This is a genomic window from Streptomyces sp. Tu6071 (assembly GCF_000213055.1).
GTDB classification, from domain to species: Bacteria; Actinomycetota; Actinomycetes; order Streptomycetales; family Streptomycetaceae; genus Streptomyces; species Streptomyces evansiae.
Genome location: NZ_CM001165.1, coordinates 2643511 through 2755941, shown reverse-complemented (window position 1 = coordinate 2755941; position 112431 = coordinate 2643511). Strand labels below are relative to the sequence as shown.

Sequence of the window (112431 nt, the reverse complement as noted above, 5' to 3'; positions counted from 1 at the left end):
GCTGATCCGGCGCGACCTCGGGGGCCGCGCGCGCATCGGGCTCGGTGTGCTCGGCCTCGGCCGGCAGGTGCACCCGCTCGTGCGGGAGGCCGCGCTGCCGGCGCTGCGCTCGCTCGCCGAGGACATCGGCGCGACCGCGCACCTCACCCTCGTCGACGGCAGCGACGCGCTCGCCGTCGCCGTCGTCGAGCCCACCTGGACCGACTTCCACGTCGCCTACCGCACCGGCTTCCGCCACGCCCTCGACCAGGGCGCCGCCGGACGGGCCATCCTCGCCTCCCGCACCCCCGCCGGACGCACCATCCCGACCTGCACCCTCACCCGCGACGAACTCGACGCGGGCGCCTGCGGAGCCGCGGCCCCCCTCCTCGGCGTCACGGGCCTCGAAGGCAGCGTGGGCGTCGTGATGCTCCCCGACTCGGTTCCCGAACGCGTCGCCCAACGCGTCGTCGACGCGGCCCGCGAGGTGGCGGACGCCTTGCGCTGAGGGGGGAGCTGCTCTGAGTTGCGGGGGGGGGGGAGGTGCCTTGCGCTGAGGGGCAGGCGCGGGTTGGGCTGAAGGACGTGCGACAACGCGCGCTGAGGTGCGCGGACGGGCGCGCGGGCCCGGCGCGCAGACGAGGGACAGGCTCCGTGGCCCAGCGGTCCGGGGTGCCGGACACGCCCCGCGCTGACCCGTGCGGGTGCGCGGCGGGCCCGATGCCGGACACCCCCACGGCGCGAAGAGACCGGCCCCTGCGGGGGACACGCGGAGGCCCGTCGCCCCCCCCGGCACCCCGCCCCCGTTTCCGCGATCCGTCCCCCGGGGCCACCCCGACCCCGTGCCCCACGCCGCCGCTCCCTGCCACCCCACCACTCCACCACCGCGCCCAACACTCCCGCCCGGCTGCCCCCAAGGCCCCCGCCCGCGGTCCCCCGATCCGCCATCCCGCCGGGTGCCCCGCGCCGTGGCGCGGGTGGGGAGGCCGGGGGCCGAGTGGCTCGCGTTAGATTGTGGGCGTGTCCTTCCGTCTCAGGCGCCCCCGCGTCCTCCTCCTGTGCGTCCTGCCGGTGCTCGCGCTGCTCCTCGTCGCCGCGCTCGCGCCGCTGCCGTTCACCGTCGCCCAGCCCGGCACCACGGCGAACGTGCTCGGTTCGGACAAGGGGCAGAAGGTCATCACGATCAGCGGCGCCCCCGAACGCCGTACCAGCGGGCAGCTCAGGATGACGACCATCCTCGCCACCGCGCCCGACGCGACCGTCAAGCTCGGGGACGTGGTCGACGGCTACTTCCGCACCGACCGCGCTGTCATGCCGCGCGACTCGGTCTACCCCGGCGGCGACGTCAAGGAGATCGAGCGGCACAACCTCGCCGACATGCGCTCCTCCCAGGACCACGCCACCAACGCCGCCCTCTCCTACCTCGGCCGCACCGACAAGGACGTCGAGGTCATGTTGCGCCTCGCCGATGTCGGCGGCCCGAGCGCCGGGCTCCTCTTCTCGCTCGGCATCGTCGACAAGCTCGACGGCGACGGCAAGGGCGGCGACCTCACCGGGGGCCGCACCATCGCCGGTACGGGCACCATCACCGACAGCGGCGAGGTCGGCGCCGTCGGCGGTGTCGCCCTCAAGACGAAGGCCGCCCGCCGCGACGGCGCGACCGTCTTCCTCGTTCCGAGGGACGAGTGCTCCGACGCCCGCTCCGAACTCCCCAAGGGGCTCCGCCTCGTCCCCGTCACCACGCTCAAGGGCGCGGTCTCTGCGCTCCGGGCGCTCGGCGACGGCGGCAAGGTACCGACCTGCTGACCGCGCGACCCCTGCCGCCGGTCTGAGCCACCCCCGCAGGCTCCTCAGGTGCGCACCTCCGTGCGACCGGGCACCGCGAGCCGCAGCCCGAGGCCGACGAGCGACCAGCCGAAGCGCGCCCGCAGCCCCCGTATCTCCCCCGCGTCCAGCGCTCGCTCCGCACGCCGCACCCGCTCCCCGCGCGACCCCGGCTCCCGGGCCAGCGCGTCGGCGGCGGCCTCGGCCCGCAGGTCCCTGGCCCGGTAGGTGTGCAGCATCTGGTGGTCGGTCTCCAGGATGCCGAAGGCTCCCATGAGCACGTGCTTTCCGTAGATCTCGTACGACATGGCGGTGGTCTGCCTCTCCAGGGTGCGCGCGTCTGCGACACGCGAAGGGAACGTGTGTTCGAATGCGGGGCTGTACGCGACCCCGGCCGCGCCCGCGCAGAGCCCGTGCACCTCGCGCAAAGCTCGCGCGGCCTGCGTGCGGCCAAGGGGTTGGCGTGGAGCCAGGGGCGCCGGGTGTCTCAGGCGCGGGCCGCCCGGTGGACCGGGAGGGCGTGGAGGTGGACCCGTACCTCGCCCTGTCCCTCCTCCGCCCCCTCCCGCTTGTCGTACTCCGCGACCAGGGCGAGCAGGCGGGCGCTCAGCTCCTTCAACTCGTCCGGCGTGAGGTACAGGGTCGTGTCGCTGAAGGTCCCCGCCTCCTCCCACCGCGTATCGCGCCAGCGGTCGCGGTCGGCGACCCAGGAGGCCGTCTCGCGGTAGTGCAGGGAGGCGAGTTCGTGGAGGAAGACGTCCGTGGCGCCCCGGATCTCGGGGTCGTCCTGGTCGACCTTGCGGGCGTCGAAGTTGATCGAGTCCGGGACCGCGCGCCACCAGCGCTCGCGCCCCGTGCCGTGCTCCGGGTCGTCCTCGACGAAGCCGTGCTCCGCGAGCTGGCGCAGGTGGTAGCTCGTCGCCCCGCTCGACTCGCCCAGCTCCTTGCCGAGCTGCGAGGCGGTGGCCGGGCCCCCGCGGCGCAGCGAGTTGAGCAGTCGCAGCCGCAGGGGGTGGGCGAGACCGCGCAGCCCGCGGGCGTCGAGCTGGCGCGTCGTCCGGGCGATGGTCTCTTCGGCGGGGGTCAGGTCCTCGGTCATGGCACTACCGTAGGACGTGCAAAGAACCTTTGCAAGCCTCTTTTGCAAAAACTCTTTGCATTCATCCGTGCGGGTGAACTCCCGCCCCGCGCACCACCCTTCGCCCCCACCGGCAGGCTCTCCTTCGCGGCCTCCCCCTCAGCCTCCCGCTCCCCTCACCCCCCTCCCTTCTTCACGAACCCCTCCTCCTCCAGCCAGTCCCGCGCCACGTCGTGCGGGTCCTCGCCGTCCACGTCCACCTTCGCGTTCAGCTCCCGCGCCACCGCGTTCGTCAGCTTCTTCGTGATCGGGGCCAGCACCCGCTCCATCTGCGGGTGCTCTTCGAGCGCCTTCGTGTGGAAGACGGGCGCCACGTTGTAGTTCGGGAAGAAGTGCTTGTCGTCCTTCATGACCGCGAGGTGCAGGGCCTTGATGCGCCCGTCCGTCGTGAAGACCTCGCCGAAGACGCACGCGCCCTTCGCGGTCTGCGTGTAGACGATGCCGCCCGCCATCTTGGTGATGCGCGAGTTCGGGATGTTCATCCCGTAGGCCCTCTTGAGCCCGTTGAGGCCGTCCTCGCGGGCCGCGAACTCGCCCTCGACGCACAGCGTCACGGCGCCCGGGTTCTTCTTCGACAGCGCGGCGACGTCGGAGAGCGTCCTCGTGCGGTACTTCTTCTCGTTCTTCCGGTTGAGCGCGAGCGCGTACGTGTTGTTGAGCGGTCCGGGCGTGCCCCACGTGATGCCGTTCCGCCGGTCCGCGTCGCGCACGGCCACCCACTGCTCGTGCGGGTCCACGATCGGTTTCGTGTGGCCGAGGTAGGTGATCCAGCCCGTCCCCGTGTACTCGTACATCGCGTCCGCCGTGCCGCTCCTGACGGCCTCGCGCGCGCCGATCGAGCCCTGGATGCCGGTACGGTCCAGGACGTCGGCGCCCGCCGCCTTGAAGGCGATGCCCATGATCGCGCCGAGCACGAGCTGTTCGGTGAACTCCTTCGACGCCACGGTGAGCTTCGCGCCCTTGAGCGGCTCGCCCCTGCCCACCGTCCCGGGTTCGACGTTGTCGACGAGCGGGCTGCCGCTCGTGAGCCCGCACCCCGCCGCCCCGATCACGAGCACCCCGGCGAGCGCGGCGACAGCGGTGCGGGGGTACTTCACGCCCGTACGAAGCCCCGCGCGGCGCCCCGTACCGCTTGCCCGGAGACCCGTACCTCCCGTACGGAGCCCCGTACCGCCCCCACGAAGCCCCGTACCCCGACGGAAAAGTCCCGCTTTCACGAGCTGACCTCCAGTCCTCGCGGCCTCAGCAGCAGTTCCGCCAGCGAGGCGAGCCAGTCGACGAGGAGCGCGAGCACGATCGTGAGGATCGAGCCGATCACGAGGACCGACATGCGCTGGTTGGTGATGCCCGCCGTGATGATGTCGCCGAGCCCGCCGCCGCCACCGAACGTCGCGAGCGTCGCGGTGCCGACGTTGAGGACGAGCGCGGTGCGCACGCCCGAGAGGATCAGCGGCACGGCGAGCGGCAGTTCGACCTTGCCGAGCACCATGAGCGGCGACATGCCGATGCCGCGCGCGGCTTCGAGGAGCGTCGGGTCGTTGGCGCGCAGGCCGGCGATCGTGTTCGAGAGGACGGGCAGGATCGCGTAGATGATGATGCCGACGAGCGCGGGGAACTCGCCCGTGCCCAGCCAGATCACGAGCAGCGCGAGGAGCCCGAGCGCCGGGGTCGCCTGCCCGATGTTGGCGAAGGCGACCGCGACGGGGGCGGCCTTGCGCAGCCGCTGCCGGGTGAGCAGGATGCCGAGCGGGATCGCGATGATCAGCACGAAGAACGTCGAGATGACGGTGAGCTGGATGTGCTGGCGTACCCGCAGCCAGATGTTCCCGCCGCCGAGCGAGTTGCGGGCGATGACGTCGAGCGTCGCCGTGTCGTAGTAGATCCACGTGCCGAGCAGCGCGAGCGCGAGCACGAAGGGCAGGAAGGTGAGTTTGCGCCAGCCGATACGGCGCGAGGCGCGCTCGACGCGACCGCCGCGCGGCGCGTCGTGCTCGTCGCGCGGGCCGTCGTCCTCGTGCTCGTCCCGCCCGTCGTCCTCGCGCCCGTCGTCCTGGGGGCCGCCGCCGTCGCCGCGTGCGCGGTGCGGGCCGTCGTACCTGGTGGCGGTGCGGGCGAGACGCTCGGGGGCCGGGTCGTGGCCGCGTGCCGTCTCGCGGTCCTCGGCCGGATCGCGCGGGCGGCGGCGGGGGTCCTGCTCGCTCATCCGGCCCCACCACCCCGGTGCGGGTCCCCGGGGCGCGACTCGCCCCGCCCGGTCTCGGGGCCCGCGTCGCTGACGGCCGAACCGCCGGGCCGCAGCCCGCCGGGGTTCTCGGGCGACCCGTCGGGGGCGGCGGTCCCGCCGGACGCGGCTCCCGGACGCGTACCGCCCGCCCCCGCACCCGTACCGCCCGAGGCGCCCGCCCCTTCCTCCTCCGCCTGCAGTGCCGTCACCCGGCCGTGGTGCGCGGGGTCCTGCTCCTCCTGGATCTCCTCCAGCTCGTGACGGTGCTCGATCGCCTCCAAACGGTCCTCTTCGAGCAGTTCGTGCACCGAGTTCATCAGCGTCTGCATGTCGACGACGCCCTCGTACTCGCCGCGCCGCCCGGTCACGGCGACGCGGCCCGCGTTGTCGGTGAGCACCGCCTCCAGCGCGTCGCGCAGGGTCGCGTCCCGCGTCACCGTGTCCTGCACGAGCGCCCCGGCCCGGGAGAGAGAGCCCTTGGCGCGGCTGAGGTCGCCGCGCCTGAGCCACTTGTAGGGGCGCTCGCGGCGATCGAGCATGAGCAGTTCGTTGTGCCCGGCGTCGCGGAGCTTGTCGAAAATGGTCTGGAGCGGGTCGTCCACGGACACGGTCGGCCAGTCGGTGATCCCCACGTCCCGTACCCGGGTGAGGTTGAGGCGCTTGAGCGCCGCGCCCGCGCCGACGAAGCCGGAGACGAAGTCGTCCGCCGGATTGGTCAGAATCGCCTCAGGAGTGTCGAACTGCGCGATCTTCGAGCGATCGCGCAGCACCGCGATCCGGTCGCCGATCTTGATCGCCTCGTCGAAGTCGTGCGTCACGAAGACGATCGTCTTGTGCAGTTCGTGCTGGAGCCTGATCAGCTCGTCCTGGAGGTGATCGCGCGTGATCGGGTCGACGGCGCCGAAGGGCTCGTCCATGAGGAGTACGGGCGGGTCCGCCGCGAGCGCCCGCGCGACGCCCACGCGCTGTTGCTGGCCACCGGAGAGCTGCCGCGGATAACGCCCCCGGAACTCCACCGGGTCGAGTCCCACCAGGTCGAGCATCTCCTCGACGCGCTCCTTCACGCGGCTCTTCGACCAGCCGATCATCTTCGGCACGAGCGCGATGTTCTGCGCGACGGTCAGGTGCGGGAAGAGGCCGGACGACTGGATCGCGTAGCCGATCTTCCGGCGCAGTTTCACCGGGTCCATGTCGGTGACGTCCTCGCCACCGATTCTGATCCGTCCGCTGCTCGGTTCGATGAGCCGGTTGATCATTTTGAGCAGCGTCGTCTTGCCGCCGCCCGAGGGCCCGACGAAGACGACGGTCTCGCCCGCCTTGATCTCCAGGCTCACGTTCTCGACGGCGGGGACGGTGGTGCCCGCGTAGATCTTGGTGAGGTTCTCCAGCTCGATCGTCGCCCCGCTCGTGGCACCCGCGCCGGACGTGTCGGGAGCGGTCGTCGCTGAGGGCGCCGAGGCGCCCGGGGGCGGTGTGGTGGCGTCAGACACGGATACCCCTCGGGATGGTGAGCCTGCCGATCAGGACGTAGCCGAAGTCGAAGAGCAGGGCGAGGATGACGATGCCGACGGTGCCGGCGAGGACCTGGTTGAGCGCGTTCTTGCTGCCCAGCGAGGCGATGCCGCGGAAGATCTCGTTACCGAGTCCGGGACCGGAGGCGTACGCGGCGATCGCCGCGATCCCCATGAGCATCTGCGTCGAGACGCGGATGCCGGTGAGGATCGGCGGCCACGCGAGCGGCAGCTCGACGCGCAGGAGCCGGGCGGTACGCGACATGCCGATGCCCTTCGCGGCGTCCACCAGCGTCGCGTCGACCCCGCGCAGGCCCACGATCGCGTTCCGGACGATCGGCAGCAGCCCGTACAGCACGAGCGAGATGACCGTGGGCGCGACACCGAGCCCCACGATCGGCACCAGCAGACCGATGAGCGCGAGCGAGGGGACCGTCAGGATCGTCGAGGTCGCGGTCGTGGCGAGGTTCCCCGCCCACTCCGAGCGGTAGCTGAAGACGCCGATCAGCACCCCGATGACGGTCGCGATGACCATGCACTGGAAGACGGCGCTCGCGTGCTGGTAGGCGTCCGAGAGCAACTGCTCGTGCCGGTTCCCCACATAGGTCCAGAAATTCACGCCACCGCTCCTGACTCCTGCCGTCGTACAGGCGGTCCACCGCGCGCGAGGGCGGTACGTGTACGTGCCGTACCGCTCCACAGTGGCGGGGGCGCGGGGACGGCGCTCCCGGAGTACGGCCATCCGGCGGGCAGGAGCAGACGGGCAGGCGCGCAGGGTGCGGGGCCGGAGGCAGGGGCGGGGGAGCAGGGGTGGGGCGCGGGCGGCGGTGAGCGGGTGCGGGCGCGTCGGGCCCCGGCGGCGGTCAGTCGCGTGCCGCGTGCGCCGCCTGCTCGATGAGCGGGAGGACCCGCAGCGGGACGGGGTTCTCCATGACGATCGCCGTCGAGGCCCGGACGATCCCCTCGAAGCCGACGACCTGGTCGATGACCCGTTGCAGATCGGCGTTGGACCGGGCCACGAGGCGGCACAGCATGTCGCCCTGCCCGGTGATCGTGTGCAGTTCGAGCACCTCGGGCACCCGCGCGAGATGCGCCCGCACCTGCTCGCCGCGCCCCTGCCGGATCTCCAGCGTCGCGAACGCCGTCACCGGATACCCGAGCGCCGCCGGGTCCACCTCGGGGCCGAACCCCCGGATCACCCCGCGCGCCCGCAGCCGGTCGAGCCGCGCCTGCGCCGTCCCGCGCGCGACCCCGAGCCGCCGCGACAGCGCGAGCACCCCGATCCGCGGCTCACGCGCGAGCAGCAGCAGAAGACGGGCGTCGAGGGCGTCGATCATGAAGGGCTCCGGTTTCCTGGCTGCGCCTGGCTCTCGGCGGGCGTCGCGCGGCATCGCGGTGGTGCGGGACCGGGGGCGGGTCCGCCGGTCTCATTCAGGCATTCGGGGAGCCGGGTGGACAAGACGCGGGACGAAACGGTCGGGAAGTGCCCAGGTGGCGGCGGGGCGGCCGGGACTGTGAGCGGGCGGGGCCGGTTCGGCGCAGTCGTTCACCTTCGTGCGGTCGAGCGCCCGGACCGTGGGCGGGCGGGGCCGGTGGATCAGGCGCGGTCGTCGGGGCGGAAGGTGACGTCCTTGCCGGACAGCTCGGCGCTGAGGACCTCGGAGGTCGTCGTGAGACGGGTGAGGCGCAGGTCGCCGGGGATGCCGTCGAGCGGGATCTCCCGGTCGAGCGCTCCGGAGACCACGTCCTTGAGCCGGTCGGGCAGGTCCCCGCCGACGCGCACGTCGCGGAAGGCGAGGCTGTTCCCGCTCGCCACGACGATGCGGGCGCTCGCGGTGGCCTCGCCCGCCCCGGGGGCTTCCGTCTCCCCGCCCCCGATGCCACGCTGGGGATCATGACGGATCAGCCGTGTGCCCCGCAGACCGCGCTCCTCGCCGACCTCCGTTCCGGGCTCCCCGACTCCGCCGTCGTCGATGATCCCGAGGTGGTCGCCTCGTACGCGCACGACATGGCGAGCTTCTGTGCGGCCGGGCGGGCGGCTGTCGTCGTGCTGCCGCGTACCGTCGAAGAGGTCCAGCACGTCATGCGGACCGCGACCGCGCACCGTGTGCCCGTCGTGCCGCAGGGGGCGCGCAGCGGGCTGTCCGGGGCCGCGAACGCGGTCGAGGGGTGCGTCGTGGTCTCGCTCGTCAAGATGGACCGGATCGTCGAGATCGATCCCGTCGAGCGCATCGCCGTCGTCGAGCCCGGCGTCATCAACGCGGTGCTCTCTCGCGCCGTCGCCGAGCACGGACTGAACTATCCGCCGGACCCGTCGAGTTGGGAGATGTGCACGATCGGCGGGAACATCGGGACCGGCTCCGGCGGCCTCTGCTGCGTCAAGTACGGGGTCACCGCCGAGTACGTGCTCGGGCTCGACGTCGTCCTCGCCGACGGGCGCCTCCTGCGCACCGGGCGCCGCACCGCCAAGGGCGTCGCCGGGTACGACCTCACGCGGCTCTTCGTCGGCTCCGAGGGCAGCCTCGGCATCGTCGTGGGGGCCGTGCTCGCCCTCAGGCCCGCACCCGCCCCGCAGCTCGTCCTCGCCGCCGAATTCGGCACAACGGGCGCCGCCTGCGAGGCGGTTCGCGCCATCATGGCGGGCGGCCACACCCCGTCCCTGCTCGAACTCATGGACCGTACGACCGTCCGCGCCGTCAACGCCCACGCCCGCATGGGCCTCCCCGAGTCCACCGCCGCGCTCCTCCTCTGCGCCTTCGACACCCCGGAGCCCGCAGCCGACCTGGCCGCCGTCGCCGCCCTGTGCCGTGCGGCGGGCGCGAGCGAGGTCGTCCCCGCAGAGACCCCCGCCGAGTCCGAACTCCTGCTCGCGGCACGGCGCTTGTCGCTCGTCGCCCTCGAAGCCGTCAAGGGCACCACGATGATCGACGACGTCTGCGTGCCCCGCTCCCGCCTCGCCGAACTCCTCGAAGGCGTCGAACGCATCGCGGAAAAACATGAGTTGACCATCGGCGTCTGCGCCCACGCCGGGGACGGCAACACCCACCCCACCGTCTGCTTCGACGCCACCGACGAGGACGAGTCCCGCCGCGCCCGCGCCTCCTTCGACGAGATCATGGCCCTCGGCCTCGCACTCGGCGGCACCATCACCGGCGAGCACGGCGTCGGCCTCCTCAAGAAGGAGTGGCTGGCCCGCGAGTTGGGCGAAACGGGCCTGGAGGTGCAGCGCGCCCTCAAGGCCACGCTCGACCCGCTGGGCATCCTCAACCCCGGCAAGGTGCTGTAGACGGGGCGGAAGCGCGTGGCCCGGGTGCGGGTCCGCTCCTCCGGGGGCAGGGCCACTCCCACGTCAGGGTGGCTCACTCGCTCTCGAACCCCTCCTCGCGCCACGGATCGCGGTCCCGCTGCCACAGCTCCTCCACCGGCATCGGCGCGAGCAGGTGCTCCAGCCCCTCCTCCATGCCGAGCAACTCGCCCTCTGTGCCCGGCGGTACGAGCCGCAGCGTGCGCTCCAGCCACGCCGTCATCGGCAGCGCGGGCACCTGGATGAGCGCTTCGCCGTCCGGCGAGGTGAGCGCGACCCGTACCGTCTCGCGCCCGTCCTCCTTCGCCGGCCACACCCGCACGTCGCCGTGCCCCGAGGGACGGAACACGCCTTCGATCAGTAGTTCGCGCGAGAAGGTCCACGCCACCGGGGACTCGGAGTTGAGGTGGAAGAGAATGTGCACGGCGTAGGGGTCGTCCGTGCGGTACGTCAGCCGTGCGGGTACCGCGACGGTGCGTTCCGGTGAGACGAGGAGCTGGAGTTCGAGTTCACGTTCCACGACGGAGTGCGCCACGGCTGGTCCCTTTCTGCCTCTGCGACGGCCCACCTGCAGGCCCGTACCGGGAGAGAGGGCGGTCGCAGCACAGCATTACGCGGGTTGCGGAAAGAATTTTGGTCAACCGCCGGGATTGCCCCCACCTCTGCCGGACCGGCCCGCAACACGCCCGAGTTCTGGTAAATGTGGACGCCCACCCCACTCACCGAGCAGATACGGGACGAGCGGACGATGAGCGCCCCCACTCCGGCAGCAGGCGACGCGTACCCCGGCGAGGGGTACTACCCCGATCCCTCCATCCCCGGCTACCTGCGCTACTGGAGCGGTACGGGCTGGGTCGCCGGCACCAGCCGCCCCGCGCCCGCCGACGGCTCGGTCCCGCCCCCGCCCCCCGGCTATCCGCGCCAGGCCGCGCAGCCGCCGCCCGCCCCGGCCGCCGCCGCTCCCGAGGAGACGGGGCCTCTCTTCTTCGACGGCCCCCGTACCGCCACCTCGCCCGTCCTCTACGGCCCCGAGCCCACGAGCCCGCCGCAGGACCCCGACCCCTGGGGCGCGAACACCCCGCAGGGGCGGCCCCCGCGCGTCTCCTGGGGCACGGGCCCCGAGCAGGGCGACGACCCCCGCGTCCCGCGCCCGGCCGCCTCGCCCGAAGCGCCCGTCGAACCGAACCCCTACCGCGACACCCCGCAACCGCCGTACGACACCCGCCCCCCGCTCGAACCCGTCCGCCCCCAGCCCGCCGCGCCCCGCCAGGAGGGCACGGGCACGGTGAGCCTGCGCCCGCAGGGGCCGGTGACGCCCTATCAGGGGCAGGGCGCCGCTGTCGGCGGCGCGGGTACGGGGACCGGCGGCCCTGCGGGGCCGGGCGAGCGGCGCGCGCTCGACGCCGTCGAGGAGCACCCCGCCCTCCCGGCGGCCGGGGGTCCCACGACGGGCGGTCAGGGCACCCTCTCGATGCGCCCGGGGAGCGGCGGCGGGGCGGCGGGGGAGTGGGGGCAGGGCCACCAGTGGGGCCCGGTGCCCGGCGCGAACGGTGCGGTCGGGCCCGGGGCTCCCCAGCCCGATGCGCCCGGACCCGGCGCCCCCGAGCCCGGCACTCCCGAGCCCGGTGCCTCCGCGCGGGGCGGCGTCGCCTTCGGCAAGCCGGTGGGCATGGACGACACGGTACGGGCCCGAGCGGCCCGTCTGGCGGAGCAGGGCCCCGCGGCTGCGGGGAGCTCGCAGGCGGCGCGGCAGCCGACGGCGTCCGGTCCTCCCGCACCGGGAAACCAGGCTCCCGCCACCCCCGGGAGCCACGTGGGCACGACGCCGGGGAACCACCGCCCGACGCCGCGCGTTGGGCCCACCGGGGGGCCCGTCGAACCCCTAGGTGAAGCGTTCGACCGTCCCCTAGGGGCCGCGCCCGCCGCGCCCGCCGCCCCCGCCGCCCCCGGGAACCTCCCTCCCGCCTCGCGCGTTGGGCCCACCGGGGGGCCCAACGAACCCCTAGGTGATGCGTTCGACCGCCCCCTAAGGGCCACCCCCGCATCCCCTCCCCCCGCCCCCTCTCCTTCCTCCTCCGCTCCCGCTCCCGCCCCCGCCCGCTCCTGGGCCGCCCAGGTCTCCGCCCTCGCCCAACCCGCTCACTCCGCCTCCTCCACCGGCGTGGGCGCCAGTGACCCCGACGCCCCCGTCACCCCCTTCAAGCCCGTGCGCGAGGACCCCTTCACCGCCGCCGCGCGGCGGCAGGCGGCGGTGCGGCCCGCCGGGCTCGGGCGGCGGCTCCTCGCGCGGATCGTGGACAGCCTGCTGCTCGGCGCGCTCACCGGGGCGGCGGTGGTGCCGCTCGCGGGCCGCGCGGCCGACCACGTCCAGGCGAAGGTCGACGCGGCGAAGCTGAGCGGCGAGACCGTCGAGGTCTGGCTCGTCGACACGACGACCGTGAGCTGTCTGCTCGCCTCGGTCGGTGTCCTCCTCGTCCTCGGGCTTCTCTACGAGGCGCTGCCGACCGCCCGGTTCGGCCGTACGCTCGGCAAGAAGCTGCTCGGCCTGCGGGTACGCGACATCGAGGAGCACGAGCCGCCCGGCTTCGCCGCCGCGCTGCGCCGCTGGCTCGTCTACGCGGTCCCCGGGCTGCTCGGGATCGGTGTCGTGGGTGTCCTGTGGGCGTGTTTCGACCGGCCCTGGCGGCAGTGCTGGCACGACAAGGCGGCTCATACTTTCGTGGCCCGCTGAGGTCCGACCGGCCCATGTCCCGTGGCGGGGCCCCGCGCCCCGCGCTCGACTCGGGCCATGACGAGCGCACCGCCTCCGCCCGACGACGAGGACCGTCCGGGCGAGGACCCCTTCCGCAAGCGGCAGCCCCCCGCAGGCCGGGGCGGCGGCTCCCCCTACGACCCGCCGGGTGGCGAGCGACCCGCCGAGGACCCGGGCCGCCCGGGCTCCGCGTACGACCCGCCGGGCGGCGAGCGGCCCCCGTCCGAGCACCCCACGGGCGGCACGCCCCCGTACGGCGGCGCGAACCCGCCCCCGCCCGGCGGCGGCGACCCGTACGGGAACGAGCCGGACAACCCGTACGGGAAAGGCCCCGAGAACCCGTACGGGAACGGACCCGGGAGCCCCTACGGCGGCGACCCGAACAACCCCTACGGCGGCCAGGTCCCGTACGGCGGCCAGGGCCAGAACCCGTACGGCGGTCAGGGCCAGAACCCCTACGGCCCGTACCCCGGCGGACCCGACGGGCCGCCGCCCGGTGACCCGCTCGCCGGGATGGCCCCGCTCGCGCCGAGCGGCAAACGCGTCCTCGCGCGAGTCATCGACATGGTTCTCGTCGGCATCGTCGTCTACCTGCTGACGCTGCTCTTCCGCGTCTCCGAGACCGACTTCGACCACGCCGACGCGGGCCGCTCGATCGGCCAGTCCTTCGTCGCGGCGATCCTCTACATCGGCTACGACGTGCTCATGGGCCAGCGGCGCGGGCAGACGCTCGGCAAGCGGCTCATGAACCTGCGCGTGGCCAGGCTCGACAACGGGCTGACCCCGGACACGCGCACGCTCCTCGTGCGGGCCGCCGTGCTGTGGCTGCCCTTCGCCTTCTGCTGCGCCTGCGTGTGGACCGCGATCTGCGGGGGCTGGTCGTTCATCGACCGCCCCTACAAACAGGGCCTGCACGACAAGGCGGCGAAGACCGTGGTGGTCGTGGTCTGAGCGATCCGTTCAGCGACGCTGCTCAACGGCTCCGCTCGACGGGCTGCTCAACGGCTCCGCCCGGCGGGGCTCAACGGCGCTGCCCGGCGGCGGGCCTCAGCGGTGGTACGAGGAGGCGGTGGGCCGGCCGACGGGGACGCCGGAGGACGGCCGGGCGGCGGTCGGCGCGTGCGGGGCCTGCGGGCGCAGGGCGTAGGCGACCGCGACGCCGAGGGCGAGCGCGGCCACGCACGTGAGCGCGATCCAGGCGGTCGACGTGGTCCCGGACAGGAGCAGGACGAGCAGCACCGTGAGGAGCACGGTCGCGGAACCGCTGGCGAGTTGGGCGAGGCGCGGACGTGACATGAGGGACCGTCCTGTGACGGGGTACGAGGGCACGAGCCGCCCGGCGGGTGGCTCTCACGGCGTCCATTCCCAGCGGGTCCCGCGGTAAGCGCAGCGGGCGGGGAGGCGTCGGGGCACGGGGGGCGCATGGATTCACGTCTCCGCGTACGCCGCTCGCACGAGGCCCGCCGCTCGCCCCTCCGGCTCCGCGCACGCCGCCCGTCCGCGCCGCGAATCCGCCCGCCCCGCGCACCCGCCCGGCCCGCGCCCGCCCCGCGAACCCGCCCGACACGCGCTCGCCGCCCATTCCGAAAACCGCTCGGCCCGCGCTCGCCCCCTGCCCAGCGACCCCACCTGGCCGCGCCAGCGAACCCACCCGGCCGCGCTCGCCCCCCGCTGCTCGAACCCGCCGGGCCCGCGCGGGCTCCCCGCCCCCGCGTACGCCGCCCTCACGAGGCCCGCCGCTCGCCCCCCGGCTCCGCGCACCCGCCCGGCCGCGCTCGCCCCCAGCCCCGCGCACCCGCCCGATCCGCGCCTCGCGAGAACGCCCCCAGCAGCGTGATCCCCACGCCGCCAAGCCCCCGCCGAGCGTCCCGCCAAGCTCCCCCCGCCAAGCCCCGCCTCGCCCCCCGCCGAACCCGCCGAGCCCCGCTCACCCCCCACCCCCACCCCACCCCTCCCCGTGCCCCTTCTGTGCAGAACGTGTGCGAGCGGTAACGCACTTGCCGTCCCCAAGTCAAGATCTGGTTTTTCTTCCGTCTCTCCGGTCGAATAGCGAACCACGTGTATCCGCACGTGTGTTCCGGGATTCGTCGGAACGAGTGATGTTCCGTCAAGCGAGACCGGAACCCGCTTCCGGGGAGGACAGCGCACAGGTGAGCAGACAACGGAGAGCCCTCAGAGCCGCCGCCGTTACCGTGGCGACCGGCCTGATCGGCGCCACCGCCGCGTCGTTCGGGGTCGCACAGGCCGCCGACGGTCAGGTGAGCGGCAAGGACGGCCAGAAGATCGAGCGCCGTGACCCGGCCCTCGGCAAGAAGGGCGCCGAGCACAATCTTGAGGGCCCCTTCAGCGAGAAGCAGGACGCGCAGCGCCAGGAGGCGCTCAACCAGCTTCTGACGGGCCGGAAGAAGACCACCGAGCGCGACGGCTCGAAGGTCCTCAAGCTCGACAAGGGCAAGTACGTCGAGCTGGGCCGCGAGAAGACGGACAAGATCTTCACGATCCTCGTCGAATTCGGCGACGACGTCGACCCGTCGTACGGCGGCCAGCCCGGCCCGCTGCACAACCAGATCGCCAAGCCGGACGCGAAGAACGACAACTCCACGGACTGGCAGGCGGACTTCAACCAGAAGCACTACCAGGACCTGTACTTCTCGGACTCGAAGGACGACAACGTCCAGTCCCTGAAGAAGTACTACGAGAAGCAGTCCTCGGGCCGCTACTCGGTCGACGGCGAGGTCACGGACTGGGTCAAGGTCAAGTCCAACGAGGCCCGTTACGGCAACAACAAGTGCGGTGCCTCGACCTGCTCCACCGTCTGGGACCTCGTGCGCGACGGCGTCACCCAGTGGGTCTCCGACCAGAAGGCGGCCGGCAAGTCCGCGGCCGACATCAAGGCGGACCTGGCGCAGTACGACCAGTGGGACCGCTACGACTTCGACGGCGACGGCGACTTCAACGAGCCGGACGGCTACATCGACCACTTCCAGATCGTCCACGCCGGTGAGGACGAGTCCGCGGGCGGCGGCGTCCAGGGCACCGACGCGATCTGGGCGCACCGCTGGTACGCCTACGGCACCGACCAGGGCCGCACCGGCCCGGCCGAGAACAAGGCCGGCGGTACGCAGATCGGTGACACCGGCATCTGGGTCGGCGACTACACGATGCAGCCCGAGAACGGCGGCCTCGGCGTCTTCGCGCACGAGTACGGCCACGACCTCGGCCTCCCCGACCTCTACGACACGACGAACACGGGCGACAACTCCGTCGCGTACTGGTCGCTCATGTCCTCCGGTTCCTGGCTCGGCCGCGGCAAGAACGCGATCGGCGACCTGCCCGGCGACATGAACGCCTGGGACAAGCTCCAGCTCGGCTGGCTCAACTACGGCACCGCGAACGCCGCGAAGAGCTCGACGACCAAGCTGGGCGTCGCCGAGTACAACACGAAGGACAAGCAGGGCCTCGTCGTCAACCTCCCCGACAAGGAGGTGACCACGACCATCGTCAAGCCCGCGAGCGGCGCGACGCAGTGGTGGTCCGGCAGCGGCGACAACCTGAACAACACGCTGACCCGCTCGGTCGACCTCACCGGCAAGTCCGCCGCGTCCCTGGACCTCAAGGGCTGGTGGGACATCGAGGCCGAGTACGACTTCCTCTACGCCGAGGCCAGCACGGACGGCGGCGCGAACTGGGAGCCGCTGGACGGCACGGCGAACGGCAAGGCCCTCCCGCGCGACGGCAGCGACAAGCCCGCGCTCACCGGCCCGTCCGGCGCCTACCAGGACCTCTCGTACCCGCTCGACGCCTACGCGGGCAAGAAGATCGACATCCGCTTCCGCTACCTCACGGACGGCGGCCTGGCGATGAAGGGCTTCACCGCCGACGACATCAAGGTCGTCGCGGACGGCTCGGAGCTGCTGAGCGACGACGTCGAGAACGGTGACAACGGCTGGACCGCCAAGGGCTTCAGCCGCGTCGGCGAGTCCTTCACCAAGGACTACCCGCAGTACTACATCGCCGAGAACCGCCAGTACGTCTCGTACGACACGACGCTCAAGACCGGCCCCTACAACTTCGGCTGGCCGAGCACCCGTCCCGACTGGGTCGAGCACTTCTCCTACAACCCGGGTCTCGTGATCTGGAAGTGGGACACCTCGCAGGCGGACAACAACACCACCGCCCACCCGGGCGAGGGCCTCATCCTTCCGGTGGACGCCCACCCGAAGGCCGAGAAGTGGGCGGACGGCACCCTGATGCGCAACCGCGTCCAGCCCTACGACGCCGCCTTCTCGTGGTACCCCTCGGCGGGCTTCACCCTCCACAAGGACGGGGTCGCCACCAAGATCAAGGCGAAGCTCGGCGTGCCGATCTTCGACGACCACCGCAACACCTACTACGACCCGGCGAACCCCACCGGGAGCGTGAAGATTACTGACACCAACACGACGATCTCGATCCTGAGCCAGCCGCTCAGCGGCTCGACGATCACCGTGCACGTGGACCGCGCCACACTGAAGAAGTAATCACCGCAGGTCAGAGCATGATCGGCCGTCGCCCTCTAGCGGGCGGCGGCCGATCGCGTTTAGATGCGTCCATGTGGTCCTTATTGACACGACGTCTTACGGGGGTGTGACAACGATGACCGGAAGTGGTTACTGCGTGTTGCCGGGCGGCGATGTGATCGTCGCCCTGACCCTGCCCAGGCCGCCGTGCGGCCCGCTCGGCGGCCCGGCGGGGGCGGGCCGGAGCGCCGACGACGCGAGCGTCCGCGTGCTGGTCCGCGCGAAGAACCGTTCCCGCGCCCTGACCCGGCTGCGCAACCTCGGCCTGCGGGCCGTCTACCTGCGCGGCAACACCGCGCCCCCGACCCCCGACGAGATCACCGCCGTCCTGCACCACCCCGAGGGCCTCCTGTGGCGCGCGGCCCCGGACGACCCCTACGAGCTGTGGCACCCCATAGCGGCCCTCCTCCGCCCGCAGGGCGCCCTGGGGGCGGAGCTGGGGAACCGCGCGGCCTGACACCCGTACTCGCTTGTCATGCTCGCGCTGGGCGCTGGGCGCTGGGCGCTGGGCGATATGCGATGGGCGCCGGTCCCGGAGCAGGGCGGGCGGGGCGCGAGGCGGGTCGGCCGGTCCGCGCCGCGGGCGCGATCAGGCCACGACCGGTTCCCCGCTCAGCTCGACCCCCGCCTCGCGCAGCTCGGCCAGTGCCCGGTCCGTCGTCTCGCGCGCGACCCCGGCCGTCAGGTCGAGCAGGACCCGCGTGCGGAAGCCCTCCTCGGCCGCGTCGAGCGCCGTCGCGCGTACGCAGTGGTCCGTCGCGATGCCGACCACGTCCACCGCGTCCACGTCGTGCGCCCGCAGCCAGTCCGCGAGCGACGCGCCGTTCTCGTCCGCGCCCTCGAAACCGCTGTACGCGGCCTCGTACGCGCCCTTGTCGAAGACGGCCTCGATCGCGCCGGACGCGACCGCGGGCGCGAGGTTCGGGTGGAAGCCGATGCCCTCGGTGCCCTGCACGCAGTGCGGCGGCCAGGAGCGGACGAAGTCGGGGTTGCGCGAGAAGTGGTTGCCGGGGTTGATGTGCGCGTCCCGCGTCGCGACGACGTGGTCGAAGCGTGCCCCCTGGGTGATCAGCTCGGTGACGGCCGCGGCCACGTCGGCCCCGCCGCTCACCGCGAGGCTGCCGCCCTCGCAGAAGTCGTTCTGGACGTCGACGACGATCAAGGCGCGTGCCATGGCGGGATTCCTCGGCTCTCTGCGGGTGGGCGGGGCGGGCGGTCCGGCGTTGTCGCGGGGTGCCGTGGGTGGGGCTCTGCCCCGCACCCCGCTCCTCAAGCTCCCCCAGCCTACGGCCGGGCGGTAGCCCCTGAGCGGCTTCTGTTCTCAGCCCTTGGCGTCCAGGTGGTACTCCGTCGGGATCACCGGTTCGCCGCGGGAGAGCTGCGTCGCCGAGAGCGGCAGCCCCTCCAGGGCCGCCTTGTGGCGGTCGCGGGCCGCGCTCATGGGCTCGCGGCCCACGACCTCGCCCTTCGTCACGAGCGGTACGAGAAGCAGGTCCGCGCCGAGCGAGTCCGGCACCTCGCCGGTGCCGACGACCTCGGCCTCCGCGGTCCCCGCCGCGTCCCTGCGCCGCGCCGCCCACTTGCGTCCCGCGACGGACGCCTTGCCCCCGACCGAGCGCTTCGCGACCGGCTCCAGGGGTGCGCCGGGCTCCGTGGAACGGGCCCTGGCGACGAGCTTGTAGACCATCGAGCACGTGGGGTGACCGCTGCCCACGACGAGCTGCGTGCCGACCCCGTACGCGTCGACGGGCGCGGCGGCGAGCGAGGCGATCGCGTACTCGTCCAGGTCCGAGGTGACGACGATCCGCGTGTTCCGCGCGCCGAGCGCGTCGAGCTGGTCCCGTACGCGGTGGGCGACGAGGAGCAGGTCGCCCGAGTCGATGCGTACCGCGCCCAGCTCGGGGCCCGCGACCTCGACGGCCGTGCGGACCGCGTTCTCGACGTCGTAGGTGTCGACGAGCAGCGTCGTGTCCGGGCCCATCGAGGCCACCTGCGCCTCGAACGCCGCGCGCTCGTCGTCGTGGACGAGGGTGAAGGCGTGGGCGCTCGTGCCGGTCGTGGGGATGCCGTAGCGGTAACCGGCCGCGAGGTCGGACGTCGTCGAGAAGCCGCCGATCCACGCGGCGCGGGAGGCGGCGACGGCGGCCAGCTCGTGGGTGCGGCGCGCGCCCATCTCGATGAGCGGGCGGTCCCCGGCGGCCGAGGACATGCGCGAGGCCGCCGCGGCGATCGCCGAGTCGTGGTTGAGGATCGAGAGGATCACCGTCTCCAGGAGCACGCACTCCGCGAACGTCCCCTCGACGCGCAGCACGGGGGAGCCGGGGAAGTACACCTCGCCCTCGGGGTAGCCCCAGATGTCGCCCGAGAAGCGGTAGTCGGCGAGCCACGCGAGCGTGTCCTCGTCGACGACCTCGTGGGCGCGCAGGTACTCCAGCTGGTCCGCGTCGAAGCGGAAGTTCGCGACGGCGTCGAGCACGCGCCCGGTGCCCGCGACGACTCCGTACCTGCGCCCCTCGGGCAGCCGGCGCGTGAAGACCTCGAAGACGCAGGGGCGCTCGGCCGTGCCGTTGGCCCGCGCGGCCTGGAGCATCGTCAGCTCGTAGTGATCCGTGAAGAGCGCTGTCGACGGGACGTCCACCGGCAGGCCAAGGTCCGCTGTGTTCATACGAGGGATGCTACCCCAGTTAGCGTCACTCTGACGATTTCTGGGGGTGGGCTGGGTCACGCCGGTACGGGGCGTGACCGCGCGGCGCCGACGGGGCCGTTCGTGCGACGGGTCCCGGACAGTGGCAGCATGGCCCCCGTGAGTGTGTCGTCCGTCTCCCCAGCCCCTTCGCCCGCCGCCCCCGTACCCGGGCGCGGTGCCGCCCGTCCGGCGGCCCGCCTGGCGACCCCCGCCCCGATGGAGGTGGAGCGGCCCGACGCCGAGGCCGAGTCCTTCGCGGTCGCGGAGCCGGACCTCCCGTGGATCACGCTCGTCCACAACGACCCCGTCAACCTGATGAGCTACGTGACGTACGTCTTCCAGTCGTACTTCGGCTACTCCAAGGACAAGGCCACCAAGCTGATGCTCGACGTGCACAACAAGGGACGCGCCGTCGTCTCCAGCGGCAGCCGCGAGGAGATGGAGCGCGACGTGCAGGCGATGCACGGCTACGGACTGTGGGCCACGCTCCAGCAGGACCGCGACTGATGCCCGGCCTCTTCGAACGCACCCCGGACGGCGCCGCCGAGGTCACCCTCGACGCGGTCGAGACCAGCATCATCCGCTCCCTCGCCGTGCAGCTCCTCGAACTCGTCGGGCCCGGCCCCGGCGGTGACGACGACGACCCGCTCGCCGGGCTCTTCGCCGAGGGCCCCAGCAAGCCGCCCTCCGACCCGGTCCTGCGCCGCCTCTTCCCCGACGCGTACACCCGCCCCGGCGAGGACGAGGGCCCCGAACTCCACGCCGCCTCGGCCGAGTTCCGCCGCTACACCGAGAACGACCTGCGCGCCCGCAAGCGCGAGGACGCACTCGCCGTCGTCCGCACCCTCGACGACCTGCGCACCGACGCCCGCGGCAACGCCCGCCTCCAGCTCGCGGGCCTCGCCGCCGAGACCTGGCTGCGCACCCTCAACGACCTGCGCCTCGCCCTCTCGACCCGCCTCGACATCACCGCCGAGGGCGACACGGAACTCCTCTACGAACTCCCGGACAGCGACCCGCGCAAGCCGATGGTCATGGCGTACCTGTGGCTGGGGGGCCTGCAGGAAACCCTGGTGGAGACGCTGCTGCCCTAGCGTTCACGCGTACGAGTGCCGCTCCTCACGTCATGTGACGGTTCGGGCACGCAAAGTGGTTACCTGGCCTCTTCCCCCGGGAGAGAGGCACGGCACATGACGTCCACGCAGATCGGCACGCCCGGCGAGGAGCCGGTGGAGCCCGTGGAGGCGGTCGGGAAGACGGAGAGCGGCGAGGGGTACCACCGGGCGCTCGGCGCGCGGCAGATCCAGATGATCGCCATCGGCGGCGCGATCGGCACCGGGCTCTTCCTCGGCGCCGGGACCGCCATCTCGAAGGCGGGCCCGAGCCTGATCCTCGCCTACGCGGCGGCCGGGCTCGTCATCTACTTCATCATGCGGGCGCTCGGCGAACTCCTCCTCTACCGCCCCGTCTCCGGCTCCTTCGCCGAGTACGCGCGCGAGTTCCTCGGCCCCTTCTTCGGCTTCGTCACCGGCTGGACGTACTGGCTCGGCTGGGTCATCACCGGGATCACCGAGGTCACCGCCGCCGCCAAGTACATGACCTTCTGGTGGGCGATCCCGCAGTGGGCCTCCTCGCTCGCCTTCACCGTCCTGCTCTTCGGCGTGAACCTCATCTCCGTGAAGCTCTTCGGCGAGCTGGAGTTCTGGTTCTCGATGGTCAAGGTCACCGCGATCGTCGGCATGATCCTCATCTGCCTCGGCATCCTCACCCTCGGCTTCTCCGACGCGGGCCCGACCGCGAGCGTCGCCCACCTGTGGGACGACGGCGGCCTCTTCCCGCACGGCCTCGGCGGCACCCTCATGACGCTCCAGATCGTCATGTTCGCCTTCCTCGCCGTCGAACTCGTCGGCGTCACGGCGGGCGAGTCCGAGAACCCCGAGAAGAACCTCCCCAAGGCGATCAACACCGTCCCCTGGCGCATCGCCGTCTTCTACGTCGGCGCGCTGATCATGATCCTGTCCGTCGTCCCGTGGAAGAACTTCCAGCCGAACGTCTCGCCGTTCGTCGCCGCCTTCGAGCAGATGGGCCTCGGCGTCGGCGCGGCCGTCGTCAACTTCGTCGTCCTCACCGCCGCGCTCTCCTCCTGCAACTCCGGCATGTACTCGACGGGCCGGATGCTCCGCGACCTCTCCCTCAACCGCCAGGGCCCCACCCTCTTCGCCCGCCTCACCCGCACCGGCACCCCGCTCCTCGGCACCGCCTTCTCCGCCGCGCTCATGCTCCTCGGCGTGTGGATCAACTACCAGTGGCCGGGCAAGGCGTTCCAGTACGTCATGTCCCTCGCCACCATCTGCGGGGTGTGGGCCTGGATCATGATCCTGCTCTGCCAGCTCCGTTACCGCCGCAAGGCCGAGCGCGGCGAACTCCCCGTCTCCTCCTTCCCCGCCCCCGGCGCCCCCTTCACGAGCCTGTTCGCCCTCGCCTTCCTCCTCCTGGTCCTCGTCCTCATGGGCTTCGACAAGGACGCCCGCATCGCCCTCTACGCGGCGCCCGTCTGGGGCGCGCTCCTCGTCGCCGCCTACCGCGTCCACCTCGCCCGCGCCCCGTACGCCCGTCCCGCGGACCCGGAGGAGACGGCACCCGCCGAAGCCTGAGACCCGTGGCGGGCGGGCCCGTCCCAGCATCCGGAAGGACCCGCCCGTACGCGCGTACGGGCCGTTTAGGCTGGCCCCCATGCTGACCCTGACCCAGGAGCTGTACGACCGGATCGTCGCCCACGCGCGCGCGGACCACCCCGACGAGGCGTGCGGCATCGTCGCGGGACCGGCGGGCAGCGACCGCCCCGAGCGCTTCGTCCCGATGCTCAACGCGGCCCGCTCGCCCACGTTCTACGAGTTCGACTCGGGCGACCTGCTCCGCCTCTACCGCGATCTCGACGACCGCGACGAGGAGCCCGTGATCGTCTACCACTCGCACACGGCGACCGAGGCGTACCCCTCGCGCACGGACATCTCCTACGCGAACGAGCCGGGCGCCCACTACGTCCTCGTCTCCACCGCCGACACCGACGAGGCGGGCCCCTTCCAGTTCCGCTCGTACCGCATCGTGGACGGCGTGGTCACGGAGGAGGACGTGAAGGTCGTGGCGGCCTCCTGAGAAGCGGGCGGGGGAGGGGCGGGGGCGTATGGAGCCGGATGCGCCCGGCGCGGCGCCCGGCTCGGCGTCCGGCGCGGCGCCCGGCTCGGCCTCCGGTCCGGCTTCCGGTGGGCGGGGCCCGGGTGCCCCCGCGCCAGCATGTGAACGCCGGGCGTCCGCGCCTCGGGACACCCCTCCGGGAACCGGACCGGGAATCGTTACGATGCCCCCATGGTTGACCTCGACGTGCGTACACAGGAGCCGGGCACCCCGCTGCTCACGGCGCGTCGCCACGTCGACCTCTGCCGCGTCGCCGGCGCCCTCTGTCCGCGCTGAGCGCTGATCCCCCGCGCGCCGCGCCGGTCCCGGCGAGCGCACGCACCACGGCGCCCCACCCCCGCACCGCCGCAACGAGGCGCCCCCGCGCGCCCACGACCTCCCGAAAAGGAGACCGCCATGGCCATCGAGGTCCGCATCCCGACCATCCTCCGCACCTACACCGACGGCGCCAAGGCCGTCCAGGGCAGCGGGGACACGCTCGCCGAGCTGTTCGCCGACCTCGACAGCCGCCACGTCGGCATCCAGGAGCGCATCGTCGACGGCGGCAAGCTCCGACGCTTCGTCAACGTCTACCTCAACGACGAGGACGTCCGCTTCCTCGACGGCATCAGCACCAAGCTCAGCGACGGGGACAGCGTCACGATCCTCCCCGCCGTCGCCGGCGGCGCCCGCTGATGCGGTACGAGAGCGCTCTCGCCGCTGTCGGCAACACCCCGCTCGTCCAGCTCCCCCGGCTCACGCCGGGGGAGGGGGTCCGCCTGTGGGCCAAGCTGGAGGACCGCAACCCCACCGGATCCGTCAAGGACCGGCCCGCGCTCCACATGGTCGAGCAGGCCGAGAAGGACGGCCGTCTCACACCGGGCCGCACGATCCTGGAGCCCACGAGCGGCAACACCGGCATCTCGCTCGCCATGGCCGCCAAGCTCAAGGGCTACCGCATGGTCTGCGTCATGCCCGAGAACACCAGCCAGGAACGGCGCGAACTGCTCGCCATGTGGGGCGCCGAGATCATCCCCAGCCCGGCGGCGGGCGGCTCCAACACGGCCGTACGGGTCGCCAAGGAGCTCGCGGCGCAGCACCCCGACTGGGTCATGCTCTACCAGTACGGGAACCCGGACAACGCGGGCGCCCACTACGCCACGACCGGCCCCGAACTGCTCGCCGACCTCCCCTCGGTCACCCACTTCGTCGCGGGACTCGGCACCACCGGCACCCTCATGGGCGTCGGCCGCTACCTGCGCGAGCACAAGCCGGACGTCAAGATCGTCGCCGCCGAGCCCCGTTACGACGACCTCGTCTACGGCCTCCGCAACCTCGACGAGGGCTTCGTCCCCGAGCTGTACGACGAGAGCGTCCTCACCACCCGCTTCTCCGTCGGCTCCGCCGACGCCGTCACCCGCACCCGCCAACTCCTCCAGGAGGAAGGCATCTTCGCGGGCATCTCCACCGGCGCGGCGCTCCACGCGGCCATCGGCATGGGCAAGAAGGCCGTCAAGGCGGGCGAGGAGGCCGACATCGCCTTCGTCGTCGCTGACGGCGGCTGGAAGTACCTCTCGACGGGCGTCTACACGGCACCGACGACGGAAGAGGCGATCGCGACCCTGCAGGGCCAGCTCTGGGCCTGAGCGGTCGCACGGCGGCGGGCGCGCGGCGCCGCCTCGGCAGCGTCGTGGTGGGGGCCGGTGCGCTGCGGCCTCCACGACGTCCGCGGCCTGCGGACTCCGCCGGACGGGCTCGGAGGGGTGGGGCGGGCGGGCCGGGCCCCCTTCATCCCTTCCGCACCCGCTCCCACACCCCCGCGTCCACCGCGCCCGCGCGCCGCCGGAAATCCCGCAGCGGCACCTTCCGCCGCTCCCGCGTCTCCAGGTAGCTGCGCCGCCCCTCGCGGTCGTCCACCGCGCCGGGCGGCAGCGCCACGACCCCGTCGCGCTCCGGGTGCTGACGGCTCGTGATCTTCATGACCCGCGCCGCGCGCGGCCCCACCGACAGCACCAGGCACGGCCGGTCCTTCGCCCCGGGCCCGTCCTCGAACGGCACCAGCGCCCACCAGATCTCACCGGGCCGCGGCTCCCTCGCCCGTGCCCCACCGGGCCCGCGCGGCGGACGCCGCCGCCCCCGGGGCCCCCGGTCACTGCGCCCCCACGCGTCGACGCACGACACGAGCAGCCCGAGCACCACCACACCGGCCAGCAACCACCACCACGACACACCCATACCCGCGACGGTACCCGCGCCCCGCCCACGTACCCGCGCCCACCGGGGGACCCGCACCGGCCGAGGGACCCGCGCCCGCCGGTGGCCCCACCCGCCGGGGGACCCGGGCCCGCCAGGGACCCGCGTCCAGGCGGGGACCGCCCCCCACCCCTCACGGGTGGTCTTGCCGGTGACTTCTCCCACAACCCGCCGCAGGCGTGAAGCCGCCCACCGGCACTCCCCGTACGCTCGACGGATCGCACCCGCACCCCGCTCACCCCGTCCGCGCGGAGGTTCCCGCTTCATGAAGCTCACCGTCGTCGGCTGCTCGGGCTCGATCCCGTCCGTGGACTCGCCCTGCTCCAGCTACCTCGTAGAGGCCGACGGCTTCCGGCTGCTCCTCGACATGGGCAATGGCGCCCTCGGCGAGCTGCAGCGCCACATCGGCCTGAACGAACTCGACGCCGTCGTCCTCAGCCACCTGCACGCCGATCACTGCATCGACATGTGCGCGTACTTCGTCGTGCGCTACTACAACGCCGACCCCCTCACCACCGGGCCGCTGCCGGTATACGGTCCCGAGGGCACCGAGGAACGCCTCACCGCGGGACACGGCGACACCCCCACGCGCTCCGCGATGGCCGAGGTCTTCGATTTCCACACCCTCAAACCGGGCAGTTTCCGCATCGGACCCTTCACGCTCCACGCCGAGCAGGTCCGCCACCCGGTCGAGGCGTACGGATTCCGCGTCGAGCACGAGGGCCGCTCCCTCACGTACTCCGGGGACACGGGCCCGGCCGCCGCACTCGACCAACTCGCCGCCGACAGCGACCTGTTCCTGTGCGAAGCCGCCTTCACCGACGGCAAGGAGGAGATCCCCGACCTCCACCTCAACGGCCGCGACGCCGGCGAGAGCGCCCAGCGCGCGGGCGCCCGCCGCCTCGTCCTCACCCACATCCCCCCGTGGACCGACCCCCAGCTCAACCTGACGGCCGCCCGCGAGGTCTACGAGGGTCCCGTCGAACTCGCGCACACCGGCGCCGTCTACGAAATCTGAGCCCCGCACCCCACGCGCCACGGCCCCTTCCGCCCCACGGGAAGGGGCCCTCGTCATGCGCTCCGAGGCGCCGTCCCCCCGGCGTGCGCCCCCACGGGCCACGGGCGAGAACCGCGCGCCCCCCACAGGCCCCGGGCGAGACCCGCCCGGGGCCCCGGCCCGCACCGCCCCCTCACGCCCGCGTCTCGTCCTCCAGTTCCTCCTCCGGCTCCCGCCCCGGCGTCTTCAGGTCGAACCGCGTGATCGCGAAGCGGAACACCACGTAGTACACGACCGCCGCACACGCCCCGATGATCAGCAACAGCCACGGTTTCGTCGCCAGCGACCAGTTGATGACGTAGTCGATCAGCCCCGCCGAGAAACTGAAGCCGTCCTTCGCACCCAGCGCCCAGGACACCGCCATCGAGACACCCGTCAGCACCGCGTGCACCGCGTACAGCAACGGCGCCACGAACAGGAACGAGTACTCGATCGGCTCCGTGATCCCAGTGACGAACGAGGTCAGCGCGACCGACAGCATCAGCCCGCCCACCTCCTTGCGCCGGTGCGGCTTCGCGCAGTGCGTGATCGCCAGCGCGGCGGCGGGCAGCGCGAACATCATGATCGGGAAGAACCCCGTCAGGAACTGCCCCGCACTCGGGTCACCCGCCAGGAAGCGGTTGATGTCCCCGTGCACGATGTCGCCGTCGGCCGCCTTGAAGTCCCCGAACTGGAACCACACGAACGTGTTCAGGAACTGGTGCAGCCCCACCACGAGCAGCGCCCGGTTCGCGACCCCGAACACCCCCGAACCCCACGCCCCCGCGTCCGACAACCACTCCCCGAAACTCGTCAGCCCGTCCCCGATCGGCTGCCACGCCCACGCCGCGAGCCCCCCGAGCAGCAGCCCGATGAACGCCATCAGGATCGGCACGAGCCGCCGCCCGTTGAAGAACCCCAGCCAGTCCACGAGCTTCGTCCGGTAGAACCGCCGCCACACGTACGCCGAGATCAGCCCGATCACGATCCCGCCGAACACCCCCGGGTTCTGGTACGTCGCCGCCGTGAACGCCTTCCCCGCGTAGTCGACGCACCCCCCGTCCACCGCCTCCTGCCCCCGCGGGCAGTCCACCGGGAACGCCTGGAGCACCGCGTAGAAGACCAGGAACCCCGTCACCGCCGCGAGCGCCGTCGAACCGTCCGACTTCTTCGCCATGCCGATCGCGACACCCACGCAGAACAGCAACGGCAGCCCCAGCGTGGAATCCAGCAGCGCCCCGCCCGCCGCGTCGATCACCTTCGCGACGTTCGTCCACCCCAGGCCGTCGTCGCCGAAGACGTCCGGCTGGCCCAGCCGGTTGAGAATCCCCGCCGCGGGCAGCACCGCGATCGGCAACTGGAGCGAACGCCCCATCTTCTGCAAGCCCTGGAAGAACTTCCCCCACGGCCCCGGCCCCGCCGTCGCCGCACTCGTCGCCGCGCTCATCCGCATTCCTCCCGTGCCGACCGGGCCGCGCCCCTGCTGAGCGTCATGATTCGGCACCCCGGTTCCCGTCGCCCGTGAAGATGGGCCAACGGTGAGTTAACGTGACAAAACCCCCATCACGGAGCACCGGGCACAAGGAGCGTGGCGCATGGCCAGCAAGGCGGAGAAGATCGTCGCCGGACTCGGCGGCCTCGACAACATCAGCGACATCGAGGGCTGCATCACCCGGCTGCGCACCGAGGTCTACGACGCCTCCAAGGTCGACGAGGCCGCCCTCAAGGCCGCGGGCGCCCACGGCGTCGTCAAGATGGGCACCGCCATCCAGGTCGTCATCGGCACCGACGCCGACCCCATCGCGGCGGACATCGAAGACATGATGTGACCGGTCCTCCCGGCGGCGTGGGGGACGCGGAACAGGCGTCCCCCACGACCAACTAGGCTCAGCCGCATGTCACGCATCGACGGCCGCACCCCCGACCAGCTCCGCCCCGTCTCCATCGAACGCGGCTGGAGCAAGCACGCCGAAGGCTCCGTACTCGTCTCCTTCGGCGACACCCGCGTCCTGTGCACCGCCTCCTTCACCGAAGGCGTGCCGCGCTGGCGCAAGGGCAGCGGCGAGGGCTGGGTCACCGCCGAGTACGCGATGCTCCCGCGCGCCACCAACACCCGCGGCGACCGCGAGTCCGTCCGCGGCAAGATCGGCGGGCGCACCCACGAGATCTCCCGCCTCATCGGCCGCAGCCTCCGCGCCGTCGTCGACACCCGCGCCCTCGGCGAGAACACCGTCGTCCTCGACTGCGACGTCCTCCAGGCCGACGGCGGCACCCGCACCGCCGCCATCACCGGCGCGTACGTCGCCCTCGCCGACGCCGTCCGCTGGGCGCAGGGCAAGAAGCTCGTCAAGGCCGGACGCGTCCCGCTGCGCGACACCGTCTCGGCCGTCTCCGTCGGCATCGTCGACTCCGTCCCGTACCTCGACCTGCGGTACGAGGAGGACGTGCGCGCCGAGACCGACATGAACGTCGTCCGCACCGGCGACGGCCGTTTCGTCGAGGTCCAGGGCACCGCCGAGGCCGCGCCCTTCGACCGTGCCGAGCTGGACGCGCTCCTCGATCTCGCGAGCGCGGGCTGCGCCGACCTGGCGGCCCTCCAGCGCGAGGCGCTCGAAGGCTGAGCCGCACGCGCGGGTAAAGAGAACGCCAAGCGAAGTACGGGCCACGGGCAACCGAACAACCGTCCACAGCGTCATCCCGCATGACGGAGACCCGGGGGAGGCCACTCCTCCGGGTCTCGACCCGCTGTGGACGAAAGGGACCGCCCGCTCATGCCCGCGCACCGCCGAGCCCGCCGCACCGCCGCCGCCCTCCTCCTGGCCGCCCTCCCGCTGCTGGGCCTCACCGCTTGCGACGCCGCGCAGAAGGCGCTCGACTGCGTCCACACCGCCGACACCATCGCGGACCACGTCACCAACCTCCAGCAGTCCGCCGACAGCCTCGGCAACGACCCCCTCGACCCCGACGCCGAACTCGGCGCCATCGACAAGGACCTCGACGCCCTCCGCAAGAAGGCCGACGACGCGGACCTCAAGGAAGCGCTCGACGGGCTCGGCAGGGCCGTCGACGAGGTACGGGCCGATGTCGCCGCCGGGGACGAGACGCCCGACCTCGACCCGCTCACCGACGCGGCGGGCGAGCTGACGAAGGTCTGCACCCCGTGACCCGCGCCGTCACCGCCGCGGAATACTGGCGTCCATGACCCGTCTCATCCTCGCCACCCGCAACGCCGGCAAAGTCACCGAGCTCCACGCCATCCTCAGCGAGGCGGGGCTCGGGCACGAACTCGTCGGGGCCGACGCGTACCCGGAGATCCCCGACGTCAAGGAGACGGGCGTCACCTTCGCCGAGAACGCCCTCCTGAAGGCCCACGCCCTGGCGCGGGCGACGGGCCTGCCCGCCGTGGCCGACGACTCCGGCCTCTGCGTGGACGTCCTCGGCGGAGCCCCCGGGATCTTCTCGGCCCGCTGGTCCGGCCGCCACGGCGACGACGAGGCGAACCTGGACCTCCTCCTGGCCCAGCTCTCCGACATCGCCCCCGAGCACCGCGCGGCCGGCTTCGCCTGCGCGGCGGCCCTGGCCCTCCCGGACGGCACGGAACGCGTGGTCGAGGGCCACCTGCGCGGCACCCTCCGCCTCGCCCCGGCGGGCGGGAACGGCTTCGGCTACGACCCGGTCCTGCAGCCGGAAGGCCTGGACCGCACCTGCGCCGAACTGACCCCGGCGGAGAAGAACGCGATCAGCCACCGGGGCAAGGCGTTCCGGGCGCTGGTGCCGGTGGTGCGGGAACTGGTGGGCTGAGAGCTCCCGGCGGCACGAGGAAGGGGCGCCTCACATGAGGCGCCCCTTCCGTGCGTGAACCCGATGGGATTCGAACCCATGACACCTGGGACCTAAACCCAGTCCCTCTAGCCAGCTGGGGTACGGGTCCAGCGTCAGACTTGTATCACCTCCTGGCCCCACCGGCAAAAGTGGCGGTCTGGCTGTGGCAGTTGGGACACAGGTACCGCAGGTTCTCCGCCCGGTTGTCCCGCCAGTCGCCGTTGACGTGGTCGATCTCCAACATCAGCGGGCGCCCGCGGTACCGCGTCCCCAGACCGCACTTCTCGCAGACGTGCGGGCGGCCGATCTCGCTCAGGGCGCGGCGGAGCATCTCGCCCGAGGTACGTACTGCCGTCGGCGGTTTCACGACGAGCACCGCCGATGCGGGTTTGCGCCGGCGTGGGATGCCTTTCCGGCTTGCCTGGCCCAGGAAGTGGGCCGTGGAGATGCCGTTCCGCTCACATACGTCCCGCAGGCGTCGGCGCGCACCAGTCTGGGGCTCCAGGCCGAGCAGACGGAGCGCCTCGGCCGCGGACCGGGCCTCGGCCACCGCCTTGCGCACCCTGCCCGGGGACGGATTCGCCGATGACGGGTTCGTGCGCGAGAGGTGCGAGATGTCGATGCCGAACTGTTCGATGCGCTTGCGGACGAGGCTGTAGGGGACGTCGCCCTCCGGGAGCCCCAGTCGGGTGCCCACTTCCCGCAGGCTTTTCGCTCCCCTGACCGCTTCGGCCAAGGCTTCGCGGGTGTACGCGACGGGTTCTCTCGCCGGAAGAACGCTCGGCCGGAAGTGGCTGGTGTCGATCCCGTAGTGGCGGAGTCGCTGCTCCACGTACCGCATCACCGTCCTGGATACCGGTGCCCCGATCCGGTCGAGCAGCTCCAGCAGACTGCCGCTGGCAGGAGCCGCATCGGCGAGGAGGGACCGGGGGTACTTCGGGGCGCTCATCGGGCGCGCCGCCTACGGCGGAAGGTGTCCGTCATCGAGTGGCAGTTCGGGCAGAGCAGCCGCAGATTCCCGATCCGGTTGTCCCGCCAGTCGCCGTCGATGTGGTCGACCTCCAGGCGCAACGGCTCGCCCCTCCATTCGGGGCCGATTCCACAGTCGGCGCACACCTCCACCCGGCCGGTGGCCAGGAGCGCCCGTTTCAGCCGCCGCCCGGGGACGCGGCGAGTCCTGTCGGGCTCGAAGGTGAGGAGTTCGGCTGCCGTCCACCTGCGGACGCCCTGGCGTGGCGCGCTGCCCCTGACCCGTACGAAGTGCGATGTGTCGATGCCCAGCTTGGTGATCCTGCGGCTCAGGTGGGTGTGCCAGCCCCCCACCTGGTCGATCCCCAGGCGTGACAGCACCTCGTACATGGTGTGCGAGGCCGCGACCACCTCCGTGAGTTCCGCCCGCGTCCACCGGCCGCGTTCGTCCTCCAGCCGGTCCAAGTCGAGGCCCATCGCTTTCATGCGTCGTCGCAGGTATGTGCGTCGCTCGCGGTTCTCCGGTCCCACCCCCAGCCGTTCCATCACCTCCCTCAGCGTCCGCGCCCCCGCGAAGCCCCCCGCAGCTCCTCGTCCGTATACCTGACCGCCATCCCGCACCCCGTTCGATCGAGCGTCCACCCCGCACAACGACACCCGTTCGACCGAGGTCACCCCGAACAGCGGAACGCCCCGCACCTTCACCGGTGCGGGGCGTTCCGCTGTGTGGGGATCGGATCGTCGGGTTGTCAGAACTTCGGTTCCGGGGTCTGGGCCTGGACGAGTTCGACCGCCTCCTCCTCCGTCTCCACCGACGGGGGTGAGCCCGCCAGCGGGAGGTTCGCCGTTTCCTTGAGGCACAGGACCGCGATCACGCCCACCACGGCCGCCGCCGTCGCGTAGTAGGCCGGCATCAGGTTCGTGTCGAAGGCGCTGATCAGGGCGGTGATCACGAGGGGGGTCGTGCCGCCGAAGATCGAGGTGGCCAGGTTGTAGGAGACCGAGAGGGAGCCGTAGCGGACCTGTGTCGGGAAGATCGCCGGGAGTGCCGCCGACATCGTGCCGAGGAGGCAGACCAGTGAGAGACCCAGGAGGAGCAGGCCCACGGCGATCAGGACGACGCTGCCCTGGCGGATGAGGAGGAAGGACGGGAGCGAGAGGACCAGGAAGCCGATCATCCCGGCCATCAGGAGCGGCTTGCGGCCCACGCGGTCCGAGAGGCGGCCCACCTGCTGGAGCAGGCACATCTGCACGACCATCACGAGGAGCAGGATCAGCAGCCCCTTGTTGGTCCCGTAACCGAGTTCGTCGGAGAGGTACGTCGGCATGTAGGACAGCAGCATGTAGTCGGTGATGTTGTACGCCGCGACGAGCGCGAGGCACAGGACCAGCGGGCGCCAGTACTGCGTGAAGATCTTGCCGAGGTCGGAGGCGGCGGAGGTCTCGACCGCGTCGGCGGCCTCGCTGGCCCGTACCTGACCGCCCTCCAGCTTCTGGAACGCGGGGGTCTCGTCGAGCTTCATCCGCAGCCACAGGCCGATGAAGCCGAGCGGCGCGGCGACGAGGAAGGGGATGCGCCAGCCCCAGTGGAGCATCTGGTCGTCGCTGAAGAACGTGGTCAGGAGGACGACGAGGCCGGAGGCGGCCACGTATCCGGCGAGGGTGCCGAATTCGAGGAAGCTGCCGAAGAAGCCGCGCCGCTTGTCGGGCGCGTACTCGGCGATGAACGTCGAGGCGCCCCCGTACTCGCCGCCCGTCGAGAAGCCCTGGACGAGGCGGAAGAAGATCAGCAGGATCGGCGACCAGATGCCGATCGTGGCGTGCGAGGGGATGAGGCCGATGGCGAGGGTGCCGATCGACATCATGATCATCGTGATGGCGAGGATCGACTTGCGGCCGATCTTGTCGCCGAGGGGGCCGAAGACGGCGCCGCCGATGGGGCGGACGAGGAAGGCGACGGCGAAGGTCGCGAAGGAGGAGAGGAGCTGGGCGGTGTCGTTCCCCGAGGGGAAGAACACCTTGCCCAGCGTCGACGCGAGATAGCTGTAGATCCCGAAGTCGTACCACTCCATGGCGTTGCCGAGCATGGCCGCTTTGGTGGCCCGCTTGACCGCCGCCTCGTCGGTCACGGTGATGTCGCTGCGGCGCAGCTTGGGGTTGCGCCGTTTGTCGATCGCGCGGAAGAGCACCCGGTGGCGTCTGACCGCGGCGGGGTCCACCACCGGCTCGTCGTTGTCGGTCGCCGCCATCACGGTGTTCCTTTCGCCGGTCCTGTTGCCAAGCTGAACACCTGCGCGCTTCTGCCGCGCTCAAACAAACTCGTTCAGGGGGCACCGATCCGGCTACCGACAGTCACGATTGTGTCCGGTTTCAGGCGTTTTCGGCGAGGCCCAGGTCACGGATGATCTTCGCGACGTGCCCGGTGGCCTTGACGTTGTAGAGGGCGCGCTCGACCTTGCCCTCCTCGTCCACGACGATCGTGGAGCGGATGACGCCGGTGACGGTCTTGCCGTAGAGCTTCTTCTCGCCGAAGGCGCCGTACTCCTCCATGACCGCCTTCGAGGGGTCGGAGACGAGCGTGACGCGCAGGTCCTCCTTCTCGCGGAACTTGGCGAGCTTCTCGGGCTTGTCGGGCGAGACGCCGATGACGTCGTAGCCCTCGCCCGCGAGGAGGTCGAGGTTGTCCGTGAAGTCGCACGCCTGCTTGGTGCAGCCGGGGGTGAGCGCGGCGGGGTAGAAGTAGACGATCACTTTCCGTCCGCGATGGGCGGAGAGCGAGATCTCCTTGCCGTCGGCGTCCGGAAGGGTGAAGTCGGGGGCGGGGTCGCCGGGCTGAAGGCGCTCGCTCATGGGGTGCTCCTGTTTCCGGGAGGGATGACGGGGTACGCCGCCGAGCCTAAGCCAGCGCGCGGGCGGTACCGGGCGGGGCCCGGACGGTCCGTACCTGGTTCGTGCGGTCCGTACAGGGGGTGCCGAGGGGTGCGCGGGCGGTACAACTGACAGACTGTCGTGCTACGGGCCCCGAGCGGGGCGCGGACAGTGCACAGGAGCGACGGGTGCCCCGATCACGGGCCCCCGGACACGACGACGGAGGCAACGCGGTGTCGGAAGCGGATGCCAGGACCCCTGCGGAGATCGAGGCGGACATCAGGCGCCGGCGTGTGCTGCTGGCCGAGACCCTCGACGAGATCGGGGTGCGCGTGCACCCGAAGACGATCGTGGGCGATGCGAAGGCGAAGGCGACGGCGAAGGTCGATCAGACCCTCGGGCGGGCTTATGTGGGGGTGAACCGCACGCTCGGCGGGGTGCGCGCGAAGTTCGTGGACGAGGAGGGCAGCCCGCGCCTGGAGCGGATCGTGCCGGTCGCGCTGCTCGCGGTGGGCGTGGTCGGGCTCGTGGTGGTCTCGGGGCGGCGGAGCGGGAAGAGGTGACGCGGCCCGGGGACCGGACACCGGTCCGTGCCCCGGGTGCCGGGGTTCCGTGCGGGCCGTACGGGGCCCCGGGTTAGATTTCCTGGCGTGAGCGAGAACCACGGCACGAACCAGGCCCACGGCACGCAGGCCCACGACGACAAGCTGCCCATCCGGATGCTGCACGACCGCGTCCTGGTGCGGAGCGACAACCCCGAGGGGGAGCGTCGCTCGGGCGGCGGGATCGTCATTCCGGCGACGGCGGCGGTGGGGCGGCGCCTCGCCTGGGCGCGCGTGGCCGCGGTGGGGCAGAACGTGCGGACGGTGGAGCCGGGGGACCGGGTGCTCTACGACCCGGAGGACCGCGCGGAGGTGGAGGTGCGCGGGGTCGCGTACGTCCTGATGCGGGAGCGGGACCTGCACGCGGTGGCCGCCGACCGCTTCGAGGGCGCGGAGGACTCGACGGGTCTGTATCTCTGACGTCCACGCCTCTGACGTCCACGTCTCTGGCGTCCGCAGCTCTGACGTCCGCGCCGAGGGCCCCGGGTGGTGACAGGAGTCACCTGCCCGGGGCCCTCGGTGTTGCTAGCCTCGGAAGTACCCCGACGAGACGCGCCGTACCGGGTCACGAAAGACGACGCACCCCTGTTCGCGTTCTTTCGTTCGGAGGTGTCCCGTCATGGCGTGGATCGCTGTGATCATCGCGGGTCTGCTCGAAGTGGCCTGGTCGATCGGCATGAAGTACACGCACGGTTTCACGCGGCTCGTGCCGAGTCTGTTCACGGGCGCGGGGATCGTGGCCTCGATGCTGCTGCTCGCCTACGCGGCGAAGACGCTGCCGATCGGCACGGCCTACGGGGTGTGGGTCGGGATCGGCGCCGCGGGCGCGGCCGTGCTCGGCATGGTGGTGCTCGGCGAGCCGGCGACGGCGGCGCGGATCTTCTTCGTGTCGCTGCTCGTGGTGGCCGTGGTGGGCCTGAAGGTCACGTCGGGGCACTGAGGCAAGGAGAGCGGGCGCCGTCCGGGTGGACGGCGCCCGCTCTCGTGCGCGGGGCCTCCTGCGCGCGCGAACCCGCTCTCGTGCGCGGGCCCGCTCGCGTAGGGGTACGGGCCCGCCCCCGTACGTCCGGAGGCGGGCCCGTACCCGTCGCGGTCAGCCGCCGCCCAGGATGCCGCCCGGGGTGCCGCCGCCGGGCTGTTCGCCGCCGCCTCCCGGGTCGCCGTCCTGGCCGCCGGGGTCTCCGGCGCCGCCGGGGCCCGTGCCGCCGGCGTCGCCGCCCGGGTCGGTGCCACCGGGCCCGGTGCCGGGGTCGCCGCCGCCCGGGTCCGTGGCGCCGCCGGTCGGTTCGCCGCCGCCGGGGGGTGTCACGGTGCCGCCGGGGGGAGTGCTGCCCGTGGCGCCGGTGCCGTTCTGCTCGCCGGTGCCGTTCTGGCCGTCGTCGGAGGGGGTCGAGGACGTCGGGTTGCTCGGGCTCGTTCCCGTGCTCGGGCTGTTGCTGCTGCTCGGGGCCTGCGAGACGGGCGGCTTGCGCTTGGCGCCCTTGGCGAGCTTGAGGTCGAAGTCGTGCGCCTTCTTGCCCTTGAGCGCCTGCTTGACGTACTGCGACCAGATCTCGGTGGGCGGGCCGCCGCCGTTCATGCGGGCGACGCCGAGCGCCCCGTACAGCGGGACGTGCTTGGCGGTCTTCGGGTCCTGGCCCATGACCGAGACGACCGTCGCGAGGTCGGGGGTGTACCCGGCGAAGAGCGCGGCGGTGTCCTCCTCTGCGGTGCCCGTCTTGCCCGCCGCGGGGCGGCCGGCGCCCCGGGCGGCCATCGCGGTGCCCTTCTCGACGACGCTCTGGAGGATCGCCGTCGTGGTGTCGGCGGCCGTGCGCCGGACCGCCTGCGTGGAGTGGTGGCCGGGCAGCTCGACCCGCTTGCCGTCGCGGTCGGTGATCTTGACGACGAGCTGGGCGGAGTGGTGCTTGCCGTGGTTGGCGAGCGTCGCGTACGCCTCGGTCATGCGCAGCACGCTCGGGGTGGCGGTGCCGAGTGCGATCGAGGGGTACGGGGCCAGGGACGGGGTGCCCTTGGCGAGGCCGAGGGCCTCGGCGGTCTTCTTGACCTTCGCGGGCCCGACGTCGACGGCCATCTGCGCGTACACCGAGTTGACGGACTTGTCGGTGGCGACGCTGACGGGGATGCGGCCGTAGTCGCGCTCGTCCTCGTTCTCGGGGCTGAACGGGATGGAGCTGCCCTTGACGGGGCGCTTGCTGGTGCCGTCGTACATCGTGGCGGGCATGATCGTCTGGCCGTCCTGCGTCGTGGAGTGGTTCTCCAGCGCGGAGGTGAAGACGAAGGGCTTGAACGTCGAGCCGACCTGGAAGTCGGCGCGGGTCGCGTTGTTGGTGAACTGCTTCACCCAGTCGATGCCGCCGTACATCGCGACGACCTGGCCGGTCTTCGGGTCGATGGAGGCGGCGCCCGCGCGGACGTTGCGGTCGGCGGGGCGGTTCTTCTTGTCGAGCTTGTCGATGAGCTGGTCGTTCACCGCCTTGACCAGGGCGTCCTGGTTGCTCTTCTTGAACGTGGTGGTGATGCGGTAGCCCTGGTTGGTGAGGTGGTTCTTGTCGATGCCGTTCTCGGCGAGGTAGTTCTTGACGGCCTCGACGAGGTAGCCGCGCTGGCCCGAGAGCGAGGAGTTGGTGCTCGTGGGCTCCTTGGGCATCGGGAACTTCGCCTTCGCCCGGTCGGCCGCCGTCATCCAGTGCTGCTTGACCATGCCGTCGAGCACGTAGGACCACCGGGCCTCGGCGGCGCGCTTGTTCTCGGGGTAGACGACGACGTCGTACGCGGAGGGGGCGTTGAGGAGCGAGGCGAGGTAGGCGCCCTCGGGGACGGTGAGCTGGCCGACGTCCTTGTCGTAGTAGGCACGCGCGGCGGCCTGGATGCCGTAGGCGTTGCGGCCGAAGTAGCTCGTGTTGAGGTAGCCCTCCAGGATCTCGTCCTTGCTCTTCTCGCGGTCGAGCTTGAGCGAGATGAAGAACTCCTTCGCCTTCCGGGTGACGGTCTGGTCCTGGTCCAGGTAGTAGTTCTTGACGTACTGCTGCGTGATCGTCGAGCCGGACTGCTTGCCCTTGCCGGTCGCGGTGTTCCACGCGGCGCGGACCATGGCCGCCGGGTCGACGGCGGACTCGCTGTAGAAGTCGCGGTCCTCGGCGGCGAGCACGGTGCGCTGGACGGACTTGGGGATCTCGGAGAGCTTCACGTTGACGCGGTTGACGGTGCCGTCGCGCGCGAGGAGGGTGCCGTCCGCGTAGTAGTAGACGTTGCTCTGGAGCTGGGCGTCCTGGTTGCCCTCGGGGATGTCGGTGGTCGCGTAGCCGACGGCGAAGGCGCCGCCGAGGAGCAGGATCAGCAGGACGAGGCCGCCGAGGGTCATGCGCCAGGTCGGGAAGAGGCGGCGCCAGCCCTTGCGCTTGCGGGACTTGCGGCCCTTCTTCTTCTTGGGCTGCTCGGGTCCGTCGCCGTCGTCGGCGGCCATGGCGGCGGTGCCGGTGTCGCCGGGCGGAGGGGGAGTGCCGGGCGGACCCGCGGGGACGGGGGCGGTGGGCCCGGCCTTCGCGGGGGTGCCCTTTCCGGCCTTCCCGGGGCGCCCGGAGCCTTTGGCGCCCGGGACACGCAGCTGGGTCGTGCGTTCGGCGGGGATCTCTTTCGGGGGATCGGTGGGGGAGGGCTGGGCGGGCTTGTCGCCGGGGGCGGGCGTGCCGCCCGGGGTGGGCTTGTCACTCGCGGGGGGCTTGTCGCCCGGGGCGGTCTTGGCGTCCGCCGGGGCGGCCTTGGCGTCCGCCTTGGTGCCGAGGGTCGCCTTGGCGCCCGCTGTGGCGCCCGGGGCCGCATTGGCGCCCGCTGTGGGCTCGCTCCCCGGCGCCGCCTCGGCAGGCTTGGCGGCGTCGGTGGCCTTCGCGCTCCCGGTGGCCTTCGCGGAGCCCGTGCCCTTCGCGGCCCCCGTGCCCTTCGCGTCGCCCGTGCCCTTCGCGGGGCCGGTGGGCTGCTCGCTCGCGGCGGCGTCGGGCTTCGGGGCCCCGGCGCCTTCCGCCTTCGAGGCGTCAGGCTTCGCTCCCGGTACGGGCTTCGCGGCGCGCGAGGCCCCCGCCCCCGGCTTCGTACCGCCGGGGACCGCCCCCGCCGTCCCTCCCGGCCCGTCCCCCGCCGTGCTCCGCGCCGCCGCCTGTCCCTCGCGTGATTCCTTCCGCTCGTTCCCCTCGTCGCGCCGGGACGTCCCGGCCTCTTGCTTCCGGGATGTCGTGCCGTCCCCGGTGTGGTCGCCGTCGCCGTGCTGCTGCGGCTCGTCGGTCATGTTGTGCGGAACTCCTGCTTCGCTTCGTGCACCCGGTGCCCACGTACGCACCGAGGCGCGGGGCGGTCGGAACACGGTGCCCGCCTCGGCGGCTCGTGATTCCCTCCCCCGTGTAAAACGCGTGGCGCGTGCGTACGGCTCCCCTCTAGGGTCGTGACTTTGGCCCGAGAGGCCGAATCCACACCATTCGCGCGGAAAATCCGCACCGAAAGAGAGGTGTCGTGCGCACCGTTCGGCTCTACGCGGCAGTCGCTGCCGGTGGGTTCCGCCGCTACGCGACGTACCGCTGGGCGACCTTCGCCGGGGTGTTCACCAACACGGTGTTCGGCGTCATTCTCGCCTATACGTACCAGGCGCTGTGGCAGGAGCGTCCCCACCTCGGCGACTACACGCTTTCGCAGGCACTCACGTACGTCTGGATCGGGCAGGCGATACTCATGACCTCCATGGTCATGGGGGGCGGATTCGAGGTCGACCTGATCGAGCGCATCCGCAGCGGTGACATCGCCGTGGACCTCTACCGGCCGGTCGACCTCCAGTCGTGGTGGCTCGCGGGCGACCTCGGGCGGGCGGTGTTCCACCTGCTCGGGCGCGGGATCGTGCCCTTCGTGGCGGGGGCGCTGCTCTTCGATCTCACGGTCCCCGCCGCGCCGCTGCGCTGGCTGTCCTTCCTCGTCGCGGTCGCGCTCGGGGTCGTGGTGAGCTTCGGGCTGCGGTACCTCGTGGCGCTCTCCGCCTTCTGGCTGCTCCACGGCGACGGCATCACGCGGCTGCACGTCTTCGTGGCGACGTTCTTCTCCGGCGTCTCGCTGCCGCTCAACGTCTTTCCCGGGCTGCTCGGCGAGGTGGCGCGCGCGCTGCCGTGGGCCTCGCTCGTGCAGCTCCCCGCGGATGTGCTGCTCGGTACGTACCGGGGGAGCGAACTTTTCGGCGTGTACGGCTTCCAGGCGGGCTGGGCCGTGCTGCTGCTCGCCCTCGGCCGGCTCGTCCAGTCCGCCGCGACACGCAGGGTGGTGGTCCAGGGTGGCTGAGCCGTTCGAGCCGGCGGTGGTACGGGAGCGGAGCGCGCTGCGCACCGGGCTGCGCGCCTACCGGCTCGTGAGCCTCATGTGGGTGCGCTCGATGCTCGCGTATCCGCTCTCCTTCGCGCTCAACGTCTTCGCGCAGGCGGCGATCACGGGCCTGGACTTCGTCGTGATCCTGCTGATGTTCTCGCAGGTCGACGCGCTCGGCGGCTACGACCTCGCCGATTTCGCGGTCCTGTACGGGCTCTCCTCGGTCTCCTTCGGGCTGTGCAACCTGTTCCTCGGCTCGACGCAGCGGCTCGGCCAGCGCGTGCGCGACGGCACGCTCGACGCGCTGCTCGTGCGCCCGGCCCCCGTGCTCGCCCAGATCGCCGCCGACCGCTTCTCGCTCAACCGGCTCGGGCGCACCTTCCAGGGCCTCGCCGTGCTGGGGTACGGGCTGAGCGCTGCGGGCATCGACTGGGACGCCGGGCGCGTCCTGGTGATCCCGTACGCGGTGGTGAGCGGCGCGGCGATCTTCGGGGCCGTGTACGTGGCGGGGGCGGCCTTCCAGTTCGTGGCGACCGACGCGGCCGAGGTCGAGAACGCGTTCACGTACGGCGGGCAGACGATGCTCCAGTACCCGCCGACGGTCTTCGCCAGGGAAGTGGTGCGCGCGGTGACGTTCGTGCTGCCGCTCTCCTTCGTCAACTGGGTCCCGGGCGCGTACCTCCTGGACCGTCCCGTCCCGCTCGGCCTGCCGGTCTGGTGCGCCCTGCTGCCGCCGCTCGTCGCCGTCGCCGCGCTCGCGCTGGCGGGCCTCGCGTGGCGCGCGGGGCTGCGGGGCTACCGCTCGACGGGGAGCTGAGGAAGGCGTCGTGAGTTTCCGTACGGACGAAAGGAACGAGCTGGTGGAGAGCGAGCCGGAGGACGACGTCATCGTCCTCGAAGGACTGGAGAAGGAGTTCGCGGTCCGCCGGAAAACCGCGTTCCTGCGGTACGAGAAGCGGGCCGTGCGGGCCGTGGACGGCATCTCGTTCCGGGTGCGGCGCGGCGAGATGGTCGGGTACATCGGGCCGAACGGCGCGGGCAAGTCGACGACGATCAAGATGCTCACCGGCATCCTCACGCCCACGGGCGGCCGGCTGCGGGTCGCCGGGCTCGATCCCGCGCGGCAGCGGCTCGCGCTGACACGCCGTATCGGCGTCGTCTTCGGGCAGCGCACGACGCTGTGGTGGGACCTGCCGCTCATCGACTCGTACCGCCTCATGCGGCACCTGTACGACGTGCCGCTCGCCCGCTACCGCGAGACGCTCGACCGCTGCGTGGAGCAGCTGGAGCTGGCGGACCTGCTGCACGTGCCGGTGCGGCAGCTCTCGCTGGGGCAGCGGATGCGCGGCGACATCGGCGCGGCGCTGCTGCACTCGCCGGAGGTGCTGTACCTGGACGAGCCGACGATCGGGCTCGACGTCTTCTCGAAGGCCCGCGTGCGCGAGTTCCTGCGCGCGCTGAACGCGGAGCAGGGCACGACGGTGCTCCTCACGACGCACGACCTGACCGACATCGAGCAGGTCTGCACGCGGGTGATGGTCATCGACCACGGGCGGCTCGTGCACGACGGGGACCTGGCGGGGCTGCACGCGCTCGGCGAGAGCGAGCGGATGCTCGTCCTCGACCTGGAGCGCGAACTCCCCGCCGTCTCGGTGCCCGGCGCCCGTACGGTACGGGTCGAGGGGCCGCGTCAGTGGCTCGCCTTCCCCGCCGGGTCCTCGGCCGCGCCGCTCGTGGCGCGGATCGCGGCCGACTACCCGCTCGCCGACCTCTCGGTGCGGGAGCCCGACATCGAGTCCGTCATCGCGCGGATGTACGCGCGCGGCAGGAGCGACGCGGTCACCTCGTAGGGTGGTCGCATGACTGACGAGCGGGCCGAACTACCGCCCAGGAAAACGGATATGGCCAAGGCGGGCGCGGACGCCCCGCTCGCGCGGGGGGAGCTGCGCGCCTCGGACGCCGACCGGGAGCGGGTGGCCGAGCGGCTGCGCGAGGCGGTCGCCGAGGGGCGCCTCGACATGGAGGAGTTCGACGTACGGCTCGGCGCCGCCTACGCGGCCCGCACGTACGGGGACCTGGTGCCGCTCACGCGGGACCTCCCGGAGAGCACCGGGGGCGCGGCACCGGCTCCCGCGCCTGTCGGGGGCCGGGGCGGCCGGGTCGGGCGGGTCGGCGTGGAGGCGACCTCGCGCGGGGCCTTCGCGCTCTTCGGCGGCTTCGCGCGCCGGGGCCGCTGGGCGGTCGGGAAGGTCTTCACGGCCTTCGCGATGTGGGGCGGCGGCGAGATCGACCTGCGCGAGGCCGATTTCGAGGACCGCGAGACGGTTGTCCGCTGCTTCACGATCTGGGGCGGCATCTCGGTCGTGGTCCCGCCCGAGCTGCGGGTACGGGTCTCGGGCGTCGGGATCATGGGCGGCTTCGGCGGCGACCAGCTCTTCGACGGCCCGCCGGACTCGCCGCAGGTCACGGTGAAGGGCCTGGCCCTGATGGGCGGGGTCGGCGTGCGGCGCAAGGAGCGGAAGGGCGAGAAGCGCAGGCTCAAGGAGGAGCGGAAGCGCGGGGAGCTGGAGGACTGAGGACGGGGGCGCGTCCTCCCCGGCGGCACCGCCCCGCAGCCCCCTGCCCGGCGTCATGCGCCGGACGGACCGGCTGCGGGTCCCCTCACAGCTGCGCCGGCGCCGCGCCCCTCAGGTCCGCCACGTTCACCGTCTCGGCCATCCGCAGGTATCCCGCGTCGTTGAGGTGGAGGTGGTCGCCCGAGTCGTAGGCGGCGGCGAGGCGGGTGGGGTGGGCCTGGTCCCGCAGCCCCCGGTCGAAGTCGGCGTACGCGTCGAAGACGCGCCCCGAGCGGATCTCGGCGTTGACCGCCTGCCGGGTCTGCTCGCCGCGCACCGTGTAGCCCCGGTGGCCCTCGAAGGGCATGAGCGTCGCGCCGACGACGTGCAGGCCCTTGGCGTGCGCCCGCGCGGTCAGCTCGCGCAGCCCGTCGACGATCCGCCGCGCGTCGTACTGCTGAGGGGCGCGCAGGATGTCGTTGATCCCGAGGTCGATGAAGACGGCCTTCGCGCCGGAGCGGCCGAGTACGTCGCGGTCGAAGCGGTCGAGCGCGGCCGGGTTGTCGGCGGGGCGGCCCGCTCCGGCGAGCAGGACGCGGTTGCCGCTGATACCGGCGTTGACGACGCTGTAGCGCGGCGCGCCCTGCTCGTTCGCGAGGCGGCGGGCGAGGCGGTCGGGCCAGCGGTGGTTGGCGCCGCTCGTGGAGCGCAGCCCGTCGGTGAGCGAGTCGCCGAGCGTGACGAGGGTCCCGGCGAGGCGGCGGCTGAGGACGTCGACGGCGGTGACGTACCGCCAGTACGAGGACTGCGCGGTGTACGCGGCGCCGTCCGGGTCCCTCGTGCGGTCGCCCTCGGCGAGGTAGCTCGTCTGGCGGGCCTGCGCGTGGAAGGTGACGGGGCCGCTCGCGAGCGGCGAGTACGTCGTGACGAGGAGGTCCGCGTCGCCCGGGACGCTCATCCGCACCGCGTCGCTCACGCGCTGGCCGCCCGCCGGGATGACGACGGTCGTGGCGCCGCCGAAGGTGAGGCGGCGCAGCGTGCCCGCCGCGGCCGTGGGGCTGCCGGGTGCGGCGGCGAGGGCGACGGTCGCGCTCGTGATCGAGAGGGGCTGCTGCCCGTACAGGTTGGAGAGGGTGACGCGCGTCGCCTCGCCCGCGACGGAGGTGTGTACGACGTTGCGCACCGAGCGGCCCGCGAGGCCGTCGATCAGGGTGCCGGGCTCGGCCCCGCTCGGGGGCGCCGACCACGTACCGACCCAGTTCCCGGACGAGGCCGGGGCGGCCGAGCCGCGCGCGGCGGGCGGGGCCGCCGTGACGGTGTCCTCGTCCTTGCCGCGCCCGGTCCCGGTCACGAGCAGGAAGATCGCGGTCGAGCACAGCACCACGAGGGCTGCGACGGCGGCGAGCACGCCATAACCGTGACGCTTGGTCATGTGCGGGGTTTCTCCTCGGACAGCGGGAGCCCGAGGCTCCGGTCGGACGATCCCATGATGCGACATGGGTGGGGGTCGCGCTGTGCACACCCTTCGTCCCGACAGACGCCGGGAATCGCAGATCCGTTCCCCCGGTGATCGGGGTAGGGACAATGACAACGGCCCCCCGCCGCCCCCGAAGCCCAGCTCCGGGCGGTGCGCCGGGGGCCGCGACAGCGGGCCGCGACAGGCCACGAGGGCGAGGGAAGGGCGGCGGGGCGATGGGGACGCAGGAGGAGGGTGAGGCGAAAATCACGGGGGCGGGACCGGCGTCGGGAACGGAACCGGGCCCCGGAGCGGGATCGGCAGCGGAAGCGGAGGACGGCATGGGCGGAGCTTCAGGGGGGCCGACCGGGGGCGGCGGTACGGGACCGGGGGCGGGTCCGGAGGCGGGTCCGGAGGCGGGTCCGGGGTCCGGCGGCGGTACGGGGCGGGGCGCGCCCGCGCGGCAGGACGGTTCCGCGGGTCCGGGTGTCTCTACGGAGCCCGGTGTCTCTACGGGGCCGAGCGGCCCATCGCGTCCCGGCGCCCCGTCACGTACCGCCACCGCCACCGGCGGCCCGCCGCGCAGAGGCTCCGTCGCCCGCGCGCTCGGCGGCGCCCGCAGCCCCGTCGACCTCACCCCCGCCGACCTGGAGAAACGCCGGGGCGTGCGGCGCATGAAGTCCTTCGCGCTCGGGCTGCTGCTCTTCGTCGCGGTCGTCTACGCGCTCGCGACGTGGCTCGAACACCGGGGCGCGGGCGCCTGGACGGGGTACGTCGCGGCGGCGGCCGAGGCGGGCATGGTCGGCGCGCTCGCCGACTGGTTCGCCGTGACCGCGCTCTTCCGGCACCCGCTCGGGCTGCCCATCCCGCACACCGCGATCATCCCGCAGAAGAAGGACCAGCTCGGGGCCGCGCTCGGCGGCTTCGTCGGCGAGAACTTCCTCTCCGGGGACGTCGTACGGGACCGGCTGCGCGGGATCGGCATCGGGCACCGCCTCGGCGAGTGGCTCGCCGAGCCCGCGCACGCCGACCGCGTGACGGCCGAGGCGGCGACGGCGCTGCGCGGGGCGCTCACGGTGCTGCGCGACAGCGACGTGCAGGCCGTCGTCGGCGAGGCGATCACGCGGCGCGCGAAGAACGCGGAGGTCGCGCCCTCGCTCGGGCGCCTCCTGGAGCGCCTGGTCGCCGACGGCGGGCACCGCAAGCTCGTGGACCTCGTGTGCGTGCACGCGCACGACTGGCTCGTGACCCACCGCGACTCCGTCATGGACGCGGTGCAGGGCGGCGCGCCCGGCTGGACCCCGCGCTTCGTGGACAAGCGGATCGGCGAGCGCGTCTACAAGGAACTGCTCCGCTTCGTCACCGAGATGCGCGACATGCCGGACCACCCCGCGCGCGGCGCCGTCGACCGCTTCCTCGCGGACTTCGCCGGCGACCTCCAGGCGGACGGCCCGACCCGCGCCCGCGTCGAGCGCCTCAAGAACGACATCCTGGGCCGCGCCGAGGTGCAGGACCTCATCGCGACGGTCTGGGGCACGGTGCGCGGCATGATGGTCGCCGCCGCCGAGGACGAGCGCAGCGAACTGCGGCTGCGCGCCCGTACCGCGCTCCTCTCGCTGGGCAGCCGCCTGAGCGCGGACGACCGGCTGCGCGCGAAGGTGGACGGCTGGGTCGAGGGAGCGGCGGTCTACGTCGTCTCGACGTACCGCACCGAGATCACCTCGCTCATCACCGACACGGTGGCGGGCTGGGACGCCGAGCACACCTCGCGCAAGATCGAGGCGAACATCGGCCGCGACCTCCAGTTCATCCGCATCAACGGCACGGTCGTCGGCTCGCTCGCGGGCCTCGTGATCTACACGGTGTCGCACGCGCTGGGGGCCTGAGCGGGGTACGGGGGAGAGGCGGCGGACCGGCCCGTAGGCGGTGGGCGTCTGCGTGGCCCGTAGTGATGGGTGTCTGCTTGGCCCGTGCGTGGTGGGCACCTGAGCGGCCCGTGCGTGGTGGGCGTCTGCGTGGCCGGTGGGTGCCTGATGCCTGAGCGGCCCGTACGGGGTGGGGCACGCCGCCCGCGCTTCCCGCCCCCGCGCCCCGGCCGCCCCGTGCGCCCACCCGGTCCTCCTCACCACCCGGTCGGCCGTCCCCGTCCCGTATGAGCGCGCGCCGCAGGGGCATCCGGCGAATAGTGCACCGCACACCCGTCGCGGTCGCCGCTCACGAGGAGGTACCGGACCATGGCTCAGCCTTCCGAAGAGCCCGACGACGCGGCGGACATCGCCGCCCCCGGGCACTCCGGCACCGGCACGATCACCACCTCGGTGCCCGCCCGCCTCGACCGCCTGCCCTGGTCCCGCTGGCACTGGATGATCGTCATCGGTCTCGGCACGGTGTGGATTCTCGACGGTCTCGAAGTGACGACGGTCGGCAATATCGCGGGCCGCCTCTCCGAGCCCGGCTCGGGTCTGCCGATCACGTCCGCGCAGGTCACCGGGCTCGGCGCCGCGCTGTACGTCGCGGGTGCCTGTTCGGGCGCGCTCTTCTTCGGCTGGCTGACGGACAAGTTCGGCCGCAAGAAGCTCTTCATGGTGACGCTCGCGGTCTACCTCGGCGCGACCGCGATGACCGCGCTGTCCTTCTCGCCGTGGTGGTTCTTCGTCTTCCGCTTCCTGACGGGCTTCGGCATCGGCGGCGAGTACGCGGCGATCAACTCCGCGATCGACGAGCTGATCCCCTCGAAGTACCGGGGCCGCGTCGACCTCATCATCAACGGCAGCTACTGGCTCGGCGCGATCGGCGGCGCCCTCCTGTCGATCCTGGCGCTCAACACCGACATCTTCCCCAAGGACGTCGGCTGGCGCCTCACCTTCGCGCTCGGCGTCGTACTCGGCCTCGTGATCCTCCTCGTGCGGCGGCACGTCCCCGAGAGCCCGCGCTGGCAGTTCATCCACGGCCACGGGGACGAGGCCGAGGGCCTGGTCACGGACGTCGAGAAGGGCGTCGAGACCGAGAAGGGCGAGAAACTGCCGGCCCCGGCGGGCGAGATCACGATCCACGAGCGCAAGAGCGTCGGCTTCGGCCTCATCGCCAAGACCGTCTTCGCGCACTACCCCAAGCGCGCCGTGCTCGGCCTCTCCCTCTTCATCGGGCAGGCGTTCCTCTACAACGCGATCACGTTCGGCTTCGGCGCTATCCTCACGAAGTTCTACGACGTCCAGAGCGGCCACACGGGCTACTACTTCGCCGTCATCGCCGCGGGCAACTTCATCGGCCCGCTCGTCCTCGGCAAGCTCTTCGACACCGTCGGCCGCCGCGTCATGATCGCGGGCACGTACATCCTGCCGGGCATCCTGCTCTTCATCACGGCATGGCTCTTCGACCGCGGCTCGCTCAACGCGACGACGCTGACGGCCTGCTGGTGCGTCGTCCTCTTCTTCGCCTCGGCGGGCGCGTCGAGCGCGTACCTGACCGTCTCCGAGGTCTTCCCGATGGAGACCCGCGCGATGGCGATCGCCTTCTTCTACGCGATCGGCACGGCCGCCGGCGGCATCTCCGGCCCGCTCGTCTTCGCCGACCTCACCGAGTCCGGCGTCCCCGGCGACACGGCGCTCGCCTTCTCGATCGGCGCGGGCCTCATGTGCGCGGCGGGCCTCGTCGCGGCCTTCCTCGCGGTCGACGCGGAGGGCCGGGGCCTTGAGGACATCGCGAAGCCCCTCTCGCAGACGGAGAAGGCGGCTTAGGGGTACGGGCCCGTACGGGCCGACGCGGGCGGGTACGGGCTCCGGGGGGCGGGCTTCCGGCGGTACGGGGCCGGGGCCGTCTCTCGGCGGTACGGGGCGGGCACGCCCGTGCGAGCCCGTACCGCCCCGGCCCCCCCGGTATGACCCGTACCGCCGTGCCCCCTCACCGCAGCCGCGTCGCCGCGAGCCCCCCGTCCACGTCGAGCGTCGCCCCTTGCACGAACGCCGCCTCGTCCGAGACGAGGTACCGCACCGCGTACGCGATGTCGACGGGCCGCACCGGTACGCCCGCCGGGGTCGCCTTCGTCATCGCGGCGAGCTGATCGGCGTTCCCCGCCGTGCCGCGCGTCGCCGTCGCGCCCGGCGCCACGCCGTTGACGCGCACCCCGCGCGGCCCGAACTCGGCCGCCCACGCCCGCGTGAGCTGCTCGACCGCCGCCTTCGTCGCCGGGTACAGCGCCTTGTAGGGGACGCCGACCCGCGCCATCCACGAGCCCACGTTCACGACGACGCCCGCGCCGCGCTCGGCCATGCGCGGCGCGAGCAGCGCGACGAGGACGTGCGGCGCGCGCACGTTCGTCGCCCACAGCGCCTCCATCTCCTCGTCGGTGACCGAGGGTGTCAAGAGCCCGGGATAGACGCCCGCATTGTTGACGAGGAGGTCGACCCGGCCGCCGAGCGCCTCCTGCGCGCGCTCCGCGAAGGCGCGGATCTCGCCGGGCGCGGCGCCGAGGTCGGCGGTGAGCGCGTGCGCGCGCCCGCCCGAGGCGGTGATCGCGTCCACGACGCCCCGCGCGCGCCCGGCGTCCCTGCCGCTCACGAGGACTTCGGCGCCCGAGGCGGCGAGCACCCGCGCGACGGCCTCGCCGATCCCCCCGGTCGAGCCCGTGACCAGCGCGGTGCGCCCGGCGAGGGCGGAGTCGGAGGGGAGGGACGACAGGATCTCTTCGTTCGTACGCATGCCTCCAGCCTCTTCCGGCGGGCCCGCCCGCCCCTTGCCCGAACCGCTCATTCGCTTGCCGGATCACCTCACCGGGCCGGGCGCGGACGTGACGTGGCCCGGACGCGGCCCGTGGCCGGATACGGTCCCTCCATGGACGAAGCGACGACTGCCCGGAGCCTCGGCCGCGCGGCGGACGTCGTGGCGCGCCGCGCGGACGACACAGCGGCGGCGGAGCGGCTCGGCCTCGGGCTCAGCCGCCTGCGGACCGTGCCGGGCGGACTCGCCTACCAGCGGTACACACCCTCGCTGTCGGTCGTCCTCGCGGGCCGCAAGCGCTCGGTCGTCGGCGACGACGACCAGGTCTGGGGCATCGACCGGTTCTTCATCACACCGGTCGACCTCCCCGTCCTCTCGGGCGTCGTCGCGACGGACGAGCGGTACGGGTTCCTGTCGGCGCGTTGGCGGCTCGACCCCGCCCTCGTCACCGAGGTCGCCACCGCGATGCCCCGTACCCGCCGCGAGCCCTCCGGCCCGCTGGACCGGCTCGGCGCCTGGACGCCCGCGCTCGCCGATGTCTTCGCCCGCCTGCTCGGCCTCCTCGACGAGCCCGAGCACATCCCGCTCCTGGGACCGCAGTTCGCCCGCGAGACCGTGCTCCGCCTGCTCCAGACCACGCAGGCGCCGCGCGTCCTCGCCGCGACCGACGCGCACGACCCCGTCGTGCCCCGCGCCGTACGCCTCCTCACCGAGCGGATCGCCGAGCCGTGGACGCTCGACGCCCTCGCCGCCGAGGTCAGCGCGAGCAGGGCGACGCTGTCCCGGCGCTTCAAACAGGCCACGTCCATGACCCCGATGCAGTACCTCAAGCGGCTCCGCCTCGGCGAGGCCCGCCACCGCATGGTGGTCCGCGGCGACTCGGCCGCCCGCGCCGCCACCGCGGTCGGCTACCGCAGCGCCCCGCACTTCACCCGCGACTACCGCCTCGTGTACGGGACTTCACCGGCAGCCGACGCCGCCCGCGCCCGCGAGCAACTGCGGGAGTGGGCGGGCTGAAGGGGGCGGGAGCGGGCGTTGCGGGTACGGGGCGGAGGCCCGTACGGGGCGCGGGGGCGGGCGGTTGGTACGGAGCCGCGCCCCGTACGCGTCCGCCCCGCCCGCCCCGGCGCCCCCGTGCCGCCCGCCCCCGTACCCCCACGCCTCAGCTCGCCGCGTACACCGCGAGCCCGGCCAACTGCCCGGCGGGCCAGCCGGTGTTGGCCGTGAACCGCACCCGGACGTACCGGGCGTTCGCCGTCGACGCGAGCGTGATCGTGACGCTGTTGGCGTCCTTGGCCGGGTCGAAGACGCGACCGGCCGGGGCGGAGAGCGAGGTGAAGGCGGAGCCGTCGGCGGAGCCGAGCACCTCGACGGTCTGCGTCCGCTTCGCCCAGGCCGCGTCGGGCGGCAGCGACAGCACGAGCCTGCGCACGGGCTGACTCTTCCCGAGATCGACCTGAATCCACTGCGGGAAGCTGTTGTTGGGGCTCTCCCAGTACGAACGCACGTCCCCGTCCACGGCGTTGCCGGGCGCGTAGCCCTGCGTCTGGCCGCTCGCCGTCGCGGAGCGCCGCAGGGCGAGGTCACCGGTGGGGAGTTCGGGGTGGCCGCCGCCCCCGACGACGGTCGGCGTGGGCCGCTTCTCGGTGAGCGGGATCTCTCCCTTGAGCAGCTTCCCGCCGTCGCCCGTGAGCCGGAGGTAGTAGTCCGAGGAGCACGGCGTGCCGTCCTCGTCGAGCGCCTTGATCCCGGACCCGGCGGGCACGTCGGCGGCCGTCGCGGCGGTCTTCGCGATCTGGTTCGCCTCGTTGTACTCGTCGAACATCGAGATGTAGATGCCCTGCACCCCGATGCGCTTCATGTTGTAGAACTGCCGCCACATGAAGTCCCCGTGGGCCCGCGCCCCGCCCTGGAGGTCCCCGGGGAGGACGCACGGCTGGTAGTCCACGCCGTTCGCATCGCAGTCGGCCTGGTCGGGGGTGTTGACGTTGGCGTAGAAGTTGTCGGCGTCGGCGACCGAGCCGATGCGCCCCACCATCCACGGCGAGAGCATGTCGAGCGCGTGGTACACGTCCATGTACCCGGCGCGCGAGTCCTCGACGCCGCGCCGCCAGTGCGTCGGCACGCCTCCCATCACGTAACAGCCCTGCGCCTTGAACCAGTTGACGACGTCGAGGCAGACCTCGGCGGACCACGTCTTGTTGGGCTCGTTGAAGCCGAAGCCCCAAATGCCCACGACCGGTTTGCCGTTCTGGTAGGCGTAGGCCGAAGAGGCCGTGTAAGCCTTCATCTTGTTCACCCAGTCGGCCTTCATCTCCGGCTGCATGTTCGTCCAGCCGGTCGCGTCGTACATGATGTAGAACTTGCGCCCGTGCTTCTCGGCCGCGAGCCGCACCTTCTGCGCCATCGCGTCGCGCGTCGCGCCCTCGCCCCCGTTGGGGTTGAAGCGCTGGAGCGCGGCGGTGTCGATCCCGTACTCCCGCATCCACCGGAAGTGCGTGTCCACGGTCTGCTGGTCGTACGAGGAGAAGAGATTCGCGGGCTTGCCATTGCCGAGCGCGGGATACGCGCTGCGGTAGGTGTGCTCGTACTCGCTCACGTCGGGCCAGCTGACGATCGCGGTGTTACTCGGGGACGGCGGCTGCCCCCAGTTCTGCGACCAGTGCCACCAGCCGTTGATGGGCGCGCCGTCGCCCGAGCAGGCGAACCAGCCCTGGTAGCCGACGGTGATCTTGCCGACGACGTCCCCGGGCGGCGAGGCGGCGGGTACGGCGGCGGGAGCGTCCTCGGCGGCGCGCGCGGTGCCGCCGGCGGCGGTGACGGCACCGGCGACGAGCGTGCCCGCGACGAAGGTGCGGCGGCGCAGACCGGTGGACGGGGCGGGAGCGGGCCCGGACGGGGGCGCGGGCGTGGGCACTGATGCGGACATGGGCATGTCAGACATGCGTTCCTCGCAATGCGGCTCGGCGGTGGGGGACTGCGGGGAGAGCGCGCGGCGGCTCGGGCTCCGCCGGTGACCGTACGACCCCCGGGAACCCACCGACAAGACGGCGGAACGCAAATTCATGACTGCATGCCACAAGTTATGGATGCCATCCCGCAAATTAATCCCGCCCGGGAAGCGCGCCATCGGCCCCGCGCACACCCCCTTCGGTGCCGGAAGCTCCCAGGGCTAATCTCGAACACTGAACAAAGCAGACATCCGCCCCCCGACCCAGGAGGTCACCTCGATGCCCACCCTCCCCTCCGCCCCCATAGCCGCCGCCGGCCTCCTCGGCGGCTACGCCACGGCCCGCTTCACCAAGAACCGCCGCCTGGGCGGAGCGGTCCTCGCCGCCGCCGGCACGATCACCCACCTCCAGTGGCGCCGCACCACCACCCCCCGCACCGCCACCGCCCTCACCGCCACCTACCTCACCGCCTTCGGCGCCTCCCACCCCCTCGCCAAAAAACTCGGCGCCTGGCCCTCGGTAGCAGTCGTCACAGCGGCGACGGCGGGGGCGGCATGGGTCCTGTCGGACCGGAGGCGGAACGGCTGAGCGGCTGCTCAAGCGGCCCCGAACGATGGGCGACCTCCCTGCGGAGGTCGCCCATCGTCGTGTCAGGCGGCCGAATCGGGGGGCGCTGCGTTCTGCTGGGCCACGCGGAAGGTACGGCCCTCCGCCTCGAACGTCGTGACGCTTCCCCGCGGCGAGTGCTGGACCCGCATCGAGGCGTGGCAGTCCTTGGGCACCTCGAAGGCGTACTCCACCATGCCTCCCTCTTCGCGGCCCTGGTTCTGGTCATCGTTATGGGCGATTACAGACATTTCAGTATCTTTCGGGAGATGAGTCCATTTGTGGATGGTGGATGCTTCGCCGTTGGTCGAGGAAGTTTCGCCTGGAATTGGCTCTGTTTTGTCCGTACCCCCCGTCGCCCCTCGGTGCCGACAGGCGCCCGAGGGGATCTCCGTGCTCGCTCGCAGAGGCTAACACCGGACAAGTGTGCTGTGGTTGACTGGAGTGAAGCAAGGGGATAGCGCACAGCTGCTAGGCGTCTTGTCCGTTTATGACGGAAAAGTGAATCGGTAATGTTTACCGCGCCGGGAAAATTAACTTCCCGGGAGGCGGTGGGCAGGTGGAAGTCGTGTTGGGGGAGGAATGGCGACAAGTTTTGGCGACTGGCTGAACGATCAGCTGGCGCAGAGGGGAATGACGCAGCGGGAACTGGCCGAAGCGGTCGAGGTGACCCCCGCCGCTGTGAACGCTTGGACCAAGGGGCGCTCCGTGCCCCGTATGGACAAGATCCAACGGGTGGCGGAGGCGTTCGGGGTCCCCACGGTGGACGCCGTCGAACGCAGAGCCCCGCAGGTGGGCAGCGGTGAGGCGGAGTGGGTGTTCCAGCCGGCGCCTGCCGACGGCAGCCGGAGCGGCGGCAACGCCGCGGCTTTCGCCTTCACGGCCGACCTGGGAGTTCTGGCAAGGGAGGCGACTCAGAACAGCCTGGACGAACAGCTTTCGGTCCAGGAGCCCGTTCTTTCCCGGTACGTCCTGCACGAACTGAGCGGCCTCCCCCTCCGGCGCTTCCTGGACGCGCTCCGGTGGGACGTGCTGCGACCGCACCTGCGGGCGGCGGCGGACCGCTCGCAGAAGTCCGGCCGTGTACTCGCGGACGGCTTGGGCGAGTTGGAACGCACAGACCGGCTGCACCTGTTGCGCGTGGACGACTACAACGCGAACGGGCTCACCGGTCCCGAGTACGACGACGGTCGCTTCGCCCGTGTTGTCCGCCGGACCCTGGACAGTGGCAAGGCCGGTGTCCAGGGGGGGTCCTACGGGATGGGCAAGGCGACGCTGTGGGCGGCGAGCAGGTTCGGGCTGGTCCTGGTGAACAGCGTTCTGTCGGAGCAGCAGGACGGCCGCACCGATCGCAGACTGGCGGGCCGGCTCGAACTGCCGTGGCACGCCCTCCCCGAGGAGCGGGAGTACGCGGGACCGGCCTGGTTCGGCATCCGTGACCAGGAACGGGGTGACTCCGTGCGTTCCTGGTGGGCCGACAGCGCTGCGGCGAGGGAACTGCTTCTGGAACGCGAGAGCGACCTGCCGGGAACGTCCTTCCTCGTCGTCGGTGCCTACGACGGCTCGGGAGTCAGCGCCGAACTCGACGAGATGCACGCGTGCCTGATGAAGGAGTTGGGCGACAACTTCTGGGCGGCGATGGTGGCGGGCGAGAACCGCCCGGCCCTGCTGCGTGCCACCGTGGAGGCATGGCGCAACGGTGAGGTCGTCGTGCCCCGCACGGAGGTCGACCCCTTCACCGCCGCTCCCGCCAAGTCGCGTGCGGTGAAAGCGTTCCTCGACGGCGAGACCGTCTCCCGCCTGTCCGCGCGCACGGACGTCGTGGCGGCGCGCGTGCCCCTGGAGCTGGTCAGGCGCAAGGACGATCCCGCGGCGGGTCCTGCGGGCGTGCACGAGGCCGTACTGCTCGTGACACCCGCTGCCGGTGCCGAGGAGCCGGCCGATCGGCTCACCATGATGCGGGCGACGCGCATGGTCGTGAAGCGGAAGCGCGTGGGGGATCTGCCGCTGGGACACACCAACTTCCAGGCGGTCCTGCTCGCGGGCGCGGCCACCGGGAGATCCACCCCGGACGTCACCGCCGCCGAGCTGTTGCTCCGTGCGTCGGAACCGCCGGAGCACAACGACTGGACGGGCACCGACGACCTCACCGCGACCTATGTGCGCGGCGCGCGCAAGAGCGTCCTCGACTTCAAGGCCGCGGCGGAACAGGCGATTCGGGACCTGCTACGGGTGGAGATCCCCGACGACGACGCCGAGGAGGGGCCTGCCGTGCTGAGGGAACTCCTGGTGCTGGAGGCGCCCGCGCGAGCGGGCAGGCCCGTCAGGGTCTCGGGGTTCCCGACCGTCCGTTCACTGACCGGCGGGGTCACCGCCGCCGGCGCCTGGCGCGTCGAGGTCATGGTGCGCCTGCCCGAGCGCGAAGCCTCTTGGGTACTGGCTCCGACCGCCTCCTTCGTGAACCAGGACGGTGGCAGGACGCCCGTTTCGTGGGCCGGCGTTCTCGTACCGGGGTCGAACTGCGAACTCACAGCGGATGGACACCTCAGCTTCACCGCGGGGGCGAGGACGGCTGTGTTCAAGGGTGTGACCGATCCGCGCAGCCATCCGGTACCCGCCCGTGTCTCCAGCCTTCAGGTCGAACTGCCGCGTGCACAGGCCGCCCGGGTGGTGCGGTCGTGAAGAGTCTTTACCCCTACCCGCAGCTCGTGGGCGACGTCCGGTTGCGCCCGGCGCGCGTCCTGCTCGACAACCTTCCCGTGGAGCTGGCACGCATCTCCGACCAGGAGAACGTCGTGGCGCTGCACGGCATCGACCGCCGATGGCGCACCGCCCGTCTCGTCATGGAGGTTACGGCCGACCCGAAGGAGATCGCCGACGGCCCCTGGCGGAACGTGCGTTGCCTCATGATCGTGACCAACTCGCGCACGCACGTCCGCCACTCCTTCCTGACGAAGAACGAGGCGCCCGGGCTGTGGCGGGCCGACGTGGACCTCGACCGCGCCGCCCACATCGGGCACTGTCAGGTGGACGCCGTGTTCGCCGCAGATCTGGAAGACGGTCCCGCACGGCTCGTGGGACGGGCGGAGACCCCCTGGAGGGTGGACTTCGACTCGGCCCGACCGACCCGCAAACGCACGCTGAAAATGGTGTGGAAGGACTTCACGGAGACGCCCGCCCTGGAGGAGTTCCGCGACGATCCGTGGACGGTCGACGCGGAGGCTGGCGAGCCGGTGCTGTACCTCAACTCCTCGCTGGAGGGGTTCCGCGCGCTCATGGAGAAGGCGTCCGGGGCGGAGCAGCGCACTGTGCGGCAGCTTCTCGCCTCGCACATCGCCGCCCAGGCGTGGGAGGCACTGTTCCACACGGCGCTCTACGCCTGCGGCACGGAGCGGGACGAGGACGGCCGACCGCAGTGGCCGGGCGGCTGGCACGAGGAGGTGCTGAGGTCCATGCTTCCCGAGTTGTGGCCCGATCTTTCGCCGGACGACGCGCTGCGGGAGGCCGTCGAGCGGCGCCGCGAGGGCGGCAACGGGGCGGACCTGCACGCGCGGCTCCTGCACGCGGTCGCCACCCGGACCCGTACGCAGAAGACGGTGACCGAGACGGTACGGGCACTGCGCCGGACGAACGACAGGGGTGCGCGATGAACACCACAGCCATGACGGCGCCGGAGCCCGGCCGGTTGGGGAGGCTTTCCGACGCCGTCGCGGCCAGGGCGATCACTCCGTCCGTGCTGCGCGGTGTGGAGACGGTCCCTTCCGCGGCGCTTCTCCGGCAGGCGGAGGCGGTGGGTGACGACGGTGAGCGGTGGACGACCGGAGCAGTCGTGGAACTCCTGAAGGAGACCCGGGCGCGCTTCGACGACACCCGCCCCACCGAGAGCGATGCCTGGCTCGCCCCCCGGCTGCACTGGACCCTGCGCCTGACCCGGGCGGAGGCTGCCGACTCGGGGTTGTGGAACTTCCTCGCCCTGTGCCTTTCACCCGAGTACGTCCAATGGCGCTGGAGGAGCAAGGACGGAGCGGTGGGGCAGGTGGCCCGCTTCACCGGCCCCTGGGCGACGCAAGCGTTCTCGCGCCTCTGGTGGGCGGCCGAACTCTTCCGTGACGGCGAGAACTACGCCCCGGCCGAGCTGGCCTGCTCGGACCAGGACGTGCTCAACACCGTGCTCCGGCAGCGCATGATCCAGCACCGGCCGGCCGCGCAGGCGTTGCTGCGCCTGCGCACCCGAGGCAGTGTCAGGACCGGCCGCGACATGAACGCCGCAGCCAAGGCGGCCAACGCGGCCTTCATGCTCGTCCACGAAGCGCTCGCGCCCGACGAGCCGCCGGACGCCGAGGTGTACGCGGAGTGGCTCGATGCCGCGGGGCAGAGCGCGGTCCGCCACGACACGCTGCCGCGCGGACCGCGCGACGGCAGCGTCCCCTCGGCCTCGGCGGAAGCGCTCGCCGATTGGTTCGCCGAGCTGTTCGAAAGCGCGCCAGTGCGCGGCAGGGAACGTGAGGGAGAGGGGTGACGGCGCTCAGCCGGCGGTGAGCTTGCGGTGAATCACCTCGGCCAGGGCGCGGCCGAGCCCGATGGGCACGGCGTTGCCGATCTGGCGGGCGATCTGCACCTTGGAGCCGTACCACTTGAACGTGTCCGGGAAGCCTTGGATCAACGCGGCCTCCCAGTGGGTGATGGGGCGGTCCTTCGTGGGATGGAGGTACCGCCCCTTCTCCGGTTTGTAGAACTCGGTGCGGATGGTGACGGAGGGGCGGTCCTTGTGCAGTCTGCCCATGACGTCGCCGGAACCCGAGGTGTGGTTGTCCCAGCTCTCGGTCGAGAGATAGACGGGAACGCCGTTGATGACGCTCGTCCTGTCGGTGAGGTCGTAACGGTTGCCCCCCGGCGGGATGGCCGCGTAGCGCGCGAGCGACAGAGGCGTGGGGTTCCTGCGGATGTGCAGTTCCTTGCCGCTGAACGCGCCGGGCAGGTCGGTGCCCAGGGGCGCGCCGGTGCGGAGGGGAAGATCCTCCTTGAGCCGCACGCGCAAGGTGTGCTCGAACACGGCGTCCCACACGCCGAGCCAGGGGGCCCGGCCTTCCTCGAACGTCAGCTGGTCCGTCGCGCGACGATGGGACGGGATCGGGTGCCGCAAGGGCTCGCCGAGATCCCTGCGGGTGGCGATCACGATGGCCCGGCGCCGCGCCTGCGGGACGCCGTAGTCCGCCGCGTTGAGGACCTTTTCCGTCAGGTGGTAGTCCGCGAGCGGACCATCGGCCTCCGTGGCGGCGCAGAGTGCCGCGTACTCGGGTGACCGCAGGAAACGGTCGACGTTCTCGATCACGAAGATCTTCGGCTTGATGACCTGCACCGCGCGTACGTACTCGCGCCACAACTTGTTCCGCGGGTCCTCGGACTTCGGCGGTTTCTTCTTCAGGTCGTCGCGGTTGAGGCCGGAGAACCCCTGGCAGGGCGGCCCTCCCATGATGACGTCAACGCCTTCGTACGGAGTGGGATCCCACCCCTCGATCCTGATGGCGCTCACCTTGGCGGAGGGGAAGTTCGCCGCGTACGTAGCGGCTGCTGCCGGGTCCATCTCGACGGCGGCGAGGGTGCGGAACGGCGAGGACGCCGGACCGTCGGGTCGGTAGGCGTGGAAGCCGGCGGAGAATCCTCCGGCGCCCGCGAAGAGGTCCACCACCGAGATACCCGGGTCGCCAGAGGCGGGGGCTGTGGGGGAGCCGTCCAGCGTCTCAGTGGTGAGGGACATGAGACGGAATGCTATCGGGCGGGGAGGAGGGGCGGGGCATCGCATCGGTGTTTCCGGGTCAGCGGCCGAGGGCTTTTCGTACTTCCCGTCCCACCGCCGCCGCCACGGGCGGTGGCGTCGTCTGACTGATCTGGCGGTAGGTGGACGTCTTCCGGCCCGCGATCCGCCAGTCCGCGGTGAAGCCCTGCAACAGGGCCACCTGCGGCACGGTGAGGCTCACCAGCCCGTCCTTGTCCGGTAGATCCCTGTCGATGCGGAACTCGGGACCCGGGACCTCGTTCCCCAGACTGCCGCCGAAGACGTCCCAGCGTCGCCACGCCTTCTTCGAGCGGGTGCCTCCCAGATCAGCGCCACCGCGACCGGTGGCTCCCCCCACGATCGTCGGCGCGGGCTGGTCCGCGTGATCGGCCCAGTCGTCCGCACCCGGCCAGCCCCGGGCGCCCATGGAGGCCCGCAGGGTCTCGCCGAGCGTGGGGCAGGGGGTGGCCAGGGGCACGGGCCAGGAGAAGCGCTTCATGCGTTCCCCGGACATCGCCACCAGGAAGCCGTGCTCGCGACGCTGGGACACCCCGAAGTCTTTGGCGTCGAGCACTGCGGTGGTCGCCACGAAACCGAGATCCTCTACTGCCTCCGCGACCGCCTCGCGCATCGCGGCGAAGCGCGGGGACGTGAGGAATCCGGGGATGTTCTCCAACAGGAGCGCCGAGGGGCGCACGTACGCCGCCATGTCCAGCGCGGCCGAGAGCGCGTCCCTCGGATCGGCGGTGCCCTGCTGCTTCCCGCCAATGGTGTAGGGGCTGCGGGGCAGCCCGCAGGAGAGGAGATCCGCCCCGTCCAGACAGTCGTACTCGACGGGTTCGATCTCCTTGAGGTCGCCCCTGATCACCTGCCACTCGGGACGGTTGGCCCGGAGAGTCGCGCAGGAGTCGACATCCACGTCCACCGCGGCGGCGATGCGGAAGCCGGCCTGTTCGAGTCCCAGCGCCTGCCCGCCGACACCTGCGCACAGGTCGATGGCAGTTGCTTCACCCACTGTCGTCCTGCCTTCCGATCCCACCGAAGTGCACGGTCCCCGCGACCGTCGGGGATCCGGGCGTCATCGTATCGACGCGAGAGGTCATCCCTTTCCGGAGTCGACGGTCGTGAACCACACGACCTTCCCGTCGCTGCTGCGGGCGGCGGCCGGGGCCACGAAGGAGAAGGCCAGAACGACTTTCCCGGCCGCCACGTGACCGGTCCTCTCCACCGCTTCCCGATGCCGGGACTCGACCACCGGGTAGAGAGCGACGACACCGCGCCGCGCCCGGACAAGCGCTTCGGTGGTGCTGTTGCCGCCCACCGGCAGGGCGCCGGCGATACGAAGGGCCGCGGCGCGATGCCGGGGCTCGGAGACGGCACCGAACGCGGCCCCGCGTCGCCGGTCGCGAGCGAACCAGGAGTACGTCCGTGAGGCATCACCGATGAGGGCCGCCCGCTTGCCCGTCGCGTGCTGCGGTGCGAGCACGAGCCAGTCGTCGAGCATTCCGGCGCTCGGGGCACTGATCTTGTGGAGGTACCTCAGCAGCGGCGCGAACTGCTGGTCGGTGGTCCAGCGCATCGAGTCCGCCAGTTCCAGGAACCGCTCGGGCTCCAGTCGGCCCGTCCGGGCATCGAAACTGCGCTCCTGCTCCTCCGCGTCGTAGTGGTACGAGAAGGAGGTGGTGGCGGAGTCGAGGGATTCGAGGACGGGCAGCCACAGGCCGGTGTTGTGGGAGAGATCGACGCTCTCCGTGGGATAGGCGGTCGGCTCCTCCCATTTGCCCGCGCTGGCGAGTTCCACGACCCGCGTGTTGTACATCTTGTTCTTGCTCGTGGGCCGCAGCCACGGAAGGTGTTGGGCGACGAGCGGCGGAACACCCGCGGGCGTCACCTGGGGCCGGCCGTCCACCCACGTCGAGTACTGCGCCAGCTGCGTGCGGAAGGACTCCTCGTCCCGACAGATGGCCTCGAACGCCTCGTAGAGGTCGACCTCCTTGGTCCCGGCCTTCTCGCCACGACCGACGTAGAGGCGTACCAGGTCCCGGTAGCCTTCGCGGAAGCCGAACCAGCGCCCCATCTGCATGAGGGTGGAGGCGTTGTTCGCCCGGCGGCGGTAGTAGGTCACGGTGAGCCCCTCGACGGTGAACCCGCGCGCGAGCTTCTGACCGCCGATGATGATCTTCCACAGCGAGCGTCGGTCGAAGTCGGCCTCCCCGTAGCCCTTCTCCGTGTCCCCGTTGACCACGATGGTGGGCTCTCCGTCCCCGCTGACACGCATCACGGCCACGCCGACGTACGGAGCGAGGTCGTCGTAGTGCTCGGGCGTCGACCACGATCCGGCCCGGACCCGTGAGACGGGGGCGATGTCGGCATCGAAGAGCTTGCGCAGTCGCTCGTGCCCGACGGCGCTGTAATAGCGCGACTCGGCCCACAAACGGTCGATCAGTTCCCGAAGTTCGTGGTGGTCCTTGGTGCGGACCGACTCGTGGACGAGCATCGTGTGGTGACGGTAGAAGTGGTCGTCGAGATCGTCGTGATCCATCCGGTACAGCTTCACCGCGGCGGTCAGGACGAACATGTCCAGCGCTTCGCGCAGGTCGGTGCAGTCCTCGTCGTCGATGAGCCTGATGTCCCGGACGTGCGCGAGTTCGTTGGAGTTCGCCACGGTGCGGTCCTCGGGCGCCACGGGCGAGTCGAGGTCGTGGAAGTCCTGTACTCCCATGTATCCGTCGGGGCGGGGGAGGGCGACGATGAAGTCCTTGGGAAAGATGTCCTCGCTGTCGCTCGGGTCGATGAAGACGTTGGCGAAGGGGGTCGCGGTGTAGCCGACGTACTGTGCGCGCGGCAGCATCCGCAGCAACTCGGAGATCTTGTCGTTGATCGCCGTGCGGTTGGCGTCGGCCCGCCGAGGGTTCGCGGTGTTGACGGATGCTTCGTCGGACTCGTCATCGATGATGAGTACAGGGATCTCGGACAGAGGTGTCTTGATCCTCCGGAGATCCTTGACGAGTTTGCCGAGCACCGACTTGTTCTTCTTCACCACCATGAGGCGGGCGTGGGAGCGATGCAGGTTGCGCGGATCGTTCAGGGGCAGTGACGGTTCCTGCTTCTCGGCCTCCAGGGCCACGATCCCCTGGAGAAGGCTGCGGTAGTCCCTGTCCCTGGTGGTCATGCGGATGATGTCGAAGCCGCCCAGCGCCGAGGGCATCCCACCGTGGGCGAGAAAGTCACCCCGGGCCCAGGCGGGGTCGTCCGCGTAGTCCGACTCGTCCGCCCCGGCGCCGCGCAGGATGTTCTCCCGCCCCACCAGCTCCATGTCGAGACGACGTTGGGTCTGGGCGCGGAGCAGGTTGAGCGTGCCGCCGAGCACGATGACGAGACGGTATCCCGCGTCCATCGCCTTGGCCACGACGCCCGTGAAGTTCGCGGTCTTGCCCGACTGCACATGTCCCACGACGAGCCCCTTCGACTGGTAGGCCGTCGGTGCGGCGGGGTCGGCGAGGCGCTCCACCACACGGTCCGTGGCCTGATCGAGACCGGCGACGGCCTCGGGCGACCACCCCTTGTCCTGGAGGACACGCCGGTAGGCCGGCCAGTACCAGCTCCGTCCGCGGACCGACTGCGGGGTGTACCAGGGGGTGAAGGCGTCGCTGATGACCACGGGCGAGGAAGCGCGGGGAACCGGGATCAGCGCGGTGAGGAGAGCGGCCGTCTCCGCCGACAGACCGAGCAAAGCGCCGATCTCGTCGCGCCGGTCGTCGGTGCGCGGCGCTCTCCCGGCCCAGTCGGCAGACTCCGCGTAGTCCCACTGCGTCAACTGCTTGCGCCACAGTTCGACGAGCGGATCCGTGCTCGCGGCGGCGCGCAGCACGGAGCGAAAGTCCTCCTCGTTCGCCAGCGGTGCGGCCTCCGGGCCCTCGTCCTCGGCGTGGTAGGCAAGTGCCCGGCGAAGATCCTTCGGACGCCGCACCATGCCCGCGAGGGCGGATCGGTGGAGGTTCACGCGGAGGGCGTCGATGTTCGTCATGGGTCCAGTCAGGGGAGGCGGATGGCGGAGAGAGGGGCAGGGACGTCCTGCGGGGCGACCAGTCCGGACAGGTCGATCTCGTAGCGGACGTCGTGGACGCGCTGCCGCACCTGGGGAGGCAGGTTGTCCGTTCCCAGCCGGGGGAAGGACGGGGTCACGAGAAGAGCCAGTGCGGCCCTGCGCATGCGCCAGCGTTCGTCGTCGTGCCGGTCCTCCACCCAGCCGGTACGTCGCAGCGCCCGCTCGAAGAGCGAGGAGGACTCCGGTGCCTCGTCGCCGATCCGGGCGCGCACCTCCTCGACGTACTCGGTGAGGGTGGTCCCGCCGCTGCCCGCCCGGGTGAGGCCGAGCGAGACCAGCCACAGGGGACGCGAACCGGTCGGGGTGAGCTGCCCGAGTCCGTGCACGGTGTGCCGGGGCTCCTCCCCGGTCGTCGTCTTCACCTCGACATCGAGGTCGGGCAGGGCGAAGTCGTGTTCCTCGCGGTGCGGACCGTGCCAGCACCGTACGGCCTCGGCCCAACCCAGCCGCCCGGCGACCGAACCGAGGGCGGCGAGTTCACCGAGGAGCCCGGTGCGCTCCCGCGGATCGAGGCCGCGTCGGCGGCGGAGCAGAGATTCCCACGCCTCCAGTGTTTCGACGAGTGCGCGGTCGAAGGGACGTCCGTGCACGAGCATCCGGTCGGCGACCGAGTTGAGCAGATCGTGGAAGTCCCGCTCCACACCGGGCACGGAGGTGCTGAGCCGAGCCATTCGCAGGCCGCGGTGACGTATCTCCTCGACCCTCACCTGCTCGTGGGAGGGATGAGCAGCCGATTCCTTCGGACCGAGTTCCACGTAGAGGCACAGGCGCTTTCCGTCCTCCACCTCGTACGAGACCAACGGCGCCGAGGCGTCGGAGAGCCGGTAGGAGGTCGCGAGGCGATTCGCGAGGTAATGCTCGACGTTCGTCCAGGGGACCTGGCTCTCAGGCATCCTCGCCCGTCCCTTCCACCTCGGCGCCGGCGGCAGCCACCAGTACCGACTGCCACAGTTGGAGGTTGTCCTTCTCCCTGCTTCCGCTGTACTCGTGCTCGTAGACCTGGTGCAGCAGCAGATACATGAGCGACTTGACCACCGGTGCGTCGTCACGGCCGCCCCGACGACCGCCCAGGATCGCCGCTCGGTAGCGCTGATTCAGTGCGATGGCGCGTTCCTCGCGATCAACGGCGAAGAAGTCGTCGTTGTCGAACCGCTGCCAGACGACGGAGACGGGCGGCTCGCCCGGGACCGCGGGCATCTCCTCGGCGAAGGTCTCCCGGACGGCCGGGGCGATGCCGTCCCCGGGCGGGATGGTGGCGCGACGCGTCGTGCCGGCCCGTCGCCTGGCCTCGCGGTAGGCCGTCTCGGCGGCGGCCAGGTAGTCCGTGAACGCCGACCCGTCCGTGGCCGTTGCCTCGTCCAAGGAGCGTGCGAAGTCCGGGGTGGTCTCGACACCCGACTTCTTCACGGTGAGTCGGAAGGCGTCCGCGGCCGAGGGGAGGTCCACGGCCACTCGTGCCAGCGCGAGGTGTTGTTCGGGCTGGCGGTAGCCGTTCCAACCACCGGCCTGCACCAGACGGTCGTGCCGGTAGAAGTAGAAGCCCTGCCTCTCCATCGCTCCGCCGACGGCTCGGAACTCGTCGAGATTCGAGCGGGGAGTCCAGACGTGGGCGCCGAGAGTGAACTGCGTGCCGTCCGACAGCCTCGCCGTGTAGGTGCGCGGAAAGCCGGCGTGGCCCGAGACGGGATGGGCGAAGGGATCCAAAGGCTCGACACCGAAGTTCACGTACTCCGTGCCGGTGCGCACGTCCTCCACCGAGATGGTGATGTGGAAGTCGCTCCGGGCCAAGAAGCGGTGCAGGTGGAGGCCGAGGTGAAGTCCCAATTTGTTGATGCTTCGATGCAGGTAGCGGTCGGTCTGTCCCCCCTCCCCGCCGCGGGGGAAGTCCTTCACCCCGTCCCAGCGAACGACCGTGCCCTGCCAGACGATCGGACGCTCGGCGTACCTGTCGATCAGCTGCTGCGCGTAGTCGGGGCGGACGACGTCGCACTCGAAACCGGAGACCGCCCGCTGCATGCGCCAGCGACGTCCGACCGCGCGGGTGCGTTTGGTGGTGCTGACGACCGTGACGGCCTCGGCCTGGCTCAGGGAGGCCGATTTGAGACCGGTGCCGAACATCCCGAGCGAGTTCTCGACGTAGTCCCGGCGACCGCCCACCGTCATGGCGATGTCCAGTTCCTTCTCGGTCATGCCTTTGCCGTCGTCCACCACCAGCAGGCTTGTCAGCCTGTCGCCGTCGCGAAGGAAGTGGATCACCACGTCGTGTGCGCCGGCGTCGATGGAGTTGTCCACCAGGTCCGCGATCGCCACCTCGAAGCCGTACCCCTGACTGGCCACGGCCTCCATGTAGCGGGCGTCGGGCGGCAGCGTGCGACTGCCGTCCGTGGGGACGTCGAACTCCCAGGGGGAAACAGCTGCCATGGCGACCTCGATCACGGACAGGGAAGCGAAACAGGGGGACGGACGTGGTCGGGACAGCCGCCTCAGGGCGGAGGCGGGGCGGAACGCTCCTCCCGCTTCCGCCTCAGCTCCGCGATCACCACCGCCGCCGCCTCCTCCGGTGTCTCGTGCTCCCAGAAGCGCAGGACCGTCCAGCCCAGGGCGCGCAGGTGGGCGGTGGTCTCGGTGTCGCGGGCCATGTTGCGGTCGAGCTTCTCGCGCCACCAGGCGGCGTTGCTGCGAGGGCTGGTCGCGTGGTCGGGGCACCCGTGCCAGAAGCAGCCGTCCATGAAGACCGCCAGACGCTCACGCGGGAAGCCGAAGTCCATCGTGCGTCGGGCGAGGCCGGGGACGCGCAGGTGGAGGCGGTAGCGCAGCCCGGCGGCGTGCACGAGTCGCCGCACGGCACGTTCGGGGTCGGTGTCCCTGGAGCGCTGGCGGCTCATCCGTCGCGTCACGTCCACCGAGGACGGAAGGGGGAGATCCGGCACGCGAGCCATTGTGCCGGCGCGTGCGCCCGTGTCGAGCGGCTTCGCGAAAGGGGGTGACGCAGACCTCACCCCGCCCCGTGGCACCCCTCGTACCCCGTCCCCGACCCGCACCAGCACTCCGCTCCCGGGTGTGGGGGCCAGGGGGTGGCGAGGGCTCGGGTGGCGAGGGTGGTGGTGTAGAGGGGGAGGAGGGCCGGGGTGGTGGGGGCCGTGGACTCGGCGGCGGCGAATGCCTCGTAGGAGGGGACCGTGGCGCGGACGATGCCGAGGTTCGGGATGCCCGAGGCCGCCAGGTCGCGGAGGGCCGACTCGATCGACCTCGTGTGGGCCTCGTAGGAGGGGTACTCGGTGGCGAGCGCCGGGTAGGAGGTCAGGAGTTCGGTCAGTTCCGGCTCCGGCCAGTGCAGGACCGCCACCGGGAAGGGGCGGGACAGGGCCGCGCGGTACGTGGCGAGTTCGGCGCGCAGGCGGGTGATCTCGGCGCGCAGTTCCTCGGGGCTGTCGGAGCCCAGCACCCACGTGCGCTTCGGGTCGTGCAGTTCGTCCAGCGGGACCGACGCCGGGTTGAGCGCGTCCGCCATCGTGTCCCACGCGTCGTGCTCCAGCCCGAGCAGGCGGCGGACGCGGTGCCTGCCGATGAGGAGCGGGCGGGCCTCGTACGGGGGCGGGGCCGAGCCGTCGAGGAGGAGCGCCACCGCCTCCTCGTAGGTGGCGTGCGCCTCCTCCAGCTCGTCGTGCGCCTCCAGCGCCTGCGCCACCACGATCCACGGGGCCGGCGTGCGCGGGGCCGCGCCCCGTACGCCCGAGACGATCGCCTGGGCCTCCGCCTCGTGCCCGTACTCCCACAGGTTCGCCGCCTTCAGGGCGCGGATCAGCGCCGGGTCCTCGGGCGAGCCCGCGAGCAGACCGTCGTACAAGGTGCTCGCGCGGGTGCGGTCGTCCGCCAGCTCGAAGTGCGCCGCCGCGCGCAGGAGCAGTTGCTCGGCGTCCTCGGGGTGGCGCTCGGCCAGTCGTTCCAGGCGCTGGGCCTGCTCCAGGTGGGCTTCGCGGTCGCTTTCGCCCTGTCGCGCCGCCGGTACGGGGGCGACGGGCGGGGCCGGGGTGGACTGGGCCGGGGTTTCGGGGCGCATGGCCACACGGTAGCGCCGGGCACGCCCCGAACGGAGTACCAACCGGCCGGGAACCTTTCCGGGACCCCGCTCGTCTGGAGGGGTGCCAAGGGCCACCGCACGAGGAGACGAGGGGGGATACGCGTGCCACGACTGCTCGCGCTCGTCCTGCTCGTCCTCGCCGGTTCCCTCGGCGCGGAGCCCGGACTGCTGCCCGCCGCCGTCGCCGTCACCGCAGCGGCCCTCGCCGTGTGCCTGCTGAGCACCGCGCTCGGCGTCCCGCTCGTCGCGCCCACCGCGATCCGCACCACGATCCGCGAGCGCGCCCGCCGTACCGCCTTCCTGCCCCAGCGCGATCCCGACGCCTCCGGGCGACCACGTCCCCGGGCACCCGGCCGCCGCCTCACCGCGCCGGCCGGCTGACCCGGGCCCCCGGGGCTCACAAGCCCCCGGGCCCCCTCGGGCCCGTAACCCACCCGCATCCGTACGCGACCGCGCGTACGGAGGTCCGCCGCGCCGCCGCACAGGTCCGCTCATCCCACCTGTGAGGCCCCGGAGGACTCATGTCCCTGCCCGAATTCCACACGTCCGGCTCCGGCTTCCTCGGCCTGTGCGCCGGCGGCGTCGACTATCTCGCCGATCTGCTCCAGCCCCTCGCGGGCACAGCCGCGACCGCCGCCGCGATCGTCGTCCTCACCGCCTGCGTACGGCTCCTCCTGCTGCCGCTCTCGCGCACCGCCGCGCGCGGCCAGCGGGAGCGTGCCGGGCTCGCGCCCGAGATCGCCGCGCTGCGCCGGAAGTACGCCAAGAACCCCGAGCGCATGCAGCGCGCGCTCACGGAGCTGCACGCCGAGCACGGCGTCTCACCGCTCGGCGGCTGCCTGCCGATGCTGTGCCAGCTGCCGTTCTTCTTCGTGCTCTACCACGTCTTCTCCAGCTCCCGCATCGGCGGCGAGCCCAACCGCCTGCTGCCGCACCGCCTCTTCGCCGCCCCGCTCGGCGACCGCTGGGCCGACGCGCTCGCGCACGGCGGGCCCTTCGGCGAGCGGGGGCTCGTGTACGTGGCGCTCTTCGCGCTCGTCGCCGCCGTCGCCACCTTCAGCGTCCGCCGGAACAAGCGGCAGCTCGCCGGGGCGGACACGCCCCTCGCGGCGGCGGGCGGTCAGCAGGTGCCGGGCGTCGGCGCGCTCACGCGGTTCATGCCGTACATGGCCTACTTCACGCTGATCAGCGTCGCCGTCGTCCCGCTCGCCGGGGCCCTCTACATCGTCACGAGCACCACGTGGAGCGCCGTGGAGCGCGCGGTGCTGTACCGGGAGCGGGGGACGGCGGCGGAGGACGCGGGGGAGGCGACGGGCAAGGGCAAAGGCAAGAAGGACGCGGGCGAGGGGGAGGCGGTGGCCGCCTGAGCGACCGGCTCGGGCGAGGGGCGGGGGCGGAACGCCGTACGGCTCCGCACGGCCTCGTACGGGGCCCGCCTTCCGCCGCCCGCCACCTCGTCCACCACCACCTCGTCCGCCGCCGGAACGTCCGCCGCCAGAACGGCCGCCCCCGGAACCGCCGCCCCCGCCCCGCCCGCCCCGCCGGCCCCTACCGCCCCGCCAGGTACTCCTCCAGCGCCGCCACCACCAGCGCGTGGTCCTCCACCTGCGGCAGGCCCGAGACGCCGATCGTGCCCACCGGGCCCGAGAAGCCGCGGACCAGGATCGGGAGGACCCCGCCGTGGGCCGCGTAGCGGGAGGGGTCGAGGCGGGAGGCGTCCTCGAAGGTCGTGCCCTTGGCGCGGAAGCGCGTGCCGACGAGCAGCGAGCTCTCGCCGTACCGCTCGACGACCCTCCGCTTGCGCGCGAGCCAGTCGTCGTTGTCCGCCGTCGAGCCGGGCAGCGCCGCGTGGAAGACCTGCTGGAGGCCGCGCCGCAGGTCGATCGCGACGGGCGCCTCCGCCTCGCGCGCGAGGCGGACGAGGGTGCTGCCGAGGTCCCAGGCGTCGTCGTGCGTGTACGTGGGCAGTTCGAGGCGGTTCTGTTGCGCGAGGAGGTCCGCGATCTCCCCGGCCGTGGCGGGCAGGGCGCTCATCGGGTCACCTCCACCGTGACGCCCTCGGCAGCCGAGCGGCGCGCCGCCTCGATGACGTCGAGCGCCGCGGCGGCCTGCCGGGCCGTGACCGGGTTCGGGGCGCCGTCGCGCAGGGCCGCCGCGATCGCCGCGTAGAAGGCCGGGTAGTCGCCCGGCTCGGTCGGTACGGGCTCGCCGCCGCCGGTCAGCGGGGACTCGCCCGCGCCGAGCCTGCCGAACAGCTCGGCCGGCTCCGTGCCCCAGGGCTGCTCGCCCCCGGGGCGTTCGCCGGCGCGCAGCGCGGCCTCCTGCGGGTCGAGCCCGTACTTCACGTACCCGGCCCGCGAGCCGAGCACCCGGAAGCGGGGCCCGAGCTGCGCCGTCGTCGCGGAGACCCACAGGTGGGAGCGGGCGCCCGAGGCGTGTGCGAGCGCGAGGAAGGTGTCGTCGTCGGTCGCCGCGCCGGGGCGCCGCACGTCCGACTCGGCGTACACGCGCGTGACCGGGCCGAGGAGCGTGAGCGCCTGGTCGACGACGTGGCTGCCGAGGTCGTAGAGGAGACCGCCGAACTCGGCCGGGTCGCCCGACTCGCGCCAGCCGCCCTTGAGCTGCGGACGCCAGCGCTCGAAACGCGACTCGAAGCGGTACACGTCGCCGAGCGCGCCCTCGTCCACGAGCTTCGCCAGGGTGCGGAAGTCGTTGTCCCAGCGGCGGTTCTGGAAGACGGAGAGCAGCAGTCCGCGCCGCTCGGCGAGGGCCGCCAGCTCGCGCGCCTCGGCCGCCGTGCCCGCCACCGGCTTGTCGACGACGACGGGGAGACCGGCTTCGAGCGCGGCGCGCGCGAGGGGCACGTGCGTCTTGTTGGGCGAGGCGATGACGACGAGCCCGTACTCGGTCGCGCGGGCGAGGACGTCCTCGGGTGTGTCCGCGAATCGCACGTCGGCGAACTCGGCCCGCGCCTGCGCGCGGCGGTTCTCGTCGCGGGTGACGACCGTGTCGAGACTCAGCCCCGGGGTCGCGTCGACGAGGGGGGCGTGGAAGACGGAACCCGCGAGGCCGTAGCCGATCAGGGCGACGGGAAGGGGTTCGCTGGGGGAGGAGGTCGGGCCACTCATGCCTGCCACTTTCGCAACAGTGTTGAATAAGTGCAAGCACGCAGATGGGGGCGACACAGGAGACAAGGGGTGAGCGACGTGGCCGAGGGACCGCGACACACGGGTGGACGGGGCGGCGTCCGGCTCGCGGACCTGCGCGGGCACAACACCGCGCTCGTGCTCGACCTCGTGCGCGGCGCCGGACGGGACGGGATCAGCCGTCCGGAACTGGCGCTCCGCACCGGGCTCACCGTGCAGGCCGTCAGCAAGATCACGGGGCGGCTGCGGGAGGCGGGCCTGCTCGCCGCCGCCGGGCGGCAGGAGTCCACGGGCGGCAAACCGGCCACCGCGCTGCGCCTCGTGCGCGAAGCCGTGCAGGCGCTCGGGGTGCACCTCGACAGGGACGGCGTGCTCGTCGTACGGACCGATCTCACGGGACGCGCCCTCGCCCGGCGCCGCGTGCCGCTCGACCTGGGACGCGGGGCCCGGGAGGTGGTGGACGTCGTGGCGGGGGCCATGGCGGACGTACTGGCGGGGGAGGACGGGCGCGGCGAGGCGCGTGGGGTGGCGGGCGGGGTGACGGAGGCGGGTGACGCGGGCGGGGTGGCGGAGGTGGGAGTCACGGGCGGGGTGACAGGCGCGGGGCATCGCGGCGCCGGGGGGACGGGTGCGCGTGCCGTTGGGGACGGGGACGCGCGAGCTGCCGGGGACGGGGGCGGGAGCGCGCGGGCCGCCGCGGAAGGGGGCGAGCCGCCGCTTCTCCTCGGTGCCGGGCTCGCCGCGCCCGGCCCGCTCGATCACCGTACGGGCGTGCTGCACAAGGTCAGCGGCTTCCCCGGGCTCGACGGGCTGCCGCTCGCCGCCGCGCTCTCCGAGCGGCTCGGGCTGCCGGTCGTGCTCGACAAGGACACCAACGCGGCGGCGCTCGGCCGCGCGCTCGCGGGCGACGCGCGCGCCTTCGCCTACCTCCACCTCGGTACGGGGCTCGGCGCCGGGCTCGTGCTCGACGGGCGCCTGTACCGGGGGCCGCGCACGGGCGCCGGTGAGCTGGGGCACCAGGTCGTACGGCTCGACGGGCCGCCGTGCGTGTGCGGGAACCGCGGCTGTGTCGAGGCGCTGTGCCTCGCCGCGCTCGCGGCGGGGGACACGGCCGAGGCGGCCCGCGTGCTCGGCACGGCCGCCGCGAATCTCGTCGGGCTGCTCGACGTCGAGCTGGTCCTGCTCGGCGGCCACCGGATCGCGGCGGCCCCCGAGGCGTTCGTACGGGGCGTGACGGCGGCCCTCGACGCGCGCGCGAGCCGCACGGGGACGGAGCCGGTGCGCGTGCGCGCGGCGGCGGGGGCGAGCGGAGCGGCCGGGGGCGGTGACGGCGCGATCGCGGAGGGGGCCGCGCAGCTCGTCCTGGCGCCGCTGTTCGGACGGCTCCCGGCCGAGGAGTGAGGGCGGAGGCGGGGCCTGTGCGGGCTCGCGCCCGGGTGGGGGCGAGGGCGGCCAGGGGTGGTCGTACCTGGTCGGGAAACGGGCGAGAAGCGCCGCATAAGATGGCCGCACCGGTCCCGTCCGCCCCCGCAGCCGCCAGGAGTACCGCCCATGCCAGAGCGCAAGCACATCGAGTCGTGGCTCACCGACATGGACGGTGTGCTGATGCACGAGGGCGTGCCGGTGCCCGGCGCGGACGCGTTCATCCGCAAGCTCCGCGACTCGGGGCGCCCCTTCCTCGTCCTCACCAACAACTCGATGCACACCGCGCGCGACCTGCACGTGCGGCTCAAGCGCATCGACCTGGACGTGCCGGTCGAGAACATCTGGACCTCGGCGCTCGCGACGGCGAAGTTCCTCGACACGCAGCACCCCGGCGGCACGGCTTACGTCATCGGCGAGGCCGGGCTCACGACCGCGATGCACGAGGCGGGGTACGTACTCACCGACGCGGACCCGGATTTCGTGGTGCTCGGCGAGACCCGTACGTACTCCTTCGAGGCGCTCACGCGCGCGATCCGCCTCATCAACAACGGGGCCCGCTTCATCGCGACCAACCCCGACAACACGGGTCCCTCGCCGCAGGGCGCGCTGCCCGCGACGGGCTCGGTGGCCGCGCTCATCACGAAGGCGACGGGCAAGGACCCCTACTTCATCGGCAAGCCGAACCCGCTCATGATGCGCACCGGGCTCAACGCGATCGGCGCGCACTCGGAGTCCTCGGCGATGATCGGCGACCGGATGGACACGGACGTCCTCGCGGGTCTGGAGGCCGGGATGGAGACCTTCCTCGTCCTGACCGGGCTCACTGCCGTCCCGGACATCGACAAGTACCCGTTCCGCCCGACCGAAGTGGTCGACTCCATCGCGGACTTGGTGGACCGCGTCTGACGGTGACGGTCGCAGGGCGGCAACGGGCCCGCCGGAGAACGGAGTTGGCGTCCTCGTGTGGGCCCCGCCCGTGACGGCACGGCGTTGACGTTTGCGCGCGGGGCTACGCCCGTATGCGCCGCGGCGCTGACGTATGCACGCCGACCTCGCCGGTATGAGGCGCGGTGCTGACGTATGCACGCCGATCCCGCCCGTATGCGAGCGGAGCCCGTCGTATGCACGGGGCCCCGCCCGTAACAGCGCGTGCCCGCACTCCCCTCGGGGTGTGCGGGCACGGGGGTGTCCGGGCGCGCGTCAGCCGTTGATCTGGTCGTTGGCCTCGGCGGCGCTGTTGGTCTCCTTGCGCGCCCGCTCCAGCGAGTCGACGAACTTGCTCAGCGTCGGCCGGAGCTGCTCCCAGTCGTCGCGGAAACGGTCCGCGCGCGGGCCCTTCCAGTAATCCGGGCTGGTCTTGGTGGCGTTGTTCAGCGCCGTGATCAATTCGTGCAGGTTCGTGTGCTGGTGCCCGAACGTCTTCGAGAGCGTCCGCAGTTGCCCAGTATCGGCGCCCTTCATGCCATCGCCGGCCATGAGAAGCCTCCCCGTGTTCCGTCGGGCGGCCTTTCCGCCCGCCGCGACGACCCTAACGCAAGCCGTGTCGGCGGGGCACGGGGAATGCCCCAAGCTGCTTGCCGCCATGGATATTTGGTCCTTAGCGTGAGGAAGACGGAGTGTTCTCGCGCGGTCCCGAACAGGAGGAACAACATGGGGAATCCCCCGGAACAGCCCAAGGTGGACAATCCGATGAAGGAACGCCTGGAAGCGCTGAAGCGCAATGTTCAACAAGAGGTGGGAAAAATGGAGAAACACCTCAAGAAGGCGTCCCAGGACATAGGGGTGGGGACGGAGGACAAGTCCTGGATCGGCGTGACCGCCGACAAGTGGCACGCGGACGCGAAGGGGAATCGGGACCGCATGCTACGTGAAATCGGAAAACTCGTCCCCGCGATTCAGCGCAAGATCGACAGCATGCCGGACAAGGTGCCGGCCAACGAGGCGAAGATGATGCGGATCGACATGCGGTGAGGGGCTGCGGGTTGTCCCGGGCACGACTCGTGGACCCCGGGGCAGGGCCTGGGGACTGGCCTGTTCGCGCTCCCGGACGGTGGGTATTGTCCGGTGCGGTGCCCGCGTGCGAGGTGCCGACGGTCGCCACGAGCCGTAACCCGCATGTCCAGCAACTCGTTTCGGGGGATTCGCCGATGAGCAGTCATCGCGTCAGGGCCGCACTTCTCGCCGGTGCGCTGTGTGTGCTCGCCACAGGGTGCGGCGGCGACGACGGCGACGGGAAGTCCTCGGCGTCCCCTTCGGACAATTGGGCCGACAGCGTTTCGCTGGACGTGAGCACCGGCGATCTCGCCCGAGGGAAGTCCGCGACGCTCCAGGTCACGACCGAGAACAGCAGCCGGTCGATCACCAACGTTCCGCTCGAACTCTCCTTCAAAACGGTCGGGTTGGCGCTGCCGCAGGAGAGCGCGCTCAAGGTCGAGTACCGCGACGGCGAGAAGAAGCCGTGGAAGCGGCTCGCGCTCTCCGCCCGGGACGGAAGCCTGCGCGGCACCCTCCCGGTGAACGTGCCCCACGGAACTGTGCAGCGCTTCTGGCGCGTCACCCCCGACTTCGGGGCCGACGCCGCTCTCCAGACGCTGAAGGTGAGCGGGAGCCTCGGCGGGAAAGGGCAGAAGGTCGATTCCACGTGGGAGCAGCCCCTCCCCACGGCCACGGTGCAGCCCGGCGACAAGGGCGGCACGGCCGCCCCGCTCACCCGCTCCGCCTGGTCCGAGTACTCCTTCCGCGTGCGCAACCTGCTGTCCGGCCCGCTCGAAGACGCGCAGGCCAGGGCCGAACTCTCCTGCGCCGACAAGGAGGGCAACGACGACAAGCCGTGCGACGTCGCGGACGGCGTGCCCGGCTACGCCGCCCAGTACTTCGACGGCGACGGCTGGAAGCCGCTCGACGTCAGCAAGAGCTCAGGCGCGAACCCCAAGGACATCGTTCTCCTGCGGGAAGCCGTGACGCTGCCCGCGAAGGGCGAGAAGGAGTACCGCTTCCGGCTCAAGGCCACGTCCTCGCTGGGGAAGCACTTCGACCACGCCGAACTGGGGCTGTGGATGGTCTACCCGAAGGCGGAGAAGGGCCAGAACGGCGTCCTGGGCTTCGAGTCCACGGCGATCCGCCTGGACGCGAACTGAGGCACGCGACCCGGACCGGGGACACACGGTGGGTCCCGCCCCGCCCGCCGGTCCTCCCTTCCGCGTGACCGGCCGCCCGCGCCTCCGCCCGCTCGCCCGCCCGCCCGCCCGCGCGTCGCCCGCCCGCGCCTCCGCCCGCCCGCTCGCCCCGCCCCGCTCACCTCGCCCCACTCGTCCCGCCTACTCGTCGTCCCCGCCGTCCGCCGTCTGGCCCGGCCAGTCCCAGGCGTTGCGGCCGTCCGCGAACGGCTCGTAGACCTTCGCGACGACGGCGGGGTCGGTGAGCCAGTCGCCGTACGCCTGACGCTGGGACGGCGTCATCTTGTCGACGTCCTTGACGGTGCCGTCGGCCTGGAGGAAATTCTTCGCCGGGTCGCTGCCGATGTACTTGTGCGGATCACCCTGCCGGGAAGTGTCCAGGCCCATCTCCTCGCGCTCGGCGTCCGTCATGCCCTCGGTGCCCGCGATCCGCACGTCGTGGGGCAGGTGGGCATCCCACTTCTCGCCCTTGCGCAGGAGGTCGTTGGCCTGGTCCTGGTAGCTCGCCTGCCAACTGGAGTCGATCTCGGCCGCCTTGACGTCCTTGATCTGCTTGCGGAGTTCACCGGGCGCGTCGCTCTTGTCGACGTGCACGCCGTCCTTGATCCAGCCGGTGAGCAGGTCCTGCGCGGTGGAGTACGCGGTGCCGATGACCGCGCCCTTGACGCCGGCGAGGCCCGCCCCGCCCATGCCGCCGGCCGCCGCGCCCACGGCGTTGTCGATGAGCCCGTCACGGAAGGCGTTGGTGTCCTCGACCCACTTGTCGAGGTCCATGTCCAGTTCCTTGCTGGAGGTGCGCATGTTCTCGTAGTAGAAGTGCTGCATGAGCCCCTTGCGGGCCGAGAGATAGCGCACGGCGTCGTCCGTGGTGCCGTCCTGGTGCGTGTTGTTCTCGCCGCGGATCATCTGCTGGTCGTACGCCTGGAAGAGGCCGCCGATGACGCCCGCGCCCTTGGGGTCGCGGCCTGCCTCCACCAGCATCTCCGACCACAGGTCCTGCGAGACCTCGATCCCGGGGCGGCTGCCGTCCTGGGCCTTGAGGAAGGAGGCGTAGTCCCACTTCTTGTCGCCGCTCCACAGCGAGTTGCTCACGGGCGACGTGACGCTCATCTCCAAGTCCTTCCAGTACTCGGTGATGATGTTCGTGTAGAGCTGCGCGGTGCCGTCGATGGGGTGGACGCTCTTCAAGTCCCCCTTGCGGTGCTGGGCGTTCTCGTAGAGGAGGAAGGCGGTGTTCTTCTCCGCGAGCCGCGGGTTCTCGTCGCGCAAGGACACGGTGGCGCCGTTGAGGAGCTTGAGGAACGCCTGGCCGCGCTCCTTCGGCTGGTCCACCTGCCACGGGCCCGTGTGGTACAGACTCGTGTTCACCCAGTCCCTGTTGTGGTCCATCCACTCGCCGGACGCCTGGTGGTCGGCACCGATCGCGCTGAAGAGCTGCGTGTACGCGTCCTTGCCCCACTCGCCCGCGTTGAGTCCGCTCTGCCCCATCCACTCGACCTCGGACGTGTGGTTCTTCCCCTTGGAGTCCACGACGCGGTCGCCGAGCGCGACGAGGAAGTCCTTGTCCTGCTTGCCGCCCGGGAGGAGCGGGATGAGGAGATCGGGGCGGAAGACGTCGCGCGGGCCGATCGCCCCTTCGGAGAACCAGTCGTTCCACGCCTTCTGCTTCTGCTTCGCCGTCTTGCCCTCGAAGGCGACCCGCGTGTACGTGCCGAAGGTGTCCGCCAGGACCTTGCGGTCCTCCTCGCGCTGCTTCGGGTCGTCCTTGTAGCGCTCGTTCATGTGGTCGCCCATGCTGAGCGACAGCATCGAGAGGGCCTGCGGGCCGAGGGCGTCGTAGAAGCCCTTGAGGTAGTCGGCGTCGGCCGAGTTCGCCGTCAGCGTCGCGAAGACCTCGGGCGAGATGTCACCCTTCTCGATCTGGTCCTTCCACTTCTCGCCCGCCTTCTTGCCGTCCGCCACGGACTGCTTCGCCGCCCCGACCTTGGCCTCGTCGATCCGTACGTACCCCTTGACGCCGTACTGCGTGTGCTCGGCGATCGAGAGGTGGAGGCGGCGGCGCAGTCCGGGGAGCTGGTCCTCCGCCCAGCTCGCGATGCCGCCGAGCTGCACGAGCGGCTCGGTGTCGATGCCGTACTGGCCGAAGCTCGACTTGATCCAGCTCACGGAGCCGCGCAGCTCCTTCTGGTCGGAGTCGAGCGACGAGATGGTCTTCGCCAGCTTGTCCGGGTTGATACCGGAGAAACCCATGGTGAACTGCCCCCGTTGGTTCGTCCTTCGCGGGTACGGGGGGCGTTTCGGGCCGCCGCCGTACCGACGCCTTGGCCGGAGCCAGTATCACGCACGCCCGAGCCGTGCGGAGCGGGACGGGTACGGTGAATCCCGCCATGGGGCGGGGTGTTGGGTGGGTCATGCCTCGTATTGCCTGAGAAAGAGGGGGACTTGTGCGCGGAGGTCGTCTGAACGCTGTGGTGCTCGCGGCGGTGGTCGCGCTCACCGCCGCGGCCTGCGGAGGGGACGGGGACGGCGCCGAGGGGGCGAGGCCGAGCGCTTCCTCCGGGGTGCTCCCGCTGCGCATCGACACCGAGGCGTACCCGGGGACGAGGGACACCACGGTACGGATCGGGCTCAGCGCCCTGCGGAAGGGCGCCCCGGGCGCGACACGCTTCGACGTGACGCTCACGCCGGGCAAGCAGCCCCCGGGCGCGGCCGAGGCGTGGAAGCTCGCCGTCACGGACGGGCACGAGGAGCACGCCGTACCGGTGAAACTCGTCCCGGGCGCCGAGCCGGGGCAGGTGCGGGGCACCCTGTCGCGGAACATCGTCGACTTCCCCGCGCCGTTCGCGCTCCGTCTCACGACGCCGTCCGAGCGCGTCGTCGGCCAGAGCGTCGAGGTCGGTCTCGTGGCCCGTGCGGGGGGCGAGGTCATCGGGCGCGAGAAGGAGACCGTCACGTACCCGGCCGTCGAGGTCCGGCCGCCCGGCGGCGGTACTCCCCTCGGCGGGACGGGCGCCTGGACCGAGTACGCCTTCACCGTCCGCAACCTGACCCGGAAGGCGCTCGACGGCTACTCCGCCCAGGTGCGCCTCACCTGCGAGCTGAACCTCGCCGACGCGCCCTGCGCCGCCGACGCCGAGGCGCAGGGCCGGGCGTGGGACGCCGTGCAGTGGCGCGGGCCGAAGGGCTGGACCGACGTCCTGACGGACGACACGTCGCAGCGGCGGGGTGCGGACGGCGACCACGGGTTCACGGGCCAGTTGTACGTGCGGGACCTGAGCCTTCCCCCGGGCGGCAGCCGCGAGGTACGCGTACGGGTCAAGCCCGGCACGGCGCTCTCGCGGGACAACCGGACGGGCGAGGTCGGGCTGACCCTGACGAAGCCGTACAGCGCCGAGCCCCCGGAGCACGGGGCCGTGGACGTGAAGCTGTCCTGAGCGGGGGCCGGGGGCCGGTGGTACTCGGCCGGGGCGCGCACTCCCGGCCCCCCGTCACTCCTCGCCCGGCAGCACCGCCTGCGCCGTGCGCAGTTCGCCGCCCAGGACGAAGAAGCCGCGCCCCGTGGGGCCACCACCGCTGCCCGAGGGCAGCCGGACGCCGAAGACCTCGCCGTCCTGCGCGCCCGAGGGCGAGAGGATCAGGCCGTTGCGGCTGCGCCTGGCCTGCACGACGAACCCCCGGTACTGCGAGGACAGCGTGTCCGCCGCACCCGCCGCGATGACCCCGATCCCGCCGTCCATGCCGTCCTTGACCAGCTCCTCCAACGCCTCGTCGAGCGGTGTGTCGTAGAGGAGTTCGGCGTCGTCGGCGAGGATCGCGTACGGGCCGCTCGCACTCTCCACGTACCCCTTCAGCTCGGCCTCCGACGCCGTCCCGTCGAGGACCGCGAGGACCCCGTCCCGCCCGTCGAGCGCGCGCAGCGGCGAGCGGCGCGGCGTGATGACGATCAGCTCGGTGCCCTGCCGCAGCAGCGCATGGGCCGCCGTCAGCAGCGTGCTGGACCGGCCCGAGCGGGGCGGCCCCGTGACCACGAAACCGGGCCCGTTGGCGTCCAGGTCCACGCCCATCGGCTCCAGCTCGTCCCCGCCCACGGCGAAGAGCGCCCACAGCGGCGACGGCGGCGTGAAGTCCGGTACGAGGTCCATCGCCGCGCCCGCCTCGATGCGCGAGGGCAGGATGTCCACGCGCAGCGGGCGCGGTGCGCGCCGCCTCGCCGGTGCGACGGCGCGCGCGAGCCGCTGCAACTCCGCGACCTGCGCCTGTCCCGTGCGGTCCGCCGCCAGCAGCGCGACCTGCGACTCGCGCACGCCCTCGTCCGTCGCGAGGAGGATGCGCCCCGGCTGCATCTCGCCGGGCACGTCCTTGGCGCGGATGCCGACGAGCCCGTAGTCGCCGTTGTCCGCGAGCCGCAGCACGAGTCGCTGACCGAAGATGGAGGACACATCGCCGGTGAGGCCGGTCCTGTCGGTCGTGAGGACGACCTTGATGCCGAGCGCCGGGCCCTCCCGGAACAGCCGCCGCGCCGCCTCGACGAGCCGCCCGTAGTCGTAGTTCTCGAAGGCCGTGCGGAACGCGTCCCAGCCGTCCACGAGGACGAGCATGACCGGCAGCCGCTCGCCCTCGGGCGCCGCCGCCCGCTGCTCGGCCGCGCTCGACTGCCCGCGCTCGGCGAGCAGCGTCTGCCGCCGCCCCAGCTCGGCGAGGAGCCGCCCGAGCAGCCGGTCCACGCGTCCCGTCTCGTCCCGCGTGACGACCGCGCCGCAGTGCGGCAGCGCGGCGAGCGGCAGCAGCGCGTTGGCACCGCAGTCGATCCCGTACATGTGCACGTCCTCGGGCGAACAGGTACGGGCGAGGGAGCCGGCGAGGGTGCGGAGCACCGTGGAGCGGCCCGAGCGCGGGCCGCCCGCGACCATGATCTGTTCGCCGTCGAGGAGGTCGAGAGCGAGGACCTCGCGGGCCTGCCGCGCGGGCAGGTCCGTGATGCCGAACGGCACCGGCGGCAACTCGCCCGGACCGAGCGCGGGGTGGTCCGTGTCCGGCAGTTCGGCGAGCGTGATCCGGTCCGGGATCGGCTCCAGCCACGGCTTGCGCGGCTCGGGGCAGCCGAGGAGCTTCGCGCCCTCCGCGATCGCGTCCACGAGCACCGCGAGATCGGTGACCATGGTGCCGTCGTCGGCGTCCCCGCCCCCGCCTCCCGGCAGCGCCCGCCCGTAGTCCCGCCAGTCGAGCAGCCGCACGGCGACCTCGGTGGCGGCGCCGCGGTCGCCCGGCCTGCGGCCCCCGATCCGCGCCGACTGCACGCCCGTGAGCGACTGCGAACCCGAGCGGACGTAGCAACGCCCCGGCGTGGACTTGGAGATGAGCGCCGACTCGGACGCCTCGATGACGTCCCTGGACTCCTCCGCGTTCGTCACGCGCAGCGCGATCCGCAGGTTCGTGTTGGCGCGGATGTCCTGGCTCACGACACCGGCCGGGCGCTGCGTGGCGAGCACCAGGTGCACCCCGAGCGAACGACCACGCCGCGCGATGTCCACCAACCCGGCGACGAAGTCCGGGAGTTCCGCGACGAGCGAGGCGAACTCGTCGATGACCAGCATGAGCCGCGGCATCGGCTCCAGGCCGGGGCGCAGCCGCCGCGCGTCGTTGTAGTCCTCGATGTCCTTCGTCGCGGCGGCGAAGAGGATCTCCTCGCGGTGCCGCAGCTCGGCCGCGAGCGAGTCGAGCGCGCGCTCGGTCAGGTGCGCGTCGAGGTCGCTCACCATGCCGACCGTGTGCGGCAGGCGCGCGCAGTCCTGGAAGGCGCTGCCGCCCTTGTAGTCGATGAGGACGAAATTGAGGCTGTCCGGTGTGTTGTTGAGCGCGAGCGAGGTGATCAGCGTCTGCAACAGCTCGGACTTGCCCGCGCCCGTCGTCCCCGCGATGAGCGCGTGCGGCCCGTCGCGCCGGATGTCGAGCACGAAAGGCCCGTCCGCGCCGACCCCGATGACGGCGGAGGTCGTGGACCCGCCGCGCTGCCACAGCGCGGCCACGTCCCGCCCCTGCGGATCGGGGAGCCCGACGAGGTCCAGGAGGCGGGCCGCCGTGGGCAGCGCCGCGTCCGCGTCGTCGCGGCTGATGTCCCGTACGGGCGCGAGCGCGCGCGCGACCCGCGCGCACCACGCCGTGCTCACCTGGTCGGCCAGCACCTCGCCCGCGGCCTCGTACCCGTACCCCAGCAGCCGTACCCGCGCGGACGGTTCGGCGGGCCAGCACACGGCCGTGCGGCACTCCTCGGGCAGGACCCGCTGGTCCTCGTCCACGCAGATCGCGTAGATGCCGACCGCGGGCCCCTCCTGGAGCAGCCGCGGCACCCCGGGGACGCGGCGCAGCAGCCGGGCGCCGTCCAGGACGAGCAGGATGTGCGCCTCGGGGCGCAGCGCGGCCTGCGAGACGGAGTTGCGCGCGGCCTCCTGGCGGCGGTCCAGCTCCGCCGTCACCTCGGAGACCCTGCGGCTCACCGTCTCGCCGTCCGTGCCGAGCAGCGCGACACAGCCCTGACCCTGGCGCGGCGCCGCGTGCGGCAGCCAGTGCGCCCACTCCCAGCGCTCGGCCGCGTCCTTCGCCGAGGAGAGCACGATGAGCGAGAGATCGCGCGGGGAGTGCAGGATGGCGGCCTGCGCGGCGAGCCAGCGCGCCGAGGCCACCGCGCGCTCGCGGTCGCCCGCGACCCCGACGACCCCCAGCTCGGTGAGCGGCAGCGTGAGCGGGACGCTCGCCACGACGGGCGGCTCGGGCTGCTTCTCGCCGCCCCCGTACCCGCCCTGGACGAGGTCGATCTCGGCGGGCAGGTCGGCGAGCCCGACCCGCAGGTGCAGCGCGTCCACGTCCGTGATCCGCCGCTCCCACAGCCGCCCGCGCGGCCCCGTCGCGAAGAGCAGGGCCTGCGCCGGGTCGGGGAAGCCCGCGCGGCGCCGCGCCTGGTCGCGGGCGCTCAGCTCGGCGAGCTTCTCCTCGTGCGCCGCGAGCGCCTCGCGGTACTCCTTCATCTCCGTGCGGCGCCGCTTCTTGCCGTGCCGCCGGTCGCTCCACCACTGCCCGAACATCAGCAGGGGGGACATGAGGCAGAACAGCAGCATGTAGGGCGACTTCATCATGAAGTACATGCCGAGGCCGAAGAAGAGCGGCAGGATCATGGAGAGGAGCTGGAGCCGCTGCCCCTCCGTCTTGCGGGGCTCCTCGGGGATGTCGAGCCGGGGCCTGGCGCGCGGCGAGATCAGGCGCGGCGGCCGGTTGTAGGCGAGGCCGCCCTCCCCGGTCGGGGTCAAGTGGGCGTCGGGCGGGCCGGGTTCGGCGAGCGCGAACACCGAGTCCCCGCAGGCAAGCAGCGCTTCGGGGGGCCAGGGACTCTCCTCGCCGACCTCCTCGCCGTCGAGCGTGAGCGTCACGCCGGGGGCCGGGGCGACGGTGACGGCGCCCGCGTGGTCGACGGTGAGGCGCGCGGCGAGCGCGGGCAGCGTGGGCTCCTCGATCCGTACGCTCGCCGCCGGGCCCGAGCCGAGGGTGCTCGCCCCGAGCGCGACGCGCGCCACGCGCCCCGCCGCCGGCCCACCGCACACCCGTACCTCAAAGCGCCCGCCGGGCTCCGTGTGCCCGACCCACGGGCCGATCGCGTCGTCCGTCGAGACGCGGACGCCGTCGCGCAGGAAGGGCCCGACCGGCTCCTCGGGCGCGCACCGCCGCCCGTCGACCCACAGACTCGGCGGCGCCTCGCGCAGCCGTGTGACCTGCGCGGGAAACCCGCCCGCAGGACCGCCGACCGACGCGCCCGGCAGCCCGGACGCCGCCATGCTCCCCTGCCGCGCGACGCGCCGCAGCGCCACGGCGACCTCGGCGGCCGTCGTCCGCTGGTCCACGGTGACCACCGCGTCCTGCCCCGGCGTGCCCTCCTCGACGAGCGTCATCCGTACGCGCATCCGTACCGTCTCCCCCTGCTGGCCTCGCTCGCGCCGCGCTCCCACTCGAACTTCCGTGCGCGGTACGGAAATCATGCCGCATCCGGGATCGGAGGGGGGTGGGCGGCCCGTGAGCGGGCGGGGGAGGACCGGGGCAGAGGGGGCTACGAGGCGGGTGGTACGGGGGTGCGGAGCGGCCCGCGACGGGAGAGGGAGCCGTGCGACCGGATGGGCGCTCACCCCTCCGCGCGGCAAACGCGCGTACCACCCCTCACCCTTCGCGCATACGTTCCTTCACCCGGCCGGGGGAACGCCACGCGCGCAGCGGATGCGCCGCGCGGACCGGGGCAGCACCCTCCTGAGTGAGGGAGGTTCACCATGGGTTCGCCACACGTCACGCTGTGTGCCGCGACGGCGCTGCTCGCGGCCGTGCTCGGCCCGCAGGGAGCCGCGCTCGCGGCGAGTACGAGCGCGAGCGCCGCCCCGGAACGGCCGCTGGTACGCGCCGAGACGTGCCTGACCCGCCCCGCCACCCCGGACGCCGCGTCCGCCCCCACCCCGTACCCCTCCTGCCCGCCGCGCGACACGAACGGCCCGCGGCCCCCGCGCGCCGCCCGCCAGGCCCACGCCCCCGAGCCCGCGGGCCACGACGGCACCGGGTCCGCGGGCCACGACGCCACCGGGGTCACGGGACGCGACGCCTCGGACTCCGCACGCCACGACGCCACCGAGGCCACGGGACGCGCCGCCACGAACTCCGCACGCCACGACGCCACCGAGCCCACGGGACGCGCCGCCGCCGAGCGCGCCGCCGCGGTCCCCGTCGCCCGCGCTGCCGGTCCGAGCGCCGCGCAGGCGGTCGTGGGTCTCCTCCTCGCCGCGACCGCCGCCCTCGTCGTCGCCCTCGGGGTCCTGCGCCGGGGTCGCCGCTGAACCCGGCGGGCCCCGCCCGCCCCCGCTCGTTCCTCGCCGCCCTTTCCGGTCAACTCCCGCGCTTCCCGGGCGAATCGGGGCGGAGAGCCCGGTGGGGCATCCCGCTATGTCAGGATTGGAGCCTCACCGGTACACCCTAGGGGGAGTGGATGTACGGCAGTGACGCACGCGGGTGGCGCGGCGCCGTGGCGGGGGTGCTCCTGGCCTCGGCCGTGCTCGGGGGGTGCTCCTCGGGCGGCAGCGGTGGCGGCGACGATCCCGCACCGCACGACACCCGTGCGGCGGTGGGGCAGCGGCCCAAGGGCGACGACCCGTACTGGGTCAACCCGAGCGGCAAGGCGGCCACCGCGCTCGCCGGGTACCGCGCGGAGGGCAAGGAGGCCGAGGCCCGGCTCGTCGAGCGCATCGCGCGCGAGCCGGTCGGCCAGTGGCTCACCCCCGAGGGGGCCCAGGAGGAGGCGCGCGGCTTCACCGAGGCCGCCGCGCGCGCGGACCGCACCGCTCTCCTCGTCCTCTACAACATCCCGCACCGCGACTGCGGCCAGTACTCGGGCGGCGGCGCGGCGGACGGCGACGCGTACCGCGCCTGGATCGACAAGGTCGCGACCGGCATCGGTGACGGGCCCGCGACCGTCGTGCTCGAACCGGACGCCCTCCTGCACCTCGTGGACGGTTGCACCCCCGACGAGTTCCACGAGGAGCGGTACGACCTCCTCAAGGGCGCCATCGAGAAGCTCGCCGCGCTCCCGCACACCACTGTCTACCTCGACGCGGGCAATCCGGGCTGGCAGCGCCCCGAGGCGCTCGCGGAACCGCTCCGGCGCGCGGGGATCGACGCGGCGGACGGCTTCGCCGTCAACGTCTCCAACTTCGAGTCGACGGAGCGGAGCATCGCGTACGGCAAGGATCTGTCCCGCCTCGTCGGCGGCAAGCACTTCGTCGTCGACACGAGCCGCAACGGCAACGGGCCCGCCACGCAGGGCGATCCGGGCGAGCGGTGGTGCAACCCGCCGGGGCGGGCGCTCGGCGAGCCGCCGACGACGAGGACGGACGACCCGCTCGTGGACGCGTACCTGTGGGTGAAGCGGCCGGGGGAGTCGGACGGGACCTGCAAGGGCGGCCCCAAGGCGGGGGAGTGGTGGGGCGCTTACGCCCTGGGCCTCGCCAAGGGGCACTGACCACAGGTGAGCCGGGTCGGGTTCCCGCCGGAACCCGACCCAACTCACCCTCCCCTTAAGCTACTTCACTTCCACCCAGCTGGCCTTGCTCGGTGTCCCCCGCTCGTCCGTGACGAAGAGCATGTACCAGCCGCTGGGCACCAGATTCCTGTTCTCGGGGATCGTCACCTCGATGCCTCCCGCGCTCCGTCGCACGTCGAGCGCCACCGAGCGCTGGTCGACGTCCGTCACGTGCGTCGAGGCGCTCGGGCGGATGAGGCGCGCGGTGCGGATCGAGGCCGCCTGCTTGCTCGGGTACGTCGCCGTGCCGCCGCGCCCGACGGCGGCCGGGCCCTTGCCGAGGCTCGGCCGCGCACCGCGGTAGAGGTACGGCGGCGTGTAGATCTCCAGGCGCTGTTCGAAGGTGCCCGGCTTGCTGTTCGCCTTGTCCGCGTAGAGCGAGTCGGAGCCGAAGAAGAGCACGCGCCCGTCCGGCAGCAGGAGCGAGCCCGAGTGGTAGTTGCGGCCCACCTCGGGGTCGGCGACGCGGCGGAAGGTGTTCGTCCGCGTGTCGTACAGGCGGGCCTGGTGGATGTCGGAGGCGCCGCGCCCCCGGTAATCCTCGGAGCCCCCCGAGACGAGGACGCTGTCGTCGGGCAGGACCGAGGTCTGCGGGTAGCGGGTGCCCTTCTCCAGTGAAGGCCCGTCGTGGAAGCGGGGGTGGGGGTCCTTGAGGTCGATGAGGCGGGTCCTCCTGCTCGACTTCTCGGACTCGCCGACGCCCCCGCCGCCGATCACGAGGTACTTCTCGTCCTGCGCGGGCGGCAGCAGCACGGTGCCGGAGGTCTCCATGCGGTCGGGGTCGCTGAGCCCGCCCAGCTTGTCGAAGCGGTTCGACCCGAGGTCCCAGATCCCCGGCTCGCGCCCCTCGTCGGCGGGCCCGTACCCGGCATTGGAGCCCGAGTAGAAGAGGCGCCCGTCCTGGAGCAGGAAGACGGCGGGGTAGGTCGGGAACTGCCGCTCCTTCTTCGTGTACGCCCACGTACGGGTCCTCGGGTCGAAGACCTCGTTCTTGCCGGGGACGAGCTGGCCGATGTCGTCGAGCCCGGACAGGGAGAGGACCTTGCCGTCCGAGAGGGTCGTCAGCGTCGGGTACCAGCGGGCCTCGTGCATCGGGTCGACCTTGATGTACTTCTCGGCGACCGGGTCGAACTCGAAGGCGTCGTCGATGCCCTGGAAGTCCTTCTTGTCGAGCGCGAGCTTCTCGGCGATCCCGTACACGTTGCGCCGGTCGTCGCCCTTGAGCCCTTCGACGCGGTAGTTGTCCTGCGAGCCCGTCTCGTACTTCCGGCCCTCCTTCTCCGCCTCGACGTAGATGCGGTCGAGGCCGGGCTCGGTGCGCAGGAACTTCCCGGTCTTCTTGTCGAAGACCTTCTTCGCGCGCTCGACGACGGCGGGGTCCTTCGCGACGAAGGTCTTGCCGGACTCCTTGCCGACGAACTTCGTGCCCGTCCTGATCGTCTTCGGCGCGTCCGGGTCCTCGTTGTGGACGATCATGAGACCGCCGGCCTTCTTCACGTCGCCCTTGAGCTTCTCGTACCGCTTCGTGCCGCCCGCGACGAGGAGGTTGCCGTTGGCGAGCTGGGTGTGCCCGGTGCAGAAGAGGTCGTCGGGGGTCGGGACCTTCTTGACGGTGTTGGTCTCCGGGTCCCAGATCCGCGTGTCGTACTTCTTCGCGTCGAAGTTGTCCTGGTTGTTCCCCGAACCGGCGATGAGCAGCACCTTGCCGGTGCGCAGGAGCGCGGCGTGGATCGTGTTCTGCCGGTACTCCTTCGGGAAGTCCAGGACGTCCCAGTGCCCGTTCCGCTCCTTGTAGCGGGGCCGGTTGATCTTGTAGTGGTGGTACCGCTCGGAGCCGAAGCGGTACATCGCGGGCGCGTTCATCCCCGCGATCGCGACCACGACGACGGCCCCGACCCCGACCCGGCGCATCCGGCGCAGCTTGGCGCGGTCCGTCATCCCTCACGCCCCCCGATCCGCACGGTCTCGCCGTCGTCGTCCACGACGGCCCACGAGGGCCGCGGATCGCGCGCGGAGCCCCGTGGCTGCCCGGGGACGGCGGCGGGCGGGGCGAGGGCGGTGGGCGGTGGCGGGGGTACGGGCGCGGGGGCGCCCTTCTCGCCTACGGCGCCCGCGCCCCGTCCCGCCGCTTCCTCCGCCCCTGCCACGTCCTCCGCCCCCTCGTGCCGCAGCGACCACCGCCACAGCAGGATCGGCGCCGCCGTGATGAGCAGTGCGAGGGAGGCCCAGACGATCATCGCCGGGTGGTGGTGGCCGAGCGCGAACGAGGCGCCGAGCGAGCCACCGAAGACCGCGAGGAAGAAGAGGTGGACGCGGAAGGTCCCGAAGAGCGTGTCCGGGCTCGCCGAGTCGCCCTTCGGCGTCACGACGAAGCGGCTCTTGCGGCGCAGCGCCGCGTCCATGAGTGAACGCGCGTACAGCGGCGCCGACATGGCGGACATCGCCATGCCCGCGACCCCGCCGGAGCCCTCGGGCTCGTGCGGCGAGACGTTGTGCCGCCGGTTCCAGATGTACAGGCCGATCTGGAGCGCGGACGCGTTGCCGTAGAGCATGAGCCACACCGAGGGGTCGATGTTCACGCCCGAGGCGCCGAGGCCGAGGAAGAGGGCGCAGGACAGCGCCGCGAGAATCCAGTTGAGCGCGGACATCGGGTAGAAGATGACCATCATCGTGTAGTTGAAGAAGCGCCCGAACGGCAGTGTGAACGGGGCCTTCCAGAACTGCTTGAGCAGCGTCTCGTACGTCCCGCGCGACCACCGGAGCTGCTGCGTGAAGAAGTCCGTCCAGGCGGCCGGGCCCTCGCCGACCGCGAGCACGTCGGGGGTGTAGACCGACTTCCACTTGCGGCCCGTGCGCGGGTTGCGGGCGCGGTGCATCTCGAAGCCCGTCGCCATGTCCTCGGTGATCGAGTCGTACAGGCCGCCGATCTGGCGCAGCGCCGCGATCCGTACGGCGTTGGACGTGCCGACGAACATGGGGGCGCCGTAGGCGTTGCCCGCGCGCTGGATGAGCGCGTGGAAGAGGAACTGCTGCGATTCGGCGGCCTTGGTCACGAAGCTGTCGTAGTTGCCGTAGACCTGCGGGCCGATGACGAAGCCGACGTCCGGGTCGCGGAAGTAACCGAGCATCCGCTCCAGGTAGTTGGCGAGCGGGACGTGGTCGGTGTCGACGGAGGCGAAGTAGTCGTAGTCGTCGCCGTGCGCGTCGAGCCAGGCGTTGTAGTTGCCGTGCTTCGTCCTCGCGCGGTGCGGGCCCTTCGGCTGGTTCCAGCGCGCGACGCCCTTGCGCGAGAAGTGCTTCACGCCGAGCCGCGCGCACACCTCCCTGACCTCGGGGTCGTCCCCCTCGTCGAGGAGCCACACGTGCAGGACGCCCCGGTGCCTGATCCGCACGGCCGCCTCCAGCGTCCGCGTCACCATCTCCAGCGGCTCCTTGCCGGGCACGAAGGAGGTCAGGAAGGCGACGCGCGTCCCGGTCTCGGGGACGACGGGCACCGGGTCGCGGGCGACGAGGGTCGCGTGCGCGTTGGAGAGCACGTTGAGGCAGCGGAACAGCTCGATGAGCCCGATCGCGACGAGCATCACGACGTCGAGGACCGGCAGGAAGTCGTACGCGGGGTAGTCGCGTTCCGTCCAGTGCGCGGGCTGGAGCAGCCACACGAGCAGGCCGAGCGAGAGCACCGGCGCGGCGCACAGCAGCAGCGCGGCCCGCACCCGGTGCGTCTCCTGGCCGAGCAGGCTGCGGTAGCGGACGCGGTAGGGGCGGGACGGGTCGGGTTCGGTGAGCGGTCCGGCGAGCCGGCTGTAGTGCTCGTAGTCGTAGCGGGGCAGCGTGCCGCGCAGCCTGCGGAAGGTGCCCGTCCTGGTCTGCTCCACTCTGAGCTGGGTCGTGCGCGCCGGATCGTCGCCGGTCGGCGTCATGAGTCATTCCCCCCGCACGCGACCGCCGGGCCGCGTGGTCTCGTTCTTCCTCGCCCGCCGCGGCCCCCTCCGGCCGCCCCGCGGGCGCGTGCTGTCGTCGACCGGCTCGGCCGGGTGGGCTTGGCGGGCCGCTTTCGGCACGACAAAGGATGCTTTTTCCGGCGCGAAGGTTGCGCGATGCCCCTCCCGGCATGGCCCCCGTGCGTCCCGCGCCCCCCGCGACGACTCGAAAAGAGTTCTACGCCACCGGGCATGATCGCAAGGGCGAAACAATGTGTTTACCGTGCATATCCGCCAATCAGTACAACTGATCGGTTGACCGTCCGAACGGGTGTATGAGGGGCACGGGGTGTGGGGGATCGGAGCGCGGAAGGGGGTGGGGGTGCGCGCGGGGGCGTGCGGGGTGCCGGGGCGCGCCCGGTCGGTGCCGTGCGGGAGGTGGCGTGCGGGAGGTCCGCGTGGAGGTACGAGAAAGGCCCCCCGATCGCTCGGGGGGCCTTCTCTGTCGGTGCGCCGCCAGGGACTCGAACCCCGGACCCGCTGATTAAGAGTCAGCTGCTCTAACCAACTGAGCTAGCGGCGCCTGCTGACGTCGGGAACTTTACCCGATCCCCAAGGGTGCTCCCAAACCCCGGGGGGTGAGCGTCCGCACGCCCGTGACCGGGGGCGATGCGGCATTCGAGTCGTCAACATGCGGGTCCGCCAAGCCGTTGGGAAACTGACGTCTGTACAGATTTCGGCTGATTTGTCCCAGAGGGTGTGACGTGAATCTCATCGCCGGTCCCGTCTTCGAGGAGTTCCAGCCAGGCGCGGCCTGCCCGTGCCCCGGGTGCGCCGCCGAGCGCGCCCCCGCCGCACCCGCCGGCTCGCGGCGGCACCGCGGGCGTACGGGGGCGCCCGGCGTACGGGCCGTGCTCGCCGTCGCCGCCGCCGCGACCTCCGTGCTCGGGGCCGCCCCTCTCGCGCCCCCCGCCTTCGCGGCCCCGGAGCCGCCGGGGATCACGGCCCCGGAGAGCGCGCGGCGTGAGGCCGGGGGGACGCGGGACGGTGCGGCGGGTGCTCCGGCGTTCGGGCGGGGGGCGACCGGTCCTGCCGAGGCGCAGGCGCGGCGTGAGGCCGGGGGGACGCGGGACGGTGCGGCGGGTGCTCCGGCGTTCGGGCGGGGGGCGACCGGTCCTGCCGAGGCGCAGGCACGGCGTCACGCCGGTTTCGCGACGGCTCCGCGCGAGGCCCGGCAGGGCGGCGGGGCGACCGCCTCCCGTTCCGCCGCGCTCGTCCGTCCCGCCGCCGCGCCCCGCGAGCCCTCGGCCACTCAGGAGGGCGAACATCCCGGCGGCTACGCGGACCCGGACGACCCGTCCGAGGGCCCCCGGACCCCGCAGGGCAGCAGCGAGCCGCTGCACACGGGGAGCGACGGCGGAGCGGCCTCGCCCGGCACCGTCACGCGCGAGGAGATCATCGACCGGGCCCGTACCTGGCTCGCCGCGAAGGTCCCGTACAGCATGAGCGCGTACCGCTCGGACGGGTACCGGCAGGACTGCTCGGGCTTCGTGTCCATGGCCTGGGACCTGCGCTCCAACCAGTGGACGGGCTCCCTCGCCTCCTTCGGCGAGCGCATCACGAAGGACGAGCTCCAGCCCGGGGACATGCTCCTCTTCCACAACGCGCAGGACCCCGAGGACGGCTCGCACGTCACGCTCTTCGGCGGCTGGGCGGACGCGGCGCACACGAAGTACACGGCGTACGAGCAGACGCCGCCGCGCACGCGCAGCCGGACCACCCCGTACGCGTACTGGACGAACTCCTCGCGCTACATCCCCTACCGCCCGAAGAACCTCGCGAGCGGCAGCGCGGGACCGCAGTCGAGCGCCTTTCCCGGCGCCGCCGCCTTCGGCCCCGGCAAGGCGGGGGCGCACGTGACGCGGCTCGGCGAGATGCTCGTCGCGCGCGGCGCCGGCCGGTACTACCGGATCGGCCCCGGCCCGCGCTGGACCGAGGCCGACCGCCGCGCGACCGCCGCGTTCCAGCGCGCGCAGGGCTGGCGCGGCACCGGCGCCGACGGCATCCCGGGGCCGCGCACGTGGGCGTACCTCATGGGCGGCAAGGGCGGGGACGTGCGATGACGACGACACCGGCGGTACCGGCGGCGCGCGAGGACACGGCCCGCACCAGCCCCGAGCCGCGCCCCTCCGTGCCCGAGGAGCGGCCCGCGCGCACGCTCCCGGGCTGGGGCGCGGTCCTCGTCGCCGCGCTCGCGGGCGCGGTCGCGCTCGCCGCGCTCGTACGGGTCGCCGCGACGGGCTCCCGGCCCGCGACCGGGCTCGCGCTCGGCTGCGGACTGCTCGCGGTGTACGCGGTTGCCGGGGTGCAGCGGGTCCGCCCCGGCACGGCGCACGTGCTGACGCTCGCGGGGCGCTACCGGGGGACGGTACGGCGCGCGGGCCTCGTGTGGGCCGACCCGTTGCCGCGCCGCGTCCCCGTGGACCTCGCGCTGCGGCACTGGCGCGGCGGGCCCTTCGTGGTGGGCGAGGGCGAGCGGGTCTCGCTGCTCGTCGTGTGGCAGGTCGCCGCGCCCGCGCGCGCCGCCTTCGCGGTCGAGAACGCGGCGGACTACCTGTGCGACGCGGTCGAGGCGGCGGCCGGGGCGGTACGCGGCGAGTCGGCGCTCACCGCGCGGGTCGCCGCCGACGCGGCGGCCGTGGGCCTCAAGGTCCACACCGTCCGCCCCCTGCACACCGCACCGGCCCCGCACGTGGCCCTGCTGGACGCGGTGGAGCGGACGGTGACGGGGCTCACGGCACGGGGGCTGCTGGGGGACGACCCCTCGGAGCGGCGGGCCATGGTGCGGGCGCTGACGGTGGCCCTCACGGCGAAGAGCGAGCCGCCGAGGCCCGCGGGGCCGAGCGGCGCTGGCTGAGCCGAAGGGAGCGCGACGGTGTCGGGAGGCTCGTCGCGCGCAGGTCGTGAGGAACGGGCGACCGAGCACGTCGAGCCTCCCGGCACCGGCACCGGCGCTCCCGGAGGCGAAGCCGACGCGGAAGAAGAAGAGGCGAAGCCGACGCGTAAAGAGAGAAGCCCCCCGATCGCTCGGGGGGCTTCTCTCCGTCTGTGCGCCGCCAGGGACTCGAACCCCGGACCCGCTGATTAAGAGTCAGCTGCTCTAACCAACTGAGCTAGCGGCGCCTGCTGACTCGGAAATCATACCCAAGGTTTCGGGGTGCTGATGACCACGTCCCGAGCGGCCCCGCGCCACCGGCTCCGTCCCTGTACGCGGGCCCACTCCCGCCCGGCTCAGATGGTCAGCGAGAGCAGGACCGGCGTCGAGCCCCTGCTCAGCGCCGCGGCCGCCGCGTGGAGGCGGTGGGCGTGGCGGGCGGGCAGGGAGAGGGCGAGGCAGCCGACCGTGGGGCCCGTGCTCATCGGGACCGCCGCGCACACCGTGCCGACCGCGTACTCCTGCACGTCGAGCAGGGGCACGACGGGCGTCTGCGCCTCCAGCCTGCTGAAGAGGGCGCGGGTGTCGGTGATGGTGCGGGCGGTGAAGCGGGCGGGGCGGTGGCGCGAGAGGTGCTCGCGGCGGGCCTCGGGGCCGAGCTGGGAGAGGAGCGCCTTGCCGACCGCGCTCGCGTGGCCCGTGGACCGGAAGTCGACCCACTCGTGGACGCGCGGGGTCTCGGGGGCGTCGGCGACGCTCGTCACGGTGATCTCGCCGTCCACGTAGCGGCCCACGTACACGGCGGCGTTCACCTCGTCGCGCAGCCGGTCCAGGAGCCCCTGAAGGTGGCCGCGGATCGCGCACTCGCTGTTGAGCGAGGAGCCGCCGAGCAGCGAGAGCGACTCGCCCGTGACGTAGCCGCCGTCGTCGAGGCGGCACGCGTAGCCCTGGCCGCACAGCATCGCGAGGAGGGCGCCGAGCCGGTCCGTGTCGAGCCCGGTCTCGGCGGACAGCTCGGCGGTACGGGCGCCGCCCGCGCGGCGCGAGAGCGCTTCGAGCACCCGCAGGGCGTCCTGCACCGACTGCTGGGCGCGGGTCCTGGGCGGTACGGAGGTCGAAGGCACGGTGTCCCCCTGGCGGCGTGGTGGGCCGGTCGAAACCCGACTCCGGTCACGATAGTGCGGCGGGGGCGCGCGGGGGTGGTACTCGGGGGGATTGGGAGGCGGCGACGGTACGGACCGGGGCGGGCGTGGCCTGAGGATATAGCTGTGGCATATGCGCGGAAGGGGCCCCGCGGCCACAGGCCGCAAGACCCCTCCCAGGACGATCCCCGGAGGGATCAGAGCACCGCGCGCAGGAACTCCCGCGTCCGCTCCTCCCTCGGCTCGCCGAAGATCTGGGACGGCGGGCCCGATTCGACGATGCGGCCCGCGTCGAACATGAGGACGCGGTCGGAGATGTCGCGGGCGAAGCTCATCTCGTGCGTCACGCACAGGAGCGTGATGTCGGTCGTACGGGCGATGTCCCGCAGGACGTCGAGCACACCCGCCACCAGCTCCGGGTCCAGGGCCGAGGTGACCTCGTCCAGGAGCAGGATGTCCGGCTTCATCGCGAGCGCACGGGCGATCGCCACGCGCTGCTGCTGCCCGCCGGAGAGCTGCGTCGGGTGCGCGTCCGCCTTGTCGCCGAGCCCCACGAGGTCCAGCAGCTCGCGGGCGCGCGCCTCCGCCTCCGGCTTCGGCACGCCCAGCGCCGTGACGGGCGCCTCGGTGATGTTCCGCAGCACGTTCATGTTCGGGAAGAGGTTGAACTGCTGGAAGACCATGCCGATCTTCTTGCGCGCCTGGCGCTGGTACTTCTCGGACGCGGGCCTGAGCGAGCCGTCCGCCTTGCGCTCGTGGCTCAGCGGCTCCCCGCCGACCCACACCACGCCCTCGCTCACCTGCTCCAGGGTCATCAGGAGCCGCAGGATCGTCGTCTTGCCCGAGCCGGAGGGCCCGATGAGCGTGACGTGCTCGCCCTTGCGGACGGAGAAGTCGAGGTGGTCGAGGACGGTGTTGTCGCCGAAGCGCTTGACGACCTTGTCGAAACGGATCAGCTCGGCACTGCCGGGCTTCGCGTCCTCGACGGGCCCGGTGGCGGCCTTGTCGAGCGGGCCCGGTGCGACGCGCGGGGCGGGAACCCCCTGCCCGTCGGCCGGCCCGGCGGGTGTCGGCTGCTTGTCGGTCGGCTGCGCGGGTTCAGTGGCCAAGGCGGTTCTCCAGCTTTCTCATCAGCAGCGACGTCGGGTAGCTCGCCACCAGGAAGATCAGTCCCGCGAGGGTGAAGACCTCCGCGTAGACGAAGTGTGCCGAGGCGTACTCCCGGGCCTCGTACACCATCTCGCCGACGGTGATCGCGGCGAGCAGCGGCGTCTCCTTGAACATGGCGATCGCGTAATTGCCGAGCGCCGGGAGGACGTTGCGGACGGCCTGCGGCAGGATCACGGCCCGCCAGGTGCGACCGGGCGACAGCGAGAGCGCGCGGGCGGCCTCCCACTGTCCCTTCGGCACCGCGTCGATGCCCGCGCGATACGCCTCGCTCATGTACGTGCTGTAGTGCACGCCGAGTACGACGATGCCGATCGTGAGCGCACTCACCGTGTTGAAGAGGGCGAAGGCGCCGACGAGCTGGACGAGCAGCGGGGTCGAGCGGATGAACTCGGCGACGGCCCGCACCGGGACACGGAGCCAGGCAGGGCCCCGCGTCGCCATGGCGACGAGCAGTCCGAGGACGGCCGCGAGCAGCGAGCCGAGCACGGTGGCCAGCAGAGTGATCCAGAAGCCGTCGAGCAGGGTCGGGAAGACGTCCCCCCAGACGTCCCACTTCCATTCCTGGTTCACGCGGCACCCCCGGTGGACGTGACGGCCGGCTCGGCGCTGCGGGCGCGGAAGAGGCCCTTCGTCGGCTCACGCTGCCCCAGCCGCGCCTTCGCGGCGCGCTCCAGCGCGTTCATGACGAGCGTCAGCACGTAGGCGAAGACGAAGTAGAGGACGAGCAGCGTGACGTACGCGGGGACCGTCGCCCCGGTGCGGTCCCGCATCGACTGCACGACCTGGGTCAGGTCGGCGGCCGAGATGAGCCACAGCAGCGGCGTCGCCTTGAGCAGCATGATCAGCAGGGAGGTCAGGGACGGGATCATCTGCACCCACGCCTGCGGCAGGATGACCCGCCGCATCCGCTGGAAGGGGCTCAGGTTGAGCGCGACCGCGGCCTCGAACTGCGCGCGCGGCACCGCGTTGAGGGCGCCGCGCACCACCTCGGAGCCGTAGGCGCCGTAGTTGATGCCGAAGGCGACGACCCCGCAGAAGAGCGCGTTGAGTTCGTAGCCGGTGAGCGGCGGCAGCGCGTAGTACAGCCAGAACAACTGGATGTACAACGAGGTGCCGCGGAAGAACTCCACGATCACCCGCGAAATGGTGCGTACGACCGCGAACCTGCTGCGCCCCATGAAGCCGAAGGCGAACGAGAGCACGAACGCGAGGAGTGCCCCGTAGACGGTGGCCTGCACCGTCACCCACAGTCCCGAGCCGACCTGGTCGAAGTGGTCGAAGAAGTACGAGAAGAAGTCACCCATGGATCAGGGCCTTTGTCCGGGCCGGGCGCCGCCGCTCCTGGGCGGCGCACGGGGTCGGTGCGCGGAAGCTCACGCCTTGCACAGCGTCGCCGTCCGCAGGTTCGCCGGGGGCACCTCGCTCGCGCCGAAGCCGTAGGGCTTGAGCAGCCGCACGAACTCCGCCTCGTCCGAAGTGATCTTCTTCAGCTCCTTGTTGAACGCGTCGCGCAGCTCCTCGCTGCCCTTGCGGAAGACCGCGCCGCCCGGCGAGTACTGCTTCTTGCCGTCGAGTTCGGGCACGAAGGGCGCGACAACCTCCAGGCCGGGGTTGTTCTTGACGAGCCAGCGCAGCGAGATCCCGGTGAGGACGAAGGCGTCCACGCGGCCGGTCTTCACCGCGTCCGCGCCGTCCTGCTGCTTCTGGAGCGACTTGATCTTGCCGCCGGATATGCCCGCGCCCTCCACGTAACTCTTCTCCACCGCGCCGGACATGACGCCGAGCGTCGCCCCGGACGCCTTCGCGGACGCGAGGTCGGTGAGCTTCTTCGGGTTGCCCTTCTTGACGAGCATCGCGGTCGGCGAGATGAACTCGGGCTCGGAGAACAGGGCGTTCTCGCAGCGCTCCGGGGTGATCGCCATGCCCGCGCTGATCACGTCGTACTTGCCCGCTTGGAGCCCGGGGATCAGCCCGTCGAACTCCGTGAACGTGGGCCGCAGTTCGGGAACGCCGAGGGCCTTGAAGATCGCGGCGTGCAGCGTCGGGGCCTCGCCCTTGAGCTTGCCGTCCTCCTTGTACCCGTACGGCGCCTCGTTGGCGTACGCGACCTTCACGTATCCCTGCTTCTTGAGCTTGGCGAGGCCCGTCTCGCCCCCCGAGCCGCCCGCGTCCGTCTTGCTGCACGCGGCGAGGAAACCGGACACCGTCAGGGCGCCTCCGACCGCCGCCGTGCGGGTCAGGAAGCCCCGGCGGGACAGATGAGGGAACTCGGCCATGGTGTGTTACCTCCGCGTCGTACAGCGCATGGATACAGCGCATGGATACGAGGGGGTCGCCTTCCCGAGCGGCCAGAACTATGCGGAAGCCCTGACGGCTGTGATGCGATGGTGGCCTGAGGGTGACCTTCCTGTTGTCATACAAGGGAGATTTGCGGATCTACCTCTCGCCGTGCGTGCCGCCCCGGTCCGCGCGACCCTGGAGGCGGGGCCGGAAAAGTCCGGTACGGGCAGGTGTGGCGGGCGGTGAGCGGGCAGACGCACACAGGCAAGGTGAAGGTCCTGCCCCCGGGGCAGGCCCGTACCCGTACCCAAGGGAGCAGTGACGTGACCGCACTCGGCTTTCTCTATCCCGGCCACGCGGCGGAGGACGACTACCCGCGCATCGAGCAGACGCTCGCGAGCGACATCCGGCTGCCGCTCGTGCACGTCCCCGCGCGCGGCGGCGAGGCGGGCTGGCCGGGCGAGGCACTCGCGGGGGAGGCCGCCGAGGAACTGCGGCTCTCGGGCGCCGAGGCCGTCGTCTGGGCCTCGACGCTCGGCAGCGCGAGCGGCGGCCCCGACGAGGCCGTGCGGCAGGCCGACCGGCTCGCGAAGGACGCGGGTGCCCCCGCCTCCGGCACGGCCGCCGCCTTCGTCAACGCCGCGCGCGAACTCGGCATGACCCGCGTATCCCTCGCGACGCCGTACGACGAGGCGCAGACCGAGACCCTCGCCGGCTACTTGCGCGCCGCCGGTTTCGACGTCGTACGGGCCGTCGCGGGCGGCCCCGCGAGCCCCGCCGAGGCCGCCGACTGGGACGCCGAGGCGCAGGCGAAGCTCGTACGGGAAGCGGCCGAGCCCGGCCCGGACGGCGTCCTGCTCGCCTGCACGGCGCTGCGCACCGCCGCGCACATCCCGCAACTGGAGGTCGCCGCCGGACGCCCCGTCCTCACCGCGAACCAGGTGAGCGTGTGGGAGGCGCTGCGGCTCGCGGAGCGGCGGGTGCGGGAGCCCGCGCTCGGCACGCTCTTCACCGTGCTGCCGCCCGTACGGGGCTGAGCGCGGGGACCGTGCGGGAATAAGCGGCGGCCCCCTCCTGTTGTGGCGCCGAGTAACCGCGACACCCGCACGACCTGGAGGCATGACCGGTGGACGACGTCGACGAGATCCGAGGCACCGCGCAGGGGAGCGCCCCCGTACCGCTCTCCGTACTCGACCTGGTCACCGTCGGTGCCGGGCACACCGCGAGCGAGGCCCTCGCCACCGGCGTGCGGATCGCCAGGACGGCCGAACGGCTCGGCTACCACCGCTACTGGGTCGCCGAGCACCACTCGATGCCCGGCATCGCCTCCTCCTCGCCCGCCGTGATCCTCTCCCACCTCGCCGCCCACACCGAGCGCATCCGCCTCGGCTCGGGCGGCGTCATGCTGCCCAACCACGCGCCGCTCGTCATCGCGGAGCAGTTCGGGACGCTGGAGGCGCTCGCCCCCCACCGCGTGGACCTCGGCCTCGGGCGCGCCCCGGGCACCGACGGCGCCACCGCGCAGGCACTGCGCCGCACCGAACGCCCCGGCGAGGGCGCGGACGACTTCCCGGCGCAGGTCGCCGAGCTGGCCCGCTTCCTCGACGACGACTTCCCCGACGGCCACCCCTACCGCCGTATCCACGCGATCCCCGGGCCCGTCCAGGCCACCTCGCCGGGCGGCGTGCAGTCCCCGCACCGCCCCCCGCTGTGGCTCCTCGGCTCCTCCGGATTCAGCGCCCAGCTCGCCGCGATGCTCGGCCTGCCCTTCGCCTTCGCGCACCACTTCGCCGCGCAGAACACGATCCCGGCGCTCGACCTCTACCGCGAGAACTTCCGCCCCTCGGCGGTCCTCGACAAGCCGTACGCGCTGATCGGCGTCGCCGCGCTCGCCGCCGACGACGAGCGAGAGGCCCGCCGCCAGGTCATGACGGGCGCGCTCAGCATGCTCCGCCTGCGCACGGGCCGCCCCGGTCTCGTCCCGACGCCGGAGGAGGCCGAGGCGTACGAGTGGGGCCCGATGGAGGAGGAGTTCGTGAGCGGCTGGCTCGCGAACATCGTCCACGGCACGCCCGACGCGGTCCGCGAGGGCCTCAACGACCTCCAGAAGCGGACCGGCGCCGACGAACTGATGCTCACGGCCAACGCGCACGGCGGCGAGGCGCGGCTGCGCTCGTACGAGCTGATCGCGGAGGCGTACGGGTTCGGCGCCGCCGGATAGCGCGGGGCGGGCCGCGTCCCCTGTCACGTTTTCGTGCGCCGTCCGGTCACAGAGGTGAGAACGCGAGACGCACGAGGACCCAGGGAGTACGACATGGACGCGAGACTCAACGTGTTCGGCAGCGCGGTGGCCGGGAAGATCGTCGGACTGCTCGCCAGGACGGGGCCCGTCATCGACAGCAGCGGACTGCCGCCCGCGACGGGTGAGCTGGTGAAGATCCGGGCCAGCCAGATCAACGGCTGCGGGTTCTGCACCGACATGCACACGAAGGACGCCCTCGCCGCCGGGGAGACGCAGCTCCGCCTCAACCTCGTCGCCGTGTGGCGCGAGGCGACCGTCTTCACCGAGGCCGAGCGCGCGGCCCTCGCGCTCGCCGAGGAGGGCACCCGCATCGCCGACGGCGCGGGCGGCGTCCCGGACGAGGTGTGGGCCGAGGCCGCGAAGCACTACGACGAGGAACAGATCAGCGGCCTCGTCGCCCTCATCGCGATCATCAACGCCTACAACCGCGTCAACGTCATCACCCGCCAGCCCGCGGGCGACTACCAGCCCGGCCAGTTCGGCTGACCGGCCAGTTCGCCTGACCGGCGGAGGCGGGGCCCGCGCCGGGGACGGGCCCCGCCCCGGCCGTCAGGCGCGGCCACTGAGATGGCGGGCCAGGAACCGCAGGTCGTCGTCGAGTTCGTACGCCTCGGGCGGCGCGGAGTGTGTGCCGGGCCGGGCGTGCAGGGACTTCTCGGCGGAGCCGATGGCGTCGAAGAGGGCGAGGGAGTCGGCTCTCGGCACCCGTTCGTCGTCCCACCGCACGAGGAAGCGGACCGGTACGGAGACGCGCGCCGCCTCAGCCGCGTTGGCCACGCCGCCGCCGAGCCCCCACACGGCCGCCCGCACGCGGGGTTCGGCCGCCACGAACGGCACGCCGAGACCGCAGCCGAGCGAGACACCCCAGTAACCGACCGCCCGCTCGCCCACGTACGGCAGTCCCCGCACCGCGTCGAGCACGGCACTCCACTCCGGCACGGTCTGCCGCGCCACCAGGGCCTGGAACTCCGCGATGAGCGGCGCGAGTTCGGCACCGTCCTCGACGCGCCGCTGATGGGCGCGCGCGAGGTCGTCGTACGCCGGATCGACCGGGCGGTCCCCGTGACCCGGCACGTCGACGCACACGGCCGCGTACCCGGACCGGCGCACACAGCTCAGCCCCAACTCCCTGATCTCCGGCGCATTCTTGTGCCGCCCGCCCCCGTGCCCGAGCAGCACGAGCGGCCGGGGCCCGTCCGCCCCCTCGGGGGTCCACAGCACCCCGGGAACCTCGCCGACGGAGAAAACCTGTTCGCGCACGCCGCCCTGGGCGGTCGCGGAAGAGAGAAAACGCATGGCAAGCCATCCTCACGGGCTTACGCGGGTGCTGCCCCGACCATGCGAAGGGCGACGAGGGAGCCCCGACCTGTCACAACGGACACGGCGTCGAATGCGGCGTTGATCGGACTCACCTCCTCGGACAGCGGACGGACGCACGGCGGGGCAGACGCTAACACGGGGCACGCCGGGCGGTATTCACGGTGCGGGCGATGGGGCGGCTCCAAGGGCGCCGGACCGCCGTTCGAGCCCGTCCCAGTGGATCAGGTGGTAGTCGGCGGCCAGTTCGTCGTGGAAACGGGACACCGACTGCTGCGGAATCGCGGACATGTCAGGAGATGAACGCGGGCCGCCGGGGCGGGTCCGCGAGCGGGCCTGGTGCCCCGCATGTCACCCTCGGTACGTTGGATGCGCTCTGGAGCTCTTGCCGTTACGGGGGTTGACCTGTGAAGTGCCGATCGGTCGCGTATGTCCTGACCGCTGTCGTCTGCGGGGCCGGACTGGCCGCCTGCGGCAGTGACGACGGGGGAGGCAAGGACGACAAGACGGTGGCGGGAGCGGAGGAGAAGACAACCCGCCCGGCGCCCTCGCCGTCGGCGTCGGCTTCCGCTGTGAAGCGGCCGGAGATCAAGCTGCCGAAGGACATCTCCATGACCTTCGAGGGTGGGAAGACCGGGGATGCCGCGAAGGACAAGGCCCTCGCCGACAGCGCGGAACGCATGCGCGCGCTGAACGCGGTCATCGCCGGGACAGATCCCGGCGGGAAGGCCCTCGCCGTCTACACCACGGGCACGGCGACGGAAGCCTCCGCGAGCTGGATCAACCAGTTCAAGGACGCCGGCCTGACGATCACCGGTCAGTTCCGGTACTACGACCGCAAGGCCACCGTCAACGACGACGGCACCGCGACCGTTGTCTTCTGCGCGGATGAGAGCAAGGCGTACGCGAAGGAGGAGAAGACGGGCAAGGTCCGCAGGACGACGCCCTCGGACGAGGACTTCATCATCTACAACACCCGCCTGGCGAAGAACGACGACGGGATCTGGCAGACGACGCAGGTGATCTCGAAGGCGGGGGTGAAGCAGTGCGTGCGATGAGGACGAGAGCGGCGGTGCCACTTGTTCTCGCGTCCGCCCTGGTAGCGGCGCTCGCCACCCCCGCGTGGGCGCGCACCACTCCGGGCGATACCCGCGAGGGCGAGCCCCCCGGCACCGGCGGCGGCCGGCAGGGTGACACGCTCACCGCCGGGGCCGCCGGGATCTCGTACACGCGTTCCGGGGGCGGTGGCGGGAACAAGGTCGCGCCGCTCACCGCCGCCGGGAACTGGACGCCTCCGCCCTGCTACTACGCCCCCAGGTACACGCCCCAGGAGCTGGAGGACACCCTCGTCCCCATCTGGCAGGCCGAGTCGACCGGGCACGAGTGGGACCTCAGCCAGAAGAAGAAGTACGAGGACGGCGAGCCGTACAAGGACTTCAACAAGGACAAGGCGGGCAAAGGCTTCTGGTGGGCCTCGTACGTGACGCCCGGCTTCGAGGGCGACCCGGGCTCGCTCGCGTGTGACCAGGAGATCTTCTGGGTGGACAAGGGCGATCCGCCGCCTGCGAACATCCCGCAGGCCATCACCCCGGAAATCCTCGCCCAGTTGGCTTACGGGGAGATCCGCGTGCCGGGCACGGAGGTGGAGTTGGCGCCCGGCGGGGAGTCCAAGGTGAACCTGCCGACGTGGGTGTGGCTGGAGAAGGCGAAGTTCACGCCCGTGTCGGTCACGGCGCGGGTCGACGCGCTCGGGATCGAGGCGACGACGACCGCCGAACCCGTGTCGCTGCGCATCGAGCCCGGCACGGCCGACGCCCGTACGCTGCCCGCCTCCGGCACCTGCCCGATCCGCGACGACGGCTCGATCGGGGAGCCGTACGCGCCCGGCAAGGCGGACCGCACGCCTCCGTGCGGCGTCACGTATTTGCGCTCCTCGCGCGAGGGGAGCTTCCCGCTGCGCGCCACGGTCACCTGGAAGGTGCACTGGACGGGTACGGGCGTCAACGGCGAACAGCCGCTGCCCGAGGGGTCGTTCGGCGCGGAGCAGGACGTGGTGGTGCGCGAGGTGCAGTCCGTCAACCGCTGAGGGAGCGGTGCCGGACGCGGGGTGCGGGCCGTGGCGCCGCCGACGGGCCCGCACCCCGCGCCAGCCACCCCGCGCCAGCCACCCCGCGCCAGCCACCCCGCGCCAGCCACCCCGCATCCCGCGCTCCCCGCTACCCCGCAAAACCCCCGAGCAGCCCCCGCGGCACCCCCTGCAACGCGACCGGTCGCGTGAACCTGTCGACGGCCGCCGTGCCGACGCTCGTCGACCACGGGGCGGAGGTCGCGGGCCAGGGCCCGCCGTGGACCATCGCCTCGCACACGGCGACGCCGGTCGGGACGCCGTTCCACACGACGCGGCCCGCGCGCAGCGCCAGGGCGCGCAGCAGCGGCGCCGCGCCGGGCTCGTCCGCCGGGGTGCCGAGGAGCGTCGCCGTCAGGCTGCCGGGGAGGGTACGGGCCAGTGCGGCGTACGAGGAGGCGGGGGCCGTCGCGAGGACGACCGCGGGCCCGAAGTGCTCGTCGAGCAGCTCGCCCGTGAGGCGGGTGGCCGGGACGCGGACGGCGAAGGGTCCCGGGGCCCCGGGCCCGGCGGTGACCGCGGCGTCCGGCAGGGCACGCGCCGCCTCGCCCCACGCCTCGTGCGCGCGCGCCATCGGCGCGGTCAGCATCCGGTGGGACGGCGCGGCGGCCACCGCCTGCGCCAGGGACTCCGCCAGCTTCTCGCCCTCGGGCGTCTCCGGGAGGACCACGAGGCCGGGCTTCGTGCAGAGTTGGCCCATCGCCCGCGTCACCGAGCCCGCGAGCGCCGCCGCCCACTCCTCGTCCCCGGCCGCCCCCGGGAGGACGAACACAGGGTTCAGGGAACCCATTTCGGCGTAGACCGGGATCGGCTCGGGGCGGGCCGCCGCCGCGTCCATGAGGGCGCGGCCCCCGGTGAGGGAGCCGGTGAAGCCGACGGCGCGGATCTCGGCGGCGCGTACGAGGGCCAGCGAGACGTCCGCACCGCCTTCCACCAGCGAGAACACGCCCTCCGGGAGGACCCCGCCGAGCGCCCGCGCGACCGCGCGCCCCGTCTCCGGCTGTGCCGGGTGCGCCTTCGCGACGACGGGACAGCCCGCCGAGAGCGCCGCCGCCGTGTCACCCCCGGCGACGCCGAACGCGAGCGGGAAGTTGGAAGCCGCGAACACCGCGACCGGCCCCACGGCGACGCGCACCGTACGGACGTCCGCGTCCCCCGCCGCGACGCCCGCCGAGACCCGCTCGGGCGCGTGCCGCCCCGCCGCGACATGCGCGCCGAGGAGCCGCAACTGCGCTGTCGTGCGCGCCATCTCGCCGCGTAGCGCGTCCGGGGCGAGGCCGCTCTCGTCCGCCGCCGCGGCGACGATCCCGTCCGCCGCCGCCTCCAGTGCCGCCGCGCAGGCGTCGAGCAGGTCGCGGCGGGCCGCGGGGGCGAGCGCGCCGAAACCCTCCGCCGCCGCGCCCGCCCTGCGGGCCGCCTCCGTCACGGTCGTGCTACCGGTCGTGTCCGTCATTCCCTCGTTCCTTCCGCCTGGCGCCACTCGCGCACGATCGTTCCCAGGACCTCCAGGCGCGCGGCCGGGGCGAGGCCCAGGTGGTAGAGCCCGAGCCCGCTCGCCCCGGCGGCGCGCAACCGCCGTGCGTGCGCCGGTACGTCGTCCGGCCGCGCGGGGGGCAGTGCCGTCACGTACGCCTGCACGGGGGTGCCGCTGTCCGTCGCCGCCTGGACGGCCTTCTCGCTCGCCGCGCCCACCGGCCACACCGGGACGAGGAGCGCGTCCACGTCGGCGGCGGCGCGCGGGGTGAGCCCCGGCGAGGGCCCGGTGGCCCACGGGTCGGGGTGCGCGTGGAGGGTCACGGGCGCGGCGGGTGCCTCGGCGCGCACGGCGGCGAGGACCCCGGCCCGCAGCGCGTCGGTGGCCTCGTGGCGTACGGCGAGGAGGGCGGACGCGAGGTCGTCGGAGAGGGGGAGACCGGTGCGTACCGCCGTGCGCAGGGCCGCGCGTACCGAGCCCGGGTTGAGGCCCCGCGCGGACCAGGAGTGGGCGCAGGCCGCGCAGCAGCACACCGAGAGCCAGCGGGCCTCGTCCGCCGTCCAGGCACCTTCCGTCTTCTCGTGCACGCCCGCGTGGACGACGCCGAGCTGCCCGCAGCCTTCGAGCGAGACCCCGTCCACGGGGACGCCCTCCAGGGCCTCGGCGGTGAGCGAGGCGGCGTACGCGCGGACCTCGGCGTGGGAGGGGCAGAGCGCGTAACGGTAGTGCTCGCCGTAGCAGTTGACGACGGTGAGGTCCGGGTGCGCGGTGCCGAGCCGTGTGTCGTGGCCGAGGACGAGCCACGCCGTGACCGCGAGACCTTCCGCGCGCAGAAGGTTCGCCGCCGTGCCGAAGGGGTCGGGTTCCTCGCCGGTCCACGAGGACGCGGCGGGGCGCAGCCGGGCACCGGCCCAGCGGGGCGCGGCGGGGTCGGGCGAGGGGCGGTAGAGCGCGGAGTGCGCGGCGTCGACGAGGCGGCGTGCGGGGTGTCCCGGGGTAGCCGCGCGCGTCGAGTGGTAGGTCGCGGCGAGCGTCACGGAGCTGAGTCCGGTGGCGCGGACGCGGTCCGGGAAGCCCGGGTCGCCGAGCACGTCCCAGGGGTAGGCGTGGCCGGAGAGCGGCGCGGGCGCGGTACGGGGCCGGGCGGGGCCCGCCGCGTCGCGGGTGTCCGCCCTGTGCTGCGGCCCCTGGGGGCCGTGCGTCGCGGGGGTCACCACTTCGCCCGTCCCACCGTGAAGTCCGGCACGAACTGCCGCATGTACGTCGTGTCGTCGCGCTCCGTGATGCCGCAGCGCGTGTAGTTCTCGTGCAGGCGGGCGAGGGCGTCGCGGTCGAGCGCGACGCCGAGCCCCGGCGTCGTGGGCACACTGACCTTCCCCCCGTGGAAGGTCAGCGGGTGCTCCACGACGTCCGTGCCGTCCTGCCACGGGGTGTGCGTGTCGAGCGCGTGGTCGAGGACGGGGACCGCTCCGGCGAGGTGGACCATGGCGGCGAGCGAGATGCCGAGGTGGCTGTTGGAGTGCATCGAGACGCCGACGCCGAACGCGCGGCAGATCGCGGCGAGTTCGAGCGAGCGGCGCAGCCCGCCCCAGTAGTGGTGGTCGGCGAGGACGACCTGCACGGCGTTCCGTGTGAAGGCCGGGGCGATGTGCTCGAAGGCGACGACGCACATGTTCGTGGCGAGCGGCATGTCCGCGCCGCGTGCGACCGCCGCCATTCCGTCGATGCCGGGGGCCGGGTCCTCCAGGTATTCGAGGAGCCCGCGCGTCTCTGCCGCGACTTTGAGGGAAGTCTCGACGGTCCAGGCGGCGTTGGGGTCGAGCCGCAGTTCGTGCGTGGGGAAGGCGGCGCGCAGCGCGTGAACGGCGGCGACCTCCTCCTCCGGTGCGCGGGTGCCGCCCTTGAGCTTGATCGACTCGAAGCCGTAGCGCTCGGTCATCGCCCGCGCCTGCCGCACGATCCCGTCCGCGTCCAGGGCCTCGCCGAAGGAGTCGGGGGTCGCGCCCGGGTGGCCCGCCCACTTGTAGAAGAGGTAGGCGGAGAAGGGGACTTCGTCGCGGAAGCGCCCGCCGAGCAGGTCGGAGACCGGACGGCCGAGCGCCTTGCCCTGCGCGTCGAGGCACGCGACCTCGAAGGGCGAGTAGACCTGGAGCAGCGTCTTCTCGCGCGTGGCGGGCCCGATCAGGCCGTGCTTGTCGCCCGAGGCCGCCGCCCCGTCGAGCGCGGCGGCGGTCCGCCGGTAGGCGTCCGCGAGGTCGAAGACGTCAAGGCCGGGGAGGGCGGCGGCGGTCCGCCGCACGAGGGCGAGGTGCGCCGCGTCGCCGTACGTCTCGCCGAGCCCGTACAGGCCCTCGTCGGTGCGGATCTCGACGATCGTGCGCAGCGCCCAGGGCTGGTGCACCCCGGAGGCGTTGAGGAGGGGCGGGTCGGGGAAGGCGATCGGCGTGACGACGGCCTCGGTGACGCGCGGTCCGCGCGCGGCGGCGCTCACGCGACCACTCCCCGCGCCGCGATGCCCGCGAGCGCCGCCCGGCCGCGCGCGATGATGTCCTTCAGCTCGGCGACGTGCTCCTCGGTCGCGTCGAGCAACGGCGGCCGTACGGGGCCGACGTCCAGGCCCGCGAGCCGCGCGCCCGCCTTCGGGAGGGCCACCGCGTACCCGGGCGCCTTGTCGCGCAGGCCCACGAGCGGCACGTAGAACTCGGCGAGCAGCGTGCGCACGGCGGTGACGTCCCCGCGCGTGCTCGCGCGGTGGAAGGCGACGGCGATGTCCGGGGCGAAGCACAGGACCGCCGAGGAGTAGCCGGTGACGCCGATCGCCTCGTAGGCGGGCACCGAAACCTCGGCCGTGGGCAGCCCGTTGACGAACGCGAAGCTCTCCGCGCGGGGGTGCCCCGAGGCCCGTACCGTCGCGATGATCCGCTGCATCGCGTCCACGTCGCCGCGCCCTTCCTTGATCCCGGCGACGGTCGGAAGGTCGAGCAGCGCGAGAGCGGACGGCGGGTCGAGCACGGCGTTGGCGCGCTGGTAGACGACGAGCGGCAGGGGGGTCGTCCCGGCCACGTGCCGTACGTGCGCGACGAGGCCCGCCGGGGCGGATTCGATGAGGTACGGGGGCATGAGGAGCAGCCCGTCGGCGCCGGCCTCGGCGGCGCCGCGCGCGAAGCCGGCGGCGAGGCGCGGGCCGCCGCCGACGCCCGCGTACACCGGGACGCGCCCGGCCGCGACCTCCACGGCGGTCGCGACGACGGCGCGGTGCTCCGCCGCGTCGAGCGCCGAGAACTCGCCCGTGCCGCATGCCACGAAGAGCGCGGCGGGCCCGGCGGCCACCTGCTGCTCGACGTGCTCGGCGAAGACGTCGCGCGCGAAGGTGTCCTGTGGGGTGAAGGGGGTGAGCGGGAAGGAGTACAGGCCCTCGGGCAGCATGGGTGTCCTCGCAGATGCGTTCATGTACGTGAACGGTGTGCTCGTATGTGATCGATGTGCAGCGTCAAGGTAATCCCCGGAATTCGGGGGGTCAATGGCGCCCTGTCACGCGAGGAGGTGGGGGCGGGGGCGGCGAGGGGTGCGGTTTCCGGGGGCGGGCAGACGAACGGCCGCCCTCCGCAAGGGAGGACGGCCGGGGACGCGGGGGTGTGCCGGGGCGGGTCAGGAGGCGAGGACCGCGACGGCGACCGCCCAGAAGACGAGCGCGCCCACGATCGACACGGCGCCGGTCACGATGCCCGCCGTGCCCATGCCCTTGCCGGGCGCGCCCGCCTTCGCGCGGCGCGTCGTCATGACGCCGAAGACGACGCCGAGCACACCGAGCGCGAGCCCGAGGATCGGGATGAGCCAGAAGAAGATCAGTCCGCCGATACCCGTCACGAGCGCGGCGACCGCCAGCCCCGGCGTCTGCGTGCCGGTCGCGGGGCGGCCGTGGTAGGAGGTGCCGGAGGCGGGATTGTCGTAGCTGGTCACGGGGCGGTCCTTTCCTGCGGGAATCGTGCGGCTCGTGTGCCTTTCGCTGTGTGGAGCCGGGTGCCCGTCGAGAGCGAACTCACGCCCGTGAGAGCGAATTTGGGGTGGAAGGCGCGCTTCCGGAACGGGAGCGGGGGCATGACGAGGGGCCGGGGCACGCCCCCCGGCGTGCCCCGGCCCCTCGGCCGGGTCCGTACTCGTGCTCCTGCCGGTGCTCCGGCGCCCCGGGTCAGCTCACCTTGTAGGCGTACGCGACCGGCGTGACGCTCAACAGGCCGTTGTCCACCCACTCGTCGAGCTTCAGCGTCTTGTGGGTCGTGGAGGCGGGCGGGGTCACGACGAGCTTGGCGGCGTGCCGGGCCTCCGGCGTACCGGTGTTGGCGTGGGTCCAGGCGATGACGGCCTGGGCGCGCTGGCCGTTCTTGAGGGTCAGCGTGGTCTTGCCCGGGTCCTGCGCGTACCAGGTGTTGCCCCACGACGTCTTCGACGTGAGCGTCTTGCCGTTGGCGTCCTGGAGGCCGAGGCCCGGGTAGCCGCGCAGGGCGCACGTGTGGCCGCTCGTGTTCTTGAGGTCCAGGATCGCGCCCGCGTGGTTCATCCCGCCCGCGAGGCGCTTGCTCAGCGAGACGCTGAGCCCGGAGGTCGAGCAGGTCGGCGTCGCGGCCTTCGCGCTCGTCCCGGAGGCGCTGGCCTGCGCCATCGTGACGGCCCCGACCGCGCCGGTGAGCGCGAGCGCGGCGAGCGGTGCGGCTATGCGCCGCGCGATCCGGCCCTTGCGACCGGGCTTCGCGGCGGTGCCCACGGTGGGGTCGGTGTCGGTGATCTCGTTCGGGCTGCCGGTCATGGCCATCGTCCTTTCCTCGTGCGTGTACGAGGTTCGATGGCGGGGTCCGGCGGAAAGTTCACGGATGGGCGAAGATTTTTTCCGGAGTGCCGGTCCGGGGCCGGTCCGGGGCCGGTCCGGGGCCCGCCCGGGGTCGGTCCGGGGCGTGTCCAAAGTCAGTCCAGGGCCCGCCCGGAGCCCGTCCGGCGCCTCAGCGCCGCCCCGTCCCCCGTACCGAACGCCCCGGCGTCGCCTCCGTACGGGCCCCGTCGCGCAGCACGAAGTGCCCGTCGACCAAGACGTGCGGGATGCCCACGGGGAGCGTGCGCGGGCTCTCGAAGGTCGAGCCCGCCGCGACCGTGGCCGGGTCGAAGAGGACGAGGTCGGCGCGGTAGCCCTCGCGCACGAGGCCCCGGTCGGGGAGCCGCAGGCGCGCCGCCGGGCGCGAGGTGAGGTGCTGGACGCACTCCGCGAGCGAGAGGATGCCCACCTCCCGCACGTACTTCCCCAGGTACTGCGGGAACGTGCCGTACGCGCGCGGGTGCGGCTTCGCGCCCTGGAGGATGCCGTCCGAGCCGCCCGTGTGCACGGGGTGGCGCATGATCGCGCGGACGTTCTCCTCGTGCCCGACGTGCTGGAGGATCGTCGGGCCGAGGCGGTCGGCGAGGAGCAGTTCGCGGGCGTACGCCCACGGAGCGACGCCCCGCGCGGCGGCGGACTCGGCGACCGTACGGCCCACGGCGTCCGCGAGCCCGGGGCTCGTGACGCCCGAGATCTCGATCGTCCCCCACTCCATCGGCACCCCGTGGCAGCCGTCCGAGCCGACCACTTCGAGGTCGTGCCGGATGCGTTCGGCGGTCTCCGCGTCGGCGAGCCGCGCGAGCGTCGCCTCCGGGCCGCCCTCGCTCGCCCAACTGGGCAGCACGGCGGCGAGCGTCGTGGAACCCGGGGTGTACGGGTACGTGTCGAGGCTGATGTCGGCGCCGGCCGCGAGCGCCCCGTCGAGCAGCGAGACCAGCTCCGCCGCACGGCCCTTGTTCACGCCGAAGTTCATGGTGGCGTGGGCGAGATGGAGCGGGCAGTCCGCCTCGCGCGCGAGAGCGACCATCTCCTCGTACGCCTCCAGCGCGCCCGCCCCGTACGAGCGGTGGTGCGGGCAGTAGTAGCCGCCGTACTCGGCGACGACCCGGCACAGCTCGGTCAGTTCGGCGTCCTTCGCGTACATGCCCGGCGTGTACGTGAGCCCCGAGGACATGCCGACCGCGCCCTCGCGCATCCCCTGCGCGACGAGTTGACGCATCCGATCCAGCTCGGCGGCGGTCGGCGGGCGGTCCTCCCAGCCCATCGCGTGCATCCGGACCGTGCCCTGCGGGACGAGGTACGCGGCGTTCACGGCGAGGCCCTGCCGGTCGAGCCGGTCCAGGTACTCGCCCACCGTGCGCCAGTCGAAGTCCACGGAGTCGTCCCCGGGCCCGCCGCCGTTCCAGCCCGCGATCGTGCGGCGCACCTCGGCGAGCGTCCGCTCGTCGGCAGGGGCGTACGAAATGCCGTCCTGGCCCAGGACTTCGAGCGTCACGCCCTGCGCGACCTTCGCCGTGTGCGCGGGGTCGCGGAGCACGGCGAGATCGCTGTGGGCGTGCATGTCGATGAAGCCGGGGGCCAGCGCGAGCCCGTCCGCGTCGAGCGTGCGCGCCGCCGACAGGCGCCGCCCGTCCCCCTCCCGCCCGATCCCCGCGATCCGGCCCCCGCGCAGCAAGACGTCGGCGCGGTAGGGCTCTTCACCCGAGCCGTCGACCACGAGGGCGTCACGGACGAGGAGTTCGGGGCCGGGGGAGGGGGCGGGTGCTGCGGGCATGGGGCTTTTCCTGTTCGGGGAGGGACGCGGCAGAGGGAGTGCCGGGGATTCCTAGAAGAACGTCCGTACGTAGTCCGTGACCGTGCCGTCCGCCGTCGCGACGGGGATCAGCTGCCACTTGTCGAAGGACGTGCACGGGTGCGAGAGCCCCATGCCGAGCCAGTCCCCGACCTCGAGCTCCGCGTCCGGCTCCGTGCGCACCCAGCCGTGCTGGTCCGAGAGCCCGCTCACCGCGATGCCCCCGGCGCCGCGTACCTCGCCGGTGCGCGCGTCCCGTACCGCCTGCGCCTCGGGCAGGTCGAGGTCGTATGCGGCGTCCCGCTTGCCCGCGTTGACGAACGCCTGCTCGGCGGACGGGCGCGAGACGACCTGCGCCCACAGCCGGAAGGCCGGGTGCAGCGCGCCCTCGTCGGGGACGCGGTTGAACGGCGTGAGGTGCTTGTAGTGCCCGTCGTCGTGCGAGACGTACGCGCCCGAACGCAGCACCTTCCTTACCGGCGCGCTCAGTTCACCGATCTCCGCGAACGCGGTCGCGACCGCGTCGAACCAGGCGCTGCCGCCCGCGCTCACGATGATCTCGTCCGTGCCCGCCGCCGTGAACCGGCCCGCAGCGTCGAAGTCCACGAGGAGCGTGGTGAGCCTGCGCAGCCACGCGAGCACGCGCTCCGGGTCCGCCTCGGGTACTTCGCCCTCGTACCCGGCGACCCCGACGAGCCGCAGCGTGCCCGTCGCGGCGACCGCGTCCGCGACCGCAGCGCACTCCGCCTCCGTCCGCACCCCGGTCCGCGCGCCCTCGCCCGCGCCCAGCTCGACGACGACGTCCACGCGCCGCGCGCTCGACGGACCGGCGGGCAGGGACCCGGCGGCCTCGCGGAGCGCCGCGTCCATCAGCTCCACACCCCGCACCGAGTCCACGTAGCAGACGAAGACGAAGTCCGGGTCGGCCGCCAGCTCGGCCGCGAGCCAGCGCAGCGCCGCCGCGTCGACCAGCTCGTTGGCGAGGAACACGCGCGGCACGCCGAAGGCGCGCGCGACACGGACCTGGTGCGGCACCGCGAGCGTGATGCCCCAGGCGCCGCGCTCCAGCTGCCGCTGGAAGAGCTGCGGGGCCATCGACGTCTTGCCGTGCGGCGCGAAATCGAGGCCGTGGCGCTCGGTGTACGTCTCCATGAGCGCGAGGTTGTGCTCCAGCGCCTCGGCCGAGAGCGCGAGCACGGGGGTCGTGAATCCGCCCGTGAAGAGGTTCCTGCGCTGTCCGGCCAGCTCGGCGACGGTCAGGCCCTCGGCGTCCGGAGGCAGCCCCTTGAAGCGGCTGTCCACGCGGACCGCGGAAAGCCGGTCGAGCGCGAGCCGGTCGAGGGCGGCGGGGCGGCTGTGCCCAGCGGTCATGACGTACTCCCAAGGGGCCGAGGCGGCGCGCCCCCCTCGCGCGGGCGACGGCGTTTTCCGGCCGCCCGTGTTGCGCAGGGTGCAACGCTCATTGCGTATGTCGCTTCATGGTGTCTAACATCCTGGACGAGTCGGGGTCAATGAGGCGGGTGGGACGCCGGCCCCGCACCGGCCCGGGAACTTCCACCCCGTACGTACGACGAGAGGCAGACCGTGAGCGCGACCGACACCGCAGCCGCCACCGTTCCGGCACCGGCCCAGGCCCCCGGCCAGGCCGGGGGCACCGGCGAGAGCGGCCCCGGCGCCGAGGTCGTCTGCCTCGGCGAGTCGATGGTCACCTTCGTCCCGCAGACCACCGGCCGCCTCGCCGACGTCCCCGCCTTCACGCGCGCCATCGGCGGCGCCGAGTCCAACGTCGCCTGCGCCCTCGCCGCCGCCGGGCACCGCGCCCGCTGGGTGAGCCGGGTCGGCGCGGACGGCTTCGGCGAGCACCTCGTGGACGCCATAGCGGCGTACGGCGTCGACACGAGCGCCGTCACACGCGACCCCGCCCGCCCCACCGGCATCTACTTCCGCACGGCGGCCGACCGCGACGCCGACGCCGCCTTCGAGGTCGTCTACTACCGCGCGGGCTCCGCCGCCTCCGCGATGTCCCCGCACACCGTCCCGCTCGACGCGCTGCGCGACACCCGCGTCCTCCACGTGACCGGCATCACCGCCGCGCTCTCGCCCGACTGCCTCGCCCTCCTGCGCACCCTCACCGAGCGGGCGCCGGGGCGCCCCCTCGTCTCGTTCGACGTGAACTTCCGGGCGAGCCTGTGGCCCGACAGGGCGGCGGCGGGCGAGGTCCTGCTCGGCCTCGCGCGCGGCGCCGACCTCGTCTTCGTCGGCGAGGACGAGGCGGAGACGGCGTGGGGTGTCACGGGCGGCCCGCAGGCGGTGCGCGACGCGCTCCCCGAACCGACGACGCTGGTCGTCAAGCAGGGCGCGGGCGGCGCGACGGTGTTCACGCGCTCCGGGGCCGGGGAGGACGCGACTCCGGCGAACGGGGCCGGCGATCCCCGTACCGGCGAGGCGCCCGCGGCCCTCCGTACCGCCCCCGACGCCGTGATCCACGAGCCCGCGCCGCGCGTCGACGTCGTCGCGCCGGTCGGCGCGGGCGACGCCTTCGCCGCCGGGTACCTCTCCGGACTCCTGCGCGGCCTGCCCGTCGCGGACCGGCTGCGGCAGGGACACCTGCTCGCCGCGAACGTCCTCACCGTGGCCGCTGACCTCACGACACCCCCGCCGTGCGCCCTCACCGACCGCCTCGCCGCGCTCGACGCGGAGGAGTGGGGCGGGCTCGCGCTGGGACCGGGGTGGGCCGAGGCGGCTCAGTCGGCTGAGGCGGCTGGGGCGGGTGGGGCTGCTCAGTCGGCCGAGGCGGCTGAGGCGGGCGGGGCTGCTCGGTCGGCCGAGGCGGCCGGGGCATGAGCCAGACCGTCGATCGCGCGCTGAGCATCCTGCCGCTGCTCGCCGAGGGCCCCGCCGACCTCGGCGGCGTCGCGGAACGCCTCGACGTGCACAAGTCCACGGCGCTGCGCCTGCTCCGCACCCTCGCCGAACA

The 112431-nt window shown here is 72.6% G+C and carries 103 protein-coding genes, 3 tRNA genes and 1 riboswitch (2 of these 107 cut by a window edge); of the genes, 51 read left to right on the top strand and 55 right to left on the bottom strand.

Features of this window, described 5'->3' with window-relative positions; genetic code table 11:
* Window positions 1-487: the 3' portion of an IclR family transcriptional regulator gene (locus STTU_RS11275; RefSeq protein ID WP_009068332.1), read on the top strand. It extends 158 nt beyond the left edge of the window; the window shows 487 of its 645 coding nt (coding positions 159-645); its start codon lies off the left edge, out of view; its stop codon occupies window positions 485-487.
* Between the two features lie 512 nt (window positions 488-999).
* A complete protein-coding gene (locus tag STTU_RS11270; protein WP_199785014.1) occupies window positions 1000-1785 on the top strand; it encodes a S16 family serine protease in 786 nt (261 codons plus the stop codon).
* 44 nt (window positions 1786-1829) lie between these two features.
* Here the strand turns inward: STTU_RS11270 and STTU_RS11265 are convergent, their stop codons facing one another.
* The 8 genes from STTU_RS11265 to STTU_RS34915 all read right to left on the bottom strand — a co-directional run bounded on the left by STTU_RS11265 (window position 1830) and on the right by STTU_RS34915 (window position 8681).
* A complete protein-coding gene (locus STTU_RS11265) occupies window positions 1830-2111 on the bottom strand; it encodes a hypothetical protein (protein ID WP_043257302.1) in 282 nt (93 codons plus the stop codon).
* A 179-nt stretch (window positions 2112-2290) separates the two neighbouring features.
* Window positions 2291-2902, bottom strand: coding sequence for a winged helix-turn-helix domain-containing protein (locus STTU_RS11260; RefSeq protein WP_007822801.1), 612 nt, complete (start codon window positions 2900-2902; stop codon window positions 2291-2293).
* Window positions 2903-3057: 155 nt separating this feature from the next.
* On the bottom strand, window positions 3058-4038 hold the full coding sequence (locus tag STTU_RS11255) for a glycine betaine ABC transporter substrate-binding protein (RefSeq protein WP_007822798.1): 981 nt from the start codon (window positions 4036-4038) through the stop codon (window positions 3058-3060).
* Between the two features lie 116 nt (window positions 4039-4154).
* Complete coding sequence (locus STTU_RS11250) at window positions 4155-5144, bottom strand: ABC transporter permease (RefSeq protein ID WP_007822796.1); 990 nt, start codon at window positions 5142-5144, stop codon at window positions 4155-4157.
* Entirely contained in the window at window positions 5141-6655 is a 1515-nt protein-coding gene (locus STTU_RS11245) for a betaine/proline/choline family ABC transporter ATP-binding protein (protein WP_043254855.1), read from the bottom strand. The genes STTU_RS11250 and STTU_RS11245 overlap by 4 nt, the downstream gene beginning before the upstream one ends.
* Window positions 6648-7295, bottom strand: coding sequence for an ABC transporter permease (locus STTU_RS11240; RefSeq protein ID WP_009068339.1), 648 nt, complete (start codon window positions 7293-7295; stop codon window positions 6648-6650). The genes STTU_RS11245 and STTU_RS11240 overlap by 8 nt, the downstream gene beginning before the upstream one ends.
* Before the next feature lie 244 nt (window positions 7296-7539).
* Window positions 7540-8013, bottom strand: coding sequence for an Lrp/AsnC family transcriptional regulator (locus STTU_RS11235; RefSeq protein WP_009068340.1), 474 nt, complete (start codon window positions 8011-8013; stop codon window positions 7540-7542).
* Window positions 8014-8273: 260 nt separating this feature from the next.
* Window positions 8274-8681, bottom strand: coding sequence for an LmeA family phospholipid-binding protein (locus tag STTU_RS34915; protein WP_199785098.1), 408 nt, complete (start codon window positions 8679-8681; stop codon window positions 8274-8276).
* On the opposite strand from STTU_RS34915, the gene STTU_RS11225 reads away from it, so the two are divergent.
* A complete protein-coding gene (locus tag STTU_RS11225) occupies window positions 8571-9962 on the top strand; it encodes an FAD-binding oxidoreductase (protein WP_043254853.1) in 1392 nt (463 codons plus the stop codon). The two genes, STTU_RS34915 and STTU_RS11225, sit on opposite strands and share 111 nt — an antisense overlap.
* Window positions 9963-10035: 73 nt before the next feature.
* Here the strand turns inward: STTU_RS11225 and STTU_RS11220 are convergent, their stop codons facing one another.
* Complete coding sequence (locus STTU_RS11220) at window positions 10036-10515, bottom strand: SsgA family sporulation/cell division regulator (RefSeq protein ID WP_007822787.1); 480 nt, start codon at window positions 10513-10515, stop codon at window positions 10036-10038.
* Between the two features lie 213 nt (window positions 10516-10728).
* Here STTU_RS11220 and STTU_RS11215 point away from each other — a divergent pair, with 213 nt between their 5' ends.
* Both STTU_RS11215 and STTU_RS34910 read left to right on the top strand, forming a co-directional pair.
* Window positions 10729-12711 carry an RDD family protein gene (locus tag STTU_RS11215; protein WP_043257297.1) on the top strand — a complete coding sequence of 661 codons (1983 nt, stop codon included), beginning with the start codon at window positions 10729-10731 and terminating at the stop codon, window positions 12709-12711.
* 57 nt (window positions 12712-12768) lie between these two features.
* On the top strand, window positions 12769-13683 hold the full coding sequence (locus tag STTU_RS34910; RefSeq protein ID WP_007822784.1) for an RDD family protein: 915 nt from the start codon (window positions 12769-12771) through the stop codon (window positions 13681-13683).
* A gap of 96 nt (window positions 13684-13779) precedes the next feature.
* Here STTU_RS34910 and STTU_RS11205 read toward each other — a convergent pair whose 3' ends face one another.
* On the bottom strand, window positions 13780-14028 hold the full coding sequence (locus STTU_RS11205; RefSeq protein ID WP_007822783.1) for a hypothetical protein: 249 nt from the start codon (window positions 14026-14028) through the stop codon (window positions 13780-13782).
* An 854-nt stretch (window positions 14029-14882) separates the two neighbouring features.
* On the opposite strand from STTU_RS11205, the gene STTU_RS11200 reads away from it, so the two are divergent.
* Both STTU_RS11200 and STTU_RS11195 read left to right on the top strand, forming a co-directional pair.
* Window positions 14883-17252 carry an immune inhibitor A domain-containing protein gene (locus tag STTU_RS11200; RefSeq protein ID WP_052862352.1) on the top strand — a complete coding sequence of 790 codons (2370 nt, stop codon included), beginning with the start codon at window positions 14883-14885 and terminating at the stop codon, window positions 17250-17252.
* Window positions 17253-17367: 115 nt separating this feature from the next.
* Window positions 17368-17748: a hypothetical protein gene (locus STTU_RS11195; RefSeq protein WP_199785013.1), complete on the top strand. Its 381-nt coding sequence runs from the start codon at window positions 17368-17370 to the stop codon at window positions 17746-17748.
* Window positions 17749-17880: 132 nt separating this feature from the next.
* Here STTU_RS11195 and STTU_RS11190 read toward each other — a convergent pair whose 3' ends face one another.
* Window positions 17881-18465: a nicotinamidase gene (locus tag STTU_RS11190; RefSeq protein WP_007822776.1), complete on the bottom strand. Its 585-nt coding sequence runs from the start codon at window positions 18463-18465 to the stop codon at window positions 17881-17883.
* Between the two features lie 147 nt (window positions 18466-18612).
* Entirely contained in the window at window positions 18613-19956 is a 1344-nt protein-coding gene (locus STTU_RS11185) for a nicotinate phosphoribosyltransferase (protein ID WP_043254847.1), read from the bottom strand.
* Window positions 19957-20193: 237 nt separating this feature from the next.
* On the opposite strand from STTU_RS11185, the gene clpS reads away from it, so the two are divergent.
* The 7 genes from clpS to STTU_RS11155 all read left to right on the top strand — a co-directional run bounded on the left by clpS (window position 20194) and on the right by STTU_RS11155 (window position 24797).
* A complete protein-coding gene (clpS, locus tag STTU_RS11180; protein WP_010263673.1) occupies window positions 20194-20484 on the top strand; it encodes an ATP-dependent Clp protease adapter ClpS in 291 nt (96 codons plus the stop codon).
* Window positions 20484-21071: a DUF2017 domain-containing protein gene (locus tag STTU_RS11175; protein WP_007822767.1), complete on the top strand. Its 588-nt coding sequence runs from the start codon at window positions 20484-20486 to the stop codon at window positions 21069-21071. The genes clpS and STTU_RS11175 overlap by 1 nt, the downstream gene beginning before the upstream one ends.
* Window positions 21072-21167: 96 nt before the next feature.
* Window positions 21168-22631 carry an amino acid permease gene (locus STTU_RS11170; protein ID WP_007822765.1) on the top strand — a complete coding sequence of 488 codons (1464 nt, stop codon included), beginning with the start codon at window positions 21168-21170 and terminating at the stop codon, window positions 22629-22631.
* Between the two features lie 79 nt (window positions 22632-22710).
* Window positions 22711-23133: a Mov34/MPN/PAD-1 family protein gene (locus STTU_RS11165; protein ID WP_007822764.1), complete on the top strand. Its 423-nt coding sequence runs from the start codon at window positions 22711-22713 to the stop codon at window positions 23131-23133.
* A gap of 210 nt (window positions 23134-23343) precedes the next feature.
* Window positions 23344-23448 (top strand): putative leader peptide, encoded by a 105-nt coding sequence (locus STTU_RS36045; protein WP_010295339.1) that lies wholly within the window; start codon window positions 23344-23346, stop codon window positions 23446-23448.
* A 120-nt stretch (window positions 23449-23568) separates the two neighbouring features.
* Window positions 23569-23847, top strand: coding sequence for a MoaD/ThiS family protein (locus tag STTU_RS11160; protein WP_007822763.1), 279 nt, complete (start codon window positions 23569-23571; stop codon window positions 23845-23847).
* Entirely contained in the window at window positions 23847-24797 is a 951-nt protein-coding gene (locus STTU_RS11155) for a PLP-dependent cysteine synthase family protein (RefSeq protein WP_007822762.1), read from the top strand. Before STTU_RS11160 ends, STTU_RS11155 begins: the two co-directional genes overlap by 1 nt.
* A 142-nt stretch (window positions 24798-24939) precedes the next feature.
* On the opposite strand, the gene STTU_RS11150 is transcribed toward STTU_RS11155, so the two are convergent.
* Window positions 24940-25386, bottom strand: coding sequence for a type II toxin-antitoxin system PemK/MazF family toxin (locus STTU_RS11150; RefSeq protein WP_007822760.1), 447 nt, complete (start codon window positions 25384-25386; stop codon window positions 24940-24942).
* Between the two features lie 283 nt (window positions 25387-25669).
* Here STTU_RS11150 and STTU_RS11145 point away from each other — a divergent pair, with 283 nt between their 5' ends.
* Window positions 25670-26422, top strand: coding sequence for an MBL fold metallo-hydrolase (locus STTU_RS11145; RefSeq protein WP_010263669.1), 753 nt, complete (start codon window positions 25670-25672; stop codon window positions 26420-26422).
* Window positions 26423-26594: 172 nt separating this feature from the next.
* Here STTU_RS11145 and STTU_RS11140 read toward each other — a convergent pair whose 3' ends face one another.
* Window positions 26595-27887, bottom strand: a complete 1293-nt coding sequence (locus STTU_RS11140; RefSeq protein WP_043254845.1) for a PTS transporter subunit EIIC — start codon at window positions 27885-27887, stop codon at window positions 26595-26597.
* 148 nt (window positions 27888-28035) lie between these two features.
* Between STTU_RS11140 and STTU_RS11135 the strand changes: the two genes are divergently transcribed.
* The 4 genes from STTU_RS11135 (at window position 28036) to rdgB (ending at window position 30241) form a co-directional block, all read left to right on the top strand.
* Entirely contained in the window at window positions 28036-28269 is a 234-nt protein-coding gene (locus STTU_RS11135; RefSeq protein WP_008745947.1) for a glucose PTS transporter subunit EIIB, read from the top strand.
* Window positions 28270-28335: 66 nt separating this feature from the next.
* A complete protein-coding gene (rph, locus tag STTU_RS11130; RefSeq protein WP_007822756.1) occupies window positions 28336-29061 on the top strand; it encodes a ribonuclease PH in 726 nt (241 codons plus the stop codon).
* A 150-nt stretch (window positions 29062-29211) separates the two neighbouring features.
* Window positions 29212-29604, top strand: coding sequence for a hypothetical protein (locus STTU_RS11125; RefSeq protein WP_037933231.1), 393 nt, complete (start codon window positions 29212-29214; stop codon window positions 29602-29604).
* 34 nt (window positions 29605-29638) lie between these two features.
* Entirely contained in the window at window positions 29639-30241 is a 603-nt protein-coding gene (gene rdgB, locus STTU_RS11120; RefSeq protein WP_007822753.1) for an RdgB/HAM1 family non-canonical purine NTP pyrophosphatase, read from the top strand.
* A 55-nt stretch (window positions 30242-30296) separates the two neighbouring features.
* Here the strand turns inward: rdgB and STTU_RS11115 are convergent.
* The 5 genes from STTU_RS11115 to bcp all read right to left on the bottom strand — a co-directional run bounded on the left by STTU_RS11115 (window position 30297) and on the right by bcp (window position 34081).
* Window positions 30297-30371: transfer RNA gene (locus tag STTU_RS11115), tRNA-Leu, on the bottom strand.
* Between the two features lie 15 nt (window positions 30372-30386).
* On the bottom strand, window positions 30387-31211 hold the full coding sequence (locus tag STTU_RS11110; RefSeq protein ID WP_043254843.1) for an HNH endonuclease signature motif containing protein: 825 nt from the start codon (window positions 31209-31211) through the stop codon (window positions 30387-30389).
* The gene (locus STTU_RS11105) at window positions 31208-31708 is read right to left on the bottom strand and encodes an HNH endonuclease signature motif containing protein (RefSeq protein WP_043257295.1); all 501 of its coding nucleotides are present in this window, start codon (window positions 31706-31708) and stop codon (window positions 31208-31210) included. Before STTU_RS11105 ends, STTU_RS11110 begins: the two co-directional genes overlap by 4 nt.
* Before the next feature lie 272 nt (window positions 31709-31980).
* On the bottom strand, window positions 31981-33480 hold the full coding sequence (gene proP / locus STTU_RS11100; RefSeq protein ID WP_010263662.1) for a glycine betaine/L-proline transporter ProP: 1500 nt from the start codon (window positions 33478-33480) through the stop codon (window positions 31981-31983).
* 121 nt (window positions 33481-33601) lie between these two features.
* On the bottom strand, window positions 33602-34081 hold the full coding sequence (gene bcp, locus STTU_RS11095) for a thioredoxin-dependent thiol peroxidase (RefSeq protein WP_007822749.1): 480 nt from the start codon (window positions 34079-34081) through the stop codon (window positions 33602-33604).
* A 251-nt stretch (window positions 34082-34332) separates the two neighbouring features.
* Here bcp and STTU_RS11090 point away from each other — a divergent pair, with 251 nt between their 5' ends.
* The 3 genes from STTU_RS11090 (at window position 34333) to sugE (ending at window position 35641) form a co-directional block, all read left to right on the top strand.
* Window positions 34333-34662 carry a DUF3618 domain-containing protein gene (locus STTU_RS11090; protein ID WP_043254840.1) on the top strand — a complete coding sequence of 110 codons (330 nt, stop codon included), beginning with the start codon at window positions 34333-34335 and terminating at the stop codon, window positions 34660-34662.
* 156 nt (window positions 34663-34818) lie between these two features.
* Entirely contained in the window at window positions 34819-35121 is a 303-nt protein-coding gene (locus tag STTU_RS11085) for a GroES family chaperonin (protein WP_050781480.1), read from the top strand.
* 99 nt (window positions 35122-35220) lie between these two features.
* Window positions 35221-35285, top strand: a riboswitch (guanidine-III (ykkC-III) riboswitch).
* Between the two features lie 35 nt (window positions 35286-35320).
* The gene (gene sugE, locus STTU_RS11080; RefSeq protein ID WP_009068364.1) at window positions 35321-35641 is read left to right on the top strand and encodes a quaternary ammonium compound efflux SMR transporter SugE; all 321 of its coding nucleotides are present in this window, start codon (window positions 35321-35323) and stop codon (window positions 35639-35641) included.
* Window positions 35642-35794: 153 nt separating this feature from the next.
* Here the strand turns inward: sugE and STTU_RS11075 are convergent, their stop codons facing one another.
* Entirely contained in the window at window positions 35795-38983 is a 3189-nt protein-coding gene (locus STTU_RS11075) for a transglycosylase domain-containing protein (RefSeq protein ID WP_234019214.1), read from the bottom strand.
* Window positions 38984-39204: 221 nt separating this feature from the next.
* Here STTU_RS11075 and STTU_RS11070 point away from each other — a divergent pair, with 221 nt between their 5' ends.
* The 4 genes from STTU_RS11070 to STTU_RS11055 are packed head-to-tail and all read left to right on the top strand — an operon-like array spanning window position 39205 to window position 42614.
* The gene (locus tag STTU_RS11070; RefSeq protein ID WP_007822743.1) at window positions 39205-40014 is read left to right on the top strand and encodes an ABC transporter permease; all 810 of its coding nucleotides are present in this window, start codon (window positions 39205-39207) and stop codon (window positions 40012-40014) included.
* Window positions 40007-40855 (top strand): ABC transporter permease, encoded by an 849-nt coding sequence (locus STTU_RS11065; RefSeq protein WP_043254837.1) that lies wholly within the window; start codon window positions 40007-40009, stop codon window positions 40853-40855. Before STTU_RS11070 ends, STTU_RS11065 begins: the two co-directional genes overlap by 8 nt.
* A 43-nt stretch (window positions 40856-40898) precedes the next feature.
* Window positions 40899-41888 carry an ABC transporter ATP-binding protein gene (locus STTU_RS11060; protein WP_043254834.1) on the top strand — a complete coding sequence of 330 codons (990 nt, stop codon included), beginning with the start codon at window positions 40899-40901 and terminating at the stop codon, window positions 41886-41888.
* A 51-nt stretch (window positions 41889-41939) separates the two neighbouring features.
* A complete protein-coding gene (locus tag STTU_RS11055) occupies window positions 41940-42614 on the top strand; it encodes a DUF1707 SHOCT-like domain-containing protein (protein ID WP_043254832.1) in 675 nt (224 codons plus the stop codon).
* An 85-nt stretch (window positions 42615-42699) separates the two neighbouring features.
* Here STTU_RS11055 and STTU_RS11050 read toward each other — a convergent pair whose 3' ends face one another.
* Window positions 42700-44025: an SGNH/GDSL hydrolase family protein gene (locus STTU_RS11050; protein ID WP_043254830.1), complete on the bottom strand. Its 1326-nt coding sequence runs from the start codon at window positions 44023-44025 to the stop codon at window positions 42700-42702.
* A 365-nt stretch (window positions 44026-44390) separates the two neighbouring features.
* On the opposite strand from STTU_RS11050, the gene STTU_RS11045 reads away from it, so the two are divergent.
* Window positions 44391-45935, top strand: coding sequence for a DUF445 domain-containing protein (locus tag STTU_RS11045; RefSeq protein WP_043254829.1), 1545 nt, complete (start codon window positions 44391-44393; stop codon window positions 45933-45935).
* 348 nt (window positions 45936-46283) lie between these two features.
* The gene (locus tag STTU_RS11040) at window positions 46284-47786 is read left to right on the top strand and encodes an MFS transporter (protein ID WP_007822737.1); all 1503 of its coding nucleotides are present in this window, start codon (window positions 46284-46286) and stop codon (window positions 47784-47786) included.
* 163 nt (window positions 47787-47949) lie between these two features.
* Here STTU_RS11040 and STTU_RS11035 read toward each other — a convergent pair whose 3' ends face one another.
* Window positions 47950-48747: an SDR family NAD(P)-dependent oxidoreductase gene (locus STTU_RS11035; protein ID WP_010263651.1), complete on the bottom strand. Its 798-nt coding sequence runs from the start codon at window positions 48745-48747 to the stop codon at window positions 47950-47952.
* Window positions 48748-48879: 132 nt separating this feature from the next.
* Between STTU_RS11035 and STTU_RS11030 the strand changes: the two genes are divergently transcribed.
* Window positions 48880-49782, top strand: a complete 903-nt coding sequence (locus STTU_RS11030) for an AraC family transcriptional regulator (protein WP_007822735.1) — start codon at window positions 48880-48882, stop codon at window positions 49780-49782.
* Window positions 49783-49927: 145 nt separating this feature from the next.
* Here the strand turns inward: STTU_RS11030 and STTU_RS11025 are convergent, their stop codons facing one another.
* Window positions 49928-51700, bottom strand: coding sequence for a discoidin domain-containing protein (locus STTU_RS11025; protein ID WP_086021137.1), 1773 nt, complete (start codon window positions 51698-51700; stop codon window positions 49928-49930).
* A gap of 295 nt (window positions 51701-51995) precedes the next feature.
* On the opposite strand from STTU_RS11025, the gene STTU_RS11020 reads away from it, so the two are divergent.
* Window positions 51996-52304: a hypothetical protein gene (locus STTU_RS11020; protein ID WP_007822733.1), complete on the top strand. Its 309-nt coding sequence runs from the start codon at window positions 51996-51998 to the stop codon at window positions 52302-52304.
* A gap of 62 nt (window positions 52305-52366) precedes the next feature.
* Here STTU_RS11020 and STTU_RS34905 read toward each other — a convergent pair whose 3' ends face one another.
* Window positions 52367-52519 carry a hypothetical protein gene (locus tag STTU_RS34905; RefSeq protein WP_007822732.1) on the bottom strand — a complete coding sequence of 51 codons (153 nt, stop codon included), beginning with the start codon at window positions 52517-52519 and terminating at the stop codon, window positions 52367-52369.
* A 385-nt stretch (window positions 52520-52904) separates the two neighbouring features.
* Here STTU_RS34905 and STTU_RS11015 point away from each other — a divergent pair, with 385 nt between their 5' ends.
* From STTU_RS11015 to STTU_RS11005, 3 genes are read left to right on the top strand one after another with little or no spacing between them, the layout of a single operon-like run.
* Window positions 52905-55004 (top strand): helix-turn-helix transcriptional regulator, encoded by a 2100-nt coding sequence (locus STTU_RS11015; RefSeq protein ID WP_043254825.1) that lies wholly within the window; start codon window positions 52905-52907, stop codon window positions 55002-55004.
* Entirely contained in the window at window positions 55001-55972 is a 972-nt protein-coding gene (locus STTU_RS11010; RefSeq protein WP_043254823.1) for a hypothetical protein, read from the top strand. Before STTU_RS11015 ends, STTU_RS11010 begins: the two co-directional genes overlap by 4 nt.
* On the top strand, window positions 55969-56841 hold the full coding sequence (locus STTU_RS11005; protein WP_234019213.1) for a DUF6339 family protein: 873 nt from the start codon (window positions 55969-55971) through the stop codon (window positions 56839-56841). The genes STTU_RS11010 and STTU_RS11005 overlap by 4 nt, the downstream gene beginning before the upstream one ends.
* Before the next feature lie 6 nt (window positions 56842-56847).
* Here STTU_RS11005 and STTU_RS11000 read toward each other — a convergent pair whose 3' ends face one another.
* The 7 genes from STTU_RS11000 to STTU_RS10970 all read right to left on the bottom strand — a co-directional run bounded on the left by STTU_RS11000 (window position 56848) and on the right by STTU_RS10970 (window position 66266).
* Window positions 56848-58080, bottom strand: coding sequence for a DNA cytosine methyltransferase (locus STTU_RS11000; RefSeq protein WP_234019212.1), 1233 nt, complete (start codon window positions 58078-58080; stop codon window positions 56848-56850).
* Window positions 58081-58138: 58 nt separating this feature from the next.
* The gene (locus STTU_RS10995; RefSeq protein WP_007822727.1) at window positions 58139-59113 is read right to left on the bottom strand and encodes a DNA cytosine methyltransferase; all 975 of its coding nucleotides are present in this window, start codon (window positions 59111-59113) and stop codon (window positions 58139-58141) included.
* Between the two features lie 84 nt (window positions 59114-59197).
* Window positions 59198-62125, bottom strand: a complete 2928-nt coding sequence (locus STTU_RS10990; protein ID WP_007822726.1) for a Z1 domain-containing protein — start codon at window positions 62123-62125, stop codon at window positions 59198-59200.
* Window positions 62126-62133: 8 nt separating this feature from the next.
* Window positions 62134-63099, bottom strand: a complete 966-nt coding sequence (locus tag STTU_RS10985) for a PD-(D/E)XK motif protein (protein ID WP_043254821.1) — start codon at window positions 63097-63099, stop codon at window positions 62134-62136.
* Window positions 63092-64627, bottom strand: a complete 1536-nt coding sequence (locus STTU_RS10980) for an ATP-binding protein (protein ID WP_043254819.1) — start codon at window positions 64625-64627, stop codon at window positions 63092-63094. Before STTU_RS10980 ends, STTU_RS10985 begins: the two co-directional genes overlap by 8 nt.
* A gap of 62 nt (window positions 64628-64689) precedes the next feature.
* Window positions 64690-65145, bottom strand: coding sequence for a very short patch repair endonuclease (locus STTU_RS10975; RefSeq protein WP_007822723.1), 456 nt, complete (start codon window positions 65143-65145; stop codon window positions 64690-64692).
* Window positions 65146-65201: 56 nt separating this feature from the next.
* Window positions 65202-66266 (bottom strand): hypothetical protein, encoded by a 1065-nt coding sequence (locus STTU_RS10970; protein ID WP_043254815.1) that lies wholly within the window; start codon window positions 66264-66266, stop codon window positions 65202-65204.
* A 123-nt stretch (window positions 66267-66389) separates the two neighbouring features.
* Between STTU_RS10970 and STTU_RS10965 the strand changes: the two genes are divergently transcribed.
* Together STTU_RS10965 and STTU_RS10960 are read left to right on the top strand one after the other, a co-directional pair.
* Window positions 66390-66668 carry a DUF6412 domain-containing protein gene (locus tag STTU_RS10965; RefSeq protein ID WP_009068386.1) on the top strand — a complete coding sequence of 93 codons (279 nt, stop codon included), beginning with the start codon at window positions 66390-66392 and terminating at the stop codon, window positions 66666-66668.
* A 140-nt stretch (window positions 66669-66808) separates the two neighbouring features.
* Window positions 66809-67654 (top strand): YidC/Oxa1 family membrane protein insertase, encoded by an 846-nt coding sequence (locus STTU_RS10960; RefSeq protein WP_007822719.1) that lies wholly within the window; start codon window positions 66809-66811, stop codon window positions 67652-67654.
* Between the two features lie 181 nt (window positions 67655-67835).
* On the opposite strand, the gene STTU_RS10955 is transcribed toward STTU_RS10960, so the two are convergent.
* Both STTU_RS10955 and STTU_RS10950 read right to left on the bottom strand, forming a co-directional pair.
* On the bottom strand, window positions 67836-68321 hold the full coding sequence (locus STTU_RS10955; protein ID WP_043254813.1) for a heme-degrading domain-containing protein: 486 nt from the start codon (window positions 68319-68321) through the stop codon (window positions 67836-67838).
* A complete protein-coding gene (locus STTU_RS10950; protein WP_043254812.1) occupies window positions 68318-69415 on the bottom strand; it encodes a Gfo/Idh/MocA family oxidoreductase in 1098 nt (365 codons plus the stop codon). Before STTU_RS10950 ends, STTU_RS10955 begins: the two co-directional genes overlap by 4 nt.
* Window positions 69416-69484: 69 nt before the next feature.
* Here STTU_RS10950 and STTU_RS10945 point away from each other — a divergent pair, with 69 nt between their 5' ends.
* Window positions 69485-70834, top strand: coding sequence for an ROK family transcriptional regulator (locus tag STTU_RS10945; protein ID WP_007822716.1), 1350 nt, complete (start codon window positions 69485-69487; stop codon window positions 70832-70834).
* A 150-nt stretch (window positions 70835-70984) separates the two neighbouring features.
* Complete coding sequence (locus tag STTU_RS10940) at window positions 70985-71764, top strand: HAD-IIA family hydrolase (protein ID WP_007822714.1); 780 nt, start codon at window positions 70985-70987, stop codon at window positions 71762-71764.
* A 294-nt stretch (window positions 71765-72058) separates the two neighbouring features.
* Here STTU_RS10940 and STTU_RS10935 read toward each other — a convergent pair whose 3' ends face one another.
* The gene (locus tag STTU_RS10935; protein ID WP_009068392.1) at window positions 72059-72334 is read right to left on the bottom strand and encodes a WXG100 family type VII secretion target; all 276 of its coding nucleotides are present in this window, start codon (window positions 72332-72334) and stop codon (window positions 72059-72061) included.
* Between the two features lie 174 nt (window positions 72335-72508).
* Here STTU_RS10935 and STTU_RS10930 point away from each other — a divergent pair, with 174 nt between their 5' ends.
* Window positions 72509-72829 (top strand): hypothetical protein, encoded by a 321-nt coding sequence (locus tag STTU_RS10930; RefSeq protein ID WP_234019211.1) that lies wholly within the window; start codon window positions 72509-72511, stop codon window positions 72827-72829.
* A gap of 176 nt (window positions 72830-73005) precedes the next feature.
* Window positions 73006-73995, top strand: a complete 990-nt coding sequence (locus tag STTU_RS10925) for a hypothetical protein (RefSeq protein ID WP_234019210.1) — start codon at window positions 73006-73008, stop codon at window positions 73993-73995.
* A gap of 180 nt (window positions 73996-74175) precedes the next feature.
* Here the strand turns inward: STTU_RS10925 and STTU_RS10920 are convergent, their stop codons facing one another.
* A complete protein-coding gene (locus STTU_RS10920; protein ID WP_007822708.1) occupies window positions 74176-76284 on the bottom strand; it encodes a hypothetical protein in 2109 nt (702 codons plus the stop codon).
* Window positions 76285-76478: 194 nt separating this feature from the next.
* Here STTU_RS10920 and STTU_RS10915 point away from each other — a divergent pair, with 194 nt between their 5' ends.
* A complete protein-coding gene (locus tag STTU_RS10915) occupies window positions 76479-77468 on the top strand; it encodes a hypothetical protein (RefSeq protein WP_007822704.1) in 990 nt (329 codons plus the stop codon).
* Window positions 77469-77522: 54 nt separating this feature from the next.
* Here STTU_RS10915 and STTU_RS10910 read toward each other — a convergent pair whose 3' ends face one another.
* Window positions 77523-81983, bottom strand: a complete 4461-nt coding sequence (locus tag STTU_RS10910; protein ID WP_043254806.1) for an FtsK/SpoIIIE domain-containing protein — start codon at window positions 81981-81983, stop codon at window positions 77523-77525.
* A gap of 357 nt (window positions 81984-82340) precedes the next feature.
* Here STTU_RS10910 and STTU_RS10905 point away from each other — a divergent pair, with 357 nt between their 5' ends.
* Together STTU_RS10905 and STTU_RS10900 are read left to right on the top strand one after the other, a co-directional pair.
* A complete protein-coding gene (locus tag STTU_RS10905; RefSeq protein ID WP_007822692.1) occupies window positions 82341-82895 on the top strand; it encodes a hypothetical protein in 555 nt (184 codons plus the stop codon).
* A 149-nt stretch (window positions 82896-83044) separates the two neighbouring features.
* The gene (locus tag STTU_RS10900; protein ID WP_199785012.1) at window positions 83045-84073 is read left to right on the top strand and encodes a glycoside hydrolase family 6 protein; all 1029 of its coding nucleotides are present in this window, start codon (window positions 83045-83047) and stop codon (window positions 84071-84073) included.
* Window positions 84074-84133: 60 nt separating this feature from the next.
* Here the strand turns inward: STTU_RS10900 and STTU_RS10895 are convergent, their stop codons facing one another.
* The 3 genes from STTU_RS10895 to STTU_RS10885 form a co-directional block, all read right to left on the bottom strand.
* Window positions 84134-86071 (bottom strand): kelch motif-containing protein, encoded by a 1938-nt coding sequence (locus STTU_RS10895; protein WP_043254805.1) that lies wholly within the window; start codon window positions 86069-86071, stop codon window positions 84134-84136.
* Window positions 86068-88053 carry a glycosyltransferase family 2 protein gene (locus STTU_RS10890; protein ID WP_043254803.1) on the bottom strand — a complete coding sequence of 662 codons (1986 nt, stop codon included), beginning with the start codon at window positions 88051-88053 and terminating at the stop codon, window positions 86068-86070. The genes STTU_RS10895 and STTU_RS10890 overlap by 4 nt, the downstream gene beginning before the upstream one ends.
* A gap of 509 nt (window positions 88054-88562) precedes the next feature.
* Window positions 88563-88636 (bottom strand) — tRNA-Lys (locus STTU_RS10885).
* Between the two features lie 181 nt (window positions 88637-88817).
* On the opposite strand from STTU_RS10885, the gene STTU_RS36180 reads away from it, so the two are divergent.
* Together STTU_RS36180 and STTU_RS10875 are read left to right on the top strand one after the other, a co-directional pair.
* Window positions 88818-90176, top strand: a complete 1359-nt coding sequence (locus tag STTU_RS36180) for a peptidoglycan-binding protein (protein WP_007822681.1) — start codon at window positions 88818-88820, stop codon at window positions 90174-90176.
* Window positions 90173-90970 carry a hypothetical protein gene (locus STTU_RS10875; RefSeq protein WP_234019209.1) on the top strand — a complete coding sequence of 266 codons (798 nt, stop codon included), beginning with the start codon at window positions 90173-90175 and terminating at the stop codon, window positions 90968-90970. The genes STTU_RS36180 and STTU_RS10875 overlap by 4 nt, the downstream gene beginning before the upstream one ends.
* 192 nt (window positions 90971-91162) lie before the next feature.
* Here the strand turns inward: STTU_RS10875 and STTU_RS10870 are convergent.
* The 6 genes from STTU_RS10870 to ehuB all read right to left on the bottom strand — a co-directional run bounded on the left by STTU_RS10870 (window position 91163) and on the right by ehuB (window position 95576).
* A tRNA-Lys gene (locus STTU_RS10870) sits at window positions 91163-91236 on the bottom strand.
* Window positions 91237-91344: 108 nt separating this feature from the next.
* Complete coding sequence (locus STTU_RS10865; RefSeq protein ID WP_007822671.1) at window positions 91345-92067, bottom strand: IclR family transcriptional regulator domain-containing protein; 723 nt, start codon at window positions 92065-92067, stop codon at window positions 91345-91347.
* Between the two features lie 260 nt (window positions 92068-92327).
* The gene (ehuA, locus tag STTU_RS10860) at window positions 92328-93239 is read right to left on the bottom strand and encodes an ectoine/hydroxyectoine ABC transporter ATP-binding protein EhuA (RefSeq protein WP_043254802.1); all 912 of its coding nucleotides are present in this window, start codon (window positions 93237-93239) and stop codon (window positions 92328-92330) included.
* Window positions 93229-93870, bottom strand: coding sequence for an ectoine/hydroxyectoine ABC transporter permease subunit EhuD (gene ehuD, locus STTU_RS10855; RefSeq protein WP_043254800.1), 642 nt, complete (start codon window positions 93868-93870; stop codon window positions 93229-93231). The genes ehuA and ehuD overlap by 11 nt, the downstream gene beginning before the upstream one ends.
* Window positions 93867-94604: an ectoine/hydroxyectoine ABC transporter permease subunit EhuC gene (gene ehuC, locus STTU_RS10850; RefSeq protein ID WP_007822668.1), complete on the bottom strand. Its 738-nt coding sequence runs from the start codon at window positions 94602-94604 to the stop codon at window positions 93867-93869. The genes ehuD and ehuC overlap by 4 nt, the downstream gene beginning before the upstream one ends.
* A 69-nt stretch (window positions 94605-94673) precedes the next feature.
* On the bottom strand, window positions 94674-95576 hold the full coding sequence (gene ehuB / locus STTU_RS10845; protein WP_007822667.1) for an ectoine/hydroxyectoine ABC transporter substrate-binding protein EhuB: 903 nt from the start codon (window positions 95574-95576) through the stop codon (window positions 94674-94676).
* 327 nt (window positions 95577-95903) lie between these two features.
* On the opposite strand from ehuB, the gene STTU_RS10840 reads away from it, so the two are divergent.
* From STTU_RS10840 to STTU_RS10830, 3 genes are all read left to right on the top strand, one after another.
* Complete coding sequence (locus STTU_RS10840; RefSeq protein WP_009068411.1) at window positions 95904-96617, top strand: maleate cis-trans isomerase family protein; 714 nt, start codon at window positions 95904-95906, stop codon at window positions 96615-96617.
* 89 nt (window positions 96618-96706) lie between these two features.
* A complete protein-coding gene (locus tag STTU_RS10835; protein WP_009068412.1) occupies window positions 96707-97801 on the top strand; it encodes an LLM class flavin-dependent oxidoreductase in 1095 nt (364 codons plus the stop codon).
* A 93-nt stretch (window positions 97802-97894) separates the two neighbouring features.
* Window positions 97895-98368 carry a carboxymuconolactone decarboxylase family protein gene (locus STTU_RS10830; RefSeq protein ID WP_009068413.1) on the top strand — a complete coding sequence of 158 codons (474 nt, stop codon included), beginning with the start codon at window positions 97895-97897 and terminating at the stop codon, window positions 98366-98368.
* Window positions 98369-98431: 63 nt separating this feature from the next.
* Here the strand turns inward: STTU_RS10830 and STTU_RS10825 are convergent, their stop codons facing one another.
* Both STTU_RS10825 and STTU_RS35865 read right to left on the bottom strand, forming a co-directional pair.
* Window positions 98432-99178 (bottom strand): dienelactone hydrolase family protein, encoded by a 747-nt coding sequence (locus tag STTU_RS10825; RefSeq protein WP_007822663.1) that lies wholly within the window; start codon window positions 99176-99178, stop codon window positions 98432-98434.
* A 180-nt stretch (window positions 99179-99358) separates the two neighbouring features.
* A complete protein-coding gene (locus STTU_RS35865) occupies window positions 99359-99490 on the bottom strand; it encodes a hypothetical protein (protein WP_007822662.1) in 132 nt (43 codons plus the stop codon).
* Between the two features lie 116 nt (window positions 99491-99606).
* On the opposite strand from STTU_RS35865, the gene STTU_RS10820 reads away from it, so the two are divergent.
* Entirely contained in the window at window positions 99607-100257 is a 651-nt protein-coding gene (locus tag STTU_RS10820) for a hypothetical protein (protein ID WP_007822661.1), read from the top strand.
* A 14-nt stretch (window positions 100258-100271) separates the two neighbouring features.
* A complete protein-coding gene (locus STTU_RS10815) occupies window positions 100272-101285 on the top strand; it encodes a hypothetical protein (RefSeq protein WP_007822660.1) in 1014 nt (337 codons plus the stop codon).
* A gap of 130 nt (window positions 101286-101415) precedes the next feature.
* On the opposite strand, the gene STTU_RS10810 is transcribed toward STTU_RS10815, so the two are convergent.
* The 8 genes from STTU_RS10810 to STTU_RS10775 form a co-directional block, all read right to left on the bottom strand.
* On the bottom strand, window positions 101416-102777 hold the full coding sequence (locus tag STTU_RS10810; RefSeq protein WP_043254798.1) for an aldehyde dehydrogenase family protein: 1362 nt from the start codon (window positions 102775-102777) through the stop codon (window positions 101416-101418).
* Window positions 102774-104015, bottom strand: coding sequence for a hypothetical protein (locus tag STTU_RS10805; protein ID WP_106432127.1), 1242 nt, complete (start codon window positions 104013-104015; stop codon window positions 102774-102776). Before STTU_RS10805 ends, STTU_RS10810 begins: the two co-directional genes overlap by 4 nt.
* Window positions 104009-105289: a glucarate dehydratase family protein gene (locus tag STTU_RS10800; protein ID WP_043254796.1), complete on the bottom strand. Its 1281-nt coding sequence runs from the start codon at window positions 105287-105289 to the stop codon at window positions 104009-104011. Before STTU_RS10800 ends, STTU_RS10805 begins: the two co-directional genes overlap by 7 nt.
* Window positions 105286-106224 carry a 5-dehydro-4-deoxyglucarate dehydratase gene (locus STTU_RS10795; protein WP_007822654.1) on the bottom strand — a complete coding sequence of 313 codons (939 nt, stop codon included), beginning with the start codon at window positions 106222-106224 and terminating at the stop codon, window positions 105286-105288. The genes STTU_RS10800 and STTU_RS10795 overlap by 4 nt, the downstream gene beginning before the upstream one ends.
* Before the next feature lie 222 nt (window positions 106225-106446).
* Window positions 106447-106758: a DUF4190 domain-containing protein gene (locus STTU_RS10790; protein WP_007822653.1), complete on the bottom strand. Its 312-nt coding sequence runs from the start codon at window positions 106756-106758 to the stop codon at window positions 106447-106449.
* A 229-nt stretch (window positions 106759-106987) separates the two neighbouring features.
* On the bottom strand, window positions 106988-107608 hold the full coding sequence (locus tag STTU_RS10785) for a DUF4232 domain-containing protein (protein WP_007822652.1): 621 nt from the start codon (window positions 107606-107608) through the stop codon (window positions 106988-106990).
* Window positions 107609-107792: 184 nt separating this feature from the next.
* Entirely contained in the window at window positions 107793-109436 is a 1644-nt protein-coding gene (locus tag STTU_RS10780) for an N-acyl-D-amino-acid deacylase family protein (RefSeq protein ID WP_007822650.1), read from the bottom strand.
* Between the two features lie 51 nt (window positions 109437-109487).
* Window positions 109488-110825: an alanine racemase gene (locus STTU_RS10775; RefSeq protein WP_007822649.1), complete on the bottom strand. Its 1338-nt coding sequence runs from the start codon at window positions 110823-110825 to the stop codon at window positions 109488-109490.
* Between the two features lie 213 nt (window positions 110826-111038).
* On the opposite strand from STTU_RS10775, the gene STTU_RS10770 reads away from it, so the two are divergent.
* On the top strand, window positions 111039-112298 hold the full coding sequence (locus STTU_RS10770; protein ID WP_007822647.1) for a sugar kinase: 1260 nt from the start codon (window positions 111039-111041) through the stop codon (window positions 112296-112298).
* Window positions 112295-112431, top strand: the 5' end (the start) of a protein-coding gene (locus STTU_RS10765; RefSeq protein WP_043254794.1) for an IclR family transcriptional regulator. 745 nt of this gene lie beyond the right edge of the window; 137 of the gene's 882 nt are visible here — the first part of the coding sequence; its start codon is at window positions 112295-112297; its stop codon lies off the right edge, out of view. Before STTU_RS10770 ends, STTU_RS10765 begins: the two co-directional genes overlap by 4 nt.

What these genes read in the sequence shown, in the direction of transcription:
- STTU_RS11205 (WP_007822783.1), bottom strand. Translation starts at nt 14,028, where the DNA reads ATGTCACGTCCGCGCCTCGCCCAACTCGCCAGCGGTTCCGCGACCGTG.
- STTU_RS11250 (WP_007822796.1), bottom strand. Translation starts at nt 5,144, where the DNA reads ATGAGCGAGCAGGACCCCCGCCGCCGCCCGCGCGATCCGGCCGAGGAC.
- STTU_RS11145 (WP_010263669.1), top strand. Translation starts at nt 25,670, where the DNA reads ATGAAGCTCACCGTCGTCGGCTGCTCGGGCTCGATCCCGTCCGTGGAC.
- STTU_RS11235 (WP_009068340.1), bottom strand. Translation starts at nt 8,013, where the DNA reads ATGATCGACGCCCTCGACGCCCGTCTTCTGCTGCTGCTCGCGCGTGAG.
- rdgB (WP_007822753.1), top strand. Translation starts at nt 29,639, where the DNA reads ATGACCCGTCTCATCCTCGCCACCCGCAACGCCGGCAAAGTCACCGAG.
- STTU_RS10900 (WP_199785012.1), top strand. Translation starts at nt 83,045, where the DNA reads ATGTACGGCAGTGACGCACGCGGGTGGCGCGGCGCCGTGGCGGGGGTG.
- STTU_RS10970 (WP_043254815.1), bottom strand. Translation starts at nt 66,266, where the DNA reads ATGCGCCCCGAAACCCCGGCCCAGTCCACCCCGGCCCCGCCCGTCGCC.
- STTU_RS11035 (WP_010263651.1), bottom strand. Translation starts at nt 48,747, where the DNA reads ATGCGTACGAACGAAGAGATCCTGTCGTCCCTCCCCTCCGACTCCGCC.
- STTU_RS11110 (WP_043254843.1), bottom strand. Translation starts at nt 31,211, where the DNA reads ATGAGCGCCCCGAAGTACCCCCGGTCCCTCCTCGCCGATGCGGCTCCT.
- STTU_RS11155 (WP_007822762.1), top strand. Translation starts at nt 23,847, where the DNA reads ATGCGGTACGAGAGCGCTCTCGCCGCTGTCGGCAACACCCCGCTCGTC.
- ehuB (WP_007822667.1), bottom strand. Translation starts at nt 95,576, where the DNA reads ATGGCCGAGTTCCCTCATCTGTCCCGCCGGGGCTTCCTGACCCGCACG.
- sugE (WP_009068364.1), top strand. Translation starts at nt 35,321, where the DNA reads ATGGCGTGGATCGCTGTGATCATCGCGGGTCTGCTCGAAGTGGCCTGG.
- STTU_RS11215 (WP_043257297.1), top strand. Translation starts at nt 10,729, where the DNA reads ATGAGCGCCCCCACTCCGGCAGCAGGCGACGCGTACCCCGGCGAGGGG.
- STTU_RS11075 (WP_234019214.1), bottom strand. Translation starts at nt 38,983, where the DNA reads ATGACCGACGAGCCGCAGCAGCACGGCGACGGCGACCACACCGGGGAC.
- STTU_RS10830 (WP_009068413.1), top strand. Translation starts at nt 97,895, where the DNA reads ATGGACGCGAGACTCAACGTGTTCGGCAGCGCGGTGGCCGGGAAGATC.
- proP (WP_010263662.1), bottom strand. Translation starts at nt 33,480, where the DNA reads ATGGCGGCGACCGACAACGACGAGCCGGTGGTGGACCCCGCCGCGGTC.
- STTU_RS11260 (WP_007822801.1), bottom strand. Translation starts at nt 2,902, where the DNA reads ATGACCGAGGACCTGACCCCCGCCGAAGAGACCATCGCCCGGACGACG.
- STTU_RS11005 (WP_234019213.1), top strand. Translation starts at nt 55,969, where the DNA reads ATGAACACCACAGCCATGACGGCGCCGGAGCCCGGCCGGTTGGGGAGG.
- STTU_RS35865 (WP_007822662.1), bottom strand. Translation starts at nt 99,490, where the DNA reads ATGTCCGCGATTCCGCAGCAGTCGGTGTCCCGTTTCCACGACGAACTG.
- STTU_RS10950 (WP_043254812.1), bottom strand. Translation starts at nt 69,415, where the DNA reads ATGAGTGGCCCGACCTCCTCCCCCAGCGAACCCCTTCCCGTCGCCCTG.
- STTU_RS11150 (WP_007822760.1), bottom strand. Translation starts at nt 25,386, where the DNA reads ATGGGTGTGTCGTGGTGGTGGTTGCTGGCCGGTGTGGTGGTGCTCGGG.
- STTU_RS10810 (WP_043254798.1), bottom strand. Translation starts at nt 102,777, where the DNA reads ATGACGGACACGACCGGTAGCACGACCGTGACGGAGGCGGCCCGCAGG.
- STTU_RS10955 (WP_043254813.1), bottom strand. Translation starts at nt 68,321, where the DNA reads ATGAGCGCCCTGCCCGCCACGGCCGGGGAGATCGCGGACCTCCTCGCG.
- STTU_RS10910 (WP_043254806.1), bottom strand. Translation starts at nt 81,983, where the DNA reads ATGCGCGTACGGATGACGCTCGTCGAGGAGGGCACGCCGGGGCAGGAC.
- rph (WP_007822756.1), top strand. Translation starts at nt 28,336, where the DNA reads ATGTCACGCATCGACGGCCGCACCCCCGACCAGCTCCGCCCCGTCTCC.
- STTU_RS10795 (WP_007822654.1), bottom strand. Translation starts at nt 106,224, where the DNA reads ATGCTGCCCGAGGGCCTGTACTCCTTCCCGCTCACCCCCTTCACCCCA.
- STTU_RS11175 (WP_007822767.1), top strand. Translation starts at nt 20,484, where the DNA reads ATGCCCGGCCTCTTCGAACGCACCCCGGACGGCGCCGCCGAGGTCACC.
- clpS (WP_010263673.1), top strand. Translation starts at nt 20,194, where the DNA reads ATGGAGGTGGAGCGGCCCGACGCCGAGGCCGAGTCCTTCGCGGTCGCG.
- STTU_RS36045 (WP_010295339.1), top strand. Translation starts at nt 23,344, where the DNA reads ATGGTTGACCTCGACGTGCGTACACAGGAGCCGGGCACCCCGCTGCTC.
- STTU_RS10825 (WP_007822663.1), bottom strand. Translation starts at nt 99,178, where the DNA reads ATGCGTTTTCTCTCTTCCGCGACCGCCCAGGGCGGCGTGCGCGAACAG.
- STTU_RS10905 (WP_007822692.1), top strand. Translation starts at nt 82,341, where the DNA reads ATGGGTTCGCCACACGTCACGCTGTGTGCCGCGACGGCGCTGCTCGCG.
- STTU_RS11170 (WP_007822765.1), top strand. Translation starts at nt 21,168, where the DNA reads ATGACGTCCACGCAGATCGGCACGCCCGGCGAGGAGCCGGTGGAGCCC.
- STTU_RS10980 (WP_043254819.1), bottom strand. Translation starts at nt 64,627, where the DNA reads ATGGCAGCTGTTTCCCCCTGGGAGTTCGACGTCCCCACGGACGGCAGT.
- STTU_RS11030 (WP_007822735.1), top strand. Translation starts at nt 48,880, where the DNA reads ATGGACGAAGCGACGACTGCCCGGAGCCTCGGCCGCGCGGCGGACGTC.
- STTU_RS11105 (WP_043257295.1), bottom strand. Translation starts at nt 31,708, where the DNA reads ATGGGCCTCGACTTGGACCGGCTGGAGGACGAACGCGGCCGGTGGACG.
- STTU_RS10930 (WP_234019211.1), top strand. Translation starts at nt 72,509, where the DNA reads ATGGGGAATCCCCCGGAACAGCCCAAGGTGGACAATCCGATGAAGGAA.
- bcp (WP_007822749.1), bottom strand. Translation starts at nt 34,081, where the DNA reads ATGAGCGAGCGCCTTCAGCCCGGCGACCCCGCCCCCGACTTCACCCTT.
- STTU_RS10935 (WP_009068392.1), bottom strand. Translation starts at nt 72,334, where the DNA reads ATGGCCGGCGATGGCATGAAGGGCGCCGATACTGGGCAACTGCGGACG.
- STTU_RS10990 (WP_007822726.1), bottom strand. Translation starts at nt 62,125, where the DNA reads ATGACGAACATCGACGCCCTCCGCGTGAACCTCCACCGATCCGCCCTC.
- STTU_RS34905 (WP_007822732.1), bottom strand. Translation starts at nt 52,519, where the DNA reads ATGGTGGAGTACGCCTTCGAGGTGCCCAAGGACTGCCACGCCTCGATG.
- STTU_RS10985 (WP_043254821.1), bottom strand. Translation starts at nt 63,099, where the DNA reads ATGCCTGAGAGCCAGGTCCCCTGGACGAACGTCGAGCATTACCTCGCG.
- ehuC (WP_007822668.1), bottom strand. Translation starts at nt 94,604, where the DNA reads ATGGGTGACTTCTTCTCGTACTTCTTCGACCACTTCGACCAGGTCGGC.
- STTU_RS11165 (WP_007822764.1), top strand. Translation starts at nt 22,711, where the DNA reads ATGCTGACCCTGACCCAGGAGCTGTACGACCGGATCGTCGCCCACGCG.
- STTU_RS10920 (WP_007822708.1), bottom strand. Translation starts at nt 76,284, where the DNA reads ATGGGTTTCTCCGGTATCAACCCGGACAAGCTGGCGAAGACCATCTCG.
- STTU_RS11140 (WP_043254845.1), bottom strand. Translation starts at nt 27,887, where the DNA reads ATGAGCGCGGCGACGAGTGCGGCGACGGCGGGGCCGGGGCCGTGGGGG.
- STTU_RS11020 (WP_007822733.1), top strand. Translation starts at nt 51,996, where the DNA reads ATGCCCACCCTCCCCTCCGCCCCCATAGCCGCCGCCGGCCTCCTCGGC.
- STTU_RS10890 (WP_043254803.1), bottom strand. Translation starts at nt 88,053, where the DNA reads ATGACGCCGACCGGCGACGATCCGGCGCGCACGACCCAGCTCAGAGTG.
- STTU_RS10875 (WP_234019209.1), top strand. Translation starts at nt 90,173, where the DNA reads ATGACGACGACACCGGCGGTACCGGCGGCGCGCGAGGACACGGCCCGC.
- STTU_RS11190 (WP_007822776.1), bottom strand. Translation starts at nt 18,465, where the DNA reads ATGGCACGCGCCTTGATCGTCGTCGACGTCCAGAACGACTTCTGCGAG.
- STTU_RS10975 (WP_007822723.1), bottom strand. Translation starts at nt 65,145, where the DNA reads ATGGCTCGCGTGCCGGATCTCCCCCTTCCGTCCTCGGTGGACGTGACG.
- STTU_RS11000 (WP_234019212.1), bottom strand. Translation starts at nt 58,080, where the DNA reads ATGTCCCTCACCACTGAGACGCTGGACGGCTCCCCCACAGCCCCCGCC.
- STTU_RS11135 (WP_008745947.1), top strand. Translation starts at nt 28,036, where the DNA reads ATGGCCAGCAAGGCGGAGAAGATCGTCGCCGGACTCGGCGGCCTCGAC.
- STTU_RS11085 (WP_050781480.1), top strand. Translation starts at nt 34,819, where the DNA reads ATGCTGCACGACCGCGTCCTGGTGCGGAGCGACAACCCCGAGGGGGAG.
- STTU_RS34910 (WP_007822784.1), top strand. Translation starts at nt 12,769, where the DNA reads ATGACGAGCGCACCGCCTCCGCCCGACGACGAGGACCGTCCGGGCGAG.
- STTU_RS11125 (WP_037933231.1), top strand. Translation starts at nt 29,212, where the DNA reads ATGCCCGCGCACCGCCGAGCCCGCCGCACCGCCGCCGCCCTCCTCCTG.
- STTU_RS10895 (WP_043254805.1), bottom strand. Translation starts at nt 86,071, where the DNA reads ATGACGGACCGCGCCAAGCTGCGCCGGATGCGCCGGGTCGGGGTCGGG.
- STTU_RS10775 (WP_007822649.1), bottom strand. Translation starts at nt 110,825, where the DNA reads ATGACCGCTGGGCACAGCCGCCCCGCCGCCCTCGACCGGCTCGCGCTC.
- STTU_RS11040 (WP_007822737.1), top strand. Translation starts at nt 46,284, where the DNA reads ATGGCTCAGCCTTCCGAAGAGCCCGACGACGCGGCGGACATCGCCGCC.
- STTU_RS11225 (WP_043254853.1), top strand. Translation starts at nt 8,571, where the DNA reads ATGACGGATCAGCCGTGTGCCCCGCAGACCGCGCTCCTCGCCGACCTC.
- STTU_RS11195 (WP_199785013.1), top strand. Translation starts at nt 17,368, where the DNA reads ATGACCGGAAGTGGTTACTGCGTGTTGCCGGGCGGCGATGTGATCGTC.
- STTU_RS11055 (WP_043254832.1), top strand. Translation starts at nt 41,940, where the DNA reads ATGGCCAAGGCGGGCGCGGACGCCCCGCTCGCGCGGGGGGAGCTGCGC.
- STTU_RS11185 (WP_043254847.1), bottom strand. Translation starts at nt 19,956, where the DNA reads ATGAACACAGCGGACCTTGGCCTGCCGGTGGACGTCCCGTCGACAGCG.
- STTU_RS10960 (WP_007822719.1), top strand. Translation starts at nt 66,809, where the DNA reads ATGTCCCTGCCCGAATTCCACACGTCCGGCTCCGGCTTCCTCGGCCTG.
- STTU_RS11265 (WP_043257302.1), bottom strand. Translation starts at nt 2,111, where the DNA reads ATGTCGTACGAGATCTACGGAAAGCACGTGCTCATGGGAGCCTTCGGC.
- STTU_RS11015 (WP_043254825.1), top strand. Translation starts at nt 52,905, where the DNA reads ATGGCGACAAGTTTTGGCGACTGGCTGAACGATCAGCTGGCGCAGAGG.
- STTU_RS11025 (WP_086021137.1), bottom strand. Translation starts at nt 51,700, where the DNA reads ATGCCCATGTCCGCATCAGTGCCCACGCCCGCGCCCCCGTCCGGGCCC.
- STTU_RS11160 (WP_007822763.1), top strand. Translation starts at nt 23,569, where the DNA reads ATGGCCATCGAGGTCCGCATCCCGACCATCCTCCGCACCTACACCGAC.
- STTU_RS11045 (WP_043254829.1), top strand. Translation starts at nt 44,391, where the DNA reads ATGGGCGGAGCTTCAGGGGGGCCGACCGGGGGCGGCGGTACGGGACCG.
- STTU_RS10925 (WP_234019210.1), top strand. Translation starts at nt 73,006, where the DNA reads ATGAGCAGTCATCGCGTCAGGGCCGCACTTCTCGCCGGTGCGCTGTGT.
- STTU_RS10785 (WP_007822652.1), bottom strand. Translation starts at nt 107,608, where the DNA reads ATGGCCATGACCGGCAGCCCGAACGAGATCACCGACACCGACCCCACC.
- STTU_RS11050 (WP_043254830.1), bottom strand. Translation starts at nt 44,025, where the DNA reads ATGACCAAGCGTCACGGTTATGGCGTGCTCGCCGCCGTCGCAGCCCTC.
- STTU_RS10940 (WP_007822714.1), top strand. Translation starts at nt 70,985, where the DNA reads ATGCCAGAGCGCAAGCACATCGAGTCGTGGCTCACCGACATGGACGGT.
- STTU_RS10780 (WP_007822650.1), bottom strand. Translation starts at nt 109,436, where the DNA reads ATGCCCGCAGCACCCGCCCCCTCCCCCGGCCCCGAACTCCTCGTCCGT.